The sequence below is a fragment of the Bradyrhizobium zhanjiangense genome (assembly GCF_004114935.1).
In the GTDB taxonomy this organism is placed as follows: Bacteria; Pseudomonadota; Alphaproteobacteria; order Rhizobiales; family Xanthobacteraceae; genus Bradyrhizobium; species Bradyrhizobium zhanjiangense.
Map to the genome: position 1 here is coordinate 3,501,962 of NZ_CP022221.1, position 115,343 is coordinate 3,617,304.

The following is a 115,343-nucleotide window of genomic DNA, read 5'->3' on the forward strand; positions in this document are numbered from 1 at the left end:
CGCGAGCTTTGTTTCTTCGAAGTAGCCTTCCGCACGCACCGTATCGGTTTCGATCAGCGCCATTATGCCTCGTCCGGCCGGCAGATAAGCGCCCGGCCGGAGATCAAGGTTCGTTACGCGACCACTAACCGGCGCGCGGATTTCTGATCGGATCAGGTTAAGATGTGCGATTTCCAGATCCGCCAGCGCTTGATTGTAGGTAGCCTTCGCTTGGAGGTCAGCCGCGCGGACCGTCTCGCGCTGCTGTTGAGAGACAACGCCGTCGCTAAGCTTTTCATAACGGGTACGGTCATTCGAGGTCCGTTCAAGCGCGGCTTCGCGGCTTGCGACCACGGCTTCTGCCTGCTGGACGGCCAGGCGGAAGCGCTGTGGATCCAGGCGGATGAGTACGTCACCTTTGCGAACCGCCTGATTGTCCTTGATCAGAACCTCTTCGACCAGCTGGAGACGTCCGAAGCCACGGCGACGACGTCGGCGCGGACGTGGCCGTCACGCGTCCAGGGAGCCTCCTCGTAGTGGTCCCACAAGTTGATGGCAATCGGCGCCGCAATTGCGACGACCAGACCAGTAACAACGATGCGTGGGATCGAACGTTCGGTAGTCATGGAAGAAACTTTCCAAGTAGCGTGTAGCAGATGTCGACGAGAATCACGAAGATTGCGAAATCGAATAGCGCCGGGTGCCATGCGAAGCTCTTGATCTCGAATGAAACAGAGCGGTTGAGTGTTGCGGACAGTGCCATCCCTAGCCCGAGCGCGAAGATACAGGCGACGACAAAGGTCGGTATGAACACGCCCGCGACGTTGATCTCTTCATTCATCACGCAACTCTGTTACCAGTAGGAGCTGGTGCATCTGGAAACAGGGCGCGGCGTAAGCCGACCAGCGCGGTTAGTCTTGCTCGCTGGATTGCGGCGTCCCATTTGCAGTATTCGCGAAGTTCGGTATCAATGGTTGCGCACAATGCCTGCGCATCCTCGAGAGGGAGCTCGATATTCCCAGATGCAAACCATCGGAAGGCGTGCGACAGTTTGACAACAAGACCTTCGAGATGCTCGCTCCCGTGGTCGTTCGCGTTCGCCACGCTTGATTTGAGGTCGAGCAGATCCAGTCCCATCTGTAGAGTGGCAAGCGAGCGGCCAGCTTCGGTTTCTACGTCCGTGCCGGACAGCGCCAATCGCGGAACGATCAGGCCGAGACGGTCGAGCATTACGCCCACCCAGCGTTCTCGGTTCATCGGTCTGTGGGCACCGGCCAGGATTGCTAGATCGACCCAGCCATGCCGGATCAGGCGTTTGGCCGCATGCTTTGCGGTCACAGAACGAAATGCGCGAACTGCCAAGAACGCCGCAATAAGACCGATTAGTGACGCTGCATTGACGTTAGCGAACGAAGCGAAGTCCTCCAAGAATCTGTTCTGCAGATCGAGTGCCCCGATTAGACCGAGCCCGAGAGCCAACGCTTTGACAATGTGACGCGGATTGGCCTGGAGATAGCCGATGACGAGAAACGGCGGACCCAGCGAGGCCGCCAGCATCGGAAACCCATCGACTGCTGGGAAAATGACAAAGAGGTAGATGGCTGCGATCGGCAGCGACGCCACAGTCCAGAGTGTGTAGGACATCAGCGTGGGTGCAGGATCGTCGAGGCTGCTGTAGAGCGCTGCAGCAATAGCGGCGATCTGCGCGGCGATGCCGCCTTCCGGCCATGCCGTGGCGATCCAGACCGCGGCGCAGCCAAGGACCGCCGCAAAAAAAGCGGCGACGGATAACGCCGCGAGGCCCTGGTCACGATGGAGGGTTCTCTTGGCACGATGGATTTTGGAAGCAGATGCCGTCACTAGGCGGGAAGCAGGCTTGGATCCTTGGATGACCTCACTTAGTTCCAGGATAACGGCCAATGTTTCGATCATCGCCCTTGATTTGGCGATCAAGCTGGATACGAGAAACGTATCCCATTCGTTTTGCATGGCAGGAGGTGCGACCTTGAATTCTGCGCAGAAGCGCATCAGGTCGTCTGGGCTGTGCTGCGATTTAGCGGGGGCCCGCACCCATTCGCCCAGCTTTGAGAGAAGCTGATCCAGTTCCGGTGTACGCCGCTCCCCCAGTGCATCCAGCCTGTCTTCGATCGCTGTCAGCGTTGGAAGGACGAGCGCGAGCTTGTCCTGCAGGGCCCGAATCGCCCAGATCGGCGGTTTCGCTGCTGCTGTGTCGAAACGGAGGTGGGTCAACTGTATTTCGAACTGCGTAACGTCCGAAGCTAGCCGCCAGCGTGCCGCGTTGCTCTTGGTCGGAGCGCGCTTGAGGAAGACATCTGCTGTCCAAGCGGAGGCATCACGAACCGCTGCATCAATCGACTTGATAAGGGCACTGGTGACGTCGCTTGGAAAGAGCAGAGTATGAACAGCCGTTGCGCAGCAGATGCCGAGCACAATCTCCTCGACGCGGGCCAGAGCGACGTCGAACACCAAATGTGGAGCAGCTACACTCGAGAACGCGACGGTCGTGGCTGTGTATCCTGCCAGCACAAAGGCGTAACTGCGAGGAGTGCGATCCTGAAGGGAAGCGTACAGACAGAGCGCGGCCCAGCTCGTGATGGCGAGTGTCATCAAGGATGGCTGATTGACCAGCAGTGGGACAAACGCCACGGCTGCGCTGGCGCCGAGCAGAGTGCCAAGCAAGCGGTAAACGGCTCGCGAACGGACGGCGCCGGCGAGCGGTTGGGCGGTAAGATAGACAGTGAGCATCGCCCAGTAGGGCCTCTGCAGGCCCAGACGAAACGCCAGGTAGATTGCGAGCATCGCCGCGATGAACGAATTGGCCGAAAACAGCGCCCATCTGGGGTCGAAGCTGCCGGGAAAAATGGCGTCTCCGAAAATGCGCGAGAGGAGCGTTCGGGTCATCGTTCTAATTCCAGGTCTGACAAGCACCCGAACGATAGAACTTGCGGCCCTCCAGGAATTTCGTTACTTTACCAAAAAATTGCTAAAAGATGACAATGCGCGGTTCTCTCCTTCAGTACTTTCGTGAGCTGGATCCGGACTCGCTCGAGCGTCCGGTCGTCGCACTCATGGTAAATACGCAGGAGAAAGAGGACGAAGTTCCGATCCACACACATCGGAAAGGGCAGTTGGTTCTTGCCCAGCGGGGGGGTGTGACTTGCGAGGTCCCTAGTGGGCTTTGGATGGTGCCTCCGCGATGCGGCGTCTGGATTCCTGGAGGCATGCCGCACAGCAACCGCGCGACCGCCAATGCCAGCATTTACTTCCTGTACGTGGATATGAACGCGGCACCTGTTCCGCACGAGTGTTGCACGCTGTCGATCACTCCTCTGCTGCATGAGGTCATTCATCGTCTGGCGACACTGGCGCCTCTTTATGATCAGGAAGGTCCGGCGGCTCATATAGTCGCGGTTCTGCTGAACGAACTCATCGAGATGCCGACGGAGCGATTGCATCTTCCGGTTACGCGTCATTCAAAGCTGCGTGCGATTGCGGATGCGCTGATGGAAAACCCGGCGGATCGCCGTACGGTGGCAGAGTGGGGCGAGGCGATGGCGCTAGGGGAGCGAACCTTGATGCGCCTCGTCGTCGCCGAGACCGGCATGACGTTCAGTCGTTGGCGCCAACAACTGCACATCATCATCGCGCTTCAGCGGCTGTCGGCGGGAGATTCAGTGCAAGCTGTATCCGAGGTTCTCGGCTACGACTCCGTCAGCGCTTTCATAACGATGTTCAAGAAAGCGCTTGGCAAATCGCCGGCGCGGTATTTTTCCGACCGTGCTAAGCGAGGCGAACAGACGCCCGCGGCTCATCTCAGTTAGAGAAGCTGGCCTTTTGAAAGTGGGACCGGCTGTCGTGGATGCTCGAAGTCCTCCCGCGACAATATTTCCGCTCATGAACAGGACCGGAAATCGGTGATCGCCCGGTTCGTTCTCATGACCGCGATCCCGTCCACGGACGTCCGTTGTGACTGACGTCTTTTGCTCTTGCATTGAGAGCGTCGACTTTGCGTGTCCCCTCGTGGTTTGAGCGGAACGGCGCCGCCGCGAAAGCGCTACCTTATGCGTCCTTCTTCAATTCTATCAGAGTTGCTCGTTTTTGATGATCTCGATGCCGAATCCCGCAAGCCCCTTGAAGTGATGGGTGGATGATGTCAGATGGCGGATCGAGGCTATGCCAAGATCTCGCAATATTTGCGCCCCAACGCCGATCTCGCGCCACTGCCGGTCACGGTGCTCTTCCGAAGAGGACGATGGGAGCAGGGGGGCCGGTGGAACACCAGCCGCACCGTCTCTTAGATAGACGAGCACACCACTTCCGTTATTTTTGAAGCGTTGCAGCACAACATTCATCTTTGCTTGTGCCTCTCCCGAGAACATGTCCCGGATGATGTTCGGCTTGTAAAATCGGGTCAGTACGTTCTTGCCGTCGCCGATCCCGCCATACACGTATGCCACGTGATGGATCGGATCAAACGGCGTACGATACGAATATCCCTGCAGCGGACCAATCGGGCTGTCGGCGGTCACACTTGAGACCCTTTCAACCAACTTCTCACGCGCCTGCCGGAAGCCAATGATCTCGGCAATAGTTACGTATTTGAGAGAGTGCCTGGCGGCGAAATCTCGAACTTGCGAGCCCTTCATCACGGACCCGTCGTCGTTCATCAGTTCACTGATTACTCCAACTGGAGCCAGTTTGGTCAACCGGCACAGGTCGACCGCAGCTTCAGTATGACCCGACCGCATCAGGACGCCACCCTCCTTCGATATAAGAGGGAAGATATGGCCAGGACGTGCAAAGTCGCTTGCGCTGACGTTGCAGTTGGCCAGCGCCCGGCAGCAGGAGGCGCGTTCTTCAGCTGAGATTCCGGTCCCGCCATCAGGCTTGTAATCGATCGAGACAGTGAAAGCGGTGGTGTGGTTGGACTCGTTGTGGACGACCATTGGATCTAGTCTCAAACGACGCGCATGCTCTAACGTGATGGGTGCGCAGACGATTCCAGAGGTATGGCGGATAATAAACGCCATCCTTTCAGTTGAGCAAAGAGACGCCGCGACAACGAGATCTCCTTCACCTTCTCGATCATCATCGTCCGCGACGACGACAATCTCTCCTTCGGAGAATGCTTTCAGGGCGGCAGAAATCGAGCCCATCATGTGTCTCTCGGTCCGTTTGGTGCGCTCAATGACCAAGTTTGTGTTCGACGCCCCAGCTTTAGCCCGCTATTGCCTTCGCTGATCCAGCCGTTTCACGTAACAGGAACTTCTGAATCTTTCCGGTGGAGGTTTTCGGAAGCGGGCCAAAGATTACTGATTTCGGTGCCTTGAACCCTGAAAGCTGATTCTTGCAAAAAACAATGAGTTCGGGTTCTGTTACAGCGGAATTGTCCTTGAGCTCGACAAAAGCACACGGGACTTCGCCCCATTTCGCGTCCGGCTTGGCCACCACGGCAGCAAACAACACGGCCGGATGCTTGTAGAGCACGTCTTCCACCTCCACCGATGATATGTTCTCGCCCCCTGAGATGATGATGTCCTTCGATCGGTCTTTGACGATGACGTAGCCATGTTCATCCAGAACGCCGAGATCGCCGGTGTGGAACCAACCGCTCTCGAAGGCCTGCCGGGTGGCTTTCTCGTTTTTCAAATAACCTTTCATTACCATGTTGCCGCGGAACATGACTTCGCCGATCGTCTCGCCGTCACGCGGTACTTCCTGCATCGTCTCGGGATTCATGACCGTGAGGGCGTCCTGCAGATGGTAAGGCACGCCCTGCCGGCTCTTCATCTTCGCGCGCTCGGCTGCGGGCAACTCGTCCCAACCAGGTTGCTCGGCGCAGACGGAGGCGGGCCCGTAGACCTCGGTTAGGCCGTAGACGTGCGTGAGCTTTATGCCGATGCTCTCAGCGCCTTCGAGCACTGCAACCGGAGGCGCTGCGCCGGCGATCAGGCCCACGACGCCGCGGGCCGCATTGCGCTCCAACGCGTCGGGCGCGTTGATCAGCATATTGTAGACAATCGGCGCGCCGCACATGTGGGTAACGCCGTGCTGCTTGATCAGCTCGAAAATCCTGGTCGGCTCGACCTTGCGCAGGCAGACATTAATGCCGGCAGCTGCTGCCAGGGTCCAGGGGAAGCACCAGCCGTTGCAGTGAAACATCGGCAACGTCCAGAGGTAGACCGGATGCTGGCCGAGATTGCCGGCGAGGATGGTGCTAACGGCACTCAGATAGGCTCCGCGATAGTGCGTTACGACCCCCTTTGGATCACCCGTAGTTCCAGAGGTATAACTGAGAGCAATTGCATCCCACTCATCATTCGGATGATGCCACGCGAAGGCGGGGTCGCCGGATACGAGTGCAGTTTCGTAGTCGATGTCCCCGATTGCAGTGCTCGAGAAGTGATTGTCCCTGACATCGACGATCAGTGGCTTCGGTCCGGATAGGAGGGCGATCGCCTCCCTAATCAGGTCTGCAAATTCTGGGTCGACCAGCAGGACTTTGGCGCCGCCATGATCGAGCTGAAACGCGATGCTGGCGGCGTCAAGCCGAATATTTATGGCGTGAATGATCGCTCCGATCATCGGTATTGAAAAGTGCGATTCCACCATGGCCGGCACGTTTGGCAGCATCACGGCGACAGTATCGCCGCGACGGATGCCGTACTGATCCAGAAAGGAGGCAAACCGCCTGCAACGCTCGAAAGTCTCCTTCCACGTGAAGCACCGTTCCTCGTAGATGACACTAGTGAGATTCGGATAGACGTGGGCGCTGCGCTGTAGGAAGCTCACCGGGGTCAACGGTACATAATTCGCTTTCACTTTATCCAAGTTCTTGTCGAATGGACTGATCGTCATCTTTTCTGGAGCCATTGGGTTACATCGTGAATCAGAATGAGTGTCGATGGCCACCGTGATTGGAGTCGCTCTCAACGGTCGCTTCTGACATCGCATATTTTTTGGCGGCTAAAGGCCGGCCGTGCCGTGATCAAAGATCCGCGAAGTCTCCAAGTTCATTCCGCCGTCGGGCCGAGCCTGAGGCGAAGCATCATATTGGGATTTGGTGGGTCTCTCGATGCGCCTAGAAGCAGGGTTGCCCGACTTGATCTGAACGGGACGGTTTGTGTCGATAGGAAGCACAGTCTTATGGGAAATCCGCTTCAGCGCCAGGCTTGAGCGAATGCTGGAAACACCTGCGATCCGTGAGAGCTTGTTCACGATGAGGTCTTCAAGAGCCTCGATGTCTGATACCATGACGCGAAGGAGATAATCGCTATCTCCCGTCATGAGATAGCATTCCATCACCTCACCCAGGCGATCTATTGAGCGCGTGAAACTGTCGAGGGACAATTGAATCTGCTTTTCAAGTTTGATCTGTATGAAGGCAGTGACGCCGATGCCGAGAACTGCTGGATCCAGCACAGCGATTCTTCGGTCAATGACTCCCAGCTTTTCGAGGGTGCGAACTCGGGCGAGGCAGGGGGATGGTGAGAGATTGACGCGAGAAGCGAGCTCAACGTTCGTCAAGTTCGCGTTCTGCTGCAGTTCATTCAAGATCTTGATATCGATCCGATCTAAAGCTGTCGTCGTCATGTCGGTTTCTCCCGTGGGCAAGCGTTCGTTATGGCATCGAGGCCCGGCCCCCCGCGTTATCTCGCGTGATGACATCTCGATGAAACGAATGCTAACCGCTGCCTGGGCTTGTAGAATTTCGATAATATGACGACTTATATCGAAAAACGGACAATCTATGCGGCGCTGCCAAATCTATTCTGCATTGCCGAAAAGGCTCGTTTGGCTGTTGCCACGGCTGTGTGCACAATGATTGCAGAATGAGCAACCGCCTCTGGCTGCAATTGCGCAGCCTCTGCTAACCTCTCGTGGCGAACGCATTTAGTGGAGCTGGATCCCTAGCAAGAGCAGAGATCTTAGGAGCCTCGCGTCACCATTCCCCAACTAGCTTGAAATCCGGTAGGGCAGTATGTCCCTGCAGTCTCGATCGATGTTCAGTCTGCTCTTGAGCGGAGGGATCGCGCGCTGGGGACAGCTGGTGCGCTCGCAGATTCGACAGGAGATTCCGATCGGCTCGTAGGTGCCTTTGTTGGTGAGGTCGAGCCCGTCCGCATAGACGAAATCCTTGGCGTAGGAGACCTCGCATCCGAGCGCGATGGCGTAGCGCGGGCGCGGCGAGCCGAAGCCGCCGCGGCCTTTCGAAAGTTCGGTCGCAATGCAGAGAAACCTGACGCCGTCCGGCGTCTCGGCGAGTTGCCGAATGATCTGGCTGGGTGCCTCGAACGCCTGATGAGCGTTCCAGAGCGGGCAAGCCGCCCCGTAACGTGCGAATTGCAGCTTTGCCGCGCTATGTCGCTTGGTGATGTTTCCGGCGCGGTCCAGCCGCGCGAAGAACACGGGCACGCCCTTGGAGCCCGGTCGTTGCAAGGTGGACAAGCGATGGGCCACCTGCTCCAGGCTCGCGCCGAACCTCGTGGCAATCAGCTCCAAATCGTGGCGCAAGTCTCGCGCGGATTGCAGGAATCTTTGATAGGGCAGAATGAGAGCGCCGGCGAAATAGTTGCGCAATCCCGCCGCGCAGACGTTCCGCGCATCGGCGGATCGAAAAGCCGTTTGGTCGGCAATCTGGCCAATGCGCTCCTCCTCCTCGAGGGCGGCGATTTGCAGTGCGATCTGGAAGTTTCGGGTTGGCGTGGGAAGGTAGGGGCTCAGCCACAAGGTGCGGGATGCACGATCGAATTGCCGTAACGAATTTTCGTGCGGTCCGCTCTGGCGGATCTGCACGCCATGTCGGGCCTCCAGGTGGTTGACCAGCGCCGTGGTCGTATTGTTGTCGGGAATGCCGAGGCGCTCGGCGAGCGCCTCGGCGGCGGTATCGAGCTCGTGGACGTAATTGTCGACCAGATGAAAGAAGTCGCGGACTTCTTCGTAAGCGGTCGGCTCGCCGGCCCAGTTGACGATCTGGCCGTCCAGACTGGCGAGCTGCTCGCTGTTGCGCCGGTACGCCTGGTGCGCGTTGAGGAGCGCTTGCGCGAAACCCGGCGCGTTCTGAACGACGAGTTTCAGCTCCTGCATGTTCGGCGCGTAGGGCGCAAAGATCGGATCGGCCAGCGCTTCCGTCAGCATCGACATGACCCTGTCGTTGTCATTGACCGACAGCGAACTGAGGTCGATCTGAAAGCGCTCGGCGAGAAGCACCAGGACAGAGGCCGAAACCGGCCTCTGGTTGTTCTCGATCTGGTTCAAATAGCTAAGTGAAATTCCGAGCCGTTCGGCGAACGCCTTTTGAGTGAGCTTCTTGCTCTCCCTCACCTCGCGGAACCGTCGCCCAATAAATAGCTTTCCAGTCATTTGCAACTTCGCAATTTGCAATTCGCAAGAATGTAACATGCGCAGTTGTGCATGTTCAAGCCTTCTCAAGGTAGGTTTTGCGGTTGTATCGCGGGAGAAGGGCCGGCGTAGCGTAACGGCGGGGCCATCGAGGAGAATTCCGTGATCTCGACCATTGAAGCCCTTGAAGACCGTCGTGCCGGCGCAACGCTCGGCGGCGGGGAGAAGCGCATCGAGGCGCAGCATGCTCGCGGCAAGCTGACCGCACGCGAGCGCATCGAACTCCTGCTCGACAAGGGATCGTTCGAAGAGCTCGACATGTTCGTCGAGCACCGCTCCACCGAGTTCGGCATGGAGAAGACCAAGGTGCCCGGCGACGGCGTCGTCACCGGCTGGGGCACCGTCAACGGCCGCAAGACGTTTGTCTTTGCCAAGGACTTCACGGTGTTCGGCGGCTCGCTCTCGGAAACGCACGCGCTGAAAATCACCAAGCTCCAGGACATGGCGATGAAGGCGCGGGCGCCCGTCATCGGGCTCTATGACGCGGGCGGCGCCCGCATCCAGGAGGGCGTCGCCGCGCTCGCAGGCTATTCCTACGTGTTCCGCCGCAACGTGCTCGCCTCCGGCGTGATCCCGCAGATCTCCGTCATCATGGGCCCCTGCGCCGGCGGCGACGTCTATTCGCCTGCCATGACCGACTTCATCTTCATGGTGAAGAACACCAGCTACATGTTCGTCACCGGCCCCGACGTCGTGAAGACCGTCACCAACGAGGTCGTCACGGCCGAAGAGCTCGGCGGCGCCTCGGTGCACGCCACGCGCTCCTCGATCGCGGACGGCGCCTTCGAGAACGACGTCGAGACGCTCCTGCAGATGCGGCGCCTGATCGATTTCCTGCCCTCCAACAACACCGACGGCGTGCCGGAGTGGCCGAGCTTCGACGACACCGCCCGTATCGATATGTCGCTCGATACCCTGATCCCCGACAATCCGAACAAGCCCTACGACATGAAGGAGCTGATCCTGAAGGTCGTGGACGAGGGCGATTTCTTCGAGATCGCGGAAGCCTTCGCCAAGAACATCGTCACTGGCTTTGGCCGCATCGCAGGCCGTACCGTCGGCTTCGTCGCCAACCAGCCGATGGTGCTGGCCGGCGTGCTCGACAGCGATGCTTCGCGGAAAGCGGCGCGCTTCGTTCGTTTTTGTGATGCCTTCAACATCCCGATCGTCACCTTCGTCGACGTGCCGGGCTTCCTGCCGGGAACCGCGCAGGAATATGGCGGCCTGATCAAGCATGGCGCGAAGCTCTTGTTCGCGTACTCGCAATGCACGGTGCCGCTGGTGACCATCATCACCCGCAAGGCCTATGGCGGCGCCTTCGACGTCATGGCCTCCAAGGAGATTGGCGCCGACATGAACTACGCCTGGCCGACCGCCCAGATCGCGGTGATGGGCGCCAAGGGCGCTGTCGAGATCATCTTCCGCTCCGACATCGGCGACCCCGACAAGATCGCGGCGCGAACCAAGGAATACGAAGACCGTTTCCTGTCCCCCTTCATCGCCGCCGAGCGCGGCTACATCGACGACGTCATCATGCCGCACTCGACAAGGAAGCGGATCGCGCGGGCGCTCGCGATGCTGAAGGACAAGAAGGTGGAAGCGCCGGCCAAGAAGCACGACAATTTGCCGTTGTGAGATCGCAGTGTTCAAAAAGATTCTGATCGCCAATCGCGGCGAAATCGCCTGCCGGGTCATCAAGACTGCCCGCCGGATGGGCGTTCAGACGGTTGCGGTCTATTCCGAGGCCGACCGCGATGCCCTCCATGTCGAGATGGCCGACGAGGCCGTGCTGATCGGCCCGCCGGCTGCGGCCGAGAGTTACCTGGTGATCGAGAAGATCGTGGACGCCTGCCGCAAGACCGGCGCCGAGGCCGTGCATCCCGGCTACGGCTTCCTGTCCGAGCGCGAGGCGTTTCCGCGCGCGCTGGAGGCGGCCGGCCTCGTCTTCATCGGCCCCAACCCCGGCGCGATCGCCGCGATGGGCGACAAGATTGAATCCAAGAAGGCGGCCGCCAAGGCCAAGGTCTCGACCGTGCCGGGCTATCTCGGCGTCATCGAGGACGACAAGCACGCGGTCCGCATCGCCGACGAGATCGGTTATCCCGTGATGATCAAGGCCTCCGCCGGCGGCGGCGGCAAGGGCATGCGTATCGCGAACTCCAAGGCCGAGGTCGCCGAAGGCTTCAACCTCGCCAAGGCCGAGGCCAAGGCCTCGTTCGGCGACGACCGCGTCTTCGTCGAGAAGTTCATCGTCGATCCCCGCCACATCGAGATTCAGGTGCTGGGCGACAAGCACGGCAACGTGATCCATCTCGGCGAGCGTGAATGCTCGATCCAGCGTCGCAACCAGAAGGTCATCGAGGAGGCGCCGTCGCCGCTGCTCGACGAGGAAACCCGCCGCAAGATGGGCGAGCAGGCCGTCGCGCTGGCCAAGGCCGTGCACTACGATTCCGCCGGCACCGTCGAGTTCGTCGCAGGCCAGGACAAGAGCTTCTACTTCCTGGAGATGAACACGCGTCTCCAGGTCGAGCATCCCGTCACCGAGCTCGTCACCGGCATCGATCTCGTCGAGCAGATGATCCGCGTTGCCGCCGGCGAGAAGCTCGCCATCGCGCAGAGGGACGTCACGCTCACCGGCTGGGCGGTGGAATCGCGCCTCTATGCCGAAGATCCGTTCCGCAACTTCCTCCTTCGATCGGGCGCCTGGTGAAATACCGCCCGCCGGCGGAAGCCAGCAAGGATGGCATCACCGTGCGGAACGACACCGGCGTGCAGGAGGGCGGCGAGATCTCGATCCATTATGATCCGATGATCGCCAAGCTGGTCACGCATGCACCCTCGCGCGCCGCCGCGATCGAAGCGCAGGCGACCGCGCTGGACGCGTTCTATGTCGACGGCATCCGTCACAACATCCCGTTCCTGTCCGCGCTGATGCATCATCCGCGCTGGCGCGAAGGCCGGCTCTCGACCGGCTTCATCGCCGAGGAATTCCCGAAGGGCTTTGCGGTGCGCGTGCCGGAAGGCGAGGTCGCGCGGCGGATCGCTGCGGTCGGCGCCGCCATCGATCATGTGCTTGGCGAGCGCAAGCGGCAGATCTCGGGGCAGCTGGGAGGCCGCATCGTGCAGCGCGAGCGTCGTCGCGCGGTCTGGCTCGATCACCAGGAGATCCTGCTCGAGGTCGGACGCGAGAGCGAGGCGATCGCGGTGCGCTTCATCGATGCCGAGGGCAAGGCCGGCAATGCGCATCTGTTGCAGTCACCGTGGAAGCCCGGCGATCCGGTCTGGCAGGGCACCATCGACGGCCAGTTCATCGCGGTGCAGACGCGGCCGATTGCCAACGGCATCCGCCTCGCGCATCAGGGCGTCGAGGTGCCGGTCTATGTCTGGACCGAGGCGGAAGCGGCCTCGGCACGCTTGATGCCGGTGACGACGGCCTCCGATACCGGCAAGAAGCTGCTCTGTCCGATGCCGGGCCTCGTGGTCTCGATCGCCGTGAACGAAGGGCAGGAGGTCAAGGCCGGCGAGACGCTCGCGGTGGTCGAAGCCATGAAGATGCAGAACGTGCTGCGCGCCGAGCAGGACGGTACCGTGAAGAAGATCCACGCCAGCGCCGGCGCGACGCTCGCGGTGGACGCGCTGATTTTGGAGTTTTCCTGACTACTGCAAAGATCGCGGCCTGAGATGGGCAGCCCGTCTACAGGACTTCCGTTTACCTCCGGGCAGAAGTGATGTTGGGCAGCTCGGCGTCACTTGGGATTGAGTGGCGTTGATGAATACCGCACAATTCGCATTGGCATCGGCCTTTTCGCCTGCTTCACGCGAGGACTGGCGCAAGCTGGTTGATGGCGTGCTAAAGGGAGCACCCTTCGAAAAGCTGATTGGCAAGACGTACGACGGCTTGAGAATCGAGCCGATTTACCGCCGAGCGAAAGACATTACGCCGATCGAGGGGCGTGCACCCGCGGCGCCTTGGCAGATCATGCAGCGTATCGATCATCCAGACGCGGCAGCAGCAAACAGGCAAGCCCTCCAAGATCTCGAGAATGGAGCGACGGGCCTGGCGCTCGTCTTTGCCGGGGCCAACTGCAGCCGCGGGTTCGGCTTGGACCCAACGGCGGGCGCCGTCGCCAAAGCTCTAGAGGACGTTCACCTTGATGCCGGCATTGGGATTGAACTTCGGATCGGTACACATGGGCGTAAGTCCGCGATCCACGTCGCGAAATACGTGAAGTCGGTCGGTCTCGATCCTGCCCTCTGCGACATTAGATTTGGGCTGGATCCGCTGGGCGCGTGCGCCCTCCGCGGACGCAGTCGATACACCTGGAAGGAAATCGCGCGGACGGTTGCCAGCACGATCAAAGGGCTCGTAACGCTGGGGTTCAAAGGGCCGTTCGCTGTGAGCGATGGCCGTATCGTTCATGATGCCGGCGGCTCAGAAGCGCAGGAGCTTGCCTTCGTGCTTGCCTGCGCGGTGGCATATCTGCACGCTATGGAAGCGGCGCGCATTCCGCTGGATCAAGCACGAACTATGATTTATGCGCGACTCGCTGCTGACGCAGACCAGTTTTTGACTATGGCCAAATTCCGCGCGTTACGACTACTCTGGGCGCGCATCGAATCGGCGTGTGGACTTGCGCCAAAGCCGCTGTTTATTGCGGCCGATAGCTCCTGGCGCATGTTGACCAGGCGCGATCCCTACGTGAACATGTTGCGCGCTACCTTGGCGACATTCTCTGCGGGAATCGCCGGTGCCAATGCGATCACCGTTCTCCCGCACACGTTGGCGCTAGGCCTTCCGGACGCGTTTGCGCGGCGCGTGGCGCGCAACACGCAGCTCCTGCTGCTGGAGGAAAGCAATCTAGCCAAGGTTAGCGATCCTGCCGCAGGTGCTGGCGGCATTGAGGCGCTAACAATGGAGCTATGCGAGGCGGCCTGGAGGAGCTTTCAGGAGACTGAAAATGCCGGAGGCATTTTTGCCACTCTCCAACAGGGAACGTTTCAGGCGAAGATCACAGCTACGCGCAGGGCGCGTGAAGCCAATCTCGCGAAGCGCCGCGACCCGCTGACCGGGGTGAGCGAGTTCGCAAACCTTGGCGAAGGCGCAGCGGCGGTACTGAACGTAACACCGATGGCTCTTCCGCCAAACGTTGACCAGAAATACGTATTCGATGCACTGCCACCGATCCGGCTTGCGGAACCATTCGAATCGCTCCGCGACAAGTCCGATGCGATATTGAAGCTACGCGGCATGCGGCCGCGAGTGTTTCTTGCTAGTCTGGGCACACCGACCGACTTTACGGCCCGCGCGACCTTCGCGAAGAGCTTCTTCGAAGCCGGAGGAATTGAGGCTATCGACGGCGCAGGCGTTGCCGACCCAGCCGAGCTTGCCCTCGCATTCACAGGCTCAGGCGCCGAACTCGCCTGCCTTTGCTCCAGCGACAAGATCTATGCGGAGCGCGCCGAAATCTCCGCCCAAGCGCTTCAGCAAGTCGGTGCTAGGCACATCTATTTGGCGGGACTTCTCTCTCAATCCGAGGCCGCGTTTCGGCGGGCTGGCATCGGCAGCTTCATTCACGTCAGTTGCGACGCCTTGGCAACGCTAAATGCCGCTTACGAGTGGATCCAAAACCCGAAGATTTCCTTCGGATAAATGACAATCGAACGCGAGCACTCAAATGTCATCCATCAGCGGTATCCCGAATTTTGCAAATGTTGCTTTCGAAAGGTGCTCGGTCGTCACCTCTTCTGTTCCCGTCGATCCGTGGGTGACTCCGGAGGGCATTCCGGTCAAGTCAGCATACGGAGAAGCAGATATCGCCGAGCTCGATTTCCTCGAGACCTACCCGGGCATCGCGCCGTTCCTGCGCGGTCCCTATCCGACCATGTACGTCAACCAGCCCTGGACGGTCCGGCAATATGCCGGCTTCTCCACGGCGGAGGATTCCAACGCGTTCTACCGCCGCAACCTCGCGGCCGGACAGAAAGGCCTCTCGGTCGCCTTCGATCTCGCCACCCATCGCGGCTATGACAGCGACCATCCGCGGGTCGGCGGCGACGTCGGCATGGCCGGCGTCGCGATCGATTCCATCTACGACATGCGCACGCTGTTCGCAGGCATCCCGCTCGACCAGATGAGCGTGTCCATGACCATGAACGGCGCGGTGCTGCCGATCCTCGCGCTCTATGTCGCGGCCGCCGAGGAGCAGGGCGTTCCGCCGGAAAAGCTCTCGGGCACCATTCAGAACGACATTCTGAAAGAGTTCATGGTGCGCAACACCTACATCTATCCGCCCGCGCCCTCGATGCGGATCATCTCGGACATCTTCGCCTACACCTCCACGAGGATGCCGAAATACAATTCGATCTCGATCTCCGGCTATCACATGCAGGAGGCCGGCGCGACGCAGGACCTCGAGCTCGCCTATACGCTCGCCGACGGCGTCGAATATCTGCGGGCCGGTCTTGCCGCTGGCCTCGATGTCGACCGCTTCGCGCCACGGCTGTCGTTCTTCTGGGCGATCGGCATGAACTTCTTCATGGAGGTCGCCAAGCTGCGCGCCGCGCGTCTGCTTTGGGCGAAGCTCCTGAAACCGTTCAACCCGAAAGACCCGCGCTCGCTGTCGCTGCGCACGCATTCGCAGACCTCTGGCTGGTCGCTAACGGCGCAGGACGTCTTCAACAACGTCATGCGCACCACGGTTGAGGCGATGGCGGCCACCCAAGGCCACACCCAGTCGCTGCACACCAACGCGCTTGACGAGGCGCTGGCGCTGCCGACCGATTTCTCCGCCCGCATCGCCCGCAACACCCAGCTCTTCCTTCAGCAGGAGAGCGGCACCACCCGCATCATCGATCCCTGGGGCGGCTCGTATTATGTCGAGCGCCTGACGCGCGATCTCGCCGCCAAGGCCTGGAGCCATATCCATGAGGTCGAGGAGCTCGGCGGCATGGCCAAGGCCATCGAGGCCGGCGTGCCCAAGCTGCGCATCGAGGAAGCCTCGGCCAAGACCCAGGCCCGCATCGATGCCGGCAAGCAGGCCGTGATCGGCGTCAACAAGTACAGGCCGACGGATGAGGCACCGATCGATATCCTCAAGGTCGACAATACCAATGTCCGCCGGCTTCAAATTGACAAGCTGAAGCGGCTGAAATCCGAGCGCAACCAGAAGGACGTCGATACCGCGCTCGCCGCGCTCACGCGCGCGGCCGGCGAAGGCAACGGCAATCTGCTCGCGCTCGCCATCGACGCGGCGCGGGCCAAGGCCACCGTCGGCGAAATCTCGGACGCGATGGAAAAAGTGTTCGGTCGGCACCGCGCCGAGATCAAGTCCATCACCGGCGTCTACAAGCGGGAAGCATCCAGCATGGGCAACCAGGTCGAGAAGGTTCAGGCGCTGATCGACGCTTTCGAAGAAGCCGAGGGCCGCCGCCCGCGCATCCTGGTCGCCAAGATCGGCCAGGACGGCCACGACCGCGGCCAGAAGGTGATCGCCTCGGCCTTTGCCGATATCGGCTTCGATGTCGACATCGGACCGCTGTTCGCCACGGCCGATGAAGCGGCACGGCAGGCAGTCGAGAACGACGTTCACATCCTCGGCGTCTCTTCGCTTGCAGCCGCCCATCTCACCGCCGTGCCGGAGTTGAAAGCCGCGCTGAAGAAGCAGGGCCGCGAGGATATCATGATCATCGTCGGCGGCGTGGTGCCGCCGCAGGACTACGACGCACTCTACGCCGCCGGCGCCGAGGCCATCTTCCCGCCCGGCACGGTGATCGCAGACGCAGCCGAGGAGCTCATCCACAAACTGAATGCCCGGCTCGGGCATAGCGAGGCTGCATAGCCTGAATACAAACTCACCCGAGTGCTCGTCCGAATATGACTAGCAGGCAGCAATCATGTCGATGTTAGATCGAATTCGTAATGAGATAGATCACCTCCGCGTTCAGGTCGGACGTCACCGCAGGGAAGTGTCTCGACTGCGACATTCAGGAATAGACGTGGGCGCAACGGAAGCGCTCATCGGCAAGATACAGGCGAAAATTCAAGAATTATGCTCGGAGAGAGATGCGCTGAGGAAGATGCAGCCGAGTCCGACAAAGGGTAGGGTCGGTCGTCGGAAATGGTGAATCTTAGAGCTCGCGCAGTAGATATGCAGCGCCAGCTCTTTGTCCGTAGCTGCCGAAATATGCGGCAGAGTTGCCTCAGGCCTCCGCGTTTCGATCAGAGCAGTTCGAGCCCAACCGCAACGAGCATTTCTATCGCCGAACCGTTGGCGAAGAGAAAGTCTTGCGTCCGTGGGCAACAGCATAAAATGCTGATTGGTCATGTGGGGCATGACGACTTTGAACATTAATGCCGAAGGGACAGCGCAACTATGATCACGCAATTGTAGTCCTCGGCGGAGGCATGAATAAACGGTCCTCGCCAAACAGGGAGTGAGAAGATGAAGCTTAAGCACGTCTATCTTACCGCTCCGGAACCTGAAGCACTGGCCCGCTTTTACGAAGCACTTGGATTGACGATCCGCTTTGCTGACCGCGGCAAGTGGATTCAGTTCGTAGGAGACAAGGCCGCCTTTTGCTTAGCAAGCCCTGCGGAATCCGTGTCCGAGCAGTTTCGGAATGCTGTGGTTGTATTCGAGGTGGAGGATATGGACGCTGCGCTTGAGCAAGCGCGGGCGGAGGGCGCTGAGCTCGTCGGTGAAGTTCGGGAGATGGGGGCGCATGGCCGGGTGGCCCATTTGAAAGATCCGCAACGCAACACAATTCAGTTCTTTCAGGCTGTGGTCAAGAAGGGCGTCTAACCCGCTTTATGAACTAGATTCGGTTCGATTTATCGGGGAAACCTATCACCATGAACTTCCGAGTGTCGCCCATGCCTAGTCAAGAAATCCCTGCGTTCAGTAGCAAGGAATTCCGGAGCGCAATGCGCAACGTGCCGGGTGCAGTGTCTATCGTAACTACGGGGGTGCATCCTAGCAGGCACGGTTTGACGCTGACGGCCGGCTGCTCATTGTCGACCGAGCCATCGAGCGTGCTGGTCTGCGTGAACAAGTCGGCTGGCGGTCACGATACGATAAAGCAGAGTGGATCATTCTGCTGGAATATTCTCGCGGCGGATCACGCCGAGCTGGCAAGAAAGTTCTCCGGGCAGGACGGCAGCAAGGGTGACATACGCTTTACCGACGGTTTGTGGCGCGAACTGATTACGGGAGCGCCAAGTTTGATCGATGCGATTTGTAGCTTCGATTGCCGACTGACTGACTCTCACGATGCTGGCAGTCATACGATCTTCGTCGGTGAGGTGGTCGCACAAGCGATAAACGCCGATCGCGACCCCCTTGTCTATGTGAATGGCGAATTCACAGTACCGAAGCGTTAGAACTCCGACTGGTTCGGGGAACGTGCTTGAGTCATGGAGCGGATACTAACGCCGCTTCTATGAACCGATGTTTGTAGCCAATAAAGGTCAATTCTGGAGCAAGGGTGCGGCGATGAGCGTTGAGGAGACCAGGCGGAAAGCGATTAGCGAAGTCATCTCGATTTGGAGCGATGGACGCGAGGCGCCAGCCGCGCCTTCGGACATCCCAATGTCCTGGCTGCGGTGTCCACTCGTACCGCTCGTTGCTCACTAATGTTGTCACTTTGGCTCAACGTTCTTGCGAGCGGCATTCTGCTTGGTCTCGTTTATGGCTTGGTGGCGCTGGGGTTGACCATCATATTCGGCGTGATGCGGGTAGTAAACTTCGCTCACGGTGAGATGGTCGTCTTCGGCGTCTATATCGGATACTGGGCGGTCCGTCTTTGGGACGCCCCGATCATCGTAGCGGCGGCAATAGCTGCGGTCGTCATGTTCCTTTTCGGGTACCTCCTGGAAGCCCTGATAGTGAAGCGGTTCGTCAACCGGCCCCATCATTACCAATTCATTGTATTCATCGGTCTATCGCTGCTCTTTAGCGGCGTCCTTCTGGTCGGCTTCGGGCCTGACCCGCGTCCGAGCGCTTCTATACTATCGTTTCGCACTGTATCACTCGGCTTCGTGACGCTCGATCTGGCGAGATTGCAGGCGGCGATAACCGCGGGTGTGCTTATCGCTCTGCTGGGAGTATACCTCCGGTTTTCCTCGCTTGGCCGGGCGTTGCGAGCGGCCGCAGACAACCGGTTGGGAGGGCTTGTCGTTGGATTGAACATTCCACGGGTCTACGCGGTGACGTTCGGAATTGGTGCTGCCTGCGCCGGTGTAGCCGGGGCGCTGATATCTCCTCTGTTTGATGCCCAACCCTATCTCGCCGTTGACTTCACGCTTCTTGCTTTCGTGACGGTCATTGTCGGTGGTCTCGGCAGCTTCAGCGGAGCGCTGCTGGGAGGCCTTGTTATCGGCGTTGCCGAGGCAATTGCGGCTCTGATGTTCACACCGTCGATGAAGACGGCGCTTCCCTACGCGCTCCTCATCATCATCCTGATTTTCCGTCCGAGAGGGTTCTTCGGTGCAAAAGAGATTTGACGGCGGGCCTGAAGTAAAGCGGTGGCTCGCGGGAGCGATGGTCTTCATCGTTCTTGCGTTCGTGGGCTCTTCTGCAGATCCGTACTTTATCTCACTGATGACGATCGTGTTGCTATTCACTTTCCTGGGGCAGTCCTGGAACTTGATGCTTGGCATCGGCGGCCAACTATCGATTGGCCATGCGCTTTTTGTCGGGCTAGGTGCCTATTCGGTTGGCGTCCTCTACGTCAAGTACGGAATCTCGCCGTGGATTGGCCTCTTCCTTGGAATGATCATTGCCGGGTCAGTCGGTGCGGCATTGGCCTGGTTGAGCTTCCGCTTCGAAGTGCGCGGAATCTATTTCGCGCTGCTGACGATTGCGGCTGCGGAGTTTGCCAGGATCATGTTCAGTGGATGGGAATTCGTTGGCGCAATGCAGGGGCTGTTCTTTCCGGCGCCAACTGGCGCGATCGAATTCTCAATGCTCCGGGGAGGAGCCCGCTTCTATTACTTTGTCGCGCTCGCACTGGCCGCGCTGGGAATTATAGGAACCGAACTGATTTCACGATCCTACCTCGGATACGTGTGGCGAGCGATGCGAGACGATGAACCGGCCGCACGAGCGCTGGGGGTCCGCACTTTCCGGCACAAGATTCTTGTGATCTCTGTATCCGCCGCAGCGGCCGCGGCCGGCGGTGGGGTTCTGGGACTCGTGCAAGGGTCGATATTCCCGGACTCAATCATGGGTATGGGGCTCTCTGTTGATGTGCTGATCGGACCTGTGGTCGGTGGGCTGGGGACGACGTTCGGTCCTCTGATTGGCTCGCTTGCCGCGATCCCTCTGAACCATTTGATGAGTGCCATCGGCGACAATCTTCGGATTCCGGGGCTGAACAATATCGCTTACGGAATTGTCCTCATTTTGGTCGTCTGGTTTCTGCCAGATGGCATCTGGCCGGCGATCGTGCGTCTCTGCAAAGCAATTCAGGCGCCATCCCGACTGTGGTTGCCGCATCTGAGGAAGGCCGAGGAATGACGGCTCTATTGGAAGTAAAGAACCTCTCTCGATCGTTTGGGGGATTGGTTGCGGTCAAGGACGTCAACTTCACGCTAGAGGCCGGACGTATTACTGCGCTCATTGGGCCGAATGGTGCGGGAAAGACGACCTGTTTCAACCTTGTCGCCGGCTCCCTGAGCCCGACCAGCGGGCAGGTGTTCTTCGAAGGACGCCAGATCGACAGTACCCCTCCGGAAATTGTCTGCAGGATGGGTATCGCAAGAACATTTCAAATCGTTCGACCAATGCGTGATATGTCCGTGCTCGAGAACGCAATGGTGGGCGCCTTCAGCTGGACCAAAAGCGTAAAGGAAGCCAAATCGAAAGCCTACGAATCCCTTGAAAGCGTCGGACTCGCCGGCAAGGCCAATGCGCGGACGGACCAGCTAACGCTTCCGGATCGGAAAATGCTGGAGACGGCGAAGGCGTTATCCACTCGGCCAAAACTGCTGTTGCTGGATGAAGTAATGGCGGGCCTTCGACCGACAGAAGCGGCGGGTGTCGTCCGAGTGCTGCAGACACTTGCCGAAGGCGGCCTGACGATCCTCCTGGTCGAACACGTCATGCGGATCGTGATGGAAGTCGCGTCGAACGTCATCGTACTTCATCACGGTGCCAAGATCGCGGAGGGAAGTCCCGCAGAAGTGGTTGCCGATCAGAAGGTTCTTGATAGCTATCTAGGGGCAGGCTTCCATGCTTGACGCGGCGCTCTTATCGATTGACGGGCTCTCTGTTGCCTACGACGGATCGAGCGCATTAAACGGCGTCTCGCTGCAGATCCGCAAAGGAGAGTTGATCTGCGTCGTTGGGGCGAATGGTGCAGGGAAAACGTCGCTCATCAGATCGATCTCGGGTATAGTACGATCTTCAAGTGGCACCGTAAAAATGAACGGCGTCAATATTGCTGGGCTGCCGCCATGGGAGATATGCGAACGCGGTATAGCGCAGGTCGCCGAGGGTCGACAGATTTTCGGCAGCCTCTCTGTCGAGGAAAATCTTCTGCTAGGCGGATCACTGAAGCGCGCGAAGGCCTATCAGCTCGAGACGCTTGAGTTCGTCTACCAACTGTTTGAGAGACTACGGGAGCGTAGACGGCAACTGGCAGGGACCCTATCCGGGGGCGAACAGCAGATGTTGGCGATCGGACGTGCGATCATGTCGAAGCCCGAAATGGTTATGTTCGACGAGCCGTCGATTGGGTTATCGCCTGCACTGACAGATGTGATGTTTGGCGTAGTGAAATCGCTCCACGAGCAAGGGATTACAGTGCTGCTGGTCGAACAGAACGTGGCGAAATCGCTTGCCTTGAGCAATCGCGGCTATGTCCTGGAGAATGGTTCAATCGTACTGCACGGATCGAGTCAAGAATTGCTCAACAATTCCGAGATTCAACGCGCATATCTCGGAATGTAGCGGAGCTGTGGCGCAAATTGCGCCGAGCACTGTGCTCTCTCTCTCTCTCTCTCTCTCTCTCTCTCTCCCTCTCTCTCTTTCTCTTACTTAACGGTCCTTCGGACCAGCGGAATTGCAAGCCGTCTAAGCAGATAATGCCGTGATGTGCCGCCGGGGCAACCTTTTGTGTTGATGCCTGCCGACGATGAAGCGGTGTACAGCAATCAATTCCGAGGTGCGTCACCTAGGCTCTACTCATGATACAGGATGATGCCCTCTTAATCGATCGCCACCTTGACCTGGTCACAATGACTATGAATAGGCCACCGGCAAACGCGTTGAACAACGAACTAGTTGAGCGCTTGCTGGATGCCTTTCGGGCGCTTGCCAGCCAGGCGATGCCGCCAGGTATTGTTCTGACTGGTCAGGGTACCCGGTTCTTCAGTGCAGGCGGCGACATAAAGGAAGTGACGGGCATCGAGATATCCCGGCCTCGTATGAGGTCGTTCCATGCGCTCCTTTGCGAGATGGAGCGATATCCGGCGCCGCTTGTGTGTGCCGTCCGAGGTTACGCTGTCGGCGGCGCGTTGGAATTTCTTCTGCACGCCGATTACGTGATCGCGAATGGCGAGTGTAAGATCGGTTTCCCGGAAATCAACCATGGTCTCTTGCCCGCGGCCAAAGGCATGCGGAAGGCAGTGCAGAAACTGGGACTTCGTGATGCGCGAGCGCTGCTATATTGTGGCGAGCTGGTCGATGCAAGGAAAGCACTCGAGATCGGAGCAATCGACGAGATTGCAGCGACTTCGGACGTGACGTCGCGAGCGTTAGAAGAGTGTAAGTACCTTCGCGGAAAGGATCAAAGGCTATTTGCGGCCATCAAGCGCTCGCTGAACCTGACGGACCAGATGGACGACGCCTCCCTTGAGGCGATGACAATTGAGGATCTTGGGGCCTACCTGACGGGAGACAGTTCGGCAGATGCGCGGGCCCGATTTCTGTCGAAAAACGCAAAGTAGGCATCGATGACCGAATTTGCTTCTTCTGATGAAGTTCGACTGGAGTTGATGAATTTCGAGCAGGTGTCGGCGGCCCTGGCGCAGGGGACGTCGACGATCCTGGTACCGTGCGGGGCCGTCGAGCAACATGGACCGCATCTTCCTCTTTGCATGGATGCCGACCACGCTGATGCGCTCGCATATAAGGTGGCGCGGCATCTTGGAAATGCTTTGATCGCACCGACAATCAAGGTCGGCTGCTCAGCTCACCATCTCGTATTTCCCGGCACCATCTCCCTTCGTCCTGAAACGTTCGAAGCGATCTGCCTCGACTACTGCACAAGTCTCGCTCGGCACGGCTTCAAGCGGATCCTGCTGTTCTCGGGACACATCGGTAATTTTCCAATCCTGCGCGACATGCTTCCTCGATTGAAGCAGGCTATTCCCGAAGACGTCGAGATCGACGTATTCTCCGATTCGATCGCATGGATCGACAGGTGGCGAAGCGCCGTCAAAGAGGCCGGCGCAAACCCAGATGCGGTCGGCGGTCATGCCGACATAGCGGAGACGTCTCTCATGCTGTATCTGCGTCCCGACAGCGTGCGGCCGGATCGGTTCGAGGCGGGGCACCTTGGCGCGCTGTCTGAAGAGCAACTTCGGTCCATGTGGAGAAACGGCGTCAAATCGGTCACTGCCAACGGCATCATTGGCGATCCGCATGGGTCGACTGCGGCAATTGGCGAGCGATGTCTTGAGGCGATAACCGAGCTCCTCGTCGCGTCCTTTGACAAATAGACGGGGTCGTATCGAGCGCATCCCGCTCTTCGAGCACTGTCCCCAAGTAAATCGCCACGTCGTTGCGACGAAGGACGGCGATGTCCTGAGACATGACGCGGTTCGGCTGCGTACAGCACAAAATTTGGAAAGTTGTGTAGCGAGACCCTGCATTCGGACGAAAATATTGCTGTGGTTATGAAATGTTAGGCCATCTCGAAACTCCCTGAGGATTAAGAAGATGGCACTTACGTTCGGGTTTTGGTCGGAGCAGGAAACCCAGGTCGGGCAGAGTTATGCGCGCCGACTCCATGAGCTGGTGGACGAGGTGCGCCTCGCAGAAAAAATGGGGTTCGATTGCGCCTCGCTCTCCGAACAACACGTCGCATTGGGCGGCATTTCGAGCTCGGCGCCAGAGGTGGTCTATGGCTATCTCGCTGCCGTCACCTCGCGCATCAAGCTGAGGCCGGCGGTCACTTTGATGCCGCAGAAGATCAATCACGCCTTGCGGACCGCGGAGCGCTTGGCGGTGACGGACATTCTCTCGAACGGTCGCATGGAGTTCTACGCCGGTCGAGCCAATACCACCATCGCGATGCGCGCGTTCAACGTCGATCCGGGTGAGACGCTCGCTCAAATGGAGGAGGGGATCGCGCTTCTGAAGAAATCGATGCGCGAAGACATCTTCACCTTCGAGGGCAAGTACTACCAGGTTCCGCCGCGAATGCTTGTCCCGAAGCCCCTGCAGAAGCCCCATCCGGTCATCGGCATCGCTGCCACGAGCGAACGCAGTCACAGCTGGGCTGGCGCCGAAGGCCTCGCTGTAATGAGCAATTCGATCTACCAGGGATGGGAGGTCCAGGAAAAGCTGCTCAACTCCTATCGTCGATCCTGGAAGCGTGACGAGCTTGGGCCGCTCGAGCGCCCACGCATCGGCATTCCGCTCTTTTTTGGGATTGGTCCTACGGATCAGAAGGCGAAGGAAGACTACGCCGAGCCGTTGATGAACTATGCGAAGATCTCGACCGACGCTTATCCGCGCTTGGCAAAGATTGCCGATGATTACGCGTACATGAGCGAGAGCGTACCCGCCATGGAGCGCGCCGCCAAGGACTGGGATTATCTGCTCAATCACTCGGCAACTACGGTTTGCGGGAGCCCCGATACCGTCATTCGACAGATCGAAAAGTTCCAGGCATTGGGCATTGATGAGGTCCTTCTGCATCTGGACTCCGTAAATCACGAGAAGATCATGGAAGCGATCGAAATGGTCGGGCGCTACGTCATCCCGCACTTCAATGACAGAAACAATGTCGTGCGGCCGACGGAGGAGATCCTCGGTCAGATTCGCGCCATGCGGCCGCAAAAGTAAAGTGTCCAGGAAAACACGGGAGCAGACCAATGTCGAAGCAGGGCTACAAATATCTGATTGTCGAGCGGCGTCCGAGCGGTGTTGCCGTCGTAACCATGAACCGCCCGGAAATCCTGAATGCGATCAACTGGGATATGCACCACGAGCTGGAGCGCGTCTTCGTCGAGCTGGACGACGACAAGGCGACACGCGCAATCGTGCTGACGGGCGCCGGGCGCGGCTTCTGTTCCGGTGGCGATCAGAAGACGCTCGACAAGAGCCCGATTCCTTCGCCGACCCGAGGTGGGCGTCATCTCATTCGGAATATGCTGGAAGTCGAAGTCCCTATCGTTGCTGCAGTCAACGGCGTTGCCGTTGGTCTCGGCGCGACGCTCGCTCTCTTCTGCGATGTCATCTTCGCAAATCCAACAGCACGGTTCGCCGATACGCATGTCACGGCGGGTGTCGTCGCAGGTGACGGAGGGGCTGTGATCTGGCCTCTCCTGATGGGGCCTGCCCGTGCGAAACACTATCTCATGACCGGCGAATTCATTTCCGCGGAAAAGGCGGCTTCCATCGGAATGATCAACGACGTCATTTCCGACAGAGACGTCAAGGAGGCCGCGATCGAATACGCTGAGATGCTCGCGAGCGGTCCGAGGGAAGCGATCATTTGGACCAAATACAGCGTCAACAAGATCATCAAGCAATATTCGCACCTATTGCTGGATACGTCGACTGCTCTGGAGACTATCACTTTCGCATCGCCTGATCGGAGGGATGCGGTCGCCGCGTTCGCCGAAAAGCGCAAGCGTTTCGCGGAGCGGTGAAATGGACGTCGAACACTTCACGTCGGGGGCTCAGTTCGCGGATGTAACCATTCCGCAGCTTCTGAGTTCTCGACGAGCAGCGCGGCCGGACGAGATAGCATTCAAGCAGAAGCGCCGGGGCGAATGGACTGCGACAACCTGGAGGCAGTATTCAGATCTGGTCGCTAATTTGGCCGCGGCTCTGCAGAGAGCCGGATTCAAACACGGTGACCGTGCGGCCATCATGGGAGACGTGTCCCAAGAGTGGCTGCTTGCGGACATGGCGACGATCTGCGCCGGCGGAGTGATGGTCGGCGTCTATTTTACGTCATCGCCAGAAGAAGTTGGCTACTACCTCAGCGATTCCGGAGCATCCTTCGTCTTTGTCGGGAGCGAACTTCAACTCAATATTGTCCTGGCGTCAGGCCTGGCCGACAAGTTGAGTAAAATCATAGTGCTCGACCCGGAGTGGAAGGGAGCGGGCGGCTCCGCAAATGTTGTCCCGCTCCAGGAGTTCTTGAGAGGAATCGCGGTCGACGCTGATTTGTTCCTTAGGGAGCAGATTGCGAAATCAAAGGCAAGCGATCTCGCGAGCATTGGGTACACATCCGGTACGACGGGGTTTCCGAAAGGTGCGATGCTAACCCACCTTTCGCTACTCGCTGGCGCGCACTCAGTAACAACCTTCAATTCGAGTTTGCCTTCCGATGCGCATCGCGTCGTGGTGCATCTTCCGATGTCCCACACGGTTGCGCGCGCGCAGGCAACGACGTTGCCGTTGCTAATCCGGCTTGTGCCGTACTTTGGGGAATCGAGCGCTGATTTCGCTCAAACGATCAAGGAAGTGAAGCCAACCTACTTCATGGCTCCGCCGAGGTTCTATCAGAGGTTTGCCACCCAGATCCTCAGTAAGGTTCATTCGGGGTCTGAGAAGCAGAAGCAAGACTACCAATTCGCAATGACGATCGCTCGCAAGGCGCTCGACGACCGTCAGGCCGGCGGTGTGCCCAACCCGTTCATATCCGCCCTGTTCGCCGTCTGCCGGGAACGGATTTTCCGTCCCTTGCTTGCCGAGGTCGGGTTTGAACATCTCACCGTCACCTATACGTCGTCGGCCGCGATGCCTTCCGAACTCATGTCTCTGTGGCAGCTGTGGGGACTGCAGCTAAAGGAATGCTACGGGCAGACCGAGCTGGTTGGAGCGAACCTGGTCCAGATGGCTGAATGGCCGGAAGCGGGAACCGTAGGCGTCCCCGTACATGATGCGGCGTGGGAAACTGCCGTTCTTGAAGACGGAGAAATGATCGTCAAAGGTCCTGGGCTCTTTGTCGGATACTGGAATAAGCCAGAGGAAACGAGGTCGGCCCTCCGCGATGGCTGGCTTTATACCGGCGATATCGTGGAGATTGGGCCGACAGGCCTGTTCAAGCTGGTCGATCGAAAGAAGGAGATCATCAACACATCCAACGGCAAATCGATCAGCCCCACGCAGATCGAGAATGAAATCCGGCACAGTCCCTTCATCTCTGAAGCGGCGGTGATCGGAGAAGGAAAGAAGTATCTGACCGCGTTGATCGAAGTAGATGCAACCGCGACAATGGAGTGGGCCAAATCGCGTGATCTTCGCATTGCGCACTATTCGGATCTGGCGGAGTCAGAGATCGTCGTCCGGATGGTTGAAGGCGAGATTGCCAAAGCGAACGGTCGGCTAGCGAGGGCCGAGCAGATCAAGGCCTTTCGAATACTTCCGGAGGAGCTCTCTCCGGAGAATGGCGTGATGACGCCAACGCGGAAAAAACGCCGCAAGCAAATAATGGAGCGGTACCGGTCACTGATCGATTCGCTCTATGACGATAGTGAGGAAAATCTGATCAAGACCGAGGTAGGAATATAATCTGATGCGTTTCCGCTTACTGCGATCATCAAGCGTGCTCGTGTTGCAGCTGTGTTCGCGCTGCAGCGCGCTGTCATTCTTAAAGCTTCCCACCAAATCGCCGCAATTTCCATTGTAGTCAACTGAAAGAGACTTCACATGAAGAATCGCATCGGAAAAAGGTTTACTCGCCGGGCCGTACTCGGCAGCGGTGCTGGCATCGCCGCCGGGCTTGTATCGTGGCCGGTCAGGGCGGTAGGCCAAGTCAAGGTTAAGATCGGCGCGATCATGCCCAGCAGCGGCGTGTTGGCGTTCCCCGGACAGGCTTGCGTGCGGGGCATTGATCTCGGCGCGAAGTTCGCCAGACAGAAGTACGGTGATGACATTGAGGTCAGTCACGCCGATACGCAGAGCCGGCCGGAAAATGGCCGCATCGCTGCGGAGAACCTGATCCGCCAGGGTTGTACGGTCCTCATAGGCGCCTGGGACTCAGGCGCGACCATCTCGGCGCTTCAGGCCTGCGAAGCAGCGAAGGTCCCGATGGTCGTGCATATCGCCAGCGCGACCCAAGTGACCTCGCAGGGGTTCACTCAGGTCTTCCGCTACTATCCGACGTCGCTGATGATCATTCGTCAGTCGCTTGTCGATTTGAAAGCTCTGTTGCCGACCCTCAACGGTGCGCCAGCCAGCGCGGTCGTCCTCCACCTCAACAACGTGATGGGGCAGTCCAGCGCAACGAGCATAGCACAGGCCTGGAAAGAGGTCGATCTCCCGATCAAGCTCACCGAGTTCATTCCATACGATGAGAAGGCCAAGGATCTCTCGGTCGAAGTTGCAAAGGCAAAAGCGACCGGCGCTGACATGCTTTTCCCGATCACCCGGGTCAACGACGCCATCATGATCACACGTGAGTGTGTAAAGCAGGGATGGAGCCCGAAAATGATCTACTCGGCGAATTCGAACGGCGTTATCGACAAGGCATATTACGACGCGCTCGGCAAATACGCTGACGGCGCGATGGCGTCGGCGCTCTACTACAATCCGAAGGCGCCCGACGCGCACAAAATTCTCGAGATGTTCGCGGCCGACTACCCCAATGAATGGCTCGACGCAAATGCGGCATGCGCTTTCGAGGCCGTGCAGATCGTCAGGGATGCGGTAAAGCGTGCGGGCTCGTCGGAATCGGGGGCAATTCACGACGCGCTCAAGCTGACGGAAATGCAGCCAGTCTTGATGTCGTCTGGGACGATCAAATTTGACTCAAGCGGCCAAAACGTGAATTCCGCCGTGGCTCTGCTTCAGGCGCAAAAAGGCAAGCCGCGCGTCGTTTCACCGAGGGCAATTGCCGAAGCAGACCTGGAATATCCGCTGGTGCCCTTCAGCTCTCGATAAGGCGTCACGAACCACAGCCCCGGTTCAATGCCGGGGCTGTGGTTCTATACGTGCTATGTGAAGGGCTGGTGGTTGCTGAAGCTCGACCGTTCGGCGAGGAAGCGGCGGGGGCTCTTTCCCATTGTCTTCTTGAACATAGTGATGAACGCGCTCGGGGTCTCATAGCCCAGATCGAGCGAAACGGCCTGCACCGACGATCCAGCCGTCAAGCGTTGCAATGCGACCAAGATATGAAGCCGCTGCCGCCAGCGTCCGAATGTCATTCCGGTTTCCTTCAAGACCAGGCGGGCGAAGGTCCGCACACTCATTGCATACCGGGCGGCGAGTTCATCGATGGTGCTTCGGTCGCCGGGATCATTGAGCAGTGATGCCGCGAGATGTTGAAGTCGGCTGTCCGTGGAAATTGGCAAGTACATCTGTTCCGTGGACATCTGCACCAATTCGTCGAGCAGCACTCGACCGAGTCGGCTCGTCGGTCCTTCAACGGGATAAAGTGGCGGAAATACGGATAGCCGGTGTATCAACTCGCGAACGAGCGACGATATCGTGAATGTGCAGCAAGTGTTTGGAAGCATACTTGCCAGCGGATCGATGAAGACGAGGTAGACCTTTCCATTGTCTGATACGCAATTGCTATGCATGACCCCAGGAGGTATCCACACGGCTCCTTGCGGAGGAACGATCCATAACCCACCAGGGGCACGACACATGACTGATCCATGTGAGGCGACGACCAATTGTCCCTTCTTATGCGAGTGCAGCGGGAGCTCGTCACCATGTTCACCAGTCTCAATGCACATCGAGACGATTGGGCGATCGAACTGATCCGGATCTATCGGGTCGTAATTGAGCCTAAGATCCGGCAAATTCATTCTGGCCAGGCTATGATCCATTTCAGATGCGGGTGACGTGCTCATTGAGTTCACTCGTTAATGGATACGGTTCCATCCGTCAGGTGCCGCGAGTGGAGTTCGCTTCGAGGGCCTGCGGGCGACAATAGCCCTTTGGAAAATGATCGTCACGAAAAAGTAACGTGGTCGAAACGGGTCTAACCCGTCGGCTATGCCTTTTCCAAGCGCGACATGAGTCGGCTGGGCGGGCAGCCGTGCGGCGCGATCCAGCCAGCCGCGACAAAGTGTGCTTTCCGGGTACCTCATTGCCCTCTCGCGCGCGACACGGCAGAGAATGCCAAAATCCGCAACAGCTGGCTCGTCCGATCGCGTGTTCAGCCCGAAATGCCGGAGTTTTCGGCGAGATATGCCACGACATCCAATGCTACCAAGGAGGGAGTTCGAAGGAGCCTGACGACAGTGACTATTCGCATCGACGCGCCGATCAAGTCAGCCAGTGGACAATCGCTTGACCAAGACGAAAACGAAACGGCCGATTGGCTTGCATCCCTCGGCTCTCTCCATCGAAGCGCGGGTGCTGAACGTGTACGCTTTATTCTCTCGGCACTGGATCAGCGAGCCAAGGAGCTCCGCGTACTTTCAGATGTGCCTCCCTACTCTCCTTATCGAAATTCGATACCTCTCGAGTCGCAGCCGCCCTATCCGGGTGACATCCAGATGGAGACCCGGATCACTGCGATTATCAGGTGGAACGCCCTCGCCATGGTTGTTCGGGCCAATAGGGCCTACGGGGAACTCGGGGGCCATGTCGCTAGCTATGCGTCGGCGGCAGAAATATTTGAGGTCGGTTTCAACCATTTCTTCCGCGCGTCAAGTCCGGAGGCGGAAGGCGACATTGTGTACTTCCAGCCGCATTCCTCGCCGGGCGTGTATGCGCGCGCGTATCTCGAAGGGCGCCTGTCAGAAGAGAACTTGAGATACTATCGTCAAGAGCTCACCGGGGTGGGCCTGTCCTCATATCCGCATCCTTGGCTCATGCCGGACTTCTGGCAGATGCCAACAGGCTCGATGGGCATCGGACCAATCAGCGCCATCTACCAGGCGCGTTTCATGAAATATCTCGACAACAGAGGTTTGGCGCGTACCCAAGACCGCCACGTGTGGGGCGTATTCGGTGACGGAGAAATGGATGAGCCGGAGTCGATCGCCGGCCTGTCTTTGGCGGCGCGTGAGAACCTCGACAATCTGACGTTTATCGTCAATTGCAATCTTCAACGGCTCGACGGTCCAGTGCGCGGGAACGGACAGGTCATCCAAGAACTGGAGATGATCTTCCGAGGGGCAGGCTGGAATGTGATTAAGGTGCTGTGGGGATCGGAGTGGGATCAGATCTTCTCGCGCGACACAGAGCACGCATTGTTGCGCAAATTCGCTGCGACGGTTGATGGGAAGTATCAGACGCTCGGTGCCAAGGACGGAGCGTACAATCTCGCAAACTTCTTCGGTGAAGATCCGGAGGTGCGGGCTCTCGTCTCGCATATGTCCGATACTGACATCGATGCGCTGAAGCGAGGCGGCCATGATCTTCGGAAGCTATTTGCCGCCTTCGCTGCAGCAAAGGCGACCAAGGGGCGGCCGACTGTTATCCTGGCGAAGACCAAGAAAGGGTATGGAATGGGAGGCGCCGGGGAGTCGCGCATGACGTCTCATCAGGCGAAAAAGCTCGACATCGATGCGCTCTATGCGTTCCGCGATCGCTTCTCTCTTCCACTGACCAACGAGCAGGTTGAACGTCTCGAGTTCTTCCGTCCCGCGAACGACAGCGCCGAGCTTCAGTATCTACGGTCGAAGCGTGAGGCACTTGGCGGCTACATGCCGACCAGAAGGCGGACGGCGGCGGCCGTTGCCGTCCCCGCCCTACAGTCCTATGCCGAGTTCGCGCTCAAGGGCGAGGGCAAAGAGACGTCGACGACGATGGCGGTGGTTCGGCTGTTCTCGAATCTGCTTAAGGACAAAGTGCTCGGTCCCAGAATTGTGCCAATCGTTGCCGACGAGGCGCGGACGTTCGGTATGGCTAACCTGTTCAGGCAGGTGGGGATCTACTCACCGGTCGGGCAGCTCTATGAGCCGGAAGACGCGGGCTCGATGCTCTACTACAAGGAGGCGGCGGACGGTCAACTTCTCGAGGAAGGCATTACAGAGGCAGGCGCGATTTCTTCCTGGACGGCCGCGGCGACGTCTTACAGCGTCCATAACTTCGCATTGCTACCGTTCTATATCTACTATTCGATGTTCGGATTTCAGCGGATCGGCGATCTTATCTGGGCGGCCGCGGATCAGCGCGCGCGGGGCTTCCTGATCGGCGCGACCGCCGGCCGCACGACTCTCGGCGGCGAAGGACTGCAGCATCAAGACGGCTCTAGCCATGTCATCGCGGCGACGATCCCGAACTGCCGAGCATACGACCCGGCGTTTTCCTACGAAGTCGCCGTCATCGTGGACCATGGAATGCACGCCATGCTCGAAGAGGGGCGTGATGAATTCTACTATCTTACGGTGATGAACGAGAACTACGCGCAGCCAACCATGCCTGTGGATGTTCGCGACGACATAATAAAAGGTCTCTATCGCGTCGTTTCGAGCGAAAATGGACCTGCGAAGGTGCGCCTCGTCGGTTCCGGCGCAATCCTTCCAGAGGCATTGGAGGCTGCAAAGATGCTGGAGAGGGATTGGCAGATCTCCTGCGAAGTATGGTCGGCCACCAGCTTCGCAGAGCTGGCGCGGGAGGCTCGAGAAATTGAGCGCAAGAACCGTCTAAACCCGCTCTCCAAGCAAAAGGAGAGCCACGTTTCAAAGTGTCTCTCAGGAAGCGTGCCGGTCGTGGCGGCCTCCGACTACGTGCGTGCCTATCCGCAGCTCATAGCGTCGTATTTCGAGGCGCCGTACACCGTTCTCGGTACTGACGGCTTCGGACGGAGCGACAAGCGTTCCGCGCTAAGGTCGTTCTTTGAAGTCGATCGCGCGCAGATCGCTATCGCTGCACTGACATCTCTGGCGCGGTCGGGGGCGATCGATCGCAGCCGGGTGGCCGAGGCCATCGCGCGCTATGACGTCCCGGCGGACGCAAATTCCCCCTGGTCAAGGTAACGCAGGTCAAAGCGAAATCATGGTTGATTCAATAGAAATCGTCCTGCCGGACATCGGGGACTACAAGGACGTGCCGATCGTTGAAATCAACGTCGCGGTTGGCGATGATGTCGTAATCGATACGCCATTGCTCTCGATCGAATCTGACAAAGCAACGATGGAGGTGCCGTCTCCCGCGGCAGGAAAAGTCAAGCAGTTGATGATCGAGGTCGGTAGCTTGGTATCTCAAGGATCAATCTTGATGATTCTAGAGGCAGGATCGGCATCAGGTGACTCACCTGCTCAAGAGATGAGTGCGAAAGCGGCTTCATCAGCGAAGGATGCCGGTGCTGTGGCGCAGGGAGGGTCTGCGTCAATCAAGGTACGAGAAAGGCCTGAGCCAAGTGGATTAGAGGACCGGGGCGGACGGCCCGAGGTCAGTCAGGCGCATGCATCACCGTCGGTTCGCGCATTGGCGCGGGAACTCGGCGTGCCGTTGGCCCTCGTCGTGCCAAGCGGAGCCAAGGGCAGGGTGCTGCACGATGATGTTACGAGCCACGTGAAACAGGTGATGGGGTCGACCCAGTTGCCGCCATCTGCAATCGCTCCAGCGCTGCCAAGGGCAGATTATGAAAAGTTCGGCGCGATCGAAAGAGTGCCTCTCTCGAGAATTCAGCAGATAACCGGGGCAAATCTTTCACGAAACTGGAACACGATCCCGCACGTCACAAACTTCGACAAAGCTGATGTGACCGAAGCGGAGGCGTTCCGAAAGAATATCAATGGAGAGGCGGGGGAGGCCTCAGCGAAGCTGACGATGGTGTCGATCTTGATTAAGGCAGCAGCCCTTGCGCTGAAGAAATATCCCCGCTTCAATTCGTCCTTTGATCAAGATGCCCTAATTCTCAAGAAGTACATTCACATCGGATTTGCAGTCGACACTCCCAAGGGTTTGGTGGTTCCGGTCATCAGAGATTGCGATAAGAAGGGACTGATAGAGATCGCCTCCGAAATGCGTGCGCTCGCGGACAAGGCCCTTGGAGGTCAGTTATCCCCGGGGGACATGCAAGGAGGCTGCATCTCTGTCTCGTCGCTGGGAGGCGTCGGCGGTCATGGGTTCACGCCGATCATCAACGCTCCCGAAGTGGCGATCCTGGGAGCGGGGCGCGCTGTCACCGAGGCAGTCTGGGACGGAAGTGGATTTCAGCCGCGTCAAATGCTTCCGATAACGCTCTCGTGGGATCACCGGGTGGTCGACGGTGTCGCTGCCGCGCGGTTCTTGAGCTTCGTCGCGACTCTGCTGAACGATCTGCGGCGATACGCGTTGTGAGGCCCCCATGGAGCGCGTGATCGATATATTGGTCCCCGACATTGGAGACTTTAAGGACGTTCAGATTGTGGAGGTGCTCGTCAAAGACGGTGACATCGTTGACAAGGAGCAGGGGCTTATTGTTGTTGAATCTGACAAGGCCACGATGGAAATTCCTTCGCCGATCGCGGGTCCTATCAAGGAGGTGCTTCTGAAGGTTGGCGATAAAGTGTCGCAAGGCACCGTCATTGCCAAGGCGCAACCGATTGCGCCGGATCGGGCGCCATCCAAGGCTGTAGTCCAGAATGGCTCGGCCGCATCTGGCGGAGGCGAGGAACGCTTCGATCTCGCCGTGATCGGTGGTGGACCAGGTGGATATTCTGCTGCATATCGCGCCGCGGATCTGGGTCTCAGGGTCGCGATGATCGAGCGATACCAATCGTTGGGTGGCGTATGCCTGAACGTCGGGTGTATTCCATCCAAAGCGTTGCTTCACATCGCGGCGGCCAAGGAAGAGGCCGAAAGGATCGCTGACAAGGGAGTGCGATTCGGCGCGCTGGAATTGGATCTGAATGCACTCAGATCATTCAGGGACGGAACGATAAAGAAGCTGAGTGACGGGCTCGGTCAGATGGCGCGGGCGCGGGACGTTAGAATCATCAACGGATTTGCCAGATTTGTCGCGTCGAATTGCTTGGCAATTGATCTCGATACTGGTGCGTCTCAATATGTTGAGTTCGAGAAGTGCATCATCGCCACGGGTTCCTCGGCGAATAAGTTAAGTGTGTTTCCGAAAGACGAGCGGATCGTCACGTCGACCGGAGCTCTGCAGCTAAAGACGATTCCGAAGCAAATGCTTGTCGTCGGGGCGGGCATTATCGGACTCGAGATGGCCACGATTTATAGCTCGCTTGGCGCTCAAATCGATCTCGTTGAACGATTGCCAAGTATGCTCGCCGGCGTTGATCCGGATGCTGTGAAGATATGGCGAAGCAGGAACGCTCATCGGTTCCAACATATTGATCTCAATGCGGGTGTAGTGAGCGCCACGGCAGATAGTAAGGGCGTATCGGTCGAGATTGAAGGCGCAAAGCCGGGGCGTCGAACTTACGATCTTGTCCTGCAGTCCGCAGGCAGAGTGCCGAACAGCGCAAGTATTGGCTTGGAGAAGATTGGTGTAAGACGCGACGCAAAAGGTTTCGTTGCAGTCGACAGACAAATGCGGACGAATTTGCCTCATATTTTCGCGATCGGCGATGTCGCGGGCAACCCCATGCTCGCCCATAAGGCGGTTCACGAGGGGCATGTCGCGGCCGAAGCGGCTGCCGGGCTCAAGAGCTTCTTTGACGCGAAGATCGTCCCGAACGTTGCTTACACTGATCCCGAGGTGGCCTGGGTTGGCGTCATGGAGCATGAGGCTGCCTCTTCAGGCAGGCGCGTTAGATCCGCGAAGTTTCCGTGGGCCGCCTCGGGCAGAGCGGTCGCCTCGGGCGCGTCTTATGGCATGACCAAGCTGATCATCGACCAAGAGACGCACCGCATCATCGGCGGTGTGATCGTTGGCCCGCACGCTGGCGACATGATCGGAGAAATCTGTCTGGCGATCGAGATGGGCGCCGATGCAATTGATATCAGCAAGACCATTCATCCGCATCCGACGTTCGGAGAAACAATAGGCCTGGCTGCCGAAGTTTATGAAGGCGTTTGCACGGATGTGTTGCCGGGTGCGAAGAGGTCGACCAAGCGCGCGAGCTACTAGAAATTCAAAACCTGCGCCGGCACCAGGTCTCTCGCTGCCGGTCGTTCATATGGGACCCGAATATGGCGGGAGATTCTCGGACGGGCGTCAAGGTACCTTTGAGCGTTCAAGAGGAGGAATTTGCCGCGGCATGTCGAGACTTCGTCCTGGAGAGAAGACCTGATCTGGCGGCGTCCATCATCATTGTAGACAACCAGCTCAGGATTGCGAATGATCCGCATGTTCGGGTCTCATTTGTAGAACTCGGTCTTGCCAGATTGGTGCGAGTTCTACATCTCGCAATCGAAGGCAAGGCGATTACGCTGAAAAGAGTGCCAAGGCTCCTGTTCGACCTGTCGAGATTCAGAAGAAAGATTCTCCGCGCGCTAGGTAGAGATGATCGAGGACAGCGCGTCGGAAAATAGGCGCGATTTCTTCAGCGCGCAGTTTCAAGGAATGGACATTCATCAACGCGAGCGGACCCGGCAGTCATCCTTGGCAGGACCGTCGGCGATTGGAACCTCTGAATTGCAAATGCGGGTACGGCGGTGCGGGCATTGCGAGATCTGAGCCGGGCGATGAAATGAGCTGTTCCGGACGTGCGGAGCCAGTGCCTTCCAGGTCACGCGCCCGTTCTTTGTGTGCTGTCGAAATCATACGACGCGTCAAATGCCGGAAATAGCACTGAGAGGTGCCGACTTCAGCACAAAATGCGGTCTGATGTGTACGATCGTATTGCTGCTGGAAGTCGTTCGCTGAGTTTCTGCGATCGAATTCCGCATTCGGCGTTTGCGAAAGGTTTCCGATCTTTCGCTTCCTCCCTCTACTTGGCCCGGCGCGATCGCCGGGCCCTTTTCTCGACACTTGGCTACATCTTGTGTCGCTCGAAGCCGGTTGATCAGCGTTGTATGATCTTCTTCAAGATTTCGGTAGCGTTCGAAATTCATCCCGGGTCAGGGGGCGAAGGTCTCGCCAGAAATCTCAGTTTCAATCGCTGCGCCCGCTATCCGTCTTCCCTTCTCGGTCAAATCGATCTCGCGTCGCCGCGGATCCAGAGGGTCTTTTGAGCTCTTGATGAGGCCGCGTGATTTCAGACGATTGATTACGACGCCTTCGATGGTCGTGATCTCATGCTGGTCGATATCGACTGCGAGCGTGGTGCAGCTCGAAATCGGCTCGCCGTCGAGCAGAACTGTACAGGCGCCGCAAACCTCCATGCCCGGCGATCTATACGGGCTTCTAAATGGCTGTCTACTCTGAATGTCCGATGGCCGGCATAGATCAGACAAGATCTGGAGTCTTCGGCTGACCATGTATGACTCTTAATGCACTCGAAACGTCGGCAACCAGCTTGCGTCGTCTCCAACTTCCATGACGATTGGGTGGGAAGTTCTTAAACGATGATCGCGCGACCATTGGAGGTTCTTACGCGTCCAGCTACTGTTTTTGAGAGATATTTTTCTTTTTGTCTCTCTGAGTTGACAGTTTTATCTCGTGCTCCATAGGAGAGCGTCGGCTTTAGGGACGCGAGCCAGGCTCAACGGAACTTTCAGATGAGAAAAGTGCTGGCCGCAAAGCTGCATGGCATCCACGTTACAGAGGCCAATCTTCATTATCACGGCTCGATCACGCTCGATCCGGATCAGTGCCATGAGGCGGGGATTCTGCCGATGGAGTTCGTGGAGATCTGGAATAAGAACTCCGGGGCGCGAATTTCGACGTACGTGATTTTTGGCGAGCCCGGCTCGCGTTGTTGTGTTCTTAACGGCGCCGCCGCGCGCACTTGCCAAGTCGGCGACCAGATCATCGTCTGCAGTTCGATGTACGTGGATGAGACCCAAATCGCTGGGTTGAGACCAAAAATTCTCGCCTTTGATCGCAACAACCACATTATCGATCGCCTGACTTATTCGGTCACTCGGGATGGTGCGGAGCGCTATGGCTTCGAGATACTAGGTGAGGCAGGTGACGCGAAACCAATACCACTTCGATCCGCGGAATCGAACTAAGGCCGGCTCACGGGATAGGGGGCGAGAATGAGTTACACCTCAGAAGCCACGGGCGAGCGAGTCACGCTTCCAAAGCTGCAACGGTGGAAGGAGGAGGGGCGGCGCCTCGTGATGACGACCGCCTATGATGCGGTTACGGCGCGCATTGCGGATCCCGTCGTGGATATGATCCTTGTCGGAGACAGCGTCGGTAACGTCTGCCTCGGATTCGACAATACACTGCCGGTCAGCCTCGCGATGATGAATCACCATCTCGAGGCGGTTGCGCGTGTGAGACCTCGCGCCTTGCTCGTGGCCGACATGCCATTTCTAAGCTTTCACCTCAGTCCAGAGGACACGATCCGCAACGCCGGAGGCTTCTTGCAGCGTGGCGCCGACGCCGTAAAGCTCGAGGGCGGATCCAAACGCGTCGAAATGATACGCGCCCTGGTCGATTGCGAGATTCCGGTGATGGGCCATCTCGGTCTCACCCCGCAGAGCGTCAACGTCCTGGGTGGATTCAAGGTGCAGGCCCGGAAAGTTGATGACGCCTTGCGCCTGCTCGACGACGCCCATCGCCTGCAGGAGGCCGGCTGCTTCGCTCTGGTCATGGAAGGCATCCCGGCCGAACTCGCTGCGCGGGCGACGGAAACGCTGACCATACCTACCATCGGGATTGGCGCAGGTCCTGGTTGTTCGGGGCAGGTATTGGTGTTTCACGACGTGCTTGGCTTGATTGAAGGCCACGTCCCAAAATTCGTTCGTACTTACGCCGACGGCTTTCGGGTGTTGCAGGAGGCGCTGTCGCGTTGGGTTGCCGATGTCCGGGACGGTACCTTTCCGGCACCGCAGGAGTGCTATCGGCTTCCCGAAGCCATAGGTGAGACGATCGCAAACTGGGCGCCTTCCAACCGAACTCGATGTGAAGCGTAAAAATGCAGACAATCACGACGGTCGCCGAGCTTCGCCGCGCTCTCGCAGAGGATCGCAGAGCCGACAAATGTGTCGGATCTGTACCGACAATGGGCTATCTGCACGACGGCCACTTGGCGCTGATCGAGGCCAGCCGGGCGCAATGCGACGTCACGGTGGTTAGCATCTTCGTCAATCCCACTCATTTCGGGCCAAACGAGGATCTCAGCACCTATCCACGCGACTTCGAGCGCGACGGGAAGCTATGCCGCGATGCTGGTGTTGCAATCGTCTTCGCGCCCGCTGCGCAGGAAGTCTATCCGGCTCAATTCGAGACCTTCGTGGAACCAGGCGAGCTCGCGAAGCCGCTCTGCGGCGCTTTCAGGCCCGGACATTTTCGTGGGGTCGCGACGGTCGTATGCAAGCTGTTCAATTTGGTACAGCCGGACGTTGCGTTCTTCGGGCAAAAGGATTTTCAGCAGTGTGCGGTCGTGCGTCGGATGGCCAACGATCTCGATCTTCCGATCGAGATCGTGACCGTTCCGACCGTTCGGGAAGCGGATCGTCTCGCAATGAGCAGCCGCAACCGGTATCTCAGCGAGGAAGACCGAGGGCGGGCCCTCGCCATCAGTCGTGCGCTATTTGCCGCGGCGGAGGAGTTCGGCTTGGGAGAGCGGAACGTGGACAGGCTGATTGCAACTGCCAAGGGGCATTTGGAAACGGTCGATCGGCTGCAGTACCTTGAGCTCGTCGACGGCGACACGCTCAAGCCCGCCGTAAGTCCGCTGGACCGCCCCGCGGCACTGTGCGTGGCGGCCTATGTCGGCTCGACGAGGTTGATCGACAACGTGATACTTCAGCCAACTCCGTAGCGCGACAGAGGCGAAAGAATCGTCTTGATTGAAGCTGCCCGACGCGAAGCGCCTCCCGCAAGCCGTCCTCACCTTCGTGGGGTGGCCGAGGGGATTATTTTCGAAGACGTGCAGTTTCGGCGCGCAGACCGTCAGGTTCTTGCCATTTCCGAGCTTCGCCTGGCTGAGCGCCGGGTCGGCCTGATTGGTGACAATGGTTCAGGCAAGAGCACTATGCTGCGGCTGATGAACGGGTTGCTTCTGCCAACTCGCGGGTGCGTCGAGGTGGAGGGGCTCGATACGGTACGGCATCGCAAAGACCTTCCGGCAAAGGTCGGCTTTCTGTTTCAGAATCCTGATCACCAGCTCATTTTCCCGACCGTTGCCGAGGAGGTCGCTTTCGGACCGGCGGAGCGCGGAAAATCGGCGCGGCAGGCCAGGCAGCAGGCGATAGCGTTGCTGGAGCGGCACCGCTGCGGCGAGTGGGCGGACCGCAACGTCAACGAGCTGTCCGGCGGCCAGAAGCAACTCGTCTGCATCCTGGCGCTGCTCGCGACGGAGCCGTCTATCCTGCTGATGGACGAGCCGTTCTCCAGTCTCGATTTGCCAACACGATTGTTGTTGTACCGAAGGATCATGGCGCTTCCGGAGCAGGTGGTGATGGCGACTCATGATTTTGAGCTGCTCCCCGCGTTCGATCGCGTGATCTGGCTGGATGAGGGCCGCATCCGTCTCGACGGCCGACCGGCCGAGGTCCTGCCTGCCTACCGGGCGCATGCAACGATCGTCGGGGCAGGGGACGCCCTAACGTCATGATGACCGACGGCCTCGCGCCACAGACCTGGCTGCACCGCGTACCGGCCGGCGTCAAATTTGTGGGCCTCGCCCTCCTCAGTGTGCTTTTGCTGCCGGTCGGCGACTGGCGAATTCTGGCGGGCGCATTGGCCGTGATTGCCATCGTCTATGCCGGCTTCGGCCGCGCCGGCATGGCGCGCCTCAGCTTGCTGCGGCCGTTGGTGCCGCTGCTTGTGGTCGTCGGCGGCGTGCAGGCCGCATCGGGTGGTTGGAATGCCGGCGCCGTCGTCACCATGCGGCTCCTGGCGATGCTCTTGCTCGCCGATCTCGTCAGCATGACCACCACGATGAGCGCTCTGATGGAGGTGCTGGCACCAGTGCTCCGCTTGCTCCGCCCGCTTGGGGTCAATCCGCGCAAGATGGCGCTTGCCGTGGCACTTGTTCTGCGTTTCGTGCCCGTCCTGATGACGCGGTGGCGCGCACGCGAGGAGGCCTGGAAGGCACGCACGCACCGCCGCATTCCGCCGCGACTGGTGGCCGCTTTCCTCGCCGACATTCTGCAACTGGCCGACCGCGTCGCCGAAACGCTCGATGCACGCGGCTTCGACCGCTCCGCCGCCGATCATCACTCACCCCCGTTGTAGGAGAAAATCCCGTGGAGTCCCGCGCCATCGTTCGTATCGCCCTGCTTGCCGCCGTCATCGCAGCGCTTGGCATGGTGCCCAGCATCGTCTTGCCGATCGCCATGGGTGTGCCGATCACGGCCCAGACTCTCGGCGTCATGCTCGCCGGGATCGTCCTCGGCCCTCGCCATGGCGCGCTGGCGGTGCTGCTATTCCTGTTCGTGGTCCTGCTCGGAGCGCCGCTGCTATCGGGTGGACGCGGCGGGCTCGGCGTGCTTTTCGGGCCGTCGGTTGGCTTCCTGCTAGGCTGGGCTCCCGCTGCCTTTGTGTCGGGTCTTGTGATGGCGCGGCTGAGGACCTTGCCGGTATTCGCGGCGGCGCTCGTTGCCGCGATCGCGGGCGGCATTGTGGTGGAGTATACCTGCGGTATTCTCGGCCTGATGGCGATGGCAAGGATGAGCTTGCCGCAGGCTTTAGCCGCAACCGCCGTGTTCGTGCCGGGTGATCTTTTGAAGGCGCTGGCCACTGCCTTTGTCGCGGAGGCATCCCACCGGAGCTATCCGGCCACAATTGTCAGCCGTTCATGATCATGGCCTCCACGATCACCGCAATGCTGTCGCGGCATGCCCGCGAAACGCCGAGCCGACCGGCTGTCGTTTGCGAGAACCATGTGGTGAGTTGGAAAGACCTCGATCAGGCCGTGAATCGTCTTGCCGGACATTTGGCGAAGGTGGTGCCGGCGGGCCGCGGCGTCGCCTTGCATCTGCCGAACGGGCCGGCGCTCGTTCTGCTGTTTCTCGCCGCCTGCCGCTCGGGGCGCGAAGCTCAAATTCTCGATCCGTCCTGGCCGACGGAGACGGTGCGGCTCGCGCTCACGGCGCTGGCGCCGGGGATCGTCGTGAGTGGAGATGTAACATTGGCCGGCGAGACGGAAGTGCTGGCGGTTGTCGATCCTCACGGCCCGTTCGTGGCCGTCGCAGATGCCATCGGCGCCAGTCCATTGTCCGCGGCGATAGCCGAGCCAGATCCGCTGACGCCGTTCTATGTCGGGTTCACCTCGGGATCGACCGGAACACCGAAAGGATATCGCCGCCATCATCAATCGTGGATCGAGAGTTTTCGGGCGGGGGACCGCGAGTTCGATATCGGCGCCGGCGACATCGTTCTCGCACCGGGCGCGCTGACACATTCCCTATTCCTCTACGGCCTTGCGCATGGGCTCTATGTCGGGGCAACCGTCATTCTGTGCCGCCTGTTCCGGCCGAATCTCGTCAACCGCCTGATCGCGGTCCACCAGGTAAGCGTGATTTACGGCGTGCCGACCCAGCTCGAAATGATGATCGAGGCCGCCATGCGCGATGGCCTGCCGCCGTTCCTGAACGTGCGGTGGATGCTGTCGTCAGGTGCCAAATGGCAAGGTCGCGCACTGGCCGAATTGCGGCAGCAATTTCCGGCAGCGCGCTTTGCCGAATTCTACGGCGCCTCCGAGTTGAGCTTCGTGACCGTGGCGAAGGACGACGAGGATGTCCCATCGGACTCCGTCGGGCGTCCGTTCGCAGCCGTCAGTCTCACCATCCGCGACCATCTCGGGCGTTGCCTTCCACCTGGAGAGACCGGTCAAGTGTTCGTGGCAAGTCCTTTCCTCTTCATAGAGTATGCCTGCGGAAGCGAAACGGTGCTGCCACGTCATGGTGACGCGGTGTCGGTCGGTGATATCGGCATGCTCGACGCGCGCGGCTTCCTGAGGCTCGCCGGCCGTGCCAGCCGCATGATCATCACGGCCGGCAAGAACGTGCATCCGGAGGAGATCGAGCGTGTGCTCGAGGGGCATCCCGCCGTGGCCGCAGCTGGGGTTCTCGGCGCCGTCGACGAACGTCGGGGCGAGCGGCTGGTGGCTTTGCTCAGGCTGGGTCCGGATGGGCGCATAGCGTCTTCCGATCTGATCAGCCACGCCCGCCTGAGCCTGCCGCTCTACAAGATCCCGCGCCGGTTTGCTGTGCCACCGCACTGGCCGATGACCTCGTCCGGCAAGACCGATTTCCATGCGCTGCGCCGACTCTGGGAATCCGGCGACTGCGCGGTGCTGCGGTGAGCGCCGCATATCTCGTCGCTGCACGCCGGACGGCGGTCGCCCCTCGCGGGGGCGCGTTCAAGGCGGTGGAGGCCGACGAACTCGGCGCGGCGCCAATTCGGGCCGTGCTGGCCGACACCGGTGTCGCGGCAGAGGCGATCGACGACGTCATTTTCGGCAACGCGCTGTATGGCGGTGGCAACCCGGCGCGGCTCGCCGCGCTGCGGGCGGGTCTTCCGGATCACGTCCCAGCCTTGACCATCGATAGCCAATGCTGCGGCGGCCTCGACGCGATCATGCTCGCCGCCGAGCGCATCGTGAGCGGAGGAGCGGATGCCGTTATCGCCGGCGGTATCGAGAGTTTCAGCCGCGCGCCATTGCGCGCGCGGCGGCCACGCCACGCCGGTGAGGCGCCGCAACCCTATGACCGTCCTCCGTTCGCGCCATGGCCGGAGCGGGATCCTGACATGATCGCTGCCGCCGCGACGCTGGCTGAAAGGTTCGGCATTTCGCGTGCACGACAGGATGAATTTGCGATCGGAAGCCATCGGAAGGCGCTGCAAAATCCGCCCGGCGCGGCGGAGATCGTGCCGCTCGCCGACCTGTCGCATGATGCCTTTCCCCGCGCCCTGACGGGGGCGACCTGCGCACGCCTTGCGCCGCTCGCGGGTGATGCTGCATTCGGCGTGACGCGCGCGACGGTGGCGGTTGAAGCCGATGCCTCGGCCGCGGTCCTCGTGGTTTCCGAGGCGATGGCCCGACGACTCAACGCGAGGCAGCCCTTGCGGATCGTGTCGGCGACCCGTCGCGGTGGCGACCCTGCTATGCCCGGCACGGCACCGATCGCGGCGGCTGAGAGCGTCCTTGCGGCGGAGCGGATTGCGCCGGCGCGGATTGCCGTGGCGGAGGTCATGGAGGCCTTCGCCGCTCAGGCGATTGCCTGCGGCGACGGCATCGGGGTGCCGGCGTCGTCGCTCAATCGTGGCGGCGGCGGACTCGCGCGCGGGCATCCGATCGGTGCATCGGGCGCGATCCTGGCAGTGCGCCTCTGGCACGAAATGCAGTCGGAACCATCTGGTGCGATCGGGCTTGCGGCGATCGCGGCTGCGGGCGGACTTGGCAGCGCGCTGCTTGCGACGGTCTAAAGAGACGGGAACTGTTGCGATGAATCAGATGCAACCGGACGCAGAATCTCCAACAAAGGCGACCGCACTTCGCGTCGCACGGGCGATCGATCTTGCAGCCTTCGTGGGCACCGAACTTGCTCCGGGCCGCTGGCGATCGGTAACGCAGGATGAGGTCGACCAGTTCGTCGCACTGACGGGCGATCGGAACTGGGTTCACACCGATGTGGAGCGCGCCAGGCGCGAACTCGACGGAGCGACGATCGTGCCGGGCCAATTGCTCCTGGCGCTCGTTCCTGCTCTTTTGCAGGAGGCCTATGTGGTCAGCGGTGCCGCGCAAAGCCGAGCTGCGGCTCTCCGCTCGGTTCGGTTTCGTTGCCCGGTGCGTCCGGGCGATAACTTCCGGCTAAGGGCGCGATTGACCCTCGTGGAGCAGCGGCCGCGATTCGTGCAGGTAGACGTATCGTGTGATCTCGAACTGAACTCGGGACAGTGTGCGTTGACGTCCCAACGCACGGATGTCTTTTTCGACTGAGCCCAAGGGATCGCGATCTCGGCCTCGTCGTTGAGTTCATACCTCGCGCGGCACAGGGCGACATAGAGTACCTTGCGCAGCCCTTCATTGGGCGAGCATTCGCGCTTCGCTCGCAAGAACCCGCTTCGGTCCTTGTTCTGCGCGCCTCAAGTCGGCGCTGGGAGATGGCCGAACTCCGCTTGCTCGTCGTGCACCTGACGAAACGCGCCCTCAGAACTGGGCGGGTTGAGCAGGCGGACCGGGCCAATCGCCTCGCAGGTTGTTCATGTCGTTTCGATCGAACAAATCCTGCCGGTAGGCAAAGACGTACCTACAGCCGCATGCCACCGGTGCCATCTGTGGGGCGGTGGCAATCGCCTTTTGTGGGGGTACGTAAGGGCGATGAGCCTTTTGTGCGGATGCCGTGCCCGTCACCGCGAAAGCGGCCGCCGCAATGATGAGGACACGCGATGCATTCAAGAACATGTGAGCTCTCCTGCATTCGGTAGTCGTTCAGGTATGGAGCCACGGTGCCCGGGACAAGTTTTGATTCAGGTCAAGCTGGCCCGCGGGCTCGCCCCGTCATCGGGCGTTACGCCAGGTAGACTTGACCACCGGTTGCGTATCGGAACCCCGTGAATGAGTGGCGATCAAGGTGGTCAATTCCGCGCGAACTTGATTGTTTTTATTGATCTTTTCGTTCGCTTCTTGCATTCGAAACAGGGAGGCAGCCGCGCTCAGATCGCAACTTGAACGGAATGTCGGTATCGGTGGTTGCGCCTCCCCGCTTTGAACTTACTTGCCGACCATTTTCGCCGGTGACGGATCGCGCACGAACGGCGGTCCGGCGGCTGGTATCCAACACCGTGTCGCGCATCAGATCAGTCCACACAGCGGCCAATCGTGAGGAGTTCGGCAGCGCCAGAGTTCCTTCATGCGGTCCATTGTCGTCTCGATGTGCTGTCGAACGAAATCGAAGTACTCGCGTGACACGCCATTCATTCCTTCGTCTGCGGTCGTAGAGTACATGATTGTTTCGGCGGAGGAGACCGAGCGTTCCGTTGCCCGCTCCGCTTCATTGCCCGGGGCCATAATCCAGCTTTCGGTTGCAAGCCAGCAATCAGGCAGCTGTCAAAACGTCTCGGTAATCTTGCTCAGGCGAGGGGGACGATCCGGGTCAAACCCGCAGGCGCGCGCCGTCTGCTCGATCATCCGATAGGCCGGAACCAGCATGGTGATCGGGTCAGTCGCAGGGTCATCCTCCGCCAACCAGGGCAGCGACCCATATGGTCCGCCGCAGAGATGCAGCGCGATCTTTTGCTCGCGCATTTCTGCTGCCAGTGCGTCCACCGTGGCCGCCGTTTCATCCATGAGGCGCATCATGACAACCGGCGTGCGCGACGATAGCGCGGCGCGCGGCCCATGCTGCAGCTCTGCGGCGCTTAGACCAATCGAAGGCAGGCGCAGGATTTCCGAAAGTTTGAGCGCGATCTCCTTCGCCGAGCCTAGGCCAAGGCCCCTCGCCGCCACAAACACGGCTGCCGCCTTGGCGAGATCAGCGGAAATCTCAGACCAGTCGAGCGCCAGCGCGCGATGCAGGCGCTCGGGTAGCCTCTCGAGAGCCGACCGCAGCGCCTGATCTTCGGCCAGCTCGGCAACGAGTCCGGCACTGGCAGCCATCGAGCCGATCACGGTCTTGGTCGCAGCTACGGAATGCTCCTGGCCGGCTTCGATCGGAACGACGAACTCCGCTTCGTCAGCCACCGGCGACGACGCCGCATTGACGATGGCGATGGTGCGGGCGCCCGCGGCGCGCGCCGACCTGGTCGCTGCGACGAGATCCGGGCTGCGCCCGGATTGCGAGATCACGATGAACAGCGCATGGCGCAGCATCAAGGGCGTGCGAAATGCCGTGATCACCGAAGGAGCGCTGGCTGAAACAGGAAGGCGCAGCCGCGTCTCGACAAGGTATCTCAAGAAAACCCCGGCATGCCCAGAGCTTCCCCGGCCGCACACGACGCACAGGGGGGCGGAGCCGATCCCAATTCGCTGTGTGATGTCGCGCGCGGCGGGGCGACTGCGAACGATGTTGGCGACAACATCCGCGCTTTCTCCGATTTCGCTCGCCATCGCGGATGTCGTCACGGGTCAACCGCTCCGCCTCGATTGCGCGCCGCTCGGGTGGGATGCTGGTCACGATTCCTGGCGAGCTCGGCAAATACGCGCCGAAGATTGCCGTCACAGTTTTTGAGAACGGTCTCAGCATCAACCCTATCGACACCCAACGCCAGAAGGACAGCCGTCTTGATGTCTCCCTCGGCCTGCTCAAGCGATCGCGCGGCGCGCAACGGATCGCAGTGCGCGATTTGTGCGACCATGGCTTCCGCGCGCCGCTTCAGCTTGGCATTGGTCGGCGGCATGTTCACCATCATGCCGCGATACACCCGGCCAAGGCGCAGCATGATTCCCGAGGAGATCAGGTTGAGAACGACCTTCTGTGCGGTGCCGGCCTTCATCCGCGTGGAACCGGCGATCAGCTCGCGGCCGGTCTCGATCAAGATCGGAAACTTTGCCGACTCCAGCAGTGCGGTGCCGCGATTGTTGGCGACACCGATCGTCACTGCACCGAAGGAGCCTGCCTGCTGCAGTGCCGCGACTGTGAATGGCGTTGTCCCGCTGGCGGCTACCGCAATCACCACGTCGCGCGGCGTGAGCCGGGCGGCATTGATCTGCGTGACCGCATCATCGACAGCATCCTCAGCGCCCTCGATGCTGGTGATGAACGCGCTGTCTCCGCCGGCGACGATGAAGCGGACGCGCTCGCGGGGCCAGGCGAAGGTCGGCGTCAGCTCGGCGCCGTCCTGCACCGCTACGCGGCCTGAGGTGCCGGCGCCGACATACACGATGCGACCGTGATCGCCCAGCGCCACCTTGGCCGCTTCGGTCGCCGCGGTGATCGCCGGAAGGGCATGGCCGATCGCGGCGACTGCCGCAAGCTGGCCCTCCCACATCGCTTCCATCGCTGACATCAGCGGCCAAGCATCAAGGTCGGCAAAACGGGGATCGACTTCTTCCGTAGCCATATTGTTGATCCAAGCGCCATCAAACGCGGAACTTCGAAGCCTGTTCATGCTCAGTTTCTCTCTTGGGCAGGTCAAGCCGTCCTCGCGCCACCAGCAAGGCGCCAGCCGCGGCGTCGGCGTCAGGACGCCTCAGGCGGGCGCGCAGATCAGGCGTCAGCCATGGCGTAATGGGATCCGCGAGCCCGCCCACCAGCGAGAGCCGGTCAATTCCTCTCGCCAGGAACAGATCGAGCAGATCGCCAATGGCATCGGCCGCGCGTTCGACGATGCGACGGCCGACCGGATCGCCCTGATTGGCGTGCCGCATCACGATTGGCGCGAACGCAGCGTAGTCCGTGGCCTTGGCTTCTTCAGACCAGGCCACCGCTTGATAAGGATCATGATCGAATGCCCCCAGCACCTCTGAAAGCAATGGGGTCAGCTCGCCGCGGCGATCCGCGGCCCGCAGCGCCAGTCGAACAACCTGCAAGCCCATGTCGGCGCCGCTACCTTCGTCCGAGACGGGAAAGCCGTAGCCGGCGAGACGGATTTCGCGGCCGTCGAGGAGGCCGACACCCACTGAGCCTGTGCCGGCGACCACGATGGCCCCATCCGCGCCGCCGTGGGCGCCGAGACAGGCCGCGAAGCCGTCGCTGATGAAGATGAGGGACGCAAAGGGATGCGCGATGTTCTTGAGCGCCGCTTCCGCGCCCCGGCGGCCAAGTCCGGCAAGGCCAATTCCGGCGTGCATCCGCGCGAAATCCTCTTGCGTCAGGCCGGACTGTGCGGCCGCCGCTTCGGTCGCTTCAATGATGGAACGCCAGGCCTTTTCGACGCCAATCCGCGTCGTCGCAGATCCCGAGCTGGCTTCGCCGAGCAGCCTGCCGTTTTCGTCCTCGATCCGGGCACGGCAACGGGTTCCACCGCCATCAATGCCGAGATACGTGGTACCCTTTGTTCCCATGGAAATTTAACGCAAGGGGGGCAGCTCCGGGTCCTCCGAGGCTCCTGGTACATATAAGGTCCTGAAGGGGACGGGACTCACCTCACGAGCCCGTGACTACTATTCTTGGATCAATTCTGATGGGCCACGCTGGGTCTTCTGTCTCTCTCTCGATTGCCGCGCAGCACATCTTTGATGGTGCCGAGATGCGCGGGCCGGGGTCGGTCAGGATCACGCAGGGGAGGATTGAAAACATCGCCTTCGGCGAGGCGGACGGGCGCGCCTCAATCCACCTTCCGGCAGAAGCGATCCTTGCGCCTGGATTCATCGACATCCAGGTGAATGGAGGAGGGGGTGTTCTTCTCAACGACCAGCCAACGGAGGCGGGCGTTCGACGCATCGTCGCAGCGCACCGGAAGGCAGGAACCACAGGCTGCTTGCCGACCCTCATTACCGACCATATCGAGGTCCTCGAGCGGTTGGCCGCCGTCGCCGAGGCTTGTCTGATGATTCCCGGTGTACTCGGTTTTCATCTGGAGGGGCCGGCCCTCAACAGGTCTCGCAAGGGTATTCATCCGGAAGCCGAGATACGCGTGCCCGATCGGCGCGATCTCGCCGCGATCAAAAGTTTCGGGGACCGCGGCCGCTCTATTGTGACCTTGGCCCCGGAATGCGTGCCCGCGTCCATGATCGATGAATTGATCGGCGCCGGATTGCGTATCGCGGCCGGCCACAGCGACGCCACCGCAGCCGACATCGGGTCGGCGGTCGATCGCGGTATCTTGGGGGTGACTCATCTGTTCAACGCCATGTCGCAGTTGAACGCCCGAGAGCCAGGCTTGGTGGGCGCCGCGCTAGCGGATGATCGGCTCTTTGCGGGGATTATCTGCGATGGCATCCATGTTGACCGCGCCGGTTTGCGTGTTGCCTCCCGCTGCAAGGGACGCGATCGATTGATGCTGGTCACCGATGCCATGCCATTGGTGGGCACGAACGATCGGCAATTCTTGCTGCAAGGAAGGCAGATCGCGTTGCACGAAAATCGCCTGACCGGCCCCGATGGCACACTCGCGGGCGCTCATCTCACCATGATCGAGGCGGTTCGCAACGCCGTTGCGCTGGTCGGAATCCCCCTGGTCGACGCCCTCATCATGGCTTCCCGGACGCCTGCGGCATTTCTAGGCCTTGAGTCCGAGCTTGGACGGATCGCGCCCGGCTACCGCGCGGACTTTGTCGCCTTTAATCCGAACTTCGAAGTCGTCGGAACATGGATAGCTGGTGCCGGCTCGGGCGAGGCGAGCGAGGTTTCTCACCGAGGTTAGATGCGCAACCATCCCATCATCGTGCAGAAATATGGCGGTGTCTGTCTTGAAACGCCGGCGAAGATTCGCGCGGTTGCGCGCAGTCTCGCCGACCTGCACGGCCGTGGTCATCGTGTCGTGGCGATCGTCTCCGCGATGGGCACGACCACCGACCAATTGATGCAGATGGCTTATCAGGTGAGCCCTGCTCCCAATCGCCGTGAACTCGACATGCCGCTGACGACTGGTGAGCGCATCAGCATGTCCCTGATGAGCATGGCGCTTTCCGATCTCGGAGTGCCCGCGATCAGCTTCACCGGCAGCCAGGCCGGTGTGTTAACCGATGACTCTCATTCCTCGGCGCGCATTCTGGATGTACGCCCAATTCGCGTGCGTGAGGAACTCGATCGCGGGCGCGTTGTGGTGCTGGCAGGATTTCAGGGCGTGAACCCGCCGACCAGGGAAATCACAACGCTCGGCCGATCGGCGGATGCTGGCGAGCAATCTCGAAAGCGCTATCACGAGCGCGCGGATCAGTGCGATCCCCGCATCCAACCGTGCTCTTCGCATTCGCAGATGGCGCCAGCTTCCAACAACACCGACCGAGCCCAGCCTTCCAGGGTACGGTAAGTAGGGCGTCGCCCCCGGAACATCAACATCGCACACTCCACTGACGCGGAAAGAATCGCCATCCAAGCCCGTCGTTCCGGTGCTCGGCGGCCGAGATGAAGTGCGAACTCGAGCCATCGGGCCAAGCCACGAACCGAGAGCAAGCGAAAGTACCGACTGGTAAACCTGAAGCCAGCAAAAGGAACTAGAGCCAATTGGCACAGTTATGTTGGGGGGCGATGGAGGTCCATCACCATGAGGACCGAATATCTTGTCGCGATTGCAGTAACCGCTGCTGCCGGAATGGTCGGCTCGACGGTGTATTCTGTCACAACCTCGGACAACTGCCCTAAACCCTCCGCTGCCTCGGTGACTACGCTGTTTGCGCCGTGCCAAGCGTTCGCCGCTGCTACGGGCCCAGGGATCACAATCGAGGAGGTCATGGATGTGGGCCCACTCCCGCCGAGTCCTGGGCCGACGTCAGCCCCGGCTCGAGCACCGACGCCGACCCCGGCACAACTGGCGGAGGAACACGCAACGGTTGGCGTCGCGACGTCCAAGCGGCAGCATTAGGGGACAGTCTGCTAGGTATTGACAGTCGTGGTATGGAAAAGCCGATCGCACAGAAAGCGCAATCGGAAGGCTGGCTGCGCGAGCCGGCGGACGAATGACGGCTTGAGGGTCAAGGCCCTGCGCTGATCTCTTTGAGGAACTCTCCGAATAGTTCGCGGGCCTTTTGTTCGTCTAGGTGATGGTTGAGGTAATCTGCAGTTTCGGCGGTGTAGTTTCCGCTGGTCTCACACTTTCGATACAGATCCGTCAGGTCGTCTGCGAACCGGCGTGCGATGCGCAAATTCGCGTTCGTTCAGCCATTCGCCCGGTCGAGGCAACGCTTGATCTGAATCTTCTTTGAGGTTGTACAAGTTAAGTCTCAGAATGCGGCGCTGCCCTTGCACACGCTTTTCATACGCGCTAATGACCGTTGAATGACTGTCCCTTGCGTCTTCAACGTCCTCCTGCTTGGTCGATCTGGCCCGCTCAACCAAAGCCGAATAGCGCAACTCCGAGTATTTCCGGAGCGTGCTCGTGGAGATGTTGAAAAGATCGATTCCGATCACTAACAACTGGCTGAGTTATCAGAGCGCGCTCTTCAGCAGCTACTTGGAGGTCTGATAACTTGCGATCGATTTCGTCTAGAACGGCTTTCTTCTCCTTTGCCGGCGGCGTACTCATCCTGTTGCCTCACGCAATGGTCAGTAGTAGCTCTGGCGTTTATCTCGGCGAGCCGCTGCAAGCGCTTCATGATCTCGTCGGCCCGATCGAACGTTCTTACGAGGCGAGCCTCGATGCCCCCGGGCCTTCAGAATTTCGATCTGAGGAAGGAACACAATGAGTGTGCAGACCAGAAAAATTGCAGCCAGGAGGCTCGCGGAGGCAATCTCTTTTTGAGCCGCTTGATAGACAGCCAAGATCAACGAAAATATCGCAAAAGCTCCAGCTAGCAGGAGCACAGCCTCTCTCAACTTATTTTCCAGTGTCCTGCTTCGCTTGCGGTAGCATGACGCGCTGAGTGCGCGTTGCCGGCTGAGTTCGCGCTTATCCACCTATTCACAGGGCGGCAAACATGGGCGCCGCGCGAACGCAAGGGGTAAGCTTCAGGCCTAGTGGGCGGTGTCCGGCTTAGGATTGCCGCTCTTTGGTCTCGCTGCTTCTTTTGCCCTGGCCGCCATCCACGCATCGTATTCGGGCGTGCCTGCACGCGGCGGCGCATCGGCAGGCAAGCCACCCATCCAATGCGGTAGGTCCGCCAGCCGCTGCCCGATAGTGGCGTTCACGCCATTGGGATCAGGCACAGTGTAGAAATTGCTCGCGGTGGTGCAGCCAGCTAGCGATAGGCAGGCAAGGAATACGAATAAAGCACGCTTCATGCCGATCTATTTGGCTGCTGATTGTGGCCTAGGCAGGGTGAGGAGGGCGAGCGCAAGGGATGAGGCTAGAAGGTGGGCAAGATTATTTTTTTTAGAGTAAGGCCCATTGCGCGCGCCATTCGCCTCACCGATCCGGTGTGCCGACCGAGCGCCGCCGCTACCTCCGACACGACACGACGGCGCGCCAGCCACGCAAGCCGCTTCCGCTCAGCCTCAGTCCATTCCTTCGGTTTCGACGATCTCATGTCGAAATGATCGAATGAGCACGATGCGAGCGATATTGGGAAATTTACGGGTGGCGGCGAGCGACTAAAGCGACCCGAAGTGCCGCTGGGATGGATTTCAACTGATGGCGATCACTGCCGCTGCCGCCGCCCATGCGTTCACCCGTCCGATCCTTTGAAGCTCCCCGATCATTGTGTCGATGTTATCGAGAATATTGATCCGAGATGCCCAAAGCCACAGCCCAGCGGCAAGCAATGAAACCGCCACGCCGAGGAACGCCGCTATTTTCCATTTCAGCCCCAATGTCGACTTGTATGTTTTTTTGCGACCGGAAAGCGAGCGCAAGAGGAGACGGCCCCAATAATCGGTGGATCGACAATGCCGCCATGCCGCGATCAAAAGTGCTTCATGATTAGCGGTGCGAGATGCTCGCGGGCGTGCCAAAGGGATGCATGCGGTCTGAGGTGCACGGTGTCTGCCGTAATGAGCCCTTCGCGCCGGTTGTCGCCTAAAAAGGCGAGGCATCCTTGCGCGTTGCAGAAGGCCTGCATCTCGTCGATGAACTCGAATGGCTCGTCTTCTCGCAGCTGCGATTGGAATTTCCAGGTCAGCGACATCGCTGGAATGTCCAGATGTCCCGGGATGTAGCGCGGAGTCGATGCCCAGAAGTGGTCGAGGACAGTGCGTGGAAGCGCAAATTTCCAATGCGGACGCATGCCGAGCACAAGCACATGCTTGACGCCGTAGCCTTTCACGCGCGTGGCGAACTGGCGGATGTAATCGATGTCGTAGGAGTTGTTGGAGGAGAGCAGGAGCACGTCCGGTGGATCAATCTTAATCCGCTCCAGGGCGAAATGGTTCGCCATGTTGCAGTGATGTGTGTTGATGATGTGCTCGACCACGACGCTGACCTGACAGCCCGAACTGTAGATCATTAAGATCGAGATCTCCTTCGGAAGCGTGGCTTTGAGGCCGTAGTAGAGGTCAGCGGCGTTTGAATCCCCAAGAATCATGAGGCTCTTGTCCGAATGCCTGATGTAGCAACTTGGGTCGATGGCGTCGCGCGGAACAAGAGTGGGGATCGGGCTATCTACGTTATAAAAGTTACACTGATCCTGCCCGACGTCTCTATGTTCGGTCTGCATAATCGGAGAGGCATTGCCGAAGTACGTGACGTAATCGCGCTTGTCGGCAGACAGTCGCCCGGGAAGTCCGTCGCCCACGAGGGTGATAATTCCAATCGAGCCGATGAGGACGACTGCGGATGCGAGTGCCGGCGCGATCCAGCCCTGACGGCATCCGAACCTGATCGGCTTCTCCACGTAGTGATAGGTGAGCCAGGCGAGGCCGATTGCGGCGACGATCAACGTCGCACGAAGGATCGGCGGTGCGGCCTCGCCATCGAAAAACAAACGCGCAAATGCCAGCAAGGGCCAGTGCCAGAGATAAAGCGGATAGCTGATCAGGCCGGACCAAACCAGGAGCCTGTTCGAGAGCGCGTACCGGTTGAGCCAGGCGTGAGGGCCCGCGGCGATCGTGAGATAGGTCCCGAGCACGGGCAGAAGAGCTGCCCAGCCGGGAAACTCGTTACGCTTAGTGATGACGTAGATCGACGAGAGGATCATCGCCATTCCAAGCGTCGACAGGACATGGCGATAGAATTTGTCGGGATCGATACCGCAGTCGCGTTCAAAAAAGACGGTTCTAAGAGCGGCCGCGATGATCCGCTCAATCCATACAGCCCACGGGGGGGATGTGACGATGACCAGCGCAAGGACGCTGCCGGCGGTAAGCTCCCAAAAGCGACCGATCGGCGAATAGAACGCGGCCACTGGGTTTGGTCCGACCGTCTTGATTCCGTAGACAAACGAGGCGGTAAAGATAGCGGCAAACAATAGGACGCGCCGCAACTTGGCGCGCCACGCTAGCCACAGAAGAGCTGGCCAGATGAGGTAGAATTGCTCCTCGATCCCTAGTGACCAGAGATGGAGCAGAACTTTCGAGTCGGAGGCGACATCGAAATAATTGGCTTCCTGCCAGAGCGCTAGGTTCGCGACGAAACCGGCGCTGGCCGCCGTGTGTTTGCCCAACCGGCTGAAATCGTCGGGCCAGTACAGGACGGCGCCCGCCAGCAGGCATGCGAGCAGGACGATGATCAGCGCCGGGAAGATTCGCTTGATGCGCCGAAAGTAAAACGACGTAAAGCTGAAACGTTGCTCGATCGTCTCATGGAGGATGATCGAGGTGATCAGATAACCGGAGATCACGAAGAAGATATCGACGCCAACGAATCCGCTTCGGACTACACCGGGAAAAGCATGAAAAGCGACCACCGAGAGAACGGCAATCGCCCTCAGTCCGTCGATATCTGGCCTGTACTTTGTGCCGATCTCCGAACTGATTTGCGGTCCCCGCAATGGCGTGTGCATATGCTCGTTCCCCGACTAACCCGCTGAGGAGCTTTACCTTGCACGCATTGCGTGGGCAACCGATGCGAGAGCATTTATAAGCTTCGACTAAAGATGGTGGTCCCATTCTACCGGTTAGCTACATATCACCCGAGGGTGGGCCTGATAACCCGGACCGAGATATAGCCGCGCAATGCCTGGTCAGCATGCATCCTGATTGGCGTCGGGATAACGGTCGGCTGAACGTGATAGCGCATTGGCCTGGCCATTGTGGCCGGGGGGCCGCGCTATGTCCAGAGGGGAAACTCTCGGGTGTTTTCCAACTTCCGGCTGCCGGTCCGTCACCGGCAACGGTCTTGTATAGCCGACAACCGAGAGCACCATCATGTCCAACATCATTGAACTCCGCCCACCCCCGGCGCTACAAGGTGGCGACTGTCCCCTCAGTGCAAAAGACCTGCACAGATTTGCGCGAGCGGCGCGATATCGGATGGAGGGAAGATCTGTGACATCACTTCGTGTCAGACTGCGCGCGAAGGACGCATTCTTTGCAGACCGAACTCAACAGCCCATACGCGGGCTGCAACGGTAAGCGTCGGCGCCGATCTCATAGGGAATGCAACCGTCTGGCGGCACATGCCAGATGGCCAAGGCGATGAATAAGGGGGCGCCAGCTTGGCAGGCTTCTCTATTGCGGCTCTCTCAGGCGACCAGTTTAATGGTCTCGATCAGTGGGAGGATCGCGAATGCAAAAAAGATTATGGTCGTCGCAATGACCGCCGCCCTCGCGCTAGTTGGTTGCGGAAGAGAGCCTGGACCAAAGGGCGATCCGGGACCGCAAGGCCCGGCGGGCCCGCAAGGCGCTCAAGGAATTCAGGGCGTACCCGGTCCACAGGGACCTGCCGGCGCGCAAGGGCCGCAGGGACCGCAGGGACCAAAAGGCGATAAGGGGGACAAGGGTGATCCGGCGCTCGTCAACATCCGCGCCGTGCAAGCGGATGGCGCAGTCAATTGCGATAATAGCGAAGCACTGGTATCCGTATTTTGTCCTAGTGGAGGAGCCGCAGACGGCGCGAAATGTGGGTCCTCGCCGACAGTCGGTCTCTGCATGAAGAAGTAAAGACAAATGGCCCGCCGGTTCACGCTGGCGGGCCCCAAGCTCTCGCTGGTCTTGCAGGTCAGGCGCCAACGAAGGCATGGTTGGAGGTGAGCCAAAATTGGTTTGTAGCCTTCTTTTCGGGCCGGATGGCGGTAGCCTGCTTTCTGGCTGCCATATTGGCTGACAGCGCCACCCGCAGAATCGGGGGCGTCGATCTCGCTCCGCCGGTTCAGGCCGGCCGGCCACGCTGCTACAGCCTTTTAGCGACCGGCAACCGAGGTCGTAATCTACAGTCCAAACTCTCGCCGGCTCACAAGGTCGGCGGGGTTTTTCTTTGCCAAGCGAATCAAGTAGCCTCCGCGCTTTCATAAGAGGCCCTCTGATGTCAATTTCAGATCGTGGGCGCCAGCGTCGGACGGCAGTTCATTGAGGGGCAGCCCAATCGCTTTACTTGGCGTGTCAGCTATGAGCGGGACGGCCGCGGACTTTTCCACTATGAGGTCGACGGCCGAAGAGCACAATCCTCGATGAACACCGTTGAAATCGCCCGGCGCGAACTCGGCGCAGACTAGGCTGTGACGATACCAGCCGCGGGGCTTTGGTCCCACGCTCACTACTTGCGGCCAGTAAGCAATGAAACAATGATCGGCTTGTCCTCAGGGCTCTCTTGGTAGACCAAGACGCTGATAACGAACCAAGCCGCCACGATGCCCAGCGTGATCGCGAGTGGCCGGAGCCAGGAACCGTGTTGGTAATCCATGGCGAGTGCTCCTTTCGCCACGCAACGCCCACCGCTCCGAAATGTTCTTCAGCCGAGGGCATCCATCACGCGATACATTGCCGGATACGTGCGGTTCTTCACCTTGATCCAGTGTTTCTGCCGGCCACCACGATATGGCCGATCGTGGTGCTTGGACACTAGACCCTCTAGGCCCATGCGGCACGCCGCCCGGAATAGGTCAGGGCCGATCTCGCCGCGCTCGAAGGGCGCCACTGTGACCCCGTCCGGCCGGCGAGCCACCAACTGCTCGAGGTTCGCCTTGCGCATGTGAAGGGGCAGGAACCGCAGGTCGTCGCCACCCATGGCGAGGATATCGAACGCGTAGAGCTGCACCTCGTGGTCGTGCTTGCGGCAGTGCAGCGCGTTGAAATCGGAGACGTCATCGACGCCCAGGTTCACCGCTTCGCCGTCGATGACGAATTGCTTCTGCCGGCTCCAGCGCCGCCTCGGCAATCCAGGATAGCGCTTGGTCCAATCGGTGCCATTGCGGGATAGCAGGCGCACGCGTTTGTCCTCCCGAATCCGGTAGCCGTCGTGCTTTACTTCGTGGATCCAGTCCGGCCCGTCCGGGACCTGCTTGCCGGCGGTCGCCAGGCAGAGCTCGTGCGCCATACGCATGGGCAGGAGATGGCGCTTGCCGAAAATTTTACGAATCCTGCCCCATGCAGCCCTATCCGGAAGAGTACTGCCAATGTTCGGAAACGAACAGAACGCGCTTCGATGCTGTGAGTAAGCTCGCAGTCGCTTGAACTTCCCCAAGGTCCAAGCACCCCAAATGGCCCCGGCCACACCCACCCCTAGAAGCCCACTGGCCGGGGCCGTCTTTTTGCCTGCTATCGATATCCGATGGCAACGACCGGCAGTCCTTCCCATTGAAATCCCGCCACCACTTCTGCGCGGTCGGCCTCACAGATCGCCTTTTCAGTACTTCGCGAGCCTGCTTGGCCCGAATTGCGGCGCCCATGATCTGACCGCCCCAGATTTCCTCTCGCAACTGGTGCCCATGGCACATAGACTCCGCGGGAGCGAGCCGAAGGCAAGCCGCTACAAAGTGGCCTCAGCTCAGGGGACGGCGCCAAGCTTGGTCATGCCCTGCCGCCGCGTCTGAACGATTGGCGACCTAATCGACGACATCAGCCACGCTTGACGCATACGCATGATCACTTTAACTCCGCCCGTGACCACGTTGAAGGAGCATGAAGTGGCAAAGAAGACAAAGAGCAAGCGCAAAGAGTATACGAAGGTCGACGTCAAGCTACTCAAGGAACATTCCAAAGCTCGCACTCCAGTGGCCAAGCTTTCTAAGCTGATGAAACGATCCGAGGGCTCGTTGAGGCAAAAGGCGCGTAGCCTTGGAGTTGGCTTGGGCCATCAGCGCTAATCTGCACACAAAGAGATGGCTCGCCAAGTATGATCCGGCGGGCCCGATTTTGCTACCGATTGGCGCGTCTTTCCTTAACCATTCGGCGGACGAATCCTAGCCCGCATTGGCCTTCAACCCCGCCGCCTGGATGCCGGCGACCGCGCAGGCCTCGTCATTGTCGGAGGTGTCACCGGAGACGCCGACGGCGCCGAGCAGCATCGTGCCATCCATGATCAGCACGCCGCCGGGGACCGGCACCAGTGCGCCCTTGGCGATGGTGTTCACGGCGTCGATGAAAAAGGCCTGTTCCTGCGCGCGCTGGAATAGAGCGCGCGAGCCCATGCCCATCGCCAGAGGGCCATAGGCCTTGCCGTGCGCGATTTCGGCGCGCATCAGGCTGGTGCCTTCCTGGGAGGCTGCGAGCTTGAGCACGCCGCGCGTGTCCAGGATGGTGACGACCAGCGGCTTCAGCTTGAGCTCGCCGGCCTTCGCGAAGGCGGCATCGAGGATCTTGCGAGCAATGTTGAGCGTGAGGTCAGCCATGGCTGGTTTCCTTTGCAGCTGGAGAACCGGAATTGGTTTCGGCGCGATCGAGGCTCATTGCCAGCACGCGCGCGACGTGAAGGGCCTCGCGTTGGGCACCGTCGTGGATCTGGTGCCGGCAGGAGGTGCCGTCGGCAACGACAAGCGTCGTCCGGTCCGCGCGCCGCATGGCCGGAAGCAGCGACAGCTCGGCCATCTCGATCGAGGCATCATAGGTGTCGGCGCCATAGCCGAAGGCGCCGGCCATGCCGCAGCAGCTCGATTCGATGGTCTCTACCTTGAGGCCAGGGACGAGGCGCAGCACCTGCTCGACCGGCTTGAACGCGCCGAAGGATTTTTGATGACAATGGCCGTGCACAATGGCTTTGTCGGCGACGGTACCGAGCGGCAATTGCAGCCGGCCGGCCTCGGCCTCGCGCACCAGGAATTCCTCGAAAGTCAGCGCGTGGGCGCCGACGGCCTTGGCATTGTTGTCCTTGCGCAGCGAGGTGAGCTCGTCGCGAAGCGTCAAGAGGCAGCTCGGCTCGAGACCTATGATCGACACGCCACGCGCGGCGAAGGGTGCGAAGGTAGCCACGAGACGATCGAGCTCGGCCCTGGCCTCGTCGACGAGGCCGGCTGATAGGAACGTGCGGCCGCAGCAGAGCGGCCGGCTGCCGCTCGCAGGCTTCGGCAGATGGATGCGATAGCCGCCGGCCGCGAGCACGCGCAGAGCGGCCTCGAGATTTTCGCGCTCATAGATGCGGTTGAAAGTGTCAGCGAAGAGAACGACCTCGCGGCCACTCTCCGGTCCCACGCATGCGGCCGGCGGCACGAAGACATCGTTGCGGAAGGCGGGCAGGGCCCGGCGCGCGCTGATGCCGGCAATGCGCTCGAACAGCTTTCGCAAGAGCGGGCTGCGGTTGCGCAAATTCGCCAGCGGCGCGAAGCGTGAGGCAAGGCCGGCATAGCGCGGGAGGTAGCCGACCAGGCGGTCGCGCAACGTGAGGCCATGGGACTCTGCGCGCGCGGCCAGCACTTCGATCTTCATCTTGGCCATGTCGACGCCGGTCGGGCACTCGTGGCGGCATGCCTTGCACGAGACGCAGAGTTTCAGCGTCTCCATCATCTCGTCGGAGGAGAGCGCGTCAGGGCCGAGCTGGCCGGAGATCGCGAGCCGCAGCGTGTTGGCACGGCCGCGCGTGACATCCTTCTCGTTGCGTGTCGCGCGATAGGACGGGCACATCACGCCGCCCTCGAGCTTTCGGCAAGCGCCGTTGTTGTTGCACATCTCGACTGCGCCCTGGAAGCCGCCGCCGGCGCCGGGATAAGCGGACCAGTCGAGCCTGGTCTTCAGCTCGGTGACGCGATAGTCGGGCCGGTAACGGAACAGCGAGCGGTCGTCCATCCTGGGCGGATCGACGATCTTGCCGGGATTGAGCACGCCGGCGGGATCGAAGCGCTGCTTCACTTGCTTGAAGTCGGCGACGAGGCGTTCACCGAACATGGTTTCGTGGAATTCGGAGCGCACCAGGCCATCGCCATGCTCGCCGGAATGCGAGCCCTTGTACTCGCGCACCAGCGCAAACGCCTCTTCGGCGATGGCGCGCATCGCCTTGACGTCCTTCTCGAGCTTGAGGTTCAGCACGGGCCGCACATGCAGGCAGCCTTCGGATGCATGCGCATACATGGTGCCGCTGGTGCCGTGCTTGGCGAAGACTTCGTTCAGACGCGCGGTGTAGTCGGCGAGGTGCGGCAGCGGCACGGCGCAGTCCTCGACGAAGGAGACCGGTTTGCCCTCTTGCTTCATCGACATCATGACGTTGAGACCTGCGGCGCGGAAATCGGCGATGCCGCTCTGGAGCGCCGGCTCAGTGATCTCGATCACGCCGCCCCATTTGCGCTTGTCGTTGGTCCAGCCGAAGCCGAGATCGCCCATCAGCTCGCCGAGCTGCTTGAGGCCCGCCAGATTGTCGGCCTGGTCCTCCTCAGCGAACTCGACCACCAGCACGGCGTCCGGATCGCCCTTGATCGCGGCGGAGATGATCGGCTTGAACATCGCGATGTCGCGGCCGAGCGCGATCATGGTGCGGTCGACCAGCTCGACGGCAATCGGCTTGAGCTTGACCAGATGCTGGGCCGCGTCCATCGCTTCGTAGAAGCTGCCGAAATGGCAGACGCCGAGCGCCTTGTTGCGGATCACAGGCCACAGCTTCAGCTCGACCTTGGTGGTGAAGGCGAGGGTGCCTTCGGAGCCGACCAAGAGATGCGCCATGTTGTTCGGCGCATTGCGCGGCACCAGCGCATCGAGATTGTAGCCGCCGACCCGGCGCTGCACTTTTGGAAAGCGCGCGGCGATCTCGTCGGCCTCGCGCGTGCCGAGATCGAGCATGTCGCGGAAGAGGGCGCGGGTGCTGTCGCCGGCCTCAACATCGGAGAGATCGCGGGAGACCTCGCCGAAGCGGCTCAGCGTGCCGTCGGCGAGCGATGCCTCCATCGACAGCGTGTTGTCGCGCATGGTGCCGTAGCGCAGGCTGCGGCCGCCACAGGAATTGTTGCCGGCCATGCCGCCGATGGTGGCGCGCGAGGCCGTGGAGACGTCGACCGGAAACCACAGGCCGTGCTTCCTGAGCTGGCGGTTGAGGTCGTCCAGCACGATGCCGGGCTCGACCACGCAGGTCCGGCCCTCGACGTCGAGCGACAGGATCCGGTTCAGATACTTGGAGAGATCGACCACGAGCCCGTCATTGACGGTCTGGCCGCATTGCGAGGTGCCGCCACCGCGCGGTGTGACCTTCAGCCCCTCGTCGCGGGCGATGGCGAGCGACAGCAAGGCCTCGTCCATGGTCTTGGGCACGACCACGCCGGCCGGCATGATCTGATAGAACGAGGCGTCAGTGGCGTAGCGGCCGCGGCTAAAACCGTCGAACAGGACGTCGCCGGTTGTTTCCGCGCGCAAGCGCCGTTCGAGCGAAGAGGCGTTTGTCATCCCTGATCCCGGACCGATCCAGCGAGGTGGTCCAGCCTTGCTGAGTTATTCACTATGTTTCGCGTTCGATTATATTGTGAATTCAAAATGAGCAAGCCGGCCGTCCTCAGGACGAGGCTGCTGCGTTCTCTTGGGGCTCGCTCAGGTGCTCGATCGCGGCCGCGCGTTTGTTGCGCAGGTGCTGGAATAGGATGTCGCTGAGCTCGCTTGCGGCCCGGCGGCGCAGCGCATCGAGGATGGCCTCGTGCTCGCGCATGGCCTCAGCCCAGCGCTGCCGCTTGCGGGCGAAATTGGCGGAGTAGCGGACGCGGCGGATCCGGCCGGCGAAGTTGGCGTAAGCCGTCTTCAGCGTCTCGTTGCACGCGGCCGCGACGATGCTCTCGTGGATGCGCTGGTTGGCCTGGAAGTAGCCGTGCATGTCGCGATGCAGGTAGTGGCCGTACATCTCATAATGCAGCTGCTCGATCGCGGTGATTTCCGCATCGGTAATGGCTTCGCAGGCGAGGCGCCCGGCCAAACTCTCCAGTCCCGCCATCACGTCGAACAGCTCCTCGAGGTCGCGCTGGCTGAGCTGGCGCACCCGCGCGCCGCGATTGGGCAAAAGTTCGATCAGCCCCTCGGCAGCGAGCACCTTCAAGGCTTCGCGCAGGGGCGTTCGCGAGATTCCGAGCATCGCGCAGAGCTGCCGCTCGGGAACGCGCCCACCTTCCGGAATGTTACCCTCGACCACGTAGTCGCGCAGCCGCAGCAGGATCTCGCCATGAAGCGAGGCCTCTTGGCGGTCGCCGCCATTTGTGGCGGGCGGAGCGATCGGAACTCCGGTGTCGGGAATCGTGGATTTCATTTGCAGCACAGTAATTTGCCCATTCGGTCACGTCGACAGCCACAATCGAATACTAAACTTCGATTGAAAGGACAAAAAATGAATGCAAAATAACCGACAGGGCCGGCCAGAATCCACTGAGAGGGAGGTTTTCATGCATCAGGGACGCCATTTCCTCCAGATTCCGGGCCCGAGCCCAGTCCCCGAGCGCGTCCTGCGCGCCATGGACATGCCCGTCATCGACCATCGGAGCGCGGAATTCGCCGAGCTCGGCCGGACCGTGCTGGAGGGCAGCCAGAAGATTTTCCAGACCAAAGCTCCCGTCGTGATCTTCCCCTCGTCGGGGACAGGCGCCTGGGAGGCCGCGATCGTCAACACGCTGTCGCCGGGCGACAAGGTGCTGATGGTCGAGACCGGCCATTTCGCCACCCTGTGGCGGCAGATGGCCGGGCGCTTCGGCATCGAGGTCGATTTCGTTCCGGGCGACTGGCGCCGCGGCGCCGATCCGGCCGTGATCGAGGCCAGGCTCACCGATGACACCGCGCATGCGATCAAGGCTGTCATGGTCGTGCACAACGAGACCTCGACCGGTGCGACCAGCCGCATCGCGGAGATCCGCGCCGCGATCGATCGTGCCTCGCATCCGGCCCTCTTGATGGTCGACACCATCTCCTCGCTCGGCTCGGTCGACTACCGCCACGACGAGTGGAAAGTCGATGTCAGCGTCAGCTGCTCGCAGAAGGGGTTCATGCTGCCGCCGGGTCTCGGCTTCAACGCAATCTCGGACAAGGCCCGCGCCGTGGCCAAGACCAACCGGATGCCGCGCTCCTATTTCGACTGGGAGGAGATGCTCAAGCCCAACGCAAAAGGCTTCTTCCCCTATACGCCGGCGACCAATCTGCTCTACGGCCTGCGCGAGGCGATCGCGATGCTGCTGGAAGAGGGCCTCGACAACGTCTTTGCAAGGCATCAGCGGCTCGCTGCCGCGACGCGCGCTGCGGTCAACCATTGGGGCCTCGAGATTCTCTGCCAGGAGCCGGCCGAGTTCTCGCCAGTGCTCACGGCGGTGCTGATGCCGCCGGGGCATGACGCCGACCAGTTCCGGAAAGTGGTGCTCGACAATTACAACATGTCGCTCGGCTCGGGCCTGTCGAAGGTCGCCGGAAAGATCTTCCGCATCGGCCATCTCGGCGAATGCAACGCGCTGACGCTGCTCGGCGCGCTCACCGGCGTCGAGATGGGCCTGTCGGTCGCGGGCGTGCCGCATCGCGCCGGCGGTGTCGATGTCGCGATGAAGCTGTTGGAGCAGCGCCTGCCGGGCAATGCATCGCCGCATCTGAAGGTCGTCGGCACGTGAGGGCGGGCGCGATGGAAGGGGACGGCAGCCGAGGGCAGGCCGGCCCGTTATGCACGGACGGGCCCTCTTGGAGGAGGGGACAAGCTTGTCAAATGATGCTATTCGGCGCCCACCAAACCAAGGCTAGACCGGGAAGGACGCCGATGACCGTGCATACTGGAAGGCATTTCTTACAGATTCCAGGACCGACCAATGTGCCCGACCGGGTGCTGCGGGCGATGGACATGCCGACGCTGGACCATCGCGGTCCGGAGTTCGCCGAGCTCGGTTTTGCCGTCCTCGCCTCGATGCAGCGCGTATTCCGCACCAAGCAACCCGTGATCATCTTCCCCTCGTCCGGCACCGGCGCCTGGGAAGCGGCGATGGTCAATGTGTTCGCACCCGGCGACAAGGTCTTGATGTGCGAGACCGGCCAGTTCGCCGTGCTGTGGCGCGGCATCGCCGACAAGTTCAAGCTCGACGTCGACTTCATCCCGAGCGACTGGCGCCATGGCGCCGATCTTGCCGAGATCGAGAAGCGCCTCGCCGCCGACAAGCAGCACGCGATCAAGGCGGTCTGCGTCGTTCACAACGAGACCTCGACCGGCTGCGTGACGCCGCCCCTCGACGTGCGCAAGCTGCTCGACCGCGTCAAGCATCCGGCGCTGCTGATGGTCGACACCATCTCCGGCCTCGGCTCGATGGAATACGAGCACGATGCCTGGGGCATCGACGTCTCGGTCGCAGGCTCGCAGAAAGGTCTGATGCTGCCGCCGGGGCTCGGCTTCAACGCCGTCTCGGAGAAGGCGCTCGCGGTGGCGAAGGCCAACCCCGGCATGCGCTCCTACTGGGACTGGCAGGAGGTCATCAGCTTCAACAAGCTCGGCACCTTCCCCTATACGCCCGCGACAAACCTGCTCTACGGCCTGCGCGAAGCGGTCAAGATGCTGGAGGAGGAGGGGCTGGAGAACGTCTGGTCCCGCCACAAGCGCCACAGTGCGGCGACGCGCGCTGCGGTCAAGGTCTGGGGCCTGGAGACGCAGTGCGCCGATCGTGCCGCGCATTCGCCGGCGCTGACCGGCGTGCGTGTGCCGGAAGGGTACGACGCCGACGCTTTCCGCAAGGTGGTGCTGGACAACTTCGACATGTCGCTCGGCACCGGCCTAAACAAGGTCAAGGGCAAGGTGTTCCGCATCGGCCATATCGGCCATTTCAACGATCTGATGCTGATGGGCACGCTCGCCGGCGTCGAGATGGGCCTCGATCTTGCAAAGATTCCGCACCGGAGCGGCGGCGTGTTGGCGGCCATGGACGTCCTGAAGGGACGCGACATGATGCCGATGGCGAAGGCCCAGGTGGCTTGAACTAACTCTAAGAAGAAGTGAGCGCGCGATGAACGCACCGACTGCCAACGAAGACCTGCTCTACTCCGTCCAGGACGGCATCGCGCGGATCACCTTCAACCGCCCGCAGGCGCGCAACGCAATGACCTTCGCCATGTATGACCGCATGGCGGAGATCTGCCAGGAGATCAACGCCGATCGCTCGATCAAGGCGCTGATCCTGACCGGCGCCGGCGACAAGGCGTTCGCCTCCGGCACCGACATCTCGCAGTTCCGCGCCTTCAAGTCCGCGCAGGACGCGCTCGATTACGAGGCCCGTATCGACCGCGTGCTCGGCACGCTCGAGCAGTGCCGCGTGCCCGTGATCGCGGCCATCGCCGGCGCCTGCACCGGCGGGGGCGCCGGCATCGCGGCCTGCTGCGACCTCCGCATCGGCACCGAGACGACGCGGATGGGCTTTCCGATCGCGCGCACACTCGGCAACTGCCTGTCGATGTCGAATATCAGCCGCGTCGTCGCGCTGGTTGGTCCCGCCCGCACCAAGGATTTGATCTTCAGAGCGCGCCTGGTCGAGGCGCCGGAAGCCCTCGCGCTCGGCCTGCTCAACGAGGTCGTGCCCGACGTCGACACGTTGCAGCGCCGCGCCGAGGAGACCGCTAAGCTCGTCGCCAGCCACGCGCCGCTGACGCTGGAAGCGACCAAGGAAGCGGTGCGCCGCATCCGCCGCACGCTGTCGCGCGAAGAGGGCGAGGACCTGATCCTGAAGGCCTATATGAGCGAGGATTTCCGCGAGGGCATGGACGCCTTCCTCAACAAGCGCACGCCGAACTGGAAGGGCAGGTAAAGTCTCATGAGCTTTCGGCTTCGTCAGTCGAAAGTCATATGCGCTGAATTGCCCGTCTGCTTGAACTCGTCAGTATTAGTCCGCACAATGCAGGGATAGAATTTTCCGCACTACAACTCAAAAAAACATCAGGGGATGAAACTCGTGCGAATTCCAGTAAAAGCCGTCGGCGCTGCGACGGCGCTGTTGTTGAGCACGCCGGCCTTCGCCGGCTGGGAACCGTCAAAGCCCGTCGAGATCGTGGTGGCGGCGGGCGCGGGTGGCGCCTCCGACCAGATGGCGCGGATGATGCAGGCCGCGATCCAGAAGAACAATCTGATGAAGCAGCCGATGGTCGTCTCGCTCAAGGGCGGCGCATCGGGCGCGGAAGCGCTGATGTACATGAAGTCCAGCGAGGGCGATCCGAACAAGGTGCTGATCGCCTACTCGCTGATCTACATGCTGCCACTGTCGGCGAAGATCCCGTTCAACTGGCGCGAGCTGACCCCGGTCTCGGTGATCGCGCTCGACCAGTTCGTGCTATGGGACAACAGCGCAGGTCCCAAGACGGTGAAGGAATTCGTCGCCGCCGCGAAGGCGGCGAGCTCGCCGTTCAAGATGGGCGGCACCGGCTCCAAGCGTGAGGATCACGTGCTGACCGTTTTCCTGGAGCAGAAGACCGGCGCGAAGTTCTCCTATCTGCCCTACAAGTCCGGCGGCGAAGCCGCGACCCAGCTGGTCGGCAATCACACCGAAGCCAACGTGAACAATCCATCCGAAAATCTCGAAGTCTGGCGCGCGGGCCAAGTGCGTCCGCTCTGCGTGTTCGACAAGGAGCGCATCGCCTACACCAGCAAGGTGACAGAGACGCAGTCCTGGGCCGACATCCCGACCTGCAAGGAGGAGGGCGTCGACGTCCAGTACCTGATGCTGCGCGCGATGTTCCTGCCCGGCAAGGTCACGCCGGAGCAGCAGGCCTTCTATGTCGATCTCTTCCACAAGGTGACGCAGACCGCCGAGTACAAGGACTACATGGAAAAGCAGGCGTTGAAGCCGATCTTCCTCACCGGCAAGGACATGGTGCAGTTCCTCGAGGAGGACGACGCCATCAACAAGTCGCTGATGACCGAAGCCGGCTTCGTTGCGAAGTAGCTGTGACTTCTCCCTCTCCCCGTCCTTACGGGGAGAGGGTTGGGGTGAGGGGCTCTCTCCCCGAAGATAGTGACAGATGGACTCGCGGAGAGTCCCCCCTACCCGGCGCTTCGCGCCGACCTCTCCCCGCAAGCGGGGCGAGGTGATGTAACGCAGACTTTCGCAAATCGGCCCATGTCCCAAACCGATCTTGAAATCGTCGTCGACGATCCGACCGCGCCCGAGGACGACTCCCCCTCCGTCGTGTCCTCCGGCACGATCGAGATCGTCGTCTGCCTCCTGCTGCTGGCCCTTGCCGTCACGTTCGGCTACGACAATTGGCGCACAGGTGCGTCCTGGGATGCGACCGGGCCCGAGCCCGGCTATTTCCCGTTCTATCTCTGCGTCATCCTCGGCGGCGGCAGCCTCTACGGCCTGATCGTGGCGCTCCTCGCGCACCGCGCGGCGCGCGAGGTCTTCGTGACGCGGGCGCAAGCGCGCCGCGTGATGGCGGTGTTCGTGCCGACGCTACTGTTCTGCCTGGTGACCCAGTTCCTCGGCCTCTATGTCGCGAGCTTCCTCCTGATCTCGGGCTTCATGCGCCTCGTCGGCAAGATCGCGCTGTGGAAGTCGCTGCTCACCGCTTTCGTGTTCACGGCGATCATGTTCGTCACCTTCGATATCGCCTTCGACGTCATCATGCCGAAAGGGCCGCTCGAAGCGGCCCTCGGCCGCTAGGACGGATCGCGATGGAAGCGTTTGGTCTCCTGCTTCACGGCTTCGCGGTCCTGCTGACGTGGAAGACGCTCATGCTGATGATGGTCGGGCTGGTGCTCGGCATCTTCGTCGGCGTGCTGCCGGGGCTCGGCGGCCCCAACGGCGTTGCGATCCTGTTGCCGCTCACCTTCACGATGGATCCGACCTCGGCGATCGTGATGCTGTCCTGCATCTATTGGGGCGCGCTGTTCGGCGGTGCGATCACCTCGATCCTGTTCAACATCCCCGGCGAAGCCTGGTCGGTCGCGACCACCTTCGACGGCTATCCGATGGCGCAGCAGGGCAGGGCGGCGGAGGCGCTGACCGCGGCGTTCACGTCCTCCTTCATCGGCTCGCTGGTCGCGGTGATGCTGATCACCTTCCTCGCGCCGATGATCTCGTCCTTTGCCCTGAAATTCGGCCCGCCCGAGTTCTTCGCGGTGTATCTATTGACCTTCTGCTCCTTTGTCGGCCTCGGCCGCGAGGCCAAGCACAAGACCGTCATCTCGATGTCGCTGGGGCTCCTGCTCGCCGGCATCGGCATGGACACGGTGTCAGGCCAGTTGCGCATGACCTTCGGCTCGGCCGAGCTTTTGCGCGGTATCAACTTCCTGGTCGCGGTGATCGGCCTGTTCGGCATCAGCGAGATATTGCTGACGATGGAGGAGCGCCTGGCGCTGCGCGGACATGCGGCGAGCATCTCGCTGCGCGTCGTGCTCAGCGTCTGGAAGGACCTGCCGAAATATTGGGTGACGCTGCTACGCTCGTCCTTCATCGGCTGCTGGCTCGGCATCACCCCGGGCGGCGCGATCGCGGCATCCTTCATGGGCTACAATCTGGCCAAGCGCTTTGCCAAGGAGCCCGAGAGCTTCGGCAAGGGCCGCATCGAGGGCGTGTTCGCGCCCGAGACGGCGGCGCATGCGTCCGGCACCTCGGCGCTGCTGCCGATGCTGGCGCTCGGCATTCCCGGCTCCGGCACCGCGGCGATCCTTCTCGGCGGCCTGATGGTATGGGGGCTCAATCCGGGGCCGCTGCTGTTCGTCGAGCACAAGGATTTCGTCTGGGGTCTGATCGCCTCGATGTATCTCGGCAACGTCGTCGGTCTCGCGCTGGTGCTGACGACGGTGCCGATCTTCGCCTCGATCCTGCGCGTGCCGTTTGCGGCGGTGGCGCCGATGATCGTGGTGTCCTGCGCGATCGGTGCCTATGCGATCCAGAACGCGATGTTCGACATCTGGCTGATGCTCGGCTTCGGAATCGTCGGCTACGTCTTCAAGAAGATCGGCATTCCCCTGGCGCCGTTCACGCTCGCGCTCGTGCTCGGCAACCGCGCCGAGGATGCCTTCCGCCTGTCCATGATCGGCTCCGGCGGGACCCTGAAGGTGTTCTGGTCGAACGGGCTGGTCGGCTCGATCACGACGCTGGCGATCGTGCTGCTGTTTTGGCCCTTGATCGATGGTTTGCTGGGCCGTGTCGGTTGGAGGCAGCGGGGCAGAACGGCGACACCATGAGAAATGAATTAGATCAGTGCCTTAGTTCTATGATGTCGCGGTAGTCCTACTCGGGCGCCTAGTCATTGTTTCCAAATGTTGCCGTTGCGCGACAGCCTAGGCCGGGCCCTGGCGCGTATGTTCCTCGTGGAACTTTTTTATTTTTCACGAGGGATTTGCAATGAAGCGGGTTGTGATGGGAATTGTGGCAGTGTCGCTGGTCGCGAACAGCGCACTGGCCGCTGATCTGGCGTCCAAGCCCTACGTGAAGGCGCCGGTCGTCGTCGATCCGGTCTGGAGTTGGACAGGCTTTTATGCCGGATTGAACGCTGGGTACAGCTGGGGCCGAGCGAACACCACCGTGGCGCCGATCGCGCTGCCATTCCCGGCCGTACAATTCGGTTCGTTTGGTCAGAATGTCGATGGTTGGCTGGCCGGCGGTCAGCTGGGCTACAACTGGCAGGTCGATCCCAAATGGGTCGTTGGCCTCGAGGGTGACATTCAGGCGACCGGCGAGCGATCGTCGCGGACGGTGACCACGACGAGCGCGCGTTACGGTTCGAATATCATCGGCCTCCCAATCGGCAATGACTTCAACTCCATTGCGACGCTCACTGCAAATCTGTCCTACGACCTGCAGTGGTTCGCGACGTTCCGCGGACGAGTCGGCGTCCTGTCGGATCCGCAGACTCTCTGGTATGCGACCGGCGGTCTCGCTGTTGGCGAGTTCAAGTATTCGTCCGCGACCGCTCTCGGAATTCAAGTCTTCGGGCCGGGTCTCGGCGGCACGACTCCGCTCGGCGCATTCAACTTTCCGATCGGTGCGGGGGTGAGCAGCACCGATACCCGAGTCGGCTGGACGGTGGGCGCGGGCGTCGAACGCAAGTTCACCCGGAATTGGTCGGCGAAGCTCGAATACCTTTACATGGATTTCGGCAGTAAGACTTACTTCGTCGGAACCGCTAACCAGGCGGACGTCAGCTTCCACGATCATATTCTGCGTGCCGGCTTCAACTATGCGTTCACGCCAACGCCGGTCGTTGCAAAATACTGAGCTGCGCAGCGCGAACTCCGCCTCGATGCCCGGCAATCTTGCCGGGCATTGTCGTTTCTGACCTGGCTCACACCACTTTGGCGTCCCTGAGCTTGGCAATCTCGGCGGCGCCGAAGCCAAACTCCTTCAGAACCTCGTCGGTCTGCTCCCCGAATTCCGGCGGCCGCGCCACCATCTTGCTCGGCGTGCGCGACAGCGTCACGGGCTGGCCGACCAGGCGGATGTGACGGTCCTGGTCGTTCGGCACGTCCTGCGCGATGCCGAGATGCTTGACCTGCGCGTCCTCGAACATCTGGTCGATGGCATAGATCGGCCCGCAGGGCACGCCGGCCTCGTTGAGCTCACGGACCCAGGTCTCGGTCGACTTCGTCACGGTGCGCTTCTCGATCTCGGCGTTGAGCGCGTCGCGGTTCTTGGAGCGGGCAGGGGCCGTCGCGTAGTCGGGATGGCCAAAGAGCTCCGGCGCGCCGATCGCCTGGGCGCAGCGCTCCCAGATCCGTCCGCCCGTGGTGGCGATGTTGATATAGCCGTCCGAGGTCTTGAACACGCCGGTCGGGATGCTGGTCGGGTGGTTGTTGCCGGCCTGCTTGGCCACCTCCTTCTCCATCAGCCAGCGCGCGGCTTGGAAATCGAGCATGAAGATCTGGGCCTGGAGCAGCGAGGTCTGCACCCACTGGCCCTTGCCGGAGACCTCGCGCTCGAGCAGCGCGGTGAGAATGCCCATGGCGCAGAACAGGCCCGCCGTGAGGTCGGCGACGGGAATGCCGACCCGCATCGGTCCTTCGCCCGGCGCGCCGGTGATCGACATCAGCCCGCCCATGCCCTGCGCGATCTGATCGAAGCCCGGGCGCTTGTGATAGGGGCCGTCCTGGCCGAAGCCGGAGATGCTGCCATAGACGATGCGCGGGTTGATCGCGGCGAGGCTCTCATACTCGATGCCGAGCTTCTTCTTCACGTCGGGGCGGAAATTCTCGACCACGACGTCGGCCCTGGCGGCAAGGCGCTTGAACACGGCGAGCCCGCGCTCGTCTTTCAAGTTGAGCGTTATGGCCCGCTTGTTGCGGTGCAAATTCTGGAAGTCGGAACCCCGCCTGGGTCCGCCCGGCTGCTCGCCCCCAGCGTCCTCGGTCAGCGCATCGATCTTGATGACATTGGCGCCCCAATCCGCGAGCTGCCGCACGCAGGTCGGCCCGGAGCGGACCCGGGTCAGATCGAGCACGGTGAAGCGCGACAGGGCTTCCGAGGCATGCGGAAAGGGCATCGTGAAAGGCTCCGGGACAGATTGCGGGCCCACCATAGTGCCGAAAGGCCCTGCGACAAGTCTGGGCCGGCGCGGATGCCACCTGTCGAAATGCAATGCCTGGCGCGGTTTGCCGCGCTCCGTGAAGGAATCAGCGCGACAGGCGCTTCAGTTCCGCGCGCGCCTTCTCAGCCAGCGGGTCATCGCCGTGGCGGGCAATGAAGAGCTCAAAGGCCTCCCGCGTTCCCTTCCGGCGGGCCGCTTCGTATTCCTCGGCCACCGCAACGGCAGGATCCCGGGCCATTGGCATGGTGGGCGAGCGTCCCGCCTTGCCGCTGTCATCCGCATTGGCCTTCTCCACCATGACGGGCAGTCCTTCGAAGGGCGTGTGATCGAATCCGGCGAGCGCCGCGAGGGCGCCAAACAGGCCGGCCGCGAGTGAACGTCGTTTCATGAAACCCTGCAAATTACGTGAGGGCGGGAACCGAGAGCTCTTGCCTTTGTTTCCCGTATCACTACGGGATTTCATAGCTAACACCGCATTATGGCAGAGGTCCGGGCACTCTCGCCCCATTTAAACCAAACGCTTAACTCTCTAGCTAGACTAATCTGTTAACGCCTCGAATTGGATGGGGCCTCCTGCTTCGGAGATTCGCTTTGGCAACCGCGGTTACGGTCACCAAGACCAACAACGCCGATATCGATGGTCTGCTGTCGGGCTACAAATGGTCGGGCGCGATCTCCTATAGTTTCCCGGATTCGTCCAGCGACTACGCCAATCCGTACACCGGCGGCAGCAGCGAGCCGACCACGTCGGGCTTCGCCTCGGCGCCGACCCAGATGCAGACGGCGATCAACTACGCCATCGGATTGATCAACGGCTACACCAACGCCAACATCCAGTACGCAGGCACGAACGGCGCCGACATCATGATCGCGCAGTCGCCGTCGGCCAACCCGACCTCCTACGCGTACTATCCCGGCAACTATGCCTCCGGCGGCGACATCTGGTTCGGGACTCAATACAATTACTCGCTGGCCAAGCTCGGCAATTATTACTTCGTGACCGCGCTTCACGAGCTTGGCCACGCCATAGGCCTCAAGCACAGCCAGGAGACCGGTGGGCCGGCCAACGTCGCAGTGCCGACCGCGCACGACGACAGCGAATATACCGTCATGAGTTATCGCAGCTATGTCGGCGCTTCGACCACGAGCGGATACACCAATGAGGGCTACGGATATCCGCAGACCTATATGGCCAACGATATCCTCGCGCTGCAGACGATGTACGGTGCGAACTTCACGACCCAGAGCAGCAACACGGTCTACACCTGGAATCCGACCACGGGGCAGGAGTTCATCAATGGCGTCGGGCAGGCCGCGCCCGGCGGCGGTGTCGGGGGCTCGGCCAATCGAATCTACGAGACGGTCTGGGACGGCGGCGGCGTCGATACTTACGACCTGTCGAGCTACGCGACGAACCTGAGCATCAACCTCAACCCCGGCGCGTCGTCGGTATTCTCGTCCGTTCAACTGGCCTATCTCGGCGATGGCCATTACGCATCCGGCAACGTCTACAACGCCTATCTCTATAACGGTGACGCGCGTTCCTATATCGACAATGCCATTGGCGGTTCCGGCAACGACACGTTGGTAGGCAACGCCATTGCCAACACGCTGAACGGCAGCTTCGGCAACGATAAGATAACCGGGGGTGGCGGCAACGACACCATCATCGGCGGCTCCGGCACCGATACGGCGGTGTATTCGGGCAGCGAAGCCAACTACGCCATCTCCTATGACTCGGCGACGCAAATCTTTACAATCATCGACCAGCGTTCCGGTTCGCCTGACGGTACCGACACCGTGACTGGGGTGGAATATTTCCAGTTTGCCGATCGCACGATCGCGGGCTCCTCGATGATCCCGCCGATCGTCATCGAAGCCGCCGGCTTGACCAAACTGGACCAGATCGGCAGCTACTATTTTCTCGATCCGGTCAGCGGCGGTACGGGCCCATCAGTCAAATATGCCGGGACGCCTTTTGCTGCATCCACTCAGGTTGGAGGCTGGACGCCGATCGGAGCGGAGCAGACGGCAAACGGGTATCAGATTGCCTGGAAGGTGATCGGTTCGGATCAGTACTCGGTCTGGAACGCCGACAGCAACGGCAACTATGTCTCCTCTGCGACCGCGGTCGTCTCAGGAAGCAGTGCGATCCTTGAAGCATTTGAGAGCAGCTTCCATCAGGACCTCAACGCCGACGGCGTGATCGGCATACCTACGACGAGCGTAACCGTGGTCGAAGCCGCCGGCTTGACCAAACTGGACCAGATCGGCAGCTACTATTTTCTCGATCCGATTAGCGGCGGTACAGGCCCATCAGTCAAATATGCCGGAACGCCTTTTGCTGCATCGACTCAGGTCGGAGCCTGGACGCCGATCGGGGCGGAGCAGACGGCAAACGGATATCAGATTGCCTGGAAGGTGATCGGTTCGGATCAGTACTCGGTCTGGAATGCCGAGAGCAACGGCAACTATGTCTCCTCCGCGACCGCGGTCGTCTCAGGAAGCAGCGCGATCCTTGAAGCATTTGAGAGCAGCTTCCAGCAGGACCTCAACGCCGACGGCGTGATCGGCATACCTACGACGAGCGTAACCGTGGTCGAAGCCGCCGGCTTGACCAAACTGGACCAGATCGGCAGCTACTATTTTCTCGATCCGGTCAGCGGCGGTACGGGCCCATCAGTCAAATATGCCGGGACGCCTTTTGCTGCATCCACTCAGGTTGGAGGCTGGACGCCGATCGGAGCGGAGCAGACGGCAAACGGGTATCAGATTGCCTGGAAGGTGATCGGTTCGGATCAGTACTCGGTCTGGAACGCCGACAGCAACGGCAACTATGTCTCCTCTGCGACCGCGGTCGTCTCAGGAAGCAGTGCGATCCTTGAAGCATTTGAGAGCAGCTTCCATCAGGACCTCAACGCCGACGGCGTGATCGGCATACCTACGACGAGCGTAACCGTGGTCGAAGCCGCCGGCTTGACCAAACTGGACCAGATCGGCAGCTATTATTTTCTCGATCCGATTAGCGGCGGTACAGGCCCATCAGTCAAATATGCCGGAACGCCTTTTGCTGCATCGACTCAGGTCGGAGCCTGGACGCCGATCGGGGCGGAACAGACGGCAAACGGATATCAGATTGCCTGGAAGGTGATCGGTTCGGATCAGTACTCGGTCTGGAACGCCGAGAGCAACGGCAACTATGTCTCCTCCGCGACCGCGGTCGTCTCAGGAAGCAGCGCGATCCTTGAACCATTTGAGAGCAGCTTCCAGCAGGACCTCAACGCCGACAGCGTGATCGGCATACCTGCGGCGAGCGTAACCGTGGTCGAAGCCGCCGGCTCAAGTCCTGCATCGCAAGGGGCCAGGATCGCAGCTGGCAATGATAGTTTCGTACTTCACCGGGGCATCGATGGGGCCGGTGTAGTAAATGCTGGAAGCGCGGAAGTTGTCGCGCCTGATGGATTTTCTTTGGTTGCTATCTGCAAACAGCTGACGGAGCTCTTGCACGAAACGCCGAGCGATCAATCCCACGCCATCTCTCAGTTGGGGAGCGATTTTCACGATGCGGTCATGGGGCGGGATACAGCCAACGTACATATGGCCGACCTGAATACCGGCTACTTCATTGTCCATTAGGCCGTGTGGACAGTTACCTTAGCCAGATTGGAGCGGCAGCGATCGTTACGATGGCGAAGTAATTTCGGGCGGTCTTTTCGTAGCGCATTGCGACGCGCCTGAACCGCTTCAGTTTTGAGAAGCAGCATTCGATCACGTGACGCTCGGCATAGAGAGGCTTGTTGGGCGGATGTTTGATTGCCCGTGAGGGGGGTGTTCGGGAGACGGCTTGTGCGGCTTTTGCGCCGATGGCGGATCGCAACGCATCGGAATCGTAGGTCGCATCGTCCATCAGGATATTGGCTGAGAGCCCCTCGATGAGCGGTTGGGCCTGAGACGCATCGCCGGCTTGACCTGCCGTTAGGCCGATGGCCGTCCTGCTGCTCGCGCTCTCCGTCACGTTCGGCTACGACAATTGGCGCACCGGTGCGTCCTGGGATGCGACCGGGCCCGAGCCCGGCTATTTCCCGTTCTATCTCTGCGTCATTCTCGGCGGCGGCAGCCTCTACGGCCTGATCGTGGCGCTCCTCGCGCACCACGCGGCGCGCGAGACCTTCGTGACGCGGGCGCAAGCGCGCCGCGTGATGGCGGTGTTCGTGCCGACGCTACTGTTCTGCCTGGTGACCCAGTTCCTCGGCCTCTATGTCGCGAGCTTCCTCCTGATCTCGGGCTTCATGCGCCTCGTCGGCAAGATCGCGCTGTGGAAGTCGCTGCTCACCGCTTTCGTGTTCACGGCGATCATGTTCGTCACCTTCGATATCGCCTTCGACGTCATCATGCCGAAAGGGCCGCTCGAAGCGGCCCTCGGCCGCTAGGACGGATCGCGATGGAAGCGTTTGGTCTCCTGATTCACGGCTTCGCGGTCCTGCTGACGTGGAAGACGATCGTGCTGATGATGGTCGGGCTGGTGCTCGGCATCTTCGTCGGCGTGCTGCCGGGTCTCGGCGGCCCCAACGGCGTTGCGATCCTGTTGCCGCTCACCTTCACGATGGACCCGACCTCGGCGATCGTGATGCTGTCCTGCATCTATTGGGGCGCGCTGTTCGGCGGTGCGATCACCTCGATCCTGTTCAACATCCCCGGCGAAGCCTGGTCGGTCGCGACCACCTTCGACGGCTATCCGATGGCGCAGCAGGGCAGGGCGGCGGAGGCGCTGACCGCGGCGTTCACGTCCTCCTTCATCGGCTCGCCGGCTCGGCATCACACCGGGATCGCGGCATCCCGAGAGCTTCGGCAAGGGTCGCATCGAGGGCGTGTTCGCGCCCGAGACGGCGGCGCATGCGTCCGGCACCTCGGCGCTGCTGCCGATGCTGGCGCTCGGCATTCCCGGCTCGGGCACCGCGGCGATCCTGCTCGGCGGCCTGATGGTGTGGGGGCTCAATCCAGGGCCGCTGCTGTTCGTCGAGCACAAGGATTTCGTCTGGGGCCTCATCGCCTCGATGTATCTCGGCAACCCTTGGCGCCGTTCACGCTCGCGCTTGTGCTCGGCAACCGCGCCGAGGATGCCTTCCTGTCCATGATCGGCTCCGGTGGCGACCTCAAGGTGTTCTGGTCGAACGGGTTGGTCGGCTCCATCACGACGCTGGCGATCCTGCTGCTGTTCTGGCCGGCCATCGACGGTCTGTTCGGTCGCGTCCGGTGGACGCAGCGGTCAAAGTCCTCGGCTCACTAAGCGGCTGCGCGAAGCAGCAGTTTATACCGCGAAGAACCATGGTTGATGACTTAGCTTGTCCGACTCTTGAAAGCAGGGCGGGCGAGCTACCGGTTAGTTCTGTGATAACTTTACGCGCGGGTATATCCTCTGCTCCGCGGAGCTTGATTCGCATGCTGGAAGCCATTCTCCTGTTACTGGCGATCGGGGCTGTGGCTCTCGTGATAATCGCATTTTGGGGATTGCATAGGCACGTCTGATTTTAGTGCGGCCAAGTCGGAGCGTCCACAACCAGCGTAAGCGGTCGCCGCTTCGCGATTGCGGGATACGCAGCGGTTACTGAGGAATGATCCCTCAAAGAGGATAGGGACAGAAGCTCGGCTAACGGAGATCAATCCTGGGCCGCAGCTTTTCATTGAGCACAAGGGTTTCGTCTGAAATCTGATCGCCGCGATGTATGCCGGCAATGTCGTTGGCCTCGTTGCTGGTGCTGACGGCGGTGCCGACCTTCGTCTTGATCCTGCGCGTGCCGTCTGCCGCGATGGCGCCGATGATTGTGGCGACCTGTGCGATCGGCGCCTACACGATCCAGAACGCGATGTTCGACGTCTGGCTGATGCTCGGCTTCGGAATCGTTGGTTACATTTTCAAGAAGATCAGCATTCCCCTGGCGCCGTTCACCCTGGCACTCGTGCTCGGCAATCGGACCGAGGATGCCTTTCGTCTGCCGATGATCGGCTCCGACGGCAAGCTCAAGGTGTTCTGGTCGAACGGCCGGGTCGGTTCGATCATGACGCTGGCGATCGTGCTGCTGTTCTGGCGGCTAATCGACCGATTGCGTGCCCGCGGGCGCGCGGTGATCGACATCAGCCCGCCCATGCCCTGCGCGATCTGATCGAAGCCCGGGCGCTTGTGATAGGGGCCGTCCTGGCCGAAGCCGGAGATGCTGCCATAGACGATGCGCGAGTTGATCGCGGCGAGGCTCTCATAGTCGATGCCGAGCTTTTTCTTCACGTCGGGGCGGAAATTCTCGACCACGACGTCGGCCTTGGCGGCGAGGCGCTTGAACACGGCGAGCCCGCGCTCGTCTTTCAGATTGAGCGTCATCGCCCGCTTGTTGCGGTGCAGATTCTGGAAGCCGGAACCCCGCCGAGGTCCGCCCGGCTGCTCGCCACCAGCATCCTCGGTCAGCGCGCCGATCTTGATGACATTGGCGCCCCAATCCGCGATCTGCCGCACGCAGGTCGGCCGGAGCGGACCCGGGTCAGATCGAGCAAAGGTGAAGCGCGACAGGGCTTGGGATTGAGGCGGGAAAAGGCATTTTGATACCTCTATTTGGCAGGCGGCTTTGGGGCTCTGCTTATCTGCTTAAGATAATTTAGAGAGGCCCTTCCAACTGTTGCTCGAAGGACAAACCAGGCCGCAAACAGACGGCCACGGTTCCGTGGAGATCGGCTCCCGCCCCTGCTGCTGTTCAGGCCGGCTAAGTCGCCCGCTGCACCATCGCCAAGTCTCGACAATCACTCCGCCGACTGCTAGCCCGTCGCCATGCCGAATGGGTTTTGGCCTTATGGAAGAGGCACTTGAGGCGTAACGAGAAGATGGACTGAAGGCAGGCATGGCGGTGAAGAAAGGTCCATCCGATCTGCTCAGTAACTCGGCATGGAACGCGACGGCCTTCGCGGTCGCGGTGCTGCTAAATCTTGCAATTCTTCCGTTCGTGATTTTCCGGCTCGGCCTCGCCGCGTTCGGTGTCGCCGGCCTGGTGATGGCCTGTGTCGCGCCGGCGCTGATGTTCAGCAACGCGCTTGGTCTGTCGACGGCGCGCGAGCTCGCGCAAAGGCTGGAACCGACCGATCGCGACGCGGCGCGGCGGTTCTTCGCGACCGCGCTTGCGCTCGCGACCCTCATGGGCGGCCCGATCGCAATCTTACTCGGCCTTGCGGGCGCACCGCTCGCTCGACTGGGATTTCACCTCGGCGGCTCGGCCGCCGACGACCTCTGGCTTGCCTTCGCTTTGGCCAGCGCTGGCTGGCTATTCCAGTGTCTGTTCGCGGTCTTCCTCGCCCTGTTCACGGCGCGTCAGGATTATCGGCGGATCGCGTCGATCAGCATCGCCGGCACGGTGGTGACGACGGTATCGATGCTGCTGCTGATCCCGTATGCGCCGCGCGCCTCGACCTTCCTCGGTTGCCAGGCACTGGGCTTCGCGACCAATCTCCTGATGGCGTTTGCCTGGTCGCGACACGCAATCGGTGACTGGCTGGCACGGCCGACACTGGATCGCAGCGCGCTGCGTGCGCTGGTCAAGCTCGGAGGCTGGCAGGTCGCAGCACAGAGCGGCGCGCTGTTCGCCGGGCAGGCCGACCGCTATCTGCTCGGTGCGCTGCTGCAGCCGCAATTCGTCGGCTTCTACGGCGTCGCCCAGCGGCTGGAGGAGGCGGTCTACATCGGTGTGCTGAAGATCGGCGAGATATTGTTCCCGTTCTTCAGCACATTGCAGAAGGAGGATGACGATCGCAAGGTCGACCTCCTGCTGCGCTCGTCCTGGGTTCTCAACGTGCTCGCCGCGAGCGCGCTGGGCGGCCTGATCCCGGTCGCGGGCGCACTGCTGTATCGATGGACCGGCGCCGAGGTCGCCGCCGAGGCACACCTGGTGCTGGTGGTGCTTGCAATCAGCGGAATATTGGGGTCGAGCGCCAATGTGTTTGCGTTCTATCTGCTGTCACAGGGACGCTCTAGTTCCAACGCGTTGATCTCGCTCGTCACAGGCATCTTCACGCTGGCGACCAGCGTCATCGCGTTGCCGTATTTCGGCTGGCAGGCAGCAGGTTGGAGCTCCTGTGTCGGGATGGTCGCGCAGATGGTAGTCACGGTGCTGCTGTTGCGGCGTACCTTCAGCCTTTCAGCGATGTGGTCACGCATGGTGCATTTCGCCTTGATCCCGCTCGGTACGGGTATCGCCGTTGCGCTGGCGCTGCGCTCCCAGCTTAGCCACGTGTTATTCGACCACTGGCCGTCATGGTGGTATGTGGTGTCGCTTTACGGCGCGTCGGCGGCGACGATCTTTGTCGCCGCCGTTGCTGCGTCGCAGCTGGGTCCCTATCGGGCCGTCTGCTGGCGAGATCTCCGCATCATCATGACTCGCTTCTTGCCTTTCAGGGCCGCCTAAACATGTGTGGTATCGCAGGCATCGTCAATCTGCGCGGCGCTCCCGTGGAGCCGGCCGACATATCGCGGCTCACGAGTCTGATCGCTCATCGCGGTCCGTTCGGCGAGGGCACCTGGTTCAACGCCAAGCGAAACGTCGCCTTCGGCCATCGCCGGCTCGCCATCATCGATCCAGGTGCGGGCGGCTATCAGCCGATGGCATCAGGCGATAGCCGCCATGTGATCGTCTACAATGGCGAGATCTACAACTTCCTCGAATTGCGGCGCGAGCTCGAGGCGAAGGGCGCGATTTTCCGCAGCCAGTCCGATACCGAAGTGATCCTTGCCGCCTGGCAGGCGTGGGGCGAGGGCATGCTGCTGCGTTTCAACGGCATGTGGGCGCTGGCGATCTACGACACGGTCACGGATGATCTGTTCTTGGCGCGCGATCGTTTCGGCATCAAGCCGATGCTGTACGCGTTGTCGCCCGAGCAGTTCGTGTTCGCGTCCGAGCAGCGGGCTCTGGCGCGGAGCGGGCTGGTTGAGACGTCGCTCGACGTGGACGTGGCGCGGCGGCTGTTGCTTGACCCGTTTGGTATCGAAGGCAGCGAGCGGACCCTATTCTCGCAACTCCGCCGCCTGCAGGGCGGCCACTGCATGTGGTTGCGCAAGGGGCGCGTGCAAGTACGCCGCTGGTGGCGGACCGTGGATCATCTGCCCGCGATCCCGGAGGCCGAGCCCGAACGCATCGAGCGCTTTCGCGAACTGTTTCATGATTCCGTCGCACTGCGCATGCGCAGCGACGTTCCGATCGGCACCTGCCTGTCGGGCGGCTTCGACTCGTCCGCGGTGATCTGTGCGATGGCGATGCATGAGAAGGCCGGCATGGGACCGCGTGACTGCACCGCGTGGCGGCACGCTTTTGTCGCGACCTTTCCCGGCGCCAGCAATGACGAGCGGCCGATGGCGGAGGAAGCGGCTGCGTGGGCCGATGTGGCGCCAAGCTTTCTTGAGATCCGGCGCTCCGACGCGCTGACAGACCTCGACCGGATCCTCGACGACAATGACGACGTCTACATCGGGCTGCCGAGCGCGCCGTGGCTGATCTACCGCGAGCTCCGGCGCCAGAACGTCACCGTGTCGCTCGACGGCCACGGGGCGGACGAGTTGATGGGCGCCTACCTGCAGGAAGGGCAGTCGGCCGCGTTTCGGATTCGCAATGCGGCCGCCGCGCTCACGTCGCGCTCGCAACTGGCGCAGCGTGGCGTCGACTTCCTGCGGGCGCAGATGATCAGGCGCCAGGGGCATTACTTCCTACGCGGCGGCCTGGCAGCCGTACCGGCGCCGCTGCCGCTGGTCGCCGAGGGTGACGAGTTGCCGGGCTGGGGGGCGCTGAACCGACGTCTCTACCGCATGTTCCACTCGACCACGCTGCCGACCATCCTGCGCAATTTCGACCGGCTCTCGATGGCGCACGGCATTGAGGTCCGCATGCCCTTCATGGACTGGCGGCTGGTGACTTATACGATGGCTTTGCCGGAAACGAGCAAAGCGGCCGATGGCATGACCAAGTTGGTGGCGCGGCGGGCGATGGCGAATTTAATGCCCGAAAGCATCCGCGCCGCGCGCCGCAAGGTCGGATTCAACTCGCCGATGCCGGAATGGCTGAACGGACCGTTGGCGGGCTGGACCGCGGAATTGCTCGATCGGAATGTCCCGGCATTTGCCGAATTCGTCGACGAAACGCCGCTCCGAAAGGTGGTCGGTCGCTTGACAGCGTCGCAGAGCTGGGATTGGAAGAGCGCCGGCCGGCTCTGGCCCTATCTGAACATGAAATGGATGTTGGCAAGGTCGTAAAATGGATGTTGGCAAGGTCGTAGGATGTTTAGGCGCGCCGTGACAAATGCCATCGACGGTGTCCTCGGCTGGCGAAACCGGTTCTCTGGGGCAGTTCGTGTTGGACGCGGATCGACGATTGCCTGGCGGCGAATCAAGCGTGCGGTAGGCAATGATTTGTTTGTTGGAGAAGACTCGATCGTTCACGCTGACATCAGTTTCGAGGATATCGGAGGCAAGATTCAGATCGGTAGCCGGACGTTCATCGGTCGAAGTCATCTTGTTTGCTATCGAAGCCTTACAATTGGTGACGACGTTATCATGTCGTGGGGCATCACGGTCGTAGACCACGACTCTCACAGCATCAACTGGATGGATCGCCGGGATGATGTCCGAGAATGGACGGCCGGACGAAAGTATTGGGACAAGATTCCGCACGCGCCAATCGTAATATCCGATCGCGCTTGGATCGGGTTCAACGTGAGCATCCTAAAGGGGGTCTCCATCGGGACGGGCTCCGTCATCGGAGCATGTTCGGTTGTCACGCGTGACATTCCGCCATACTCGTTGGCTGTCGGCAATCCGGCAAAGGTGATCCGGGCGCTGAGCCCGCCGTCAGAAGAAAACCGCGAGTGGTGATTGCTATGCTTCTCTTTCAAAATAATGGTATCTCGCGCGGTTTCCGTGCTCACCGTCCCCAGACGCCCTATCAGAACTTTGCTGCCGGGCGTGCGCAGTTCCTCGAGACACGATTTACAGCATTGCATATTCTTATGCCGGTGCTCACCGACAGCCCAGATGCTTTTTATACAAACGGAGACGACGAGCGCCTACAATTGCTCTGGGCGAAAGAAAATGGTCTCCGCACGGATGATCTCGAGCAAATCTTATTGGCTCAGATTGAACAGCATCGCACCGAGGTATTCTATAACCTTGACCCGATCCGCTATTGCAGCAAGTTCGTTTCGAAGCTGCCGGGATGTGTAAAGAAGTCAATCGCTTGGAGAGCAGCCCCTTCCGGAAACGCAGATTTAACTAAGTACGACCTTGTCGTGTGCAACTTTCCGTCAATCCGCGAGAACTGGCGACAAAAGGGGTGCAGTGTCGCGCACTTCTTTCCGGCGCATGATCCAGTGATGGACGATTACGCCAATGCTCGTGCGAAAGAGCTTGATCTTATTTTCATTGGTGGATACACGCGCCATCACGCCAAGCGCAGCCAAGCGCTCAGGGCTGCGGCCTCGACGCCTAGCATCCGCGCACGTTTCTACCTTGAGGATTCGCGTCTCACTCGGCTCGCAAACGCGCTAGCTCCGCTACCAGTGCTTCGTTCTCACCGCCATCCAGATGATATTCGTGGGGTCCGGGCTGGCCCGGTTTACGGACGAGATGCCTACGAGGCGATGGCAAAGACCCGAATGGTCTTCAATGGGGCGATCGACATGGCCGGCGAAGACCGCGGCAATATGAGATGCTTCGAGGCGCCTGGATGCGGAGCGGTTCTATTGACGGACGCGGGAAGCTATCCGGAGGGTTTTGTTAATGGCGAAACCATGCTGGAATATTCGTCTCCTGCGCAAATACCTGAATTGATCGGCAGGTTGATGAAAGACGAGAACCTAGCAACATCGATTGCTAGAGCGGGGCATGCCATGGTGAAGGAGCGCTATAACAAGGTTCTGCAGTGGACGAAATTTCAGGAACTGATCTGATCAGTCGCCAAGATTAGCGAGTTTGCATGTCGGGTGAGAAGGCATTCGCGACCTGGGAGGAAGCGGTGGTCTGGCTGCGCAATCAGCCGGACCAGCGCCGGCTTGTGCTCGACGCGTTCTACGACGATCCGCTGGTCGGCGCTGCCGAGCGTTATTTCCGAAGCTCGGAGTGGCAAGCCGTCACTGCGATACTGGGAGGCCGGTGTGGTACCGCGCTTGATGTGGGTGCGGGTCGCGGCATTGCGAGCTACGCGCTCGCGCGGAGCGGCTTTGCCGTGAGAGCGCTCGAGCCGGATCCGAGCGCGATCGTGGGAGCGGGGGCGATCCGGGATCTGGCAGCGCAGACGCAACTGCCGATTCGAGTGGTCGAAGAGTTTTCCGAGCGGCTGCCGTTCGCCGATGCGACGTTCGATCTCGTCTTCGCCCGCGCCGTGCTGCACCACACGCGCGATCTCGAGGGCGCATGCAGTGAGATGTTTCGCGTACTGCGGCCCGGTGGCATGCTGATCTCCGCGCGCGAGCACGTCATCAGCAAGGAGGCAGATCTTCCGCAGTTCCTGGCGCAGCATCCGCTGCACCATCTTTACGGAGGGGAGCATGCCTTCCTGCTCGATCGCTACATCAGCGCGCTGACCTCCGCAGGATTCTCCACGATCGACACGCTGGCACCGCTACAGAGCCCGATCAACCTGTTTCCATTTACGTTGGAGACGCTGCGAGCGGCGGTCGTGACGAAGTTGACGCAAAAAATTCCTGTGGCGCCGCTGTGGCGTACCGTGCTTGGGTCACGCCGGGTGTTCGGCTCGCTGCTCTCGATGGCCGAGCATTTCGACAATCGCCCGGGCCGGCTCTACTCCTTTGTCTGTCACAAGGCCTGAGCGATGATCGTCTGGATCACAGGCGCGAACGGGTTCATCGGCCGCCATCTCGCCCATGAATTGGCCGGAGTAGGCCATGTGGTGCACGGCATCGGACATGGGGCGCTTGACGCGACGGAAGCCCGGCGGCTTGGCCTGCAGAGCTCGATCAACGGTGAGATCGATGGGGCCAATCTCAACGCGCTTGCGGCTGCGCACGGGTTGCCGACGCATATCTTTCATCTGGCCGGCGGATCGTCCGTCGGAGTATCGATTGAACGCCCGTTCGAGGATTTTTCGCGAACCGTGGCCAGCACGGCGCGGCTGCTCGAATGGCTGCGAGGATCCGCGCCGAACTGCGCGGTGATCGCGACGTCGAGTGCGGCGGTTTATGGGGCCGACCATTTCGGCCCGATCGCCGAAACTGCCACCCCGGCTCCGATGTCGCCCTACGGACAGCACAAGTTCATGATGGAACAGCTGTGCCGCAGCTACGCACAGTCGTTTGGCATCCGCTGCACCATCGTGCGGCTGTTCTCGGTCTATGGTCCCAATCTGCGCAAGCAGTTGCTCTGGGACATCTGCTCGCGGCTGCAGGCCAAGGAGCAGTTGCTCACCCTTGGCGGGACGGGCATTGAAATCCGCGACTGGACCGACGTTCGCGATGTCGCGAGGCTGCTCGCAAGGATCGCCGAACCGCCATCGCCGCAGGCGAGTTTTCGTGTCATCAATGGCGGATCGGGCCGGGGAACGAGCGTTTCCGATATCGCGGCCAGCCTCATCCGGCGGTGGGGCAGCAACACAAAAGTGCGACACTCCGGCGTGAGCCGGCCCGGCGATCCCGCGAGCCTGTTGGCCGACGATGCGATGCTGCGCCAGATCGGATTCAAATGGCGCATTCCGCTCGACCAGGGGCTTGCCGATTACGTGACCTGGTTCAAGGAGCAGGCTTCGTGACGCCGCGCCTATTGCGGTTCGCGTTCAGTCACATTTCGCGACGAGTTTGGGCCGGCGGGTTCAATTATCAGTGCAATCTGTTCGCGGCGCTCGCCCGGTTTCTGCCCGGCGAGCTCGTTCCGGTCGTCTTTGCCGGGACCAGGGCCGAAGAGAATGAACTCGCGGAGCTTGCCGCCGTACCAGGTGTCGAGATCGTCCGATCGGAGGCATTCGATGGACAGCCAGGCTTGGCTGCGGCGCTCGGGCTTGGTCTCGACCGCGGAGCCGCGGCGGCGTTTCAGTCCGCGCGCGTCGATGTTGTCGTCGAAGCGGCCCGCTTTTTCGGCTGGCGGCTGACTATCCCAGCGGTGGCATGGATTCCGGATCTGCAACATCGTTCCCTGCCTCAGCTGTTTCCAACGCCGGCGCGCTGGCGGCGCGAGATCGGCTTTCGCGTCCAGATCGCATCTGGACGAACCATCATGCTGAGTAGCGAGAGCGCGTTGCGCGATTTCAGGGCTTACTATCCGCGTGCCGGAAATCGGGTCAGCGTCGTTCGTTTTGCGACCCAGCCGCCAGAGACGTTCTTGAATACGGACCCGTTGGAAGTGATCGCGACGTATAATCTGCCGGCGAACTATTTCTATCTGCCCAATCAGTTCTACCGCCACAAGAACCACCGGCTGGTCGTCGACGCCTTGGCGATCCTGAAAAGTCGCGGAGTCAACGTGGTCGTCTGTGCATCAGGCAGCACGGAGGATCGGCGCGAGCCTGGCTACTACGACCAGGTCACTTCGGAGATCCAAAAGCGCGGCCTCGCAACGTACTTTCGTCACCTCGGTGTTATCCCGTTGCCGCACGTCTACGCGCTGTTGCGCGCTTCGACGGCGCTGCTCAATCCGTCGCGCTTCGAGGGATGGAGCACGACCGTTGAAGAGGCGAAATCGTTCGGCGTTCCAATGATCCTGTCGGACATCGATGTACACCGCGAGCAGACCGCAGGCGGCGCACGCTACTTCGGCGTTGATGATCCCGCCGCGCTGGCGGAGCACCTGATGCAGGTTTCGAAGATGAATAACCCGCCGACGGTGCGAGACATTGTTCCGTATCAGGACGACAGTGTCCGTGCGTTCGCAGCAAGTTTTTCGGATGCTTTGCGACGAACCTTGTGAGCTGAAGGACCGAGTGGTTCAGTGGTCGAACCGGGAGGGGAACAGCCGGCTCAACAAACTTGGACGATGAGGAGCCCGGAGCGATGCGAACGGATCTTTGGCGCTTGGATCAATAACGCGGTAGGCGCGCCCGTTGGTATTTGGGTCGCTGTTGTCGCTGGTCGAGAAAATCAAAGACGACTGCCAATAGGAATATTGTCCGTTTCCCTTCTCGACGATGTCTGCGTGCTCGCTATGAGCTGGTCCGAGAGGGCGACGGTCTTCGGTCAACTCGAGTCGAGATCGATTTGGTGCATCATTGGTGTCAGAAATCGAACCAGGGATCAGCGTTAGATATTGCCAAGCATTGCCGCCAAAATGCTTGAAAGGCGGATAGATCATTCCCGGATCCGGGTTGCGCCAAGGCGGCAATGTATCCAGATAGAGCGCGACGGGGATGTATAAGATCGCTGCACCAATGCTCGCGACAATGAGCCTTCGCTGAAATTGTTTCGACATGTTGTGTCCCGCTCGCAAATCAGGATGTAGGTTAGACTGGGCTTGAATGCTGTAGCGGCTCGCTTTTGGCGCAATCAGTAACCAACATCGAATGTTTGATGGTCATGCGAGCCGCCCTTCGGGTCCTCCTATCGACGACGGCTGGAGTGGGCTTTCGCTCTGTGACGCAAAAAGTGAGCGCGGCGTCAGGTACCATAGCAGGAAAAGAACGGCTGCGCCGTGCGAAAGCAGAGTTGTTGTCAATGGGACATTCAACAGGATCTGAGGAAAGATCGAACCCGATATGAAGATGAAGCGCGGAGGGAGGCCCGAAGAAAATCGATTGGCAAGTGCGATTACAAGTCCGCAAACAAAAACTGGGATCGGCGCCAGGAGAGGTCCGACCGATGCGATCCCTTCAGTGGCGAAAAGGGAGGCATTGAAATTACCGAGGGCGTATGCCTCCTGCATGACTTCGCCCAATTGACCAGCATAGGGACACGGGACGAGGGCTTTGATAAATGTAACCTGGCAAAAGGAAGTGAGAGGGTGATTAAAGAAAAAATCGTTGTAGATATCCATCGCATTTGAAGGCGTAGCGATCATCCGAAGATTGACGATGTCGAGGTAGCGCGTGTCGCGCATGCCGAGGACGGCGTACAGGACGACGCCGACAACGAGTGGCACGAACAGCGAGACGACAACCGTAATCCGACAATCGAGTAGGCGCGTCAGTACAGCCATGACCAGAAGCCATGTCGGCGTGAAGAAAGCGATCTTGTTGAGGGTGATCGGGTAGAACAGCAGCAACAGAACAAGCGTTAAGCCGGCTCGCCAGTAATTTCGCCGCTCGACAAAGCATGCAAAGGCGAAAGGTAACAACGCATTCGAAGTGACTCCAATGCAGTAGATGAGCGGGGAAGGTATGTTGATCTTCTTACGGAAGTCATACATTTCATCCAGTGAGACGATCTTGAAGCTATAGCTTGCCGCTATCAGGATCGTGATGGCGCCGAGTGCTAGGATAATTGTGGGCGCGCGCTGGAAGATTGCTTCGCCGATCGTGAACCTTCGTTGGACGGGTGACGTCACGAACAGTGATGGGACCAGGAACGCTATCGTTGATCCGACGGCAGAGACTCCGCTGAGCCAGTGATTGTACTCAAAGCGGGAGAAGCAATTTAGCCAGAGGTATCCAACGATCATCGTATAGAAATAGAAGCCGAGAAAGTACCCAAAGCTGAACGGAGCGAGGAGGAAAAGGTAGGAGAGAATGGCAAACGAGGCGATCGTTGCGATCGCGACGTGGAGCAATGCAGGATCATAGTAGATGTGGTAGCTGCCGTAGCCGCGGCTGAGATAGGCGAGCGAAACGCAGCAGGCGACGATATGGAAGCCGATCAATACGCCCAAGCTCACGCGGGTCGAAGTCTTGCCTGCTATCGCGATCTCATTCGTATTCATGCGGCTCGTCCCGATGCAGATCGTACATGGCAGATGATGAGCTCGGCGGAGCTGCACCTGGTACTCGACTCGCTTAAAGCCACTGAGCAAGTCCATGTTGGCTCAGAGAAACGACAAATTGCCATGAATCGTTCGCCGTATTTTCGTTGGTCTAATGCGTGGATGCGGAGCATTTTGAGCATGATGCAGGAGCGACCTAGGCGGCCGCTTCGGCGCGACAGGGTCAGTTCATCTTAACAGCCGCCACAACTTCAAGCCAATGCCGTGGACGCGTAGACCGTGATTCTGGTCCGTCCGCCTGGCTTTCCTGTCATCGCACGTATTTGCTCAAGGAATCTGTGGTCCACAGTCCTGACAGGGCGCCCAAGATTCGCGTAAGCCGAAGCCAGTTTACGAGCGGAACTCTCGGTTGCGTTGTCCTGTAGATACCCGGGAAAACGGCTTGACAAGTCGCTACTTATGGAACGAGGTGCGAGGCGTCTAACCCCAGCCAACGTGCCATGTGTCTTGATTTCAGAGATTTCCTTCGGCTGGCGCACCCATGGGCATGCCCCAGGTAAGTGATCCTAGAGATTGGTGGCGGCATCGGCAGCTGCGTAATGTCGTTGCTCAGTGGACCGCGATCAGCGAGATGGCGCGTGCGGGTCTGATTGTGCGTTCGAAGTTGCCAACGATATCGCGCCATGCGCTAATATGTCGCCATAGAGCCGAGTTATCGCGTGACCGATGATTCTTGCAGAGAATCGCTCCGACACGAGTCGTCTTGCCGTCGCGCCGTAGCTTGCTCGCAGCACTGGCGATTCAGCAAGCCGCAGAATTGCTCTTGCCAGAGCTGCGGGATCCTCAAGAGGCACCAATAGGCCGGTTTGGTTGGTGAGCACGATCTCCCGGCAGCCGGGAGTGTCCGTTGCAATCAGGGGTCTGCCGCACGCGGCCGCTTCCATCAACGCACCCGGAAGGCCTTCTCGATATGAAGGCAATACTGCGATATGTGCGTCGCGCCACAAGGAGACGATGTTGTCGATGTGCCCGAGCCACGTGATGCCTGGCCGCGCGATCCAGGCTTCGATCTCTTCGTGGGACACCGACGATGGATTGGCGGGGTCAGGATTTCCTGCAATGATGAGTTTGATATCGTGTCCTTGATCGCGCAGCAGATCATAGGCGCGAACGAGCGTGCGGATGCCTTTGTCGACCAGCAGCCGTCCTGCGAATCCAATCGTGATCGGGCCATCCGGCTCAGGAAGCGGCTGCAATGATTCATCGTCCACCCCAGATCCCGGGATCAATGTCATGCGGCCGGATTTAGCGCCGAGCGCCAGAAGCGCTTCGCGGTCGTCGATGTTTTGCACGATAGTGTAACTGCGATCCCGGTTGAGTAGCCAAGGCAGTAGTCGGGTCAGGACACGCTTCAACATGCGCGACTGCGAGCTCGAAGACGTGAAGATATAGCCGAGCCCGGTGATCGCATTGACGACAGGAAATGTTTGGTCGAGAGCAGCCAGCGAGCCAAAGACGCAGCATTGCACACCGGAATGGTGCACGATACTCGGCTTGATCGCGCGTTCCACCTCTCGGATCGCTTTCAGCGCGGCGGCGGCCGTTAGCAAAGCTCGTTGACCCCGTTGGAACGGAATCCGGTGAAGGACGAAGTTCTCGGCTTCAATCGAGGAGGCTGCGCTACTCACATTGGTCGCCACATGTACCTCAAGGCCGGCGTCACGCGCTGCCCGGGCCATCGGGAGGCGATTGAGCAAGAAGGCCCAGTCCTCGTTTACGATGTAGAGGATGCGGCCGTTCAGCTTGGTTTCTTGGGAAATCATCAATCAATCGAATCAGGGTCGTGGGAGTCCGGATGCCACCGGTGAAACCGGCATAAGAAATCTGTCTCGTCTCGAAGGCAGGGGGGTAGGGCCGCAAGTCCGCCAGGTGCAGTGGTGGGCCCATTAGCATCGTCGCCATCGTCGCGAATGGCGGCAACCGTATACGGGATAATGCGCGGCCGCCAGCACTGCGGCAGCAACCACGTTGCTCGCGAGCAGCATCATGAGATTCGATGGGCAAGGATCTCGAGCAGATGCGCTGGTCGCATCCGGCTCGTTGGAAAAAGATAAGAGGGCCGTCATCCGGCGGGATATTGCAGCGCGTGAGAAGAATTGGCGCCGTTGTGCAACCAGAGTGGATCCAAGAGCGCTGCCGAGCAGCGTCAGCGCTGCCGCCGAGCACTATTTTCAATGTGACTGCTTTGATTTTCGTCAGCTCCAATGATCAACTTGGGCGCCAATCGGATCTGGTGACCGCTCGATTCAAGGCAGAATGCAGGAGCAGGATGAGAAGAGCGCATCATCGTCAGTCGGTATTGCCGCCGGCGCGTTCCGGAATGTCGCGGAAAGCCATTTCCGGGGAGCGCCAGTGCGATCATGTCCGCGGAGTGTGGTGGATGCTCGATCGCGAACAAGTGCTATCGGTAAGCCGGAGAATCTGGGTATTTGCATTCAGGCGGACCGAAAGCCTTCTACATCAATCTTTCGCCCCAATAAATTCAATAACGAAATCAAGTAATTGATTTGTTCACGGAATGAACGTACGGCTTGACGTTCACGGCGTGAACGCGCTATCAGTCCGAAACGGAAGGGGAGTTTCAATGGATCGCGCATTGCCAGGTCCCAGCGGCGAGGACGAAAGGATCGTCCTGAGCCTGCTTAATTCCGTCGATGATGGCGCGCAATCGCAGCGCCGCATCGCGGAGGAGCTCGGTATCGCGCTTGGCCTCGTTAACGCCTACCTCAAGCGATGCATCAAGAAGGGCCTTGTCAAAGTAAGCCAGGCGCCGGCGCGTCGCTACGCCTATTACCTGACGCCGAAAGGCTTCGCTGAAAAATCTCGCCTGACGGTGGAATATCTATCGTCCTCTTTCTCATTCTTTCGTCAAGCCAAGGCCGATTGTGCGCAAGTCCTGCAATTGGCGAAGGCGCAGCATTTCCAGAATATGGTGCTCTGCGGAAGGTCGGACCTGGCTGAAATCGCCATGCTTTCGGCCGTCGATTGTGGTGTCTCGATCGTCGCAATTGTTGATGAGCATGCAGGCGACACGCGCTTTGTCGGGGTCCAGGTCGTTTCTAGCTACGATCGTGTTGCCATTCCATTTGACGCTGTGATGATCACCGATGTGGCCAATCCAAGTAGGGCATTCGATGAAGCGGTGCGCCTTTACGGACCATGTCGTGTGCTTGCTCCAAGCTTGCTGGGCTTGAATCTTCCCGAGCGTCAGGATGCAGCGCAATGAGCATTGTTGATGCGTCCAGACGCAGGTTATTGCCGAGGCGAAAGCGGCGCGCAAGCTGGTGTGCAAAGGCTTTGAACCGTACCGGCCTCGCTATCTAAAGCGCCGGAGTCACGCCCGGAAGATCGATCAGATGGTTCCAATGTTCCCACGTTACCTGTTCGTTCGAATCGACTGGAGAAGGTGCGCGTATCCGCGGGGGCCTTTGCCGAGAGTCTCGGATTATTCGATGGGTTGGTTGATCGAGATCGGGTCGCGATCTTGCTTGACCTGCTGGGACGAAAGGTTCGGGTCTCGATCGAGGCCGGCTCGGCTGTCGGCTGCGTGAAGTGGTCTGACGTGTGCGGATGAATCGGCCGCGTGCAAATTGAGGGCTCCGTTGGTCTCAGGTCCACCCGGACTGCGGTTGCTTGGAAAATTCACTGCTTCAGGTTGGGGGCGACGTTTGTTGAACTCATTTGCTCTTGCTCGGAGTGATGCGTGGTACCTGCAATGTTGATCATTCCGCAGACGTGGCTCGTTCTCAGTCATCCCAACATCGTGTCCTATCTGTCGATCCTCCACCGAATGCGCAGTCCGCGCGGCGGCGCTGTTTTCGGTGATCTGTTTGTATCTACCGCCAAGGGGAGGGGGGCGAAGTAATGTGCGGCATTGCGGGTTTCTTGCGGCTTCAGCAAGGCGGCCGAGGGCCTCTATCGCAGCGTGTCCTCGACGAAATGACGGATAGCCTCGCATATCGTGGGCCGGATTCAAGAGGCACATGGCTCGACAATGAGCGAGGTGTGGGCCTCGGCCACCGACGTCTGGCGATACGTGATCTGACCCCTACGGGCGCTCAACCGATGACATCGGGATGTGGGCGGTTCGTCATAATCTACAATGGTGAGGTTTACTCGCATAATGAGATTGCGGCCGATCTTGAGCGGACCAATCGTCGGCTCAAAGGTCACTCGGATACAGAGATCATTCTTGAGGCTTGCGCGGAATGGGGCATCGAAAATGTCGTGCCGCGCCTGATAGGCATGTTCGCTATCGCGCTATATGACAAGCAGACGCGCGAGCTGGTTCTTTTGCGTGACCGCCTTGGAATCAAGCCGCTTTACTGGAGCGTAATTGATGGAGTGCTGACTTTCGGCTCGGAATTGAAGGCGCTGCGCGCTGTTCCGGGCTGGGCGCCGGTCCTGGATCGCAACGCGATGGGCTCGTTCATGCGCCACAATTATATCCCGGCGCCTTTTACGATCTATAAGGATACCTACAAGCTCGAACCCGGCACCATGCTCAAGACAGGGGTTGGCGGCGAAGTTTCGATTGAGCGCTTCTGGAATCTCCGAGGCCTCGTTGAGAAGTCGGTGGGGAGCAAATCAAAAATCGACGAGGCTGACGCGATCAATCGCCTTGATGCTTTGCTCTCCGACGCAGTGAGGCGCCGGTTGGTTGCCGATGTGCCGATTGGTTCGCTGTTGTCGGGGGGGATAGACTCCTCGCTTGTGACTGCACTGATGGCAGAGACCGCAGATCGAAAGATCAATACATTCTCGATCGGTTTTGCGGAGAAGGGTTTTGACGAGGCGCCCTTTGCGCGCGAGGTCGCGCGTCATATCGGGACTGACCACACCGAATTGTATGCCGATGCCTCGCATGCCTTGGACATGGTTGAACATCTGCCGCAATGGTACGACGAACCGTTCGCAGATTCCTCTCAGCTGCCGACGGCCTTGGTGTGCGAGCTGACCCGCCAGCATGTTAAGGTCGTTCTTTCAGGAGATGGTGGTGATGAATTGTTTGCGGGATACTCCCGCTATTCCCATGCACTTGACATGCGAAAGGCCGCCAGGCCCGCCACCGCGGCTTTGCGCAGTGTGCTGGCTCGAGGTCTCCGTGCGGTCCCAACGCGTGCCTTGGATCAGATTGGCCAGGTGCTGCCGGCCCGCTGGCGGATAAATGGTCTTGGTTCGAAGGTTGAACGGTACGCCCCAGCTATTCTAGCCGATGATCCGGACACGCTCTATCGCGGGATACTGAGCCATTGGCACAGTCCGGACGATCTGGTGATCGGAGCCTCGGAGACCAAGGGTGTGCTTTGGGACAAGCGACTTCGGAGCGGCGTTCCGAACTTTCTCGACCGGATGATGCTTATCGACACTCTCACCTATCTGCCTGACGATATTCTGACGAAGGTCGATCGCGCGAGCATGATAGTTGGGCTCGAAGCGAGGGTTCCGCTACTGGACCACCGCGTCGTGGAATTTTCCTGGACCCTTCCCAGGCATATGAAGTATCGCGATGGCGTTGCCAAATGGGCGTTGCGCGAGGTCCTCTATCGCCGTGTCCCGCCTGCACTGCTTGACCGTCCAAAGATGGGATTTGGGGTGCCGCTGGCGGAGTGGCTGAGAGGGCCGCTGAGGGGCTGGGCGGAAGAATTGTTGGCCGAGAAAAGACTGAAGGACCAGGAATTGTTCTCTCCAGCACCGATCCGAGAGCGATGGCAAGCGCATCTGGCTGGCGCGAATTGGGCTTATCCGTTGTGGAATGTCTTGATGGCGCAGGCGTGGCTGTCAGCTAATCCGGAGGTCTCGCTGTGATAGCGGCGCCGTCACTTCTTGGCTCGGTGTACGGACACCGCGAGCTCGTGGCCGAGCTCGTAAAGCGTGAGTTGCGTGATCGTCACACGGGGCAGCTACTAGGCGCGCTGTGGGCTTATGGCCATCCGCTGCTGCTCATGCTGATGTACTCGCTCCTGTTCGCATATGTATTCCCGACCCGCGTAGGCGGCAGCAGCGGACATCCCGACTTTGCCGTCAATGTCTTGATCGGAATAGTCTCGTGGCTGGCCTTTCAGGATTTGCTAGCGCGATCCACCACGATATTGACCGCTCATGCAAGCCTCGTGAAGCAGATCATTTTTCCGGTTGTGGTATTGCCGGTCAAGACTGCGATCGCTTCAGCGCTCCCATACTCAATCGCGCTCTTGTTCACGATTGGGTACGCTGCGATTGACGGGACTCTGACCTTCATGGTTCTGACTGTCCCGATCTTGATTGCGATACAGCTTATTGCGATGACCGGCGTCGCTCTCATGCTGTCCGCCCTCGGCATCTTCTTTCGCGATTTGCGAGACATCGTGACTATCTTCTGCACGGTCAATCTGTTCGCGCAGCCCATTTTGTTCAACCCGTATGCAACGCCGAGCTGGATGAATTGGGTCTTTCATCTTAATCCGTTCAGCTATCAGGTCTGGTGTTGGCAGGACGCGCTCTATTTCGGAGCCTTTCAACATCCGGCGGCTTGGATTGTTTTTCCCCTGGGCGCGATTTCCTGTCTGCTAATTGGCTACGTGGTGTTTTCCCGCATGAAACACGGCTTTGGGGACGCGCTATGACCGGAACCGAAATCGCCATCCGTGCCCGCGGGCTGCGAAAGGCCTACCGCGTCTATGCGCATGCAATTGACCCGCTCGTGGAAATCATTCGCCGCGTTCCACGCCACACTGAGCGGGTGGCTCTTCAGGCCGTCGATCTCGATCTCAAGCGCGGCGAGATCGTCGGAATTCTCGGGCGCAATGGCGCCGGTAAATCGACGTTGCTCAAGATCATCGCCGGAACACTCGAGCGCTCGTCGGGTGATCTGGACGTCAACGGCCGGATTACCGCCATCCTCGAGCTCGGAACTGGTTTTCACCCGGACTACACTGGACGAGAGAACATTTTCATGGGCGGCCTGTGCCTCGGCATGCCCAAGGCGGAAATCGAACGCAAGCTCGATTCGATCATCGAATTTAGCGAGTTGCGGGACGTGATCGACCAGCCGTTCAAGACCTATTCCACCGGCATGCAGGCGCGCCTCACGTTCGCCACGGCGATCAGCGTCGAGCCTGATATCCTGATAGTTGACGAAGCCTTATCGGTTGGCGATGCGCGTTTTCAGATGAAGTGCTTCGGCTGGATCCAGCGGCTGAAGCAGAGGAACGCGACGATATTGCTCGTATCCCATGACACCAACACGATCACGACTTTCTGCGATCGCGCCCTGATCCTGGAAGGTGGGCGAGTCTTCGCGGAAGGAGAGGCCGGGCCGATATCGGTAGTCTATCACAATCTGCTGTTTGGCAAGTCGGAGGCGAGCACGGCGATCGGCGCCGAAGACGCGTCTCCAGGGCTGGAGAACGCAATCAGTCAAATAGCCGTCGAGAATGCGGGCGCTTCCGACCTGCCAGCTGAAGAGGTCGCGCCAAAGATTCGATATGGATCGGGTGAGGGGCACCTGCTCGATTGGGGGGTGTTCGATGAGCAGGGGCGACGCGCAACGCTCCTCAACAGTGGAAGTAACTATCGCTTTTCGATGCGGTTACGATGTGACGCGGAGATTCCGGCATTATCCTGTGGTTTTGCAATTAAGGACCGCAGGGGAACTGTCGTATGGGGGGCAACCAACCTTACCAGCCATGGCGTAGCGTGGCGAGCCCGCGCTGGCGACGTTCTGACAATAGCGTGCGATTGCAAGATGTGGTTGGCCGCGGGCGACTTCTTTTTGACGCTCGGCGCGGCACATCTCCATGATGGTACGAAAATCGATTTCGTAGAGCATGCCGTCCAATTCCGAGTCGTTGGCCCCCAAGGGGCTTTCACGACGTCCTTGGTCAATCTCGAGAGCGAGTTGGTGATCTTCTCTGAACGTGAAGATGTCGATCGGGTAAGCGGAGCTGTCGGAGGATGTTGAAGCGAATAATGGCGCCATTGCTAGGGACGCGCGCGAGGACCGAGAGCGACGCTACCGTGCAACCCGCTCCGGCTCCCGGCTACAGCTCTGATGCTGCTCGGCTGGCGGCGGAGATCGAGAGCCTTGCGCCGGACAAGGCTGTTCAGCTTCTTACTGTCTTGAAGCGCGGGCTGGAGTCTCAATCCTCAGAATTCGAGCGCTATCTCTCGGCTGAGGCGCTCACGACAGCTATCTATCCGAAGTTCAAGTTCTCCGAGTTTGCTCGGGTATTCCTCGAGGATGATGCATTTCTTGCCTACTACATGAGGTTCATGGATGTAGGAAACTGGCATTCGCTTGATCGCAAATATGCGATGAATGAATTGCTGAAACTCGTGCTTCATCTCGACGGCGATGCCGCGGAATGCGGCACATACAGGGGCGCTACGGCCTACTTGCTGTGCCAAGCCTTCAGAAAGATGCCGATGTCCATTCATCTCTTCGACAGTTTCGAGGGTTTGTCCGAGCCAGCTTCCGTTGATGGCACATACTGGCGGAAGGGCTCTCTGACCGCGGCGGAAGATGAGTTGACGCAGAGCTTGCGGGAGTTCGACAACTATCGGATTTACAAAGGTTGGATTCCCACGCGATTTGCGGAGGCGGCCGACTGCCGGTTTCGTTTTGTGCACATAGACGTTGATCTCTACCAGCCCACGCTCGACTCACTGCAGTTCTTTTACCCTCGTATGGTGGCGGGTGGCATTATTCTGCTTGATGACCATGGGTTCAAATCATGCCCGGGTGCGAAAAAAGCAGCTGACGAATTCTTCGAATCGAAGGCCGAGAACCTCGCGCTCTTGCCAACCGGGCAGGCCTTCACGATTAAGCAGTAGGATGGGGCTTAGCTGCTTCGTACAATAGTGAGAAAGCTCTGAGATGGCTGCGGAACGCTTGAAGTGGACTCCTGAACTGGTCAATCAGTTCTGGGACAATGTGGGGCAGACCCGACTGACCGAACTCAGTTTCGCGAAGCTTGGGGGCCGTAGCGTCATTACGGCAATCGATCACATACTGCCAAAGTGCGGACGCATTCTCGATTTCGGTGCCGGCGATGGTCACCTTCTTCGCTTCATGGCGCAGCGGGGCCTTACCGTGGCAGGATACGAGCCGTCGAAAGGGCGCGCGGCAAATCTGCAGCGTGCGCTGGAGAATTTCGATGGATTCCTGGGCGTTGTGGGCGATGAATCGACGGAGACTTTTGATGTCGTGATCATGTCCGAGGTCATCGAGCATGTTCTGGAAGAAGTCTTGGACGTCACGCTCGATCGTCTTGCGCGTTTTGTGCGTCCCGGAGGTTTGTTGGTCGTCACGACTCCTAACAACGAAGACCTCGATTTGGACATGGCGTACTGCCCGGTCAGCAACCTGCTGTTCCACCGTTGGCAGCACGTCCGCTCACTAGATCAATCGTCGCTCAGGACGCTGCTTTCTCGATTCGGTTTCGATGAAGTGGTTACGCATCAAGTGGGATTCGACGACAATATCTTTGTCCCGCACGATGCCTTCTGGAGTGGAAAGCCTATCGTTGATCCTCTGCCGAATTGGCTTGAGGACATGCGACAGAACAAGCCTACTCAAGCCGGGGCGGGGAATCGACTTCTGTACATCGGGCAGAAGGGGGGCGCGACGGACTATCAGAAGGAATTGACGGCTTTTCAGACTCTTGCTGCTCAAGCGATGTCGAGCACGATAGCGCCGAAGGCGTCGCCGCATCGCAGTGGAATCTTGATGATCATTGGTTCGTTGGGCCCGGGGGGCGCTGAACGGCAAATGGTTGCCTTGGTCGAACAGATCGTATTGCGAGGGATGGATTCAGTTGCTGTGGCGCTCGTCCATCCACCGGCGACAGAGCGCGAGAATTTCTTCAGAGTCAGGCTGGAGAAGGCGGGCGTCAGAGTCATCGATGGCTTCTCTGCCGCGAAATCTCCGTCCGGATCCGAGAAGATAGCGGATCCTGATCCTTTTGAAGTGTTGCCCCCCGAGCTCGCCGACGTAAGGGCCTACTACGACCTTCTCTCCGACGTGAATCCTGAGACAGTGTATCTGTGGATGGACGAGGTTTGCATCAAAGGAGGCGTTGCAGCGACCGTACTGCAGATTCCCCGAATATTGCTCTGCTTTCGGAATATGCCATCCTACCATTTCCCTTACTATCACGGATACCATCGTGATTGTTATCGGTTCTTGGCAAAGCAACCGAGGTTGCAGATGCTAAATAACAGCCATGCTGGAGCGCGAGCGTACGCCGAGTGGCTGGAGCTCCCGGAGCGTGCGATCAAGGTCGTTCACAACGGAATTGACCTCGACAATAATGCTGAAACGGCGGTCTTGAGAAGACAGTATCGAGCCACGTTGGGGATCGATGAGAAGACGCTGATTGTTGGCGGTGTCTTCAGAATGATGACGGAGAAGCGTCCATTCCTTTGGCTCGATGTCGCTGCGATGATACGTGAGAAGATGCCGGATGTGCGCTTCTTGTTAGTGGGCAATGGCGCGCGGTTTGATGATGTTCGCGCTCGTGCCGTACAGCTTGGGCTGACCGGCTCATTAATATTTGCCGACCTGGAACGGCGCCCAGCCGCCGCAATCGCGGCAATGGACCTGTTCTTTCTGGCGTCCCGTATCGAGGGTCTTCCAAACGTTATTCTTGAAGCTCAGGCGCTTGGGGTTCCCGTAGCTACGACCTCTGCTGGAGGTGCTCCGGAGGCTGTGCTGGATGGCAAGACGGGGCAGATATTCAAGCCCGATACGACGGCGCGGGTTATGGCTGATAGTATCGTTGAGTTGCTGCGCAACTTGCGTTGGAGAAGGAAAGCTGCGCAACTGGCGCCGCAACACATCGAAAGTTCCTTTAGCGTAGAGCGCATGGCCGACGGGATGCTTGCCGCTCGTGATGGAATTGCGGTCCGTCCGGCGGTTGACAGCGCGGTTGTTGAGGCTGATCCCGTTGCGGGGAAGACAGATCGACAGCAACGATCCTGGGCGCTGCAATGGTTTACGGCCAAACTCCCGTCCTGGATATATCGATCGTGAGCGAGCGACTGGGTCGACGACGGTGCCGAATTCATCGTTCTTCTCAAGCGGGATCGAACAAGTCATGATCGCAGCACTTGAGCGAAGGCCAGCCAGGCCAATTGTCTAGGGGGCGAAGGACGTGACCAAGGAGGAGCAGACGACTTTATCGAAGGGCAACGCTGCATGGCGGCCATCGGGGTGGACCGTTTCCATGTTTGCAGCAGGTCCAAAATTCATGGCAAGGGCATTCGTGGGAGCAGTCCGTCGCAATCTGCCACACCGAGCGATTGCATTTGTCAGGCGGTACCCGCTGCGTCGGCCTCAATCTGTCACGTTCAAGAATGCGTTCTTGTTCGCTTGGTCGAAGATGGCTCGCTGTCGCCCTTTGTTGGCGCGTGATCCAGCGGAACTCAGCATGGTGGAGCGAGTTGAGCGCCGAATCCTCGAGCTCGTCCTGGCGATGCCCGATGGACGGTATCGTCGCGCGCTGAGGCAGTTCAGTCTCCAGTTGGAGAGGCAAGGTGTGCCGGGGGCGAGGAGCTCGATTGCACGGCAGCGCGGCGTGACGATGATGATTGGAACGCTTGGCCCGGGCGGTGCGGAGCGCCAGTTGGTGGTCACGGCGCGGGGGCTTCGTGATGGCAGGAAACCAAACATCCGCGTTGCGTGTGTTGATCTATCCTCTCCGGTCAGCAGGTTTTTTTTGCCGGAGCTGGAGTCCCAGGATATTGAAGCTAGTGTAATCGGTACTGAAGTTGACGGTAATCTCGATCCGAGGCTGCGGTGCGTCGTTGACACCTTGCCGTTTGAACTGCGGGACGACGTGACTCTTTATGCGAAGACATTGGCGGCGCAACAACCCGAGATCGCCCACCTTTGGCTCGACGAAGTCAACATTAAAGGGGGCATCGCAGCGGTGCTGACCGGCGTTCCAAGAATCATCATATCGCAACGTAGTCTGCCACCGATCAATTTCGTTTTTCATCAGCCGTACATGCGTGAAAGCTACCGGTGGCTCGCGCGTCAGCCCGGCGTCAAGATGATCAACAATAGTGCGGCCGGTGCGAGGGCTTACGAGGCGTGGCTTGGATTGACCAGGAACTCGATCGGCGTTGTTCGCAACGGATATGCCTTTGATGAGTCTGAGCTGGCGGGGTACAAGGCGGATTGTATCAAACTCCGACAGCGTGTCGGGATTGAACCCGGCGCGTTGGTTGTGGGGACCGTGATGCGCTTCACCGAGGAAAAGTGCCCCATTTTGTGGCTGGAGATAGCAGCGCTCATCCGCCGAGATCTGCCCGAAGTGCGTTTTCTGATCGTTGGAGATGGACCTTTGCGCGCGGCCATGGAGGCCCGCGCTGCTGCCGAAGATTTGGCGGGGGCCGTATTTTTCGCGGGACATCTGAAGGAGTCAATGGCCGCTATTGCCAGCATGGATCTGATGCTTCTGACCTCCCGTGCGGAGGGGCTTCCGAACGTTTTGGTCGAAGCGCAGTTCCTGGGTGTACCCGTAGTGACGACGCCGGCCGGCGGCGCACCAGAGGCTGTCAATCACGGCAAGTCAGGCTGGGTTCTTCAGGGCTGGGACGCGGCATCGAGTGCTTGCCAAATCGTGCGCCTTTTGCGAGACGGCCATTGGCTAGAAGCCGCGGCGAAAGATGGTCCTGAGTTCGCGTTTAAGCGCTTCGGGGTTCAGCGTGCGATCGATGAAACGCTCGCGGTGTACGGTTGAACGGATTTCCAGAGGATAATTATGGACCAGGTAGAAGAGAAGCGCTTCGAGTTCGGAAAGAACTGGCACGACTTCATTCAGAAGAATTTTGACGCGGAGAAGGTTCACACTTCGAAGCGTCATATCCTTCAGTTCATGGGGCGTTCCGATCTCAATGGCCTGACGGTTCTCGATATTGGTTGCGGCAGCGGGCTCCATTCGATTGCCATGCTGGATGCTGGCGCAGCCCGGGTGGATGGTTTCGACTATGATCCGGATTCAATCCGGGCCAGCAAATTTGTCCAGTCTCAAGCGGGCAACCCTGCCAATTGGACCGCGGAGCAGGGGTCGGTTCTTGACGATGCATACGTCGCCAAATTGCCGCTCTACGATCTGGTTTATTCGTGGGGGGTGCTGCATCACACGGGTGAGGTTTGGCATGCGATCCAAAATGCAGCTAGCCGGGTCAAGCCAGGGGGACTGTTCTACATCGCACTCTACTCGGCTGATGTGCAAAAGGATCCGACCCCGGAATTCTGGCTTGATGTGAAGCGTCGATACGTTGCTTCCGGCTGGCTGCGGCGCAGGCTCATGGACGGTTGGTACGTCTGGCGTTTCGAAATGTATAGAGATCCGCGGAATTTGCCCGCGTTCCTGCGGCGGGTGCGGGAGTACAAGAAAATGCGCGGCATGAACAAATTCACCGACATCCGCGATTGGCTCGGCGGCTGGCCCATGGAGTTCGTCTACGACAAGGACGCCACCGATTTCGTCGAGAAGATGGGTTTCAAACTCGATAAGATCGCGACCGGCGAAGCAAATACCGAGTTCCTGTTTGTTCGAAATTCGTAGCGGAACGATGCGGTGTCCTCTGTTGCATGAGGATCGCGACAAGACGCTCGCGGTCACGGCGAGGACGTCATTGATTTCCAGGCAATGAGCCAACTCCCGATCATATACGTGATAGGCTCCCTCGATGTCGGGGGAGCCGAGCGACATCTGACACAAATCATCCCGAGACTGGATCGCGCCCGATGGAAGCCGGTCGTCTGTTGCCTGACTGCAAGAGGCAAGCTCGCGGATGGTCTGGAGGCGGCTGGCTTCGAGGTGATCGTCTGTCCGGCCGCGCGGCGTTCCGGCGGTGCATCGCGGATACGAAGCCTCGTGCGTCTCGTTGAGACGGTCTTCTGGCTTTCTCGAGTCATGCGCCGATTTCGTCCGGCGATCGCTCATTTCTTCTTGCCCGGGGCTTACATCCTGGGGGCACCGGCGTCGATTCTGGCCCGCGTTCCCGTTCGAATCATGAGTCGACGAAGCCTCAACAACTACCAGCGCAACATGCGTTTTAGCTCTGCGATCGAGGGCGGGCTGCATCGCTACATGACGGCCATTCTGGGAAATTCGAACAGCGTCGTGCGTCAACTGAGAGATGACGAAAACGTCCGGGCGGATCGGCTGGGCCTGATCTATAACGGCATTGATTTCGCTAGCTATCAAAAGTCTTCGACGGTGCGGCAGGGCGTGCGTGCGTCCCTCAAGATCGATCGAGGCGCGCTTGTTTTCATTATGGTGGCAAATCTCATCCCTTATAAAGGACATCAGGATCTGCTGGTGGCGTTCTCGATGGCTCGCGCCCATTTGCCCACCGGCTGGAGACTATTGATGGTGGGGCGAGACGACGGCATCGGCACGACGCTGCGCGAACAAGCGGCGAATTTGAACATAAATGACAACGTCCTCTTTCTCGGTTCAAGAAGCGACGTGCCCGATCTCCTGTGTGGGGCGGATGTCAGTGTTCTGTCCTCACACGAGGAGGGGTTCTCGAACGCTGTCCTCGAGAGCATGGCGGCCGGACTTCCAGTGATCGCGACCGACGTGGGAGGAAATCCCGAGGCGAATATCAACGGAGAAACCGGGTTCATCGTGCCGCCGCGTGATCCTGAGGCGATGAGCGAGGCGATACTTCTTCTTTCAGCGGATGAGGCATTGCGCGGCAGCATGGGCACCAGGGCGGCAGACCGGGCCGAAAAAAACTTCAGCCTGGACGCTTGTGTGTCGCGCTATGAGGATCTTTATCGCAGCTTGCTGGAGGGCAAGCTTCCGGGCGAGATCCCGAGCATCCGGCTTTCGAAGTAATCTATTCCCACCGTTCGCGCCACGCTTCGAACATCAAAACGCCCCAGAGTGCGTATGGCCAATTGCGCTTGCGCGACAGATGCTCGGTCCAGTGCCGGCGAATGAGCGCGACGTCGAACAAATCCGTCTCGCGCAGCCGTTTCTCGGAAAGCAGATTTTCTGCCCATTGTCGCAACGGCCCACGTAACCATTCGTCGAGTGGAACGGCAAAGCCCATCTTTGGACGTTCGACGAGATTTCTTGGAACGTGACGGTACAGAACCTGACGTAACAGCCATTTGCTGACGCCGCGCCGGATTTTGACGGAGTGCGGGAGCCGCCAGGCCATTTCCACAACGCGGTGATCGAGAAGTGGCACTCTCGCTTCAAGAGCGACTGCCATGCTCGTACGATCAACCTTTGTTAGAATATCGTCAGGAAGATACGTCACCAAATCGAGGAATTGCATTCGATCGAGCAAATTCGGAAAATCAGTTCTTACGGTGTTGTCCCACAATATCCTACGAGCTTCCGATAGGCCAGGCGCGATGCGACTCGGGTCCCAATGGCTGATCAGCTTTCTGTACAGTTCATCGGCATCGTTCAACCCGAGCACATTCGCGAATTTATGAATCTTGTCGCCGGGCAGTCGCGGATAGCTGTGCTCCGGAAGGTAGTCGAAAATCGCGTTCCATCGCTCCGAGCTTACCGAAGTCAGACCCGCTGCGAGTGCCTTTCGCGCGGGGGCTGGCACCAGCGAAAGCATCCTCCAGGAACGCCGGGTCAGCTGATATCGATTGTAGCCCGAGAAGAGTTCGTCGCCGCCATCGCCCGAAAGTGCGACGGTGACGTGCTTGCGTGTCATCGCTGAAACCAAGTAGGTCGGAATCTGTGACGAGTCAGCGAACGGCTCGTCGAAGATTTCGGAAAGCTTCGGTACGACCTCGAGCGCTTGCTGCGAGGTTGCGATGAGTTCGGTGTGCTCCGTCCCGAGATGCTTGGCGATCGCAGCGGCATGAGGCGCCTCGTTATAGGCCTTTTGCTCAAAGCCGATCGAGAACGTCTTTACCGGTCCGACGTTTGCGGCCTTCATCAACGCGACGACGGTCGATGAATCGATTCCGCCGGAAAGGAATGCGCCGAGCGGCACGTCCGCCATCGTCCGCTTGCGGACGGCATCGACAAGAAGCGTCTCGAGTTGTTCGACCAGCGATGCCTCGTCTCCGGAGAGCGGATTGCTCAGCCCGTCGAGAGCCACCTGCCGGGCATCCCAGAATTTCTCAATTTGTGGTTCGCGGCCGAATTCCAGGGTCAGAATGGTCCCCGGCTCGAGTTTGTGGACATCCCGATAGATGGTGTGCGGAGCCGGGATGTAGTTATGCCGCATGAACGAGGCGACCGCCGCCGGTTCGATCCGCGGCGTCCATCCCGGATGCTGGCGCAGGGCCTTGAGCTCCGAGCCGAACATGAACAGCCCGCCGATCTTCGCCCAATAGATCGGTTTGATGCCGAGGCGATCGCGGATGAGCTTCAGGGTTCGCTGTTGCCTGTCCCAGATCGCGATCGCAAACATGCCGATCAGTCGGTCAGCCGTGGCGCGGATTCCGTATCGCGCGAATGATTCGAGCAGGACCTCCGTGTCCGAGTGTCCGCGGAAACGGTGGCCGGTCGCTTCGATCTCGGCTCGGATTGGAAGGTGGCTGTAGACCTCGCCATTGTAGACCATCACGAAGCGGCCATCGGCCGAGTGCATGGGCTGGTGTCCGGCGGGCGAAAGATCCAGGATCGATAGGCGGCGGTGAACAAGGGCAACACCGGCTTCGGCATCGACCCATATGCCGTGGTCGTCGGGACCGCGATGTTCCAGGCTGACGTCCATGGCGCCAGCGACGGATTTTAGCTGGTCGACCGACGTCCGACTGCTGGGGTCCGCGAGAAATCCGGCGATTCCGCACATCGTGCCCTACTGGAAGGCTCGCAAATCGGTCAACGGGCAGGGGCCGAGCCAGGGAGATCGCCGGTCCAGCAGAATTAGCTCATATCGCATCTGAACCACGACAATAAGACGGCAATCCACAGTTGAAGACCTGGCCAAGGCGCAAACCAATAGCCGCGAAGGTTATTCCGACGGAACCGGATAAGGCAAAGTTGGCGACGCCGGTATTGCGGTCGACGGAGCTCAGAGCCGACGCATTTTGGCCGTGTCGCAGTGCCTCAAAGGACGCCAGGAGGGCCGAAGAGGTTAGTCCGCTTTGGTATTCTCTTTAGGTCGCTCTGGCAATAGCGCTCGCTTTTTGCGGCAGAATCCTTGGTATCTTAAGGACTTTCGCTCTTGCGACATCGGCTATATGGCGGCTAAACAACCGGCGTCGATGGTACGCCTGAGCCGGAACTTCCTTTATGTCAAATTTCCGAAAGATTGCAGTTGTTGGTTTGGGCTATGTCGGCCTTCCGGTTGCGGTTGCCTTTGCCCGCAAAAGAATACCTGTCGTCGGTTTTGACGTGGACGGCAGCCGCGTTGCCGAGCTCAGCAAGGGATATGACCGTACGCGTGAAGTCGACGCCGAAGATCTTCGCCATCCGTCGCTAACGTTCTCGGTGGATCCGGTGGCGATCCGAGACTCGGATTTCTTCATCGTCACCGTGCCGACGCCAATCGACGATGCGCACCGGCCGGATCTGGGAGCGATGATTGCCGCATCGCGCACGGTCGGCGATGCGCTCAAGAAGGGCGACATCGTCGTCTACGAATCGACGGTTTATCCGGGCGCGATCGAGGAGGAATGTATCCCAATCCTGGCGGAGGTCTCCCATTTGAAGCCGGGCGTGGACTTCACGGTTGGGTACTCTCCCGAGCGGATCAATCCCGGTGACAAACTGCACCGTTTCGAGACCATCATGAAGGTCGTCTCTGCTCAGGATGCAAAAACGCTTGACATTGTTGCTGATGTCTATGGGTCCGTCGTGACGGCCGGCATCCATCGCGCACCTTCCATCAAAGTGGCCGAGGCTGCCAAGGTCATCGAGAACACGCAGCGCGATCTGAACATCGCGTTCATGAACGAGCTATCGCTGATCTTTCAGGTCCTGAATATCGACACGGGCGACGTTTTGGCGGCCGCGGGCACAAAATGGAATTTTCTGCCGTTTCAGCCCGGCCTCGTTGGCGGCCACTGCATCGGCGTCGACCCCTACTATCTGACTTTTCGTGCCGAGCGAGCGGGCTACCATCCGGAGGTGATTCTGGCCGGTCGCCGGATCAATGACGGCATGGGTCAGCGCATTGCCCGCGAATGTGTTCGAATGCTGCTTCGCGGGAAGGGCAGGGGGGGCAGAAGCACTGTCACGGTACTTGGCCTGACCTTCAAGGAGAATGTCCCGGATACGCGCAACTCCCGTGTGGTCGACATCATTCGCGAGCTTGAGACATTTGGTATCCATGTTCAGGTGCACGATCCTCTCGCGAACGCGGAGGATGCAAGCCACGAATACGGGCTAACGCTGACTGATCTGGATGCCCTGCGTCCGGCGGATGCGGTCATCCTGGCCGTGGCGCATGATAGCTATCTCGCCGGTGGCTGGCCGCTCTTTCAACGGCTATTGGATGACGGCACGGGTCTTATCCTGGACGTCAAGGCGAAGCTCGACCGTGGCGTGACGCCCGCCGGCATCGAGCTCTGGCGGCTATAGAAAGAATGGCTGAGAAGGCGATGTCGCACGATACACCACTGGTCACTGGAGCTGCCGGGTTCATTGGCTTTCATGTTGCCCAGCGCCTCCTGGCGGCAGGCCGCAAGGTCGTCGGCCTGGACATCGTCAATGACTATTACGATCCTCGACTGAAAGAAGCGCGTCTCGAAATCCTGAAGCGCGACCCGAACTTCACTTTTGTAAAGCTCGATTTGACCGACCGTGCGGGTATCAAGTCGCTCTTTGCCGAGTATCGTTTTCCTGTCGTTGTCCATCTTGCCGCCCAGGCTGGTGTGCGCTATTCGCTTGAGCATCCACATGCGTATGTGGATGCAAACCTGGAAGGCTTCATCAATATTCTTGAAGGGTGTCGGCACAACGGGTGCGGCCATTTGCTGTTTGCTTCATCGTCATCGGTCTATGGCAGCAATACGAAACTGCCCTTCTCGGTACATGACAATGTCGATCATCCCATCAGCCTGTACGCCGCGTCGAAGAAAGCTAATGAGCTGATGGCGCACTCCTATAGCCATTTGTACGGCATCCCTGCCACAGGACTGCGGTTCTTCACGGTCTATGGTCCCTGGGGTCGCCCGGACATGGCCATGTTCATTTTCGCAAAGGCGATTTTGAGTGGAACGCCGATCAAGCTGTTCAACAATGGCGACATGCGGCGTGACTTCACCTTTGTTGACGATATCGCCGAAGCGATTATTCGCCTCATGAAGCGTCCACCTCAGCGCAAATCAATCCCGCCGACCGCCACGCCCGATCCTTCGAGCAGCCGGGCGCCCTGGAAGATCTACAATATCGGCAACAATAACCCCGAGGAGCTCTTACACGTCGTTTCGGTGCTGGAGAAGGAGCTCGGCCGGACAGCAATCAGAGAGCTGCTGCCGATGCAACCTGGCGATGTGCCGGCGACGTATGCCGATATCGAAGATCTGGCGCGAGACATCGGATTCCGCCCAGCGACGAGCATCGAGGATGGGATCGCGCGATTTATCAAGTGGTACCGCGAGTACCACAAGGTTTGAAGCGGGGCCGACACTCGCGGCTGGCCGCGGACCGGACTTGCTGCCGACTGCCCGGCGACGAACATGGCGGGATCGGTGCGCGGCCCGCCGCCTGACCGGCGCAGGGCCTTGCTTTATCCCGGGATTTCTGGGTAATGGAACGCTACCGTGCGGCTCGCAAGGCCGCTTGTTTCCTCGGCTCTTCGGCTGGTTGCGATGGCCGGTCACGAGACAAGACAGGGCCTTTGCATGATCAGATTTGGCCTGCTCGGCTGCGGGCGTATCGCCAAGCGTCATTCCGATCTCCTGGGTGGCAATCACATCGAGGGAGCAAACCTTATTGCGGTGTGCGATCCGATCCGTGCGCGCGCTGATGCGGTTGCCGGGAAGTTCGGCGTTGCGGCCCACTACGAAATGGACAAGTTCCTGGCACGCAAGGATATCGACGCGGTCGCTGTGTTGACGCCGAGCGGGATGCATCCCGCGCATGTGATCGCCTGCGCCAGGGCGGGCAAGCACGTCGTAGTCGAGAAGCCGATGGCGCTACGCCTGCAGGACGCCGACGACATGATCCGGGCCTGCGACGAGGCCGGCGTCAAGATGTTCATCGTCAAGCAGAATCGCTTCAACGTGCCGGTGGTCAAGGCGCGCGAGGCGCTCGATGCCGGCCGCTTCGGCAAGCTCATCCTTGGAACGGTCCGCGTGCGCTGGTGCCGCGACCAGGCCTACTACGATCAGGACGATTGGCGCGGCACCTGGGCCTATGACGGCGGTGTGCTGACCAATCAGGCGAGCCACCATGTCGACATGCTGGAGTGGTTCTTCGGCGACGTCGTGAGCGTGCATGCGCGCGCGGCGACGGCGCTGGCCAACATCGAAACCGAGGACACGGCCGTCGCAACGCTGAAGTTCCGCAACGGTGCGCTCGGGATCATCGAGGCGACCACCGCAGCGCGTCCGACCGATCTCGAGGGCTCGCTGTCGATCCTGGGTGAAAAGGGCACCGTCGAGATTTCCGGTTTTGCGGTCAACCAGATCCGGCATTGGCGCTTTGTCCACGAATTGCCGTCGGACAAGGACGTCGTGGAGAAGTTCTCGGTCAACCCGCCCAACGTCTACGGCTTCGGCCATCAGGCCTATTATCATCACGTGGTCGATTGCCTGGAGAACCAGCGTGCCGCGCTGGTCGACGGGCTCGAGGGCCGCAAGAGCCTGGAGCTGATCTCGGCCCTCTATGAGTCGATCGAGACCGGGGAGGAGGTGGCGCTGCGCTTCACGCCGCGACTCAGCCGGCTGGGTGTCGTTTCGTGAACCGGCCGGACGTGCATCAGGCCGGCGTGCGCGATGTCGCTTTCGGGGAGCGCGTCAAGATCGTCGAGCCCTGCAATCTCTATGGCTGCCAGCTCGGCGACGACTGCTTCGTCGGGCCGTTCACCGAAATCCAGAAAGGCGTGGTCGTCGGGGCGCGCACCCGCGTGCAATCGCATGCCTTCGTCTGCGAGCTCGTCACCATCGGCGAGGACTGCTTCATCGGGCACGGCGTAATGTTCGTCAACGACACGTTCGCAACCGGCGGCCCGGCTCGTGGACGCAAGGAGCTATGGCGAGAAACGGTGATCGGCAACCGCGTGTCGATCGGCTCCAACGTCACCATCATGCCGGTCAGGATCGTCGACGACGTCGTCATCGGTGCAGGATCGGTGGTGACCAAGGATATTACGACGCCTGGCACCTATGCCGGCAATCCGGCGCGCCGGCTTCTGGCGAGCCAATAGGGGAATATCGATGGCTGTGCCGTATGCCGACCTGCAGCTGCAATACCAGTCCATCAAGGACGAGATCGATGCGGCGATCGCCGGCGTGATCCGCGACAATTCCTTTATCCGCGGCAGCTACGTCGACACCTTTGAACGCGAATTCGCTGCGGCTGCGGAGGTGACGCACTGCGTATCCTGCGCCAACGGCACCGACGCGCTTTACCTCGCGATGCGCGCGCTGAAGGTGCAGCCGGGCGACGAGGTGATCACGACGGCGCATTCCTGGATATCGACCGCGGCGATGATCACCCATGCCGGCGCCACCGTCGTCTTCTGCGACACCGATGACGCGACCTTCACGATCGATCCGGCGACGATCGAGGCGGCGATCACGCCCCGCACGGTCGGCATCATCCCGGTGCATCTCTACGGCCAGCCCGCGGACATGGACGCGATCATGGCGATCGCGCAGAAGCATAAGCTCTGGGTGATTGAGGACTGCGCCCAGGCCCATCTCGCGCGCTACAAGGGCCGCATGGTCGGTACCTTCGGAGAGGCGGCTACCTATTCATTCTATCCCGGCAAGAATCTGGGTGCGATGGGCGACGCCGGCGCGATCGTCACCAACGATGCCGCGCTTGCGGAGCGGATGGCGATGCTGGCGCGCCATGGCGGGCTGGTGAAGCACCAGCACCATATCGAGGGCATCAACAGCCGGCTCGACGGCATGCAGGCGGCGATCCTCTCGGCCAAGCTGCCGCATCTTGCCGCCTGGACCGAGGCCCGGCAGGCCGCCGCCGAGATCTATGATTCCGGTCTCAACCAGATCGATGACGTCGTGGTGTCCGAGGTCGCGCCGGCGCGCAGCCATGTTTATCACCTCTACACGATCAGGCATCCGCGCCGCGACGCGCTCGCCGCCCATCTCAATGCCAATGGCGTGCAGACCGCGATCAACTACCCCACGGCGCTGCCATTCCTGCCGGCCTATGCGCGGTTTAACCACCGGCCGGAGCAGTTCCCCAACGCTCATCGCGATCAGGGCCGGATTCTCTCGCTGCCGATGTTCGCCGAGATCACGCGCCAGCAGCAGGATGAGGTAATCGATCTGGTTCGGAAGTTTTGATCGGATGGCGGCCGCGCGTAGGCCGCAAAGAACCATTTGGGGAGACCGAATCTGCGATTCCGGGAGGTCTGGCCGTTAGACTTGCGCCGGGGCAGATGCTACAGACCGTCCCGATTTGGATCGCGCGGTTTGCGCCTCTGGAGAAAATATGGTGGCTCAGGATTCGAAGCGGCGCGTGGCGTTGATCACCGGCATCACCGGGCAGGATGGCGCATATCTCGCCGAATATCTGCTCGTCCTCGGCTACACCGTGCATGGGATCAAGCGCAGGTCATCCTCGTTCAACACCGCGCGTGTCGACCACCTCTACGAGGATCCGCACGCCGGCAACGTGCCATTCCTGATGCACTATGGCGACATGACGGATTCCACCAATTTGATCCGGCTGATGCAGCAGATCCGGCCGACCGAGGTCTACAATCTCGCCGCCCAAAGCCACGTCCAGGTCAGTTTTGAGAGCCCGGAATACACTGCCAACGCCGATGCGGTCGGCGTGTTGCGCCTCCTTGAGGCTATTCGCATTCTTGGCTTGGAAAAGGAGACGCGATTCTACCAGGCATCGACGTCGGAGCTTTACGGCCTCGTGCAGGAAGTGCCGCAGAAGGAGACGACTCCGTTCTATCCGCGCTCGCCTTACGGTGTGGCGAAGCTGTACGGCTATTGGATCACGGTGAACTATCGAGAGGCCTATGGCATGTTCGCCAGCAACGGCATCCTGTTCAACCATGAGAGTCCGATCCGCGGCGAGACTTTCGTGACGCGGAAGATCACGCGTGGGATTGCCCGCATCGAGGTCGGCCTGGAGAGTAAGCTCTATCTCGGCAATCTCGATGCCAAGCGCGACTGGGGCCACGCCCGCGACTATGTCGAGGGCATGCACAAGATCCTGCAAGTGGACGATCCCGGCGACTTCGTGCTCGCGACCGGCGAGACGCGCTCGGTCCGCGAATTCGTCGAAGTGGCGTTTGCGGAGGTCGGCCGCAGCATCGGATGGCGCGGCAAGGGCGTCGAGGAGGTCGGCATTGACACAAAGAGCGGCAAGACGGTCGTGAAGATCGATCCGGCCTACTTCCGGCCGACCGAGGTCGACCTCCTGATTGGCGATGCGAGCAAGGCGCGTCAGGTCCTCGGCTGGAAGCCGAAGCGGACATTTGTTGAACTCGTCGAGGAGATGATGGCGAGCGACCTGGCGGAAGCAAAACGGGACGCGGCCCATGGCACCCGCAAAGTTTGAGCTGAAAGGCAGAGCGCAGGCCATTGGGGTATGGTCGGCAGCGCGTTGGTGCGCCGGCTAGCGCGGGAAGACGTCAACGACAACATTGCGATCGCGGCGAACGTGATGCAGGCCGCGCACCAGAACGGTGTCGAGAAGCTGATGTTTCTCGGCTCGTGGGTGGTCTGTTGGTCGCGATTTCCTGCTGGCTGAGCGTTTTCGGCACAATATCGACGCTGCTCGCGAGCGATGCGTATCTGAACGTCCGGTCTTCTTCCCGCGGAAGGGGAGGTCGGATCATGGCAGTGAGTGTCTTTTCCGGATTCGTGGACCCAGGCTTTGGTCAAGGGAGCGGCTATGGTGCCGATGCGCTCAACGGACTGATGCATGAGCGCCTATCGCAGAAATGGCCCCCGACTTGGAACGCTTCCCCACTCAGCGCAAGTTGATTGCCTCGCGCACAAAGGTCGCGAGATTGCCTTCCCGGAACAGCAGCCCGCGGATGCCCGCAGCGCGCGCCGCCTCCAAGTCGCGCTCTTGATCGCCTATCAGGAAGCTCCTGTCGGTTGCGACGGGAAAGCGCTGCATGAGCTCGGTGATCATGCCTGGCCTGGGCTTGCGTCGGTGGCAGTCGCGACGATAGCGCTCGATGGGGGCCTCGGGATGGTCCGGACAGTACTCGAACGCATCGATATGCGCGCCGTCCGCGGCGAGTTCCTCTGCCATCCAGCGGTGGAGGGTGTCTACGTCGCTCTCCTGATAGAAGCCGCGGGCGACGCCCGACTGGTTGGTGACGATGAAGGCGAAATAACCGGCCTTGTTCACCAGCCTGACCGCCTCGCGCGCGCCGTCCATCCATTTGAACTTACTGGCCTCGAAGAGGTAGCCTTCGTCGTGATTGAGGACGCCGTCGCGATCGAAAAAGACGGCCGGGCGCCTCGATGTCGTCGTCATAGGTCCTGCAACCGGTTTTCGCGACCCTTGTTCACCTCCGACAACTTGTCAAGGAGGTCGCAAAGGCGCTGCCGAGGAGGCCGCCAAATTACCGTTCGTCCGCGATCACCTTGCCGTCGTTCGGCAGCACACCGGGGCTGACCAACTCGACGTTGCCGCCGAGCTTCGTCACGGCACGCAAGGTGCCGGCGATCTCCCTCCGTAACGTATCGCTCGCGCTCGCGGTTTCCGCTCTCAGCGTCATCGCATCGACCTCGCCCTGGCGCGTCACGACGAGGCGCAATCTTCCGAGCGCGGAATGGCGCTTGCCGATTTCCGCGACCTGCTCGGGCCGGACGAACATGCCCTTGACCTTGGTGGTCTGGTCGGCGCGGCCCATCCATCCCTTGATGCGCATGTTGGTGCGCCCGCACGGACTCGGGCCGGGCAGCGCCGCGGTGAGATCGCCGAGGGCGAGTCTGATCCAGGGATGATGCGGATCAAGCGAGGTCACCACGATCTCGCCGACGTCGCCTGGCGCGACCGGATCGCCGGTGCCGGGCTTGACGATCTCCATTATTAGGTCTTCGTTCACGACCATGCCTTCACGCGCGGCGGTCTCGAAGGCGATGAGCCCAAGATCGGCAGTGCCGAACGCCTGGTAAGCATCGATGCCACGCGCCTTGATCTCGGCCTGCAGCGAGGGCGGGAACGCGGCGCCCGAGACCAGTGCGCGCTTGATCGAGGAGACGTCACGGCCGTCGCTTGCTGCGGCGTCGAGCAGGATCTTCAGGAAATCCGGCGTGCCGCTGTAGCCGACCGGCCGGTAAGCCTCGATCAGCTCGAACTGCTGTTCGGTATTGCCGGGACCGGCCGGGATCACGGCGCAACCGAGCGCGCGTGCCGATGCATCGAAGATGAAGCCGCCCGGGGTAAGGTGGTAGCTGAAGGTGTTGAGCACGATATCATCGGGGCGGAACCCGGCTGCGAACAGCGCCCGTGCGCCGCGCCAGGGGTCGGCCTGGCGTCCCTCCGGCTCGAAAATGGGCCCAGGGGAGGTGAAGAGGCGGGCGAACGACCCCGGCGCGGCCGCCACGAAGCCGCCGAAGGGCGTAGAGGCCTTGTGCAGGGCCG

The 115,343-nt window shown here is 60.2% G+C and carries 93 protein-coding genes and 7 pseudogenes (2 of these 100 running past the window's edge); 68 read left to right on the plus strand and 32 right to left on the minus strand.

Features of this window, described 5'->3' with window-relative positions; genetic code table 11:
* The 4 genes in view from XH85_RS16475 to XH85_RS16485 are tightly spaced (each overlapping or abutting the next) and all read right to left on the minus strand, a layout consistent with a single transcriptional unit that may run on beyond the window.
* A protein-coding gene (locus XH85_RS16475) for an HlyD family secretion protein (RefSeq protein WP_338025667.1) crosses the window boundary here: on the minus strand, positions 1–441 show its 5' portion. 342 nt of this gene lie to the left of the window's left edge; the window shows 441 of its 783 coding nt (coding positions 1–441); the start codon lies at positions 439–441; its stop codon lies beyond the left edge, outside the window.
* Positions 423–605 (minus strand): hypothetical protein, encoded by a 183-nt coding sequence (locus tag XH85_RS46675; RefSeq protein ID WP_245474123.1) that lies wholly within the window; start codon positions 603–605, stop codon positions 423–425. Before XH85_RS46675 ends, XH85_RS16475 begins: the two co-directional genes overlap by 19 nt.
* A complete protein-coding gene (locus XH85_RS16480; RefSeq protein WP_128932633.1) occupies positions 602–820 on the minus strand; it encodes a DUF1656 domain-containing protein in 219 nt (72 codons plus the stop codon). The genes XH85_RS46675 and XH85_RS16480 overlap by 4 nt, the downstream gene beginning before the upstream one ends.
* Positions 820–2,901: an FUSC family protein gene (locus XH85_RS16485; protein ID WP_128932634.1), complete on the minus strand. Its 2,082-nt coding sequence runs from the start codon at positions 2,899–2,901 to the stop codon at positions 820–822. Before XH85_RS16485 ends, XH85_RS16480 begins: the two co-directional genes overlap by 1 nt.
* 320 nt (positions 2,902–3,221) lie before the next feature.
* On the opposite strand from XH85_RS16485, the gene XH85_RS16490 reads away from it, so the two are divergent.
* Positions 3,222–3,821 (plus strand): AraC family transcriptional regulator, encoded by a 600-nt coding sequence (locus XH85_RS16490; protein WP_420837889.1) that lies wholly within the window; start codon positions 3,222–3,224, stop codon positions 3,819–3,821.
* 261 nt (positions 3,822–4,082) lie between these two features.
* On the opposite strand, the gene ribB is transcribed toward XH85_RS16490, so the two are convergent.
* The 4 genes from ribB to XH85_RS16510 form a co-directional block, all read right to left on the minus strand.
* Positions 4,083–5,159, minus strand: coding sequence for a 3,4-dihydroxy-2-butanone-4-phosphate synthase (gene ribB, locus XH85_RS16495; RefSeq protein ID WP_128932636.1), 1,077 nt, complete (start codon positions 5,157–5,159; stop codon positions 4,083–4,085).
* Between the two features lie 58 nt (positions 5,160–5,217).
* Entirely contained in the window at positions 5,218–6,873 is a 1,656-nt protein-coding gene (locus tag XH85_RS16500) for an acyl-CoA synthetase (protein ID WP_420837890.1), read from the minus strand.
* Between the two features lie 93 nt (positions 6,874–6,966).
* Positions 6,967–7,593: an Lrp/AsnC family transcriptional regulator gene (locus tag XH85_RS16505; RefSeq protein WP_128918405.1), complete on the minus strand. Its 627-nt coding sequence runs from the start codon at positions 7,591–7,593 to the stop codon at positions 6,967–6,969.
* A 363-nt stretch (positions 7,594–7,956) separates the two neighbouring features.
* Positions 7,957–9,363, minus strand: coding sequence for a helix-turn-helix domain-containing protein (locus tag XH85_RS16510; protein ID WP_128932637.1), 1,407 nt, complete (start codon positions 9,361–9,363; stop codon positions 7,957–7,959).
* Positions 9,364–9,507: 144 nt separating this feature from the next.
* On the opposite strand from XH85_RS16510, the gene XH85_RS16515 reads away from it, so the two are divergent.
* The 16 genes and pseudogenes from XH85_RS16515 (at position 9,508) to XH85_RS16590 (ending at position 29,528) form a co-directional block, all read left to right on the plus strand.
* Entirely contained in the window at positions 9,508–11,037 is a 1,530-nt protein-coding gene (locus XH85_RS16515) for an acyl-CoA carboxylase subunit beta (protein WP_420837912.1), read from the plus strand.
* A gap of 7 nt (positions 11,038–11,044) precedes the next feature.
* Positions 11,045–13,059 (plus strand): annotated as a pseudogene (locus XH85_RS16520) (acetyl-CoA carboxylase biotin carboxylase subunit).
* Between the two features lie 112 nt (positions 13,060–13,171).
* A complete protein-coding gene (locus XH85_RS16525; RefSeq protein WP_128932639.1) occupies positions 13,172–15,052 on the plus strand; it encodes a methylmalonyl-CoA mutase family protein in 1,881 nt (626 codons plus the stop codon).
* Positions 15,053–15,086: 34 nt separating this feature from the next.
* Complete coding sequence (scpA, locus tag XH85_RS16530) at positions 15,087–17,240, plus strand: methylmalonyl-CoA mutase (RefSeq protein WP_128937303.1); 2,154 nt, start codon at positions 15,087–15,089, stop codon at positions 17,238–17,240.
* Between the two features lie 603 nt (positions 17,241–17,843).
* Positions 17,844–18,203, plus strand: a complete 360-nt coding sequence (locus XH85_RS16535; RefSeq protein WP_128932640.1) for a VOC family protein — start codon at positions 17,844–17,846, stop codon at positions 18,201–18,203.
* Between the two features lie 122 nt (positions 18,204–18,325).
* On the plus strand, positions 18,326–18,781 hold the full coding sequence (locus tag XH85_RS16540; RefSeq protein WP_245474126.1) for a flavin reductase family protein: 456 nt from the start codon (positions 18,326–18,328) through the stop codon (positions 18,779–18,781).
* Between the two features lie 252 nt (positions 18,782–19,033).
* Positions 19,034–19,903 (plus strand): branched-chain amino acid ABC transporter permease, encoded by an 870-nt coding sequence (locus XH85_RS16545; RefSeq protein WP_128932641.1) that lies wholly within the window; start codon positions 19,034–19,036, stop codon positions 19,901–19,903.
* A 37-nt stretch (positions 19,904–19,940) separates the two neighbouring features.
* On the plus strand, positions 19,941–20,918 hold the full coding sequence (locus XH85_RS16550) for a branched-chain amino acid ABC transporter permease (RefSeq protein WP_128918400.1): 978 nt from the start codon (positions 19,941–19,943) through the stop codon (positions 20,916–20,918).
* Positions 20,915–21,640: an ABC transporter ATP-binding protein gene (locus XH85_RS16555; RefSeq protein ID WP_128932642.1), complete on the plus strand. Its 726-nt coding sequence runs from the start codon at positions 20,915–20,917 to the stop codon at positions 21,638–21,640. Before XH85_RS16550 ends, XH85_RS16555 begins: the two co-directional genes overlap by 4 nt.
* A complete protein-coding gene (locus tag XH85_RS16560) occupies positions 21,633–22,352 on the plus strand; it encodes an ABC transporter ATP-binding protein (RefSeq protein ID WP_128932643.1) in 720 nt (239 codons plus the stop codon). Before XH85_RS16555 ends, XH85_RS16560 begins: the two co-directional genes overlap by 8 nt.
* A 287-nt stretch (positions 22,353–22,639) precedes the next feature.
* Positions 22,640–23,350, plus strand: coding sequence for an enoyl-CoA hydratase/isomerase family protein (locus XH85_RS16565; protein ID WP_276486193.1), 711 nt, complete (start codon positions 22,640–22,642; stop codon positions 23,348–23,350).
* Positions 23,351–23,356: 6 nt separating this feature from the next.
* Positions 23,357–24,124, plus strand: coding sequence for a creatininase family protein (locus tag XH85_RS16570; RefSeq protein WP_128932645.1), 768 nt, complete (start codon positions 23,357–23,359; stop codon positions 24,122–24,124).
* Between the two features lie 220 nt (positions 24,125–24,344).
* Positions 24,345–25,475 (plus strand): LLM class flavin-dependent oxidoreductase, encoded by a 1,131-nt coding sequence (locus XH85_RS16575; RefSeq protein ID WP_091890187.1) that lies wholly within the window; start codon positions 24,345–24,347, stop codon positions 25,473–25,475.
* A 29-nt stretch (positions 25,476–25,504) separates the two neighbouring features.
* The gene (locus tag XH85_RS16580) at positions 25,505–26,284 is read left to right on the plus strand and encodes an enoyl-CoA hydratase/isomerase family protein (protein WP_128932646.1); all 780 of its coding nucleotides are present in this window, start codon (positions 25,505–25,507) and stop codon (positions 26,282–26,284) included.
* Between the two features lies 1 nt (position 26,285).
* Positions 26,286–28,157: an AMP-dependent synthetase/ligase gene (locus XH85_RS16585; RefSeq protein WP_128932647.1), complete on the plus strand. Its 1,872-nt coding sequence runs from the start codon at positions 26,286–26,288 to the stop codon at positions 28,155–28,157.
* A 138-nt stretch (positions 28,158–28,295) separates the two neighbouring features.
* Positions 28,296–29,528, plus strand: coding sequence for an ABC transporter substrate-binding protein (locus XH85_RS16590; RefSeq protein ID WP_128932648.1), 1,233 nt, complete (start codon positions 28,296–28,298; stop codon positions 29,526–29,528).
* 53 nt (positions 29,529–29,581) lie between these two features.
* Here the strand turns inward: XH85_RS16590 and XH85_RS16595 are convergent, their stop codons facing one another.
* A complete protein-coding gene (locus tag XH85_RS16595; protein ID WP_245473630.1) occupies positions 29,582–30,445 on the minus strand; it encodes an AraC family transcriptional regulator in 864 nt (287 codons plus the stop codon).
* Positions 30,446–30,838: 393 nt separating this feature from the next.
* Here XH85_RS16595 and mdeB point away from each other — a divergent pair, with 393 nt between their 5' ends.
* The 3 genes from mdeB to lpdA are packed head-to-tail and all read left to right on the plus strand — an operon-like array spanning position 30,839 to position 36,573.
* Positions 30,839–33,526 carry an alpha-ketoglutarate dehydrogenase gene (gene mdeB / locus XH85_RS16600; RefSeq protein WP_420837891.1) on the plus strand — a complete coding sequence of 896 codons (2,688 nt, stop codon included), beginning with the start codon at positions 30,839–30,841 and terminating at the stop codon, positions 33,524–33,526.
* 19 nt (positions 33,527–33,545) lie between these two features.
* Positions 33,546–34,835: a 2-oxo acid dehydrogenase subunit E2 gene (locus XH85_RS16605; protein ID WP_128932649.1), complete on the plus strand. Its 1,290-nt coding sequence runs from the start codon at positions 33,546–33,548 to the stop codon at positions 34,833–34,835.
* Between the two features lie 7 nt (positions 34,836–34,842).
* Positions 34,843–36,573: a dihydrolipoyl dehydrogenase gene (lpdA, locus tag XH85_RS16610; RefSeq protein WP_128932650.1), complete on the plus strand. Its 1,731-nt coding sequence runs from the start codon at positions 34,843–34,845 to the stop codon at positions 36,571–36,573.
* Positions 36,574–37,505: 932 nt separating this feature from the next.
* On the opposite strand, the gene XH85_RS48050 is transcribed toward lpdA, so the two are convergent.
* The gene (locus XH85_RS48050) at positions 37,506–37,769 is read right to left on the minus strand and encodes a hypothetical protein (protein ID WP_420837892.1); all 264 of its coding nucleotides are present in this window, start codon (positions 37,767–37,769) and stop codon (positions 37,506–37,508) included.
* 336 nt (positions 37,770–38,105) lie between these two features.
* On the opposite strand from XH85_RS48050, the gene panD reads away from it, so the two are divergent.
* The 9 genes from panD to XH85_RS16665 are packed head-to-tail and all read left to right on the plus strand — an operon-like array spanning position 38,106 to position 45,451.
* Positions 38,106–38,561 carry an aspartate 1-decarboxylase gene (gene panD / locus XH85_RS16625; RefSeq protein ID WP_091890210.1) on the plus strand — a complete coding sequence of 152 codons (456 nt, stop codon included), beginning with the start codon at positions 38,106–38,108 and terminating at the stop codon, positions 38,559–38,561.
* A 27-nt stretch (positions 38,562–38,588) separates the two neighbouring features.
* Entirely contained in the window at positions 38,589–39,473 is an 885-nt protein-coding gene (panB, locus tag XH85_RS16630; protein WP_128932652.1) for a 3-methyl-2-oxobutanoate hydroxymethyltransferase, read from the plus strand.
* A gap of 2 nt (positions 39,474–39,475) precedes the next feature.
* The gene (gene panC / locus XH85_RS16635) at positions 39,476–40,324 is read left to right on the plus strand and encodes a pantoate--beta-alanine ligase (protein ID WP_128932653.1); all 849 of its coding nucleotides are present in this window, start codon (positions 39,476–39,478) and stop codon (positions 40,322–40,324) included.
* A gap of 24 nt (positions 40,325–40,348) precedes the next feature.
* Complete coding sequence (locus XH85_RS16640; RefSeq protein ID WP_128932654.1) at positions 40,349–41,119, plus strand: energy-coupling factor ABC transporter ATP-binding protein; 771 nt, start codon at positions 40,349–40,351, stop codon at positions 41,117–41,119.
* Complete coding sequence (locus XH85_RS16645; protein ID WP_128932655.1) at positions 41,116–41,742, plus strand: CbiQ family ECF transporter T component; 627 nt, start codon at positions 41,116–41,118, stop codon at positions 41,740–41,742. Before XH85_RS16640 ends, XH85_RS16645 begins: the two co-directional genes overlap by 4 nt.
* An 11-nt stretch (positions 41,743–41,753) precedes the next feature.
* On the plus strand, positions 41,754–42,308 hold the full coding sequence (locus XH85_RS16650; RefSeq protein ID WP_128932656.1) for a biotin transporter BioY: 555 nt from the start codon (positions 41,754–41,756) through the stop codon (positions 42,306–42,308).
* A complete protein-coding gene (locus XH85_RS16655; RefSeq protein ID WP_245473629.1) occupies positions 42,305–43,813 on the plus strand; it encodes an AMP-binding protein in 1,509 nt (502 codons plus the stop codon). Before XH85_RS16650 ends, XH85_RS16655 begins: the two co-directional genes overlap by 4 nt.
* Complete coding sequence (locus tag XH85_RS16660; protein WP_128932657.1) at positions 43,810–44,937, plus strand: thiolase family protein; 1,128 nt, start codon at positions 43,810–43,812, stop codon at positions 44,935–44,937. Before XH85_RS16655 ends, XH85_RS16660 begins: the two co-directional genes overlap by 4 nt.
* A 19-nt stretch (positions 44,938–44,956) precedes the next feature.
* Entirely contained in the window at positions 44,957–45,451 is a 495-nt protein-coding gene (locus XH85_RS16665; RefSeq protein ID WP_128932658.1) for a MaoC/PaaZ C-terminal domain-containing protein, read from the plus strand.
* A gap of 210 nt (positions 45,452–45,661) precedes the next feature.
* On the opposite strand, the gene XH85_RS16670 is transcribed toward XH85_RS16665, so the two are convergent.
* From XH85_RS16670 to XH85_RS16690, 4 genes are all read right to left on the minus strand, one after another.
* Positions 45,662–45,916 (minus strand): hypothetical protein, encoded by a 255-nt coding sequence (locus tag XH85_RS16670; protein WP_128932659.1) that lies wholly within the window; start codon positions 45,914–45,916, stop codon positions 45,662–45,664.
* A gap of 645 nt (positions 45,917–46,561) precedes the next feature.
* A complete protein-coding gene (locus XH85_RS16680) occupies positions 46,562–47,560 on the minus strand; it encodes an SIS domain-containing protein (protein WP_128932660.1) in 999 nt (332 codons plus the stop codon).
* A gap of 11 nt (positions 47,561–47,571) precedes the next feature.
* Positions 47,572–48,513: an N-acetylmuramic acid 6-phosphate etherase gene (locus XH85_RS16685; protein ID WP_128932661.1), complete on the minus strand. Its 942-nt coding sequence runs from the start codon at positions 48,511–48,513 to the stop codon at positions 47,572–47,574.
* A 19-nt stretch (positions 48,514–48,532) separates the two neighbouring features.
* Entirely contained in the window at positions 48,533–49,456 is a 924-nt protein-coding gene (locus XH85_RS16690) for a glucosamine kinase nucleotide-binding domain-containing protein (protein ID WP_128932662.1), read from the minus strand.
* A 119-nt stretch (positions 49,457–49,575) separates the two neighbouring features.
* Between XH85_RS16690 and nagA the strand changes: the two genes are divergently transcribed.
* Together nagA and XH85_RS16700 are read left to right on the plus strand one after the other, a co-directional pair.
* Positions 49,576–50,757, plus strand: coding sequence for an N-acetylglucosamine-6-phosphate deacetylase (gene nagA, locus XH85_RS16695; protein ID WP_128932663.1), 1,182 nt, complete (start codon positions 49,576–49,578; stop codon positions 50,755–50,757).
* Positions 50,758–51,366, plus strand: coding sequence for an amino acid kinase family protein (locus tag XH85_RS16700; protein ID WP_420837893.1), 609 nt, complete (start codon positions 50,758–50,760; stop codon positions 51,364–51,366). It begins immediately after the preceding gene.
* 776 nt (positions 51,367–52,142) lie between these two features.
* On the opposite strand, the gene XH85_RS16705 is transcribed toward XH85_RS16700, so the two are convergent.
* From XH85_RS16705 to XH85_RS16730, 5 genes are all read right to left on the minus strand, one after another.
* Positions 52,143–52,463, minus strand: a complete 321-nt coding sequence (locus tag XH85_RS16705) for a hypothetical protein (protein WP_128932664.1) — start codon at positions 52,461–52,463, stop codon at positions 52,143–52,145.
* A 1,152-nt stretch (positions 52,464–53,615) separates the two neighbouring features.
* Positions 53,616–53,843, minus strand: coding sequence for a hypothetical protein (locus XH85_RS16715; protein ID WP_128932666.1), 228 nt, complete (start codon positions 53,841–53,843; stop codon positions 53,616–53,618).
* A gap of 50 nt (positions 53,844–53,893) precedes the next feature.
* Positions 53,894–55,927 (minus strand): acyltransferase family protein, encoded by a 2,034-nt coding sequence (locus XH85_RS16720; RefSeq protein WP_128932667.1) that lies wholly within the window; start codon positions 55,925–55,927, stop codon positions 53,894–53,896.
* Positions 55,928–57,618: 1,691 nt separating this feature from the next.
* Positions 57,619–57,765 carry a hypothetical protein gene (locus tag XH85_RS45130; RefSeq protein ID WP_164940500.1) on the minus strand — a complete coding sequence of 49 codons (147 nt, stop codon included), beginning with the start codon at positions 57,763–57,765 and terminating at the stop codon, positions 57,619–57,621.
* 48 nt (positions 57,766–57,813) lie between these two features.
* Positions 57,814–58,545, minus strand: a complete 732-nt coding sequence (locus tag XH85_RS16730) for an ATP-dependent DNA ligase (RefSeq protein WP_338025644.1) — start codon at positions 58,543–58,545, stop codon at positions 57,814–57,816.
* A 397-nt stretch (positions 58,546–58,942) separates the two neighbouring features.
* Here XH85_RS16730 and XH85_RS46690 point away from each other — a divergent pair, with 397 nt between their 5' ends.
* The gene (locus XH85_RS46690; RefSeq protein WP_164940499.1) at positions 58,943–59,167 is read left to right on the plus strand and encodes a hypothetical protein; all 225 of its coding nucleotides are present in this window, start codon (positions 58,943–58,945) and stop codon (positions 59,165–59,167) included.
* A 96-nt stretch (positions 59,168–59,263) separates the two neighbouring features.
* Here the strand turns inward: XH85_RS46690 and XH85_RS16740 are convergent, their stop codons facing one another.
* The 3 genes from XH85_RS16740 to XH85_RS16750 all read right to left on the minus strand — a co-directional run bounded on the left by XH85_RS16740 (position 59,264) and on the right by XH85_RS16750 (position 63,504).
* Positions 59,264–59,692, minus strand: coding sequence for a GlcG/HbpS family heme-binding protein (locus tag XH85_RS16740; protein WP_128932669.1), 429 nt, complete (start codon positions 59,690–59,692; stop codon positions 59,264–59,266).
* Positions 59,685–62,660, minus strand: a complete 2,976-nt coding sequence (locus XH85_RS16745; protein WP_128932670.1) for an FAD-binding and (Fe-S)-binding domain-containing protein — start codon at positions 62,658–62,660, stop codon at positions 59,685–59,687. Before XH85_RS16745 ends, XH85_RS16740 begins: the two co-directional genes overlap by 8 nt.
* A gap of 106 nt (positions 62,661–62,766) precedes the next feature.
* Complete coding sequence (locus tag XH85_RS16750) at positions 62,767–63,504, minus strand: GntR family transcriptional regulator (RefSeq protein WP_164940498.1); 738 nt, start codon at positions 63,502–63,504, stop codon at positions 62,767–62,769.
* Between the two features lie 133 nt (positions 63,505–63,637).
* Here XH85_RS16750 and XH85_RS16755 point away from each other — a divergent pair, with 133 nt between their 5' ends.
* From XH85_RS16755 to XH85_RS16785, 7 genes are all read left to right on the plus strand, one after another.
* Positions 63,638–64,840, plus strand: coding sequence for a pyridoxal-phosphate-dependent aminotransferase family protein (locus tag XH85_RS16755; protein WP_420837894.1), 1,203 nt, complete (start codon positions 63,638–63,640; stop codon positions 64,838–64,840).
* A gap of 143 nt (positions 64,841–64,983) precedes the next feature.
* On the plus strand, positions 64,984–66,183 hold the full coding sequence (locus tag XH85_RS16760; protein WP_128932673.1) for a pyridoxal-phosphate-dependent aminotransferase family protein: 1,200 nt from the start codon (positions 64,984–64,986) through the stop codon (positions 66,181–66,183).
* 28 nt (positions 66,184–66,211) lie between these two features.
* Positions 66,212–67,006, plus strand: coding sequence for an enoyl-CoA hydratase/isomerase family protein (locus XH85_RS16765; RefSeq protein ID WP_128932674.1), 795 nt, complete (start codon positions 66,212–66,214; stop codon positions 67,004–67,006).
* 135 nt (positions 67,007–67,141) lie between these two features.
* Positions 67,142–68,137 carry a Bug family tripartite tricarboxylate transporter substrate binding protein gene (locus XH85_RS16770; protein ID WP_128932675.1) on the plus strand — a complete coding sequence of 332 codons (996 nt, stop codon included), beginning with the start codon at positions 67,142–67,144 and terminating at the stop codon, positions 68,135–68,137.
* Positions 68,138–68,311: 174 nt separating this feature from the next.
* Entirely contained in the window at positions 68,312–68,854 is a 543-nt protein-coding gene (locus tag XH85_RS16775) for a tripartite tricarboxylate transporter TctB family protein (RefSeq protein ID WP_164940785.1), read from the plus strand.
* A gap of 11 nt (positions 68,855–68,865) precedes the next feature.
* On the plus strand, positions 68,866–70,383 hold the full coding sequence (locus XH85_RS16780; RefSeq protein ID WP_128932677.1) for a tripartite tricarboxylate transporter permease: 1,518 nt from the start codon (positions 68,866–68,868) through the stop codon (positions 70,381–70,383).
* A 160-nt stretch (positions 70,384–70,543) separates the two neighbouring features.
* Positions 70,544–71,416 (plus strand): outer membrane protein, encoded by an 873-nt coding sequence (locus XH85_RS16785; protein ID WP_128932678.1) that lies wholly within the window; start codon positions 70,544–70,546, stop codon positions 71,414–71,416.
* 67 nt (positions 71,417–71,483) lie between these two features.
* On the opposite strand, the gene XH85_RS16790 is transcribed toward XH85_RS16785, so the two are convergent.
* A complete protein-coding gene (locus XH85_RS16790) occupies positions 71,484–72,677 on the minus strand; it encodes a CaiB/BaiF CoA transferase family protein (RefSeq protein WP_164940643.1) in 1,194 nt (397 codons plus the stop codon).
* A gap of 130 nt (positions 72,678–72,807) precedes the next feature.
* Positions 72,808–73,110, minus strand: coding sequence for a hypothetical protein (locus XH85_RS16795; protein ID WP_128932680.1), 303 nt, complete (start codon positions 73,108–73,110; stop codon positions 72,808–72,810).
* Between the two features lie 203 nt (positions 73,111–73,313).
* On the opposite strand from XH85_RS16795, the gene XH85_RS16800 reads away from it, so the two are divergent.
* Positions 73,314–76,358, plus strand: coding sequence for a M10 family metallopeptidase C-terminal domain-containing protein (locus tag XH85_RS16800; RefSeq protein ID WP_245474131.1), 3,045 nt, complete (start codon positions 73,314–73,316; stop codon positions 76,356–76,358).
* A 13-nt stretch (positions 76,359–76,371) separates the two neighbouring features.
* Here XH85_RS16800 and XH85_RS16805 read toward each other — a convergent pair.
* Positions 76,372–76,701, minus strand: a pseudogene (locus XH85_RS16805) (transposase); the annotation flags it as partial.
* Between the two features lie 4 nt (positions 76,702–76,705).
* Here XH85_RS16805 and XH85_RS16810 point away from each other — a divergent pair.
* From XH85_RS16810 to XH85_RS16820, 3 pseudogenes are all read left to right on the plus strand, one after another.
* Positions 76,706–77,152, plus strand: a pseudogene (locus XH85_RS16810) (tripartite tricarboxylate transporter TctB family protein); the annotation flags it as partial.
* Positions 77,153–77,163: 11 nt separating this feature from the next.
* Positions 77,164–78,009 (plus strand): annotated as a pseudogene (locus XH85_RS16815) (tripartite tricarboxylate transporter permease).
* A 369-nt stretch (positions 78,010–78,378) separates the two neighbouring features.
* Positions 78,379–78,883: pseudogene (locus XH85_RS16820) on the plus strand (tripartite tricarboxylate transporter permease); the annotation flags it as partial.
* On the opposite strand, the pseudogene XH85_RS16825 reads toward XH85_RS16820, so the two are convergent.
* A pseudogene (locus XH85_RS16825) lies at positions 78,835–79,323 on the minus strand (CoA transferase); the annotation flags it as partial. The pseudogenes XH85_RS16820 and XH85_RS16825 overlap by 49 nt on opposite strands.
* A 283-nt stretch (positions 79,324–79,606) precedes the next feature.
* Here XH85_RS16825 and XH85_RS16830 point away from each other — a divergent pair.
* The 7 genes from XH85_RS16830 to XH85_RS16860 are packed head-to-tail and all read left to right on the plus strand — an operon-like array spanning position 79,607 to position 87,651.
* Positions 79,607–81,160: a lipopolysaccharide biosynthesis protein gene (locus tag XH85_RS16830; protein WP_128932682.1), complete on the plus strand. Its 1,554-nt coding sequence runs from the start codon at positions 79,607–79,609 to the stop codon at positions 81,158–81,160.
* A gap of 2 nt (positions 81,161–81,162) precedes the next feature.
* Positions 81,163–82,995, plus strand: a complete 1,833-nt coding sequence (gene asnB / locus XH85_RS16835) for an asparagine synthase (glutamine-hydrolyzing) (protein WP_128932683.1) — start codon at positions 81,163–81,165, stop codon at positions 82,993–82,995.
* A gap of 39 nt (positions 82,996–83,034) precedes the next feature.
* On the plus strand, positions 83,035–83,613 hold the full coding sequence (locus XH85_RS47365) for an acyltransferase (protein WP_276486168.1): 579 nt from the start codon (positions 83,035–83,037) through the stop codon (positions 83,611–83,613).
* Between the two features lie 5 nt (positions 83,614–83,618).
* Entirely contained in the window at positions 83,619–84,686 is a 1,068-nt protein-coding gene (locus XH85_RS16845; protein ID WP_128932685.1) for a glycosyltransferase family protein, read from the plus strand.
* Between the two features lie 26 nt (positions 84,687–84,712).
* Entirely contained in the window at positions 84,713–85,564 is an 852-nt protein-coding gene (locus XH85_RS16850) for a class I SAM-dependent methyltransferase (RefSeq protein WP_128932686.1), read from the plus strand.
* Between the two features lie 3 nt (positions 85,565–85,567).
* Positions 85,568–86,500, plus strand: a complete 933-nt coding sequence (locus XH85_RS16855; protein WP_128932687.1) for an NAD-dependent epimerase/dehydratase family protein — start codon at positions 85,568–85,570, stop codon at positions 86,498–86,500.
* A gap of 11 nt (positions 86,501–86,511) precedes the next feature.
* Positions 86,512–87,651, plus strand: coding sequence for a glycosyltransferase family 4 protein (locus tag XH85_RS16860; RefSeq protein ID WP_245474135.1), 1,140 nt, complete (start codon positions 86,512–86,514; stop codon positions 87,649–87,651).
* Positions 87,652–87,669: 18 nt separating this feature from the next.
* On the opposite strand, the gene XH85_RS16865 is transcribed toward XH85_RS16860, so the two are convergent.
* The 3 genes from XH85_RS16865 to XH85_RS16875 all read right to left on the minus strand — a co-directional run bounded on the left by XH85_RS16865 (position 87,670) and on the right by XH85_RS16875 (position 91,415).
* Positions 87,670–88,149 carry a hypothetical protein gene (locus XH85_RS16865; RefSeq protein ID WP_128932689.1) on the minus strand — a complete coding sequence of 160 codons (480 nt, stop codon included), beginning with the start codon at positions 88,147–88,149 and terminating at the stop codon, positions 87,670–87,672.
* 102 nt (positions 88,150–88,251) lie between these two features.
* Positions 88,252–89,592: a hypothetical protein gene (locus XH85_RS16870; protein ID WP_128932690.1), complete on the minus strand. Its 1,341-nt coding sequence runs from the start codon at positions 89,590–89,592 to the stop codon at positions 88,252–88,254.
* A 623-nt stretch (positions 89,593–90,215) separates the two neighbouring features.
* Positions 90,216–91,415: a glycosyltransferase family 4 protein gene (locus tag XH85_RS16875; protein WP_128932691.1), complete on the minus strand. Its 1,200-nt coding sequence runs from the start codon at positions 91,413–91,415 to the stop codon at positions 90,216–90,218.
* Between the two features lie 233 nt (positions 91,416–91,648).
* Here XH85_RS16875 and XH85_RS45930 point away from each other — a divergent pair, with 233 nt between their 5' ends.
* The 11 genes from XH85_RS45930 (at position 91,649) to XH85_RS16925 (ending at position 104,495) form a co-directional block, all read left to right on the plus strand.
* On the plus strand, positions 91,649–92,158 hold the full coding sequence (locus XH85_RS45930) for a hypothetical protein (protein ID WP_208758130.1): 510 nt from the start codon (positions 91,649–91,651) through the stop codon (positions 92,156–92,158).
* A gap of 78 nt (positions 92,159–92,236) precedes the next feature.
* On the plus strand, positions 92,237–92,878 hold the full coding sequence (locus XH85_RS16880) for a winged helix-turn-helix transcriptional regulator (RefSeq protein ID WP_128932692.1): 642 nt from the start codon (positions 92,237–92,239) through the stop codon (positions 92,876–92,878).
* A gap of 58 nt (positions 92,879–92,936) precedes the next feature.
* Positions 92,937–93,203 carry a hypothetical protein gene (locus XH85_RS47655; protein ID WP_338025645.1) on the plus strand — a complete coding sequence of 89 codons (267 nt, stop codon included), beginning with the start codon at positions 92,937–92,939 and terminating at the stop codon, positions 93,201–93,203.
* 313 nt (positions 93,204–93,516) lie between these two features.
* Positions 93,517–95,460: an asparagine synthase (glutamine-hydrolyzing) gene (asnB, locus tag XH85_RS16890; protein ID WP_128932693.1), complete on the plus strand. Its 1,944-nt coding sequence runs from the start codon at positions 93,517–93,519 to the stop codon at positions 95,458–95,460.
* A gap of 47 nt (positions 95,461–95,507) precedes the next feature.
* On the plus strand, positions 95,508–96,257 hold the full coding sequence (locus XH85_RS16895) for an ABC transporter permease (RefSeq protein WP_164940241.1): 750 nt from the start codon (positions 95,508–95,510) through the stop codon (positions 96,255–96,257).
* Positions 96,254–97,594 carry an ABC transporter ATP-binding protein gene (locus tag XH85_RS16900; protein ID WP_128932695.1) on the plus strand — a complete coding sequence of 447 codons (1,341 nt, stop codon included), beginning with the start codon at positions 96,254–96,256 and terminating at the stop codon, positions 97,592–97,594. Before XH85_RS16895 ends, XH85_RS16900 begins: the two co-directional genes overlap by 4 nt.
* A gap of 8 nt (positions 97,595–97,602) precedes the next feature.
* The gene (locus XH85_RS16905; protein WP_164940240.1) at positions 97,603–98,466 is read left to right on the plus strand and encodes a TylF/MycF/NovP-related O-methyltransferase; all 864 of its coding nucleotides are present in this window, start codon (positions 97,603–97,605) and stop codon (positions 98,464–98,466) included.
* 43 nt (positions 98,467–98,509) lie between these two features.
* On the plus strand, positions 98,510–100,666 hold the full coding sequence (locus XH85_RS16910) for a glycosyltransferase (RefSeq protein ID WP_128932697.1): 2,157 nt from the start codon (positions 98,510–98,512) through the stop codon (positions 100,664–100,666).
* Between the two features lie 550 nt (positions 100,667–101,216).
* Positions 101,217–102,380, plus strand: a complete 1,164-nt coding sequence (locus XH85_RS16915; protein WP_245473476.1) for a glycosyltransferase — start codon at positions 101,217–101,219, stop codon at positions 102,378–102,380.
* A 21-nt stretch (positions 102,381–102,401) separates the two neighbouring features.
* Positions 102,402–103,211, plus strand: a complete 810-nt coding sequence (locus XH85_RS16920) for a class I SAM-dependent methyltransferase (RefSeq protein WP_128932699.1) — start codon at positions 102,402–102,404, stop codon at positions 103,209–103,211.
* 84 nt (positions 103,212–103,295) lie between these two features.
* Positions 103,296–104,495, plus strand: coding sequence for a glycosyltransferase (locus tag XH85_RS16925; protein WP_128932700.1), 1,200 nt, complete (start codon positions 103,296–103,298; stop codon positions 104,493–104,495).
* Between the two features lies 1 nt (position 104,496).
* Here XH85_RS16925 and asnB (XH85_RS16930) read toward each other — a convergent pair whose 3' ends face one another.
* Positions 104,497–106,431: an asparagine synthase (glutamine-hydrolyzing) gene (asnB, locus tag XH85_RS16930; protein WP_128932701.1), complete on the minus strand. Its 1,935-nt coding sequence runs from the start codon at positions 106,429–106,431 to the stop codon at positions 104,497–104,499.
* A gap of 443 nt (positions 106,432–106,874) precedes the next feature.
* Between asnB (XH85_RS16930) and XH85_RS16935 the strand changes: the two genes are divergently transcribed.
* From XH85_RS16935 to XH85_RS16965, 7 genes and pseudogenes are all read left to right on the plus strand, one after another.
* The gene (locus XH85_RS16935) at positions 106,875–108,164 is read left to right on the plus strand and encodes a nucleotide sugar dehydrogenase (protein ID WP_128932702.1); all 1,290 of its coding nucleotides are present in this window, start codon (positions 106,875–106,877) and stop codon (positions 108,162–108,164) included.
* A gap of 20 nt (positions 108,165–108,184) precedes the next feature.
* Positions 108,185–109,201 (plus strand): NAD-dependent epimerase, encoded by a 1,017-nt coding sequence (locus XH85_RS16940; protein WP_128937309.1) that lies wholly within the window; start codon positions 108,185–108,187, stop codon positions 109,199–109,201.
* A gap of 228 nt (positions 109,202–109,429) precedes the next feature.
* A complete protein-coding gene (locus XH85_RS16945; protein WP_128932703.1) occupies positions 109,430–110,491 on the plus strand; it encodes a Gfo/Idh/MocA family protein in 1,062 nt (353 codons plus the stop codon).
* Entirely contained in the window at positions 110,488–110,955 is a 468-nt protein-coding gene (locus XH85_RS16950; RefSeq protein WP_128932704.1) for an acyltransferase, read from the plus strand. The genes XH85_RS16945 and XH85_RS16950 overlap by 4 nt, the downstream gene beginning before the upstream one ends.
* A gap of 10 nt (positions 110,956–110,965) precedes the next feature.
* Entirely contained in the window at positions 110,966–112,063 is a 1,098-nt protein-coding gene (locus XH85_RS16955; protein ID WP_128932705.1) for a DegT/DnrJ/EryC1/StrS family aminotransferase, read from the plus strand.
* Positions 112,064–112,211: 148 nt separating this feature from the next.
* Positions 112,212–113,297: a GDP-mannose 4,6-dehydratase gene (gene gmd / locus XH85_RS16960; protein WP_128932706.1), complete on the plus strand. Its 1,086-nt coding sequence runs from the start codon at positions 112,212–112,214 to the stop codon at positions 113,295–113,297.
* Positions 113,278–113,453: pseudogene (locus XH85_RS16965) on the plus strand (GDP-L-fucose synthase); the annotation flags it as partial. The gene gmd and the pseudogene XH85_RS16965, both read left to right, overlap by 20 nt.
* 258 nt (positions 113,454–113,711) lie before the next feature.
* Here the strand turns inward: XH85_RS16965 and XH85_RS16975 are convergent.
* On the minus strand, positions 113,712–114,230 hold the full coding sequence (locus tag XH85_RS16975) for a D-glycero-alpha-D-manno-heptose-1,7-bisphosphate 7-phosphatase (RefSeq protein WP_128932707.1): 519 nt from the start codon (positions 114,228–114,230) through the stop codon (positions 113,712–113,714).
* A gap of 88 nt (positions 114,231–114,318) precedes the next feature.
* Positions 114,319–115,343, minus strand: the 3' portion of a protein-coding gene (locus XH85_RS16980; RefSeq protein WP_128932708.1) for a phenylacetate--CoA ligase family protein. The gene runs 199 nt beyond the window's last position; only the last 1,025 of its 1,224 coding nucleotides appear in the window; the start codon falls outside the window, past its right edge; its stop codon occupies positions 114,319–114,321.

What these genes read in the sequence shown, in the direction of transcription:
- XH85_RS16920 (WP_128932699.1), top strand. Translation starts at nt 102,402, where the DNA reads ATGGACCAGGTAGAAGAGAAGCGCTTCGAGTTCGGAAAGAACTGGCAC.
- XH85_RS48050 (WP_420837892.1), bottom strand. Translation starts at nt 37,769, where the DNA reads ATGGAGGTTTGCGGCGCCTGTACAGTTCTGCTCGACGGCGAGCCGATT.
- XH85_RS16740 (WP_128932669.1), bottom strand. Translation starts at nt 59,692, where the DNA reads ATGGCTGACCTCACGCTCAACATTGCTCGCAAGATCCTCGATGCCGCC.
- XH85_RS45930 (WP_208758130.1), top strand. Translation starts at nt 91,649, where the DNA reads ATGGGCAAGGATCTCGAGCAGATGCGCTGGTCGCATCCGGCTCGTTGG.
- XH85_RS16925 (WP_128932700.1), top strand. Translation starts at nt 103,296, where the DNA reads ATGAGCCAACTCCCGATCATATACGTGATAGGCTCCCTCGATGTCGGG.
- XH85_RS16790 (WP_164940643.1), bottom strand. Translation starts at nt 72,677, where the DNA reads ATGCCCTTTCCGCATGCCTCGGAAGCCCTGTCGCGCTTCACCGTGCTC.
- panD (WP_091890210.1), top strand. Translation starts at nt 38,106, where the DNA reads ATGAGAAAAGTGCTGGCCGCAAAGCTGCATGGCATCCACGTTACAGAG.
- XH85_RS16795 (WP_128932680.1), bottom strand. Translation starts at nt 73,110, where the DNA reads ATGAAACGACGTTCACTCGCGGCCGGCCTGTTTGGCGCCCTCGCGGCG.
- XH85_RS16905 (WP_164940240.1), top strand. Translation starts at nt 97,603, where the DNA reads ATGGCGCCATTGCTAGGGACGCGCGCGAGGACCGAGAGCGACGCTACC.
- XH85_RS16745 (WP_128932670.1), bottom strand. Translation starts at nt 62,660, where the DNA reads ATGACAAACGCCTCTTCGCTCGAACGGCGCTTGCGCGCGGAAACAACC.
- XH85_RS16510 (WP_128932637.1), bottom strand. Translation starts at nt 9,363, where the DNA reads ATGACTGGAAAGCTATTTATTGGGCGACGGTTCCGCGAGGTGAGGGAG.
- XH85_RS16755 (WP_420837894.1), top strand. Translation starts at nt 63,638, where the DNA reads ATGCATCAGGGACGCCATTTCCTCCAGATTCCGGGCCCGAGCCCAGTC.
- XH85_RS16605 (WP_128932649.1), top strand. Translation starts at nt 33,546, where the DNA reads ATGGTTGATTCAATAGAAATCGTCCTGCCGGACATCGGGGACTACAAG.
- ribB (WP_128932636.1), bottom strand. Translation starts at nt 5,159, where the DNA reads ATGATGGGCTCGATTTCTGCCGCCCTGAAAGCATTCTCCGAAGGAGAG.
- XH85_RS16590 (WP_128932648.1), top strand. Translation starts at nt 28,296, where the DNA reads ATGAAGAATCGCATCGGAAAAAGGTTTACTCGCCGGGCCGTACTCGGC.
- XH85_RS16855 (WP_128932687.1), top strand. Translation starts at nt 85,568, where the DNA reads ATGATCGTCTGGATCACAGGCGCGAACGGGTTCATCGGCCGCCATCTC.
- XH85_RS16945 (WP_128932703.1), top strand. Translation starts at nt 109,430, where the DNA reads ATGATCAGATTTGGCCTGCTCGGCTGCGGGCGTATCGCCAAGCGTCAT.
- XH85_RS16955 (WP_128932705.1), top strand. Translation starts at nt 110,966, where the DNA reads ATGGCTGTGCCGTATGCCGACCTGCAGCTGCAATACCAGTCCATCAAG.
- XH85_RS16545 (WP_128932641.1), top strand. Translation starts at nt 19,034, where the DNA reads ATGTTGTCACTTTGGCTCAACGTTCTTGCGAGCGGCATTCTGCTTGGT.
- XH85_RS16560 (WP_128932643.1), top strand. Translation starts at nt 21,633, where the DNA reads ATGCTTGACGCGGCGCTCTTATCGATTGACGGGCTCTCTGTTGCCTAC.
- XH85_RS46690 (WP_164940499.1), top strand. Translation starts at nt 58,943, where the DNA reads ATGATCACTTTAACTCCGCCCGTGACCACGTTGAAGGAGCATGAAGTG.
- XH85_RS16780 (WP_128932677.1), top strand. Translation starts at nt 68,866, where the DNA reads ATGGAAGCGTTTGGTCTCCTGCTTCACGGCTTCGCGGTCCTGCTGACG.
- XH85_RS16850 (WP_128932686.1), top strand. Translation starts at nt 84,713, where the DNA reads ATGTCGGGTGAGAAGGCATTCGCGACCTGGGAGGAAGCGGTGGTCTGG.
- XH85_RS16585 (WP_128932647.1), top strand. Translation starts at nt 26,286, where the DNA reads ATGGACGTCGAACACTTCACGTCGGGGGCTCAGTTCGCGGATGTAACC.
- XH85_RS16685 (WP_128932661.1), bottom strand. Translation starts at nt 48,513, where the DNA reads ATGGCTACGGAAGAAGTCGATCCCCGTTTTGCCGACCTTGATGCTTGG.
- XH85_RS16535 (WP_128932640.1), top strand. Translation starts at nt 17,844, where the DNA reads ATGAAGCTTAAGCACGTCTATCTTACCGCTCCGGAACCTGAAGCACTG.
- XH85_RS16550 (WP_128918400.1), top strand. Translation starts at nt 19,941, where the DNA reads ATGGTCTTCATCGTTCTTGCGTTCGTGGGCTCTTCTGCAGATCCGTAC.
- XH85_RS16700 (WP_420837893.1), top strand. Translation starts at nt 50,758, where the DNA reads ATGCGCAACCATCCCATCATCGTGCAGAAATATGGCGGTGTCTGTCTT.
- XH85_RS16880 (WP_128932692.1), top strand. Translation starts at nt 92,237, where the DNA reads ATGGATCGCGCATTGCCAGGTCCCAGCGGCGAGGACGAAAGGATCGTC.
- XH85_RS16525 (WP_128932639.1), top strand. Translation starts at nt 13,172, where the DNA reads ATGAATACCGCACAATTCGCATTGGCATCGGCCTTTTCGCCTGCTTCA.
- XH85_RS16595 (WP_245473630.1), bottom strand. Translation starts at nt 30,445, where the DNA reads ATGAGCACGTCACCCGCATCTGAAATGGATCATAGCCTGGCCAGAATG.
- XH85_RS16865 (WP_128932689.1), bottom strand. Translation starts at nt 88,149, where the DNA reads ATGTCGAAACAATTTCAGCGAAGGCTCATTGTCGCGAGCATTGGTGCA.
- XH85_RS16500 (WP_420837890.1), bottom strand. Translation starts at nt 6,873, where the DNA reads ATGGCTCCAGAAAAGATGACGATCAGTCCATTCGACAAGAACTTGGAT.
- XH85_RS16480 (WP_128932633.1), bottom strand. Translation starts at nt 820, where the DNA reads ATGAATGAAGAGATCAACGTCGCGGGCGTGTTCATACCGACCTTTGTC.
- XH85_RS16830 (WP_128932682.1), top strand. Translation starts at nt 79,607, where the DNA reads ATGGCGGTGAAGAAAGGTCCATCCGATCTGCTCAGTAACTCGGCATGG.
- XH85_RS45130 (WP_164940500.1), bottom strand. Translation starts at nt 57,765, where the DNA reads ATGGATTACCAACACGGTTCCTGGCTCCGGCCACTCGCGATCACGCTG.
- XH85_RS16765 (WP_128932674.1), top strand. Translation starts at nt 66,212, where the DNA reads ATGAACGCACCGACTGCCAACGAAGACCTGCTCTACTCCGTCCAGGAC.
- XH85_RS16690 (WP_128932662.1), bottom strand. Translation starts at nt 49,456, where the DNA reads ATGGGAACAAAGGGTACCACGTATCTCGGCATTGATGGCGGTGGAACC.
- XH85_RS16665 (WP_128932658.1), top strand. Translation starts at nt 44,957, where the DNA reads ATGAATCAGATGCAACCGGACGCAGAATCTCCAACAAAGGCGACCGCA.
- XH85_RS16785 (WP_128932678.1), top strand. Translation starts at nt 70,544, where the DNA reads ATGAAGCGGGTTGTGATGGGAATTGTGGCAGTGTCGCTGGTCGCGAAC.
- XH85_RS16720 (WP_128932667.1), bottom strand. Translation starts at nt 55,927, where the DNA reads ATGCACACGCCATTGCGGGGACCGCAAATCAGTTCGGAGATCGGCACA.
- XH85_RS16645 (WP_128932655.1), top strand. Translation starts at nt 41,116, where the DNA reads ATGATGACCGACGGCCTCGCGCCACAGACCTGGCTGCACCGCGTACCG.
- XH85_RS16490 (WP_420837889.1), top strand. Translation starts at nt 3,222, where the DNA reads ATGCCGCACAGCAACCGCGCGACCGCCAATGCCAGCATTTACTTCCTG.
- nagA (WP_128932663.1), top strand. Translation starts at nt 49,576, where the DNA reads ATGGGCCACGCTGGGTCTTCTGTCTCTCTCTCGATTGCCGCGCAGCAC.
- XH85_RS16940 (WP_128937309.1), top strand. Translation starts at nt 108,185, where the DNA reads ATGTCGCACGATACACCACTGGTCACTGGAGCTGCCGGGTTCATTGGC.
- lpdA (WP_128932650.1), top strand. Translation starts at nt 34,843, where the DNA reads ATGGAGCGCGTGATCGATATATTGGTCCCCGACATTGGAGACTTTAAG.
- XH85_RS16580 (WP_128932646.1), top strand. Translation starts at nt 25,505, where the DNA reads ATGTCGAAGCAGGGCTACAAATATCTGATTGTCGAGCGGCGTCCGAGC.
- panC (WP_128932653.1), top strand. Translation starts at nt 39,476, where the DNA reads ATGCAGACAATCACGACGGTCGCCGAGCTTCGCCGCGCTCTCGCAGAG.
- XH85_RS46675 (WP_245474123.1), bottom strand. Translation starts at nt 605, where the DNA reads ATGACTACCGAACGTTCGATCCCACGCATCGTTGTTACTGGTCTGGTC.
- XH85_RS16575 (WP_091890187.1), top strand. Translation starts at nt 24,345, where the DNA reads ATGGCACTTACGTTCGGGTTTTGGTCGGAGCAGGAAACCCAGGTCGGG.
- XH85_RS16570 (WP_128932645.1), top strand. Translation starts at nt 23,357, where the DNA reads ATGACCGAATTTGCTTCTTCTGATGAAGTTCGACTGGAGTTGATGAAT.
- XH85_RS16505 (WP_128918405.1), bottom strand. Translation starts at nt 7,593, where the DNA reads ATGACGACGACAGCTTTAGATCGGATCGATATCAAGATCTTGAATGAA.
- XH85_RS16870 (WP_128932690.1), bottom strand. Translation starts at nt 89,592, where the DNA reads ATGAATACGAATGAGATCGCGATAGCAGGCAAGACTTCGACCCGCGTG.
- XH85_RS16915 (WP_245473476.1), top strand. Translation starts at nt 101,217, where the DNA reads ATGATGATTGGAACGCTTGGCCCGGGCGGTGCGGAGCGCCAGTTGGTG.
- XH85_RS16680 (WP_128932660.1), bottom strand. Translation starts at nt 47,560, where the DNA reads ATGGCGAGCGAAATCGGAGAAAGCGCGGATGTTGTCGCCAACATCGTT.
- XH85_RS16655 (WP_245473629.1), top strand. Translation starts at nt 42,305, where the DNA reads ATGATCATGGCCTCCACGATCACCGCAATGCTGTCGCGGCATGCCCGC.
- XH85_RS16485 (WP_128932634.1), bottom strand. Translation starts at nt 2,901, where the DNA reads ATGACCCGAACGCTCCTCTCGCGCATTTTCGGAGACGCCATTTTTCCC.
- XH85_RS16845 (WP_128932685.1), top strand. Translation starts at nt 83,619, where the DNA reads ATGCTTCTCTTTCAAAATAATGGTATCTCGCGCGGTTTCCGTGCTCAC.
- XH85_RS16555 (WP_128932642.1), top strand. Translation starts at nt 20,915, where the DNA reads ATGACGGCTCTATTGGAAGTAAAGAACCTCTCTCGATCGTTTGGGGGA.
- XH85_RS16775 (WP_164940785.1), top strand. Translation starts at nt 68,312, where the DNA reads ATGTCCCAAACCGATCTTGAAATCGTCGTCGACGATCCGACCGCGCCC.
- asnB (WP_128932693.1), top strand. Translation starts at nt 93,517, where the DNA reads ATGTGCGGCATTGCGGGTTTCTTGCGGCTTCAGCAAGGCGGCCGAGGG.
- XH85_RS16935 (WP_128932702.1), top strand. Translation starts at nt 106,875, where the DNA reads ATGTCAAATTTCCGAAAGATTGCAGTTGTTGGTTTGGGCTATGTCGGC.
- panB (WP_128932652.1), top strand. Translation starts at nt 38,589, where the DNA reads ATGAGTTACACCTCAGAAGCCACGGGCGAGCGAGTCACGCTTCCAAAG.
- gmd (WP_128932706.1), top strand. Translation starts at nt 112,212, where the DNA reads ATGGTGGCTCAGGATTCGAAGCGGCGCGTGGCGTTGATCACCGGCATC.
- XH85_RS16760 (WP_128932673.1), top strand. Translation starts at nt 64,984, where the DNA reads ATGACCGTGCATACTGGAAGGCATTTCTTACAGATTCCAGGACCGACC.
- XH85_RS16875 (WP_128932691.1), bottom strand. Translation starts at nt 91,415, where the DNA reads ATGATTTCCCAAGAAACCAAGCTGAACGGCCGCATCCTCTACATCGTA.
- XH85_RS16975 (WP_128932707.1), bottom strand. Translation starts at nt 114,230, where the DNA reads ATGACGACGACATCGAGGCGCCCGGCCGTCTTTTTCGATCGCGACGGC.
- asnB (WP_128932701.1), bottom strand. Translation starts at nt 106,431, where the DNA reads ATGTGCGGAATCGCCGGATTTCTCGCGGACCCCAGCAGTCGGACGTCG.
- XH85_RS16910 (WP_128932697.1), top strand. Translation starts at nt 98,510, where the DNA reads ATGGCTGCGGAACGCTTGAAGTGGACTCCTGAACTGGTCAATCAGTTC.
- XH85_RS16670 (WP_128932659.1), bottom strand. Translation starts at nt 45,916, where the DNA reads ATGTTCTTGAATGCATCGCGTGTCCTCATCATTGCGGCGGCCGCTTTC.
- asnB (WP_128932683.1), top strand. Translation starts at nt 81,163, where the DNA reads ATGTGTGGTATCGCAGGCATCGTCAATCTGCGCGGCGCTCCCGTGGAG.
- XH85_RS16565 (WP_276486193.1), top strand. Translation starts at nt 22,640, where the DNA reads ATGACTATGAATAGGCCACCGGCAAACGCGTTGAACAACGAACTAGTT.
- XH85_RS16900 (WP_128932695.1), top strand. Translation starts at nt 96,254, where the DNA reads ATGACCGGAACCGAAATCGCCATCCGTGCCCGCGGGCTGCGAAAGGCC.
- XH85_RS16540 (WP_245474126.1), top strand. Translation starts at nt 18,326, where the DNA reads ATGCGCAACGTGCCGGGTGCAGTGTCTATCGTAACTACGGGGGTGCAT.
- XH85_RS16750 (WP_164940498.1), bottom strand. Translation starts at nt 63,504, where the DNA reads ATGAAATCCACGATTCCCGACACCGGAGTTCCGATCGCTCCGCCCGCC.
- XH85_RS16770 (WP_128932675.1), top strand. Translation starts at nt 67,142, where the DNA reads ATGAAACTCGTGCGAATTCCAGTAAAAGCCGTCGGCGCTGCGACGGCG.